Genomic DNA, 114,619 nt, shown 5'->3' on the forward strand with positions numbered 1-114,619 from the left:
CGGGCAGTCCGCTGATCTTCTCGAACCAGTGGATCTCGGTGGCGGTGAACGCCTTGAGCGCGACGCCGGGCAGCGCCTTGCGCAGCTCCCGCAACGAGCGGGGGTAGTAGCGCCACGGCAGCGTCGGGTGCAGGCCGTTGACGATGTGCAGCTCGGTGATGCCGGCCGGCTCCATCTCCTTCGCGAGCCGGACGGCCTCCTCGATCCGCATCGTGTAGGCGTCGGCCTCGCCGGGCTTGCGCTGGAACGAGCAGTAGGCGCAGGACGCCGAGCAGACGTTGGTCAGGTTCAGGTGCCGGTTGACGTTGAAGAAGGTCCGGTCGCCGTTCTTCCTGGTCCGGACCTCGTGGGCGAGGCCGCCGAGCCAGGCGAGATCGTCACTGGCATACAGCGCCTCCCCGTCGGCGCGGCTCAGCCGCTCGCCGGCGGAAACCTTGGCCTCGATCTCCCGTTTGAGCCCAGCATCCATGCCATCCAGACTAGCCCGCAACGCCGTCAGACCCACCCGAGCCGGCCGGGCTGACCCGTCACAACCGCCGGGCCCGTGGGGGTCGGTCAGGCGTCCCGGCCCTTGCCGGCACCCGGCGACGGCGGCCCGGCCGCGTCCCGGCCCGCGGCGGCACGCTGCGCCGCCCGCCGCTGCATGCGTCCCAACGGCCAGGTCAGCAGGCCGGCGACCGCGAACCCGATCAGCACCGCGAGCAGCAGGTTCACCCCGACCACCGCGAGCACGACCGTGATCACCACCAGGGCGGCCAGCCGGATCAGGAAGTACGGCAACTGCACCCGTAGGTCCACATCCTGCATCGGGGGCCGCTGTCGACGCCCGGCCCGGCCCGCGTCGCCGGCCTGTCCGCCGCCCGCCGAACGACCGCCGCCCGCTGGCCGGTCGGGGCCGCCCGTCCCGGCCGCCTTCGATCGGCCGGAACCGCGTCCCCGCCCCTTCGCCGCCCCGCGCCCGTTCGTCGCCATGTCGCCCTCGATCCGCCGAGCTCCGCGCCCCGCCGGGGCGGTGGCTGTGATCCACCCCCCGGCCCTGGGCCGTCGCCGCCCACTCTGCCCGCCCAGGCCCCGCCCCTGCCAGAGGGATCCCGGAACTACCCGGTCGAGAACGAACCGCCGCCAGCCTGATGTGGTCGCGGGTGGCCCTTCGGCCGGCCGACCCGGCTGCGTCAGGCGCCGGCGAGACCGAGTTGGTGCCGTAGCGCCGCCTCGTCGGCGAGGGCCCAGTGCTCGACGACCTTCCCGTCTCGCACCCTGACCATGTCCAGGCCGGTTACCTCGTAGCGACGGCCGGAGCCCGGGTGGGTGCCACGGAGCGTGTAACGGTTGACCGACGTGTCCCCGGTCGAGACGTTCTGCTCGATCCTCGCGGAGACGTTCTGGAACCCCTCGTTCATGCGCTCCCACTTCCTTCGCCAGGCGGCGATGCCATGGTGGTCGCCCTCCCGGCCCCCTCGGTGGTCGATCACGTCCGGGTCGATCAGTGTCAGTGCGTCGTCGAGTCGGCCGGCGAGAACCTCGCCGTACTTCTCGACGACGCGACGGTGGACGTCAGCCGCATTCGACATGCTGCGCTCCTCGAATACCGTGGCACTGGACGTACACAAGCGGGGAACTCCCCGATTATCTCGCGGTCGACAACATAACCGGGGAACTCCCTGGTTGACAAGGGGGATCATGGCGCTCCCGGACTCGGCAGGTCCGCCGCAGGCCGAGCGGCACCTGNGGGCGGACGCCCGACGCAACTACGAGCGGCTGCTCACCGCCGCCGCCGCGGTCTTCCGCGAGCAGGGCGTCGACGCCGCCCTCGACGAGGTCGCGCGGCAGGCCGGAGTGGGCAACGCGACCATGTATCGCCACTTCCCGACCCGGCAGGACCTGATCGTCGCCGTCTACTCCGACGAGGTGGACGCGCTCTGCGCACGCGGCGAAAGTCTGCTGTCGGACCAGCGGGCCGACGACGCGCTCTTCATGTGGCTGCACGACCTCGTCAGGTTCGTCGGGGACAAACGTGAGCTCGCGCTGGCGCTCGGCGCCGACGTCGACAGCGAGAGCCGGTCGGGACTGTTCAACCGGTGGCATTCGGCGATGTACCGGACGGTCACGGCCCTGGTCGTCCAGGAACAGCAGCGAGGCACCCTCCGGGACGATGTCGACGGGTGGGATCTCCTGGTCCTGGTCAACGGGATCGCGCTCGGTGGCGTCGGCCCTGAGCGGGTCGGAGCCCTGTTGGACCTCGTCCGACGCGGAGCGGCCCCCGGTCCGGCAACCGGCACGACCGGGACGTGACGCCGGGCCGCGCGGCCCGCGTGCCCTCGGTCACCCCGTCCGGTGACCGGCCTGGTCGGATCGTCGGGCCTGGCCGAGTTCGCCGGTCCAGCGCCGGAACAGGGCGTGGTCGACGCCGGCCGCGTCGAGTATCCGGCCGGCGACGAAGTCGACGAGGTCGGCGGCGGTGCGCGCGCCGGCGTAGAAGCCGGGACTGGCCGCGGCGACCACCGCCCCGGCGTCGTGCAGGGTGAGCATGTGGCGCAGCGTCGCGCCCGTGTACGGCATCTCCCGCGGGACGACGACGAGGCGCCGGCCCTCCTTGAGGGTCACGTCGGCGGATCGCTGCAGCAGATCCTTGGACAGGCCGAGGGCGATCCCGGCCAGGCACGCGGTGCTCGCCGGGACGACGATCATGCCGCGAGTCCGGTACGAGCCACTGCTCGTCGGGGCGGCGAGGTTGCCGGGCGCGTGCACCGCCACGAGCGTCTCCACGGCGGCGGCCGATTCGGGAGCGGATGCGCCGAGAGGGGCGGACAGCCAGCGTTCCAGCGGTTGCTGCCAGGCGGCGTCGTGCCAGGCGATGCCGGTCTCGTCGAGCAGGGTCAGCCGCGCCGCCCGGGACAGCACCAGATCGACCGGTAGCCCGGCGGTGAGCAGGCCGCGCAGCACGGCGGCTGCGTACGGCGTCCCGCTGGCGCCGCTCACGCCCACCACCCAGGGAACCCGATCGCTCCCGGCGCCGGCGTGCGGGTCGTGCGTCACGGTGACGGGCCTCACAGCGGGGCTCAGGCGGACAGGCCGCGGCTGATCAGGTCGGCGACGGCGAAGGCGAACAGGGCGATGCCGACGAAGCCGTTCGCGGTGAGGAAGGCGCGGTTGACCCGGGAGAGGTCCTTCGGCGAGACGATCGCGTGCTCGTAGCTGAACGCCGCCGCCGTGACCGCGAGGCCGGCCCACCACCAGGCGCCGTTGTTCTCCATCAGCCCGTAGGCGACGAACAGCGCGAAGGTGACGACGTGGGTGACGGTGGAGCCGAGGAGGGCGCCGCGGACCCCGAAGCGCGCCGGCACGGACCGCACCCCGATGCGGCGGTCGACCTCGGCGTCCTGGCAGGCGTAGATGAGGTCGAAGCCGCCGATCCAGGAGCCCACCGCGAGACCGAGCACGACCGCCGCCCACGACCAGTGGCCGGTCACCGCGATCCAGGCGCCGATCGGCGCGACGGCCTGCGCGATGCCGAGCACGGCGTGCGGGAAGTCGGTGAAGCGCTTGGCGTACGGGTAGATCACCAGGGGCGCCACCGCGATCGGGGCGAGCGCGAGGCACAGCCAGGACAGCGTGGCGGCGGCGGCGAGGAAGACGCCGAGGGCGACGACGGAGCCGACCACGGCGGTGCGCACCGACACGGCGCCGGTGACGAGCTCCCGGCCCGCGGTGCGCGGGTTGCGGGCGTCGATGGCGCGGTCGATGATCCGGTTCGCGGCCATCGCGAAGGTCCGCGCGGCGACCATGGCGACCGTGACGAGCGCGAGAGCGGTCCAGTGCACCGACCCGGACGCGGCAAACGAGGCTGCCAGGGCGGCGATGTAGGCGAACGGCAGCGCGAAGACCGAGTGCTCGATGGCGACGAGCCGCAGGAACGCCCGCACGTGCCCGATCGCCTGCTCCTGGCCGCCGCCGGCACCTCCGCCGGGCCTGGCGGTGCCACCCGACGCGCCCGGCAGAAACGCTGCGTCACTCACCGCGAGCACCCACCCACTGCCTCTTCTGCTTGCCTGGAGGCATGGGCGTCCGATGTATCCCTCTGGATGGGCGAGGAGAGGTGGTCACAGGCCGTACTCCTTCCAGCGGCGGGTCACCTGGGCGCGGACCGCTTCGTCCATGACGATCTCCTCGGGCCAGCCGCCCTCGCGGCGATAGCCCTCGGTCGGCAGCTTGCGCGTCGCGTCCACCCCGATCTTGCCGCCCCAGAACTGCTCGTAGGAGGCGTGGTCGAGGTGGTCCACGGGGCCGATCGTGGTGATCAGGTCGTGGGCGTAGTCGACGTTGCCAAACGCCCGCCAGGCCACCTCGGCGTAGTCGTGGACGTCACAGTCGGCGTCGACCACCACGATCAGCTTCGACAGCGACAGCAGCCCGGCGCCCCAGACCGCGTTCATCACCTTCTGCGCATGCTTGGGGAAGCGCTTGTCGATGGAGACGATGCAGCAGTTGTGGAAGACGCCGGCCTCGGGCAGGTCGTAGTCGACGATCTCGGGGATCATCATCTTGATCAGGGGGCGGAAGATGCGTTCGGTGGCCTTGCCCATCGGCCCGTCCTCCTGCGGCGGGCGGCCGACGACGATCGTCTGGAAGACCGGGTCGCGCTGCATCGTCATCACGTCGACGTGCAGCGCCGGGAACGGCTCGACCGGCGTGTAGAAGCCGGTGTGGTCGCCGAAGGGGCCCTCCGGGAGCCGCGCGCCCGGCTCCAGCCAGCCCTCCAGCACGATCTGGGCATTCGCCGGCACCCGCAGCGGCACGGACAGGCAGTCGACCATCTCCACCCGTTCGCCGCGCAGATAACCGGCGAACAGGTACTCGTCGATGTCGGCGGGCAGCGGCGCGGAGGCGGCGTAGGTCACCGCCGGGTCGCAGCCGAACGCGATCGCCACGGGCAGCCGCTCCCCGCGCCGCTCGGCGACGGCGTGGTGGGCGTTGGAGTCCTTGTGGATCTGCCAGTGCATGCCGACGGTGCGCGCATCGTGGCGCTGCAGCCGGTACATCCCGAGGTTGCGCGCCCCGGTCTCCGGGTGGCGGGTGTGGGTGAGACCGAGGTTGAGGAAGGCGCCGCCGTCGTTCGGCCAGGCGTGCACCCCGGGCAGCCGGAACAGGTCGACGTCCGGTCCCTTGAGCACGACGTCCTGGCACGGCGCGGTGCGGACCCGCCGGGGCGGGATGGACGTGAGCGAGGCAGCCTTGCCCAGCGCGTCGCGCAGCCCGGACAGGCCGGTCGGCAGCTCCGGGCGCAGCAGCGCGGCGAGCCGGTCGCCGATCTCGTCGAGGCGGTCGACCCCGAGCGCGGCGGCCATCCGGGCCTCGGTGCCGAACAGGTTGATGGCCAGCGGCATGTCGGCGCCGCGGGGGGACTCGAACAGCAGCGCCGGCCCCCGCTCCCGAACCACCCGCGTCACGATCTCGGTGACCTCCAGGCGGGGGTCGACGGGCACGGAGATCCGTCGCAGGTCCTTCCGCCGTTCGAGGTGAGCGAGGAACGCGCGTAGATCCGCCCAGGCCATGCCTCCATCCTGGCAGCCGACGCGGCCGGCCGTCCGACCTCCCACCATCCGTCACGACGGAAACCCGGGGAGTCACGACGCGCCGCCGTGACGGTGAGCGGGCGGACGCCGGCGGCGGCCGATGGCGGACCGGCCGGACGCGGGCCGGGGCCGGAGGGCACACTAGGGATACACGGGCCGGCCATCACCGCGACATGTGCGCTCTCCGGGGAGGGCACCGCACGCTCGTCTGCCCCTTTCGGCGATGCCGCGCAGGGCCGGGACTACACACCCGCCGACCGATGTTCATACCCCATATGTCGAGCCGGATGTAATCGATCAAGGAGAGCGGAAGGAGCGACCAGCCTGTGCTGGGCCTCGCGCTGAGTTTCGTGGTCATCGGTATCTGGGCGTACATGATCGCCGACGTGTTCGGGACCCCGTCGGATGAGGTACGCAGTATGTCCAAACCAATCTGGATTATGGTTGTGATTCTCTTCGTCTTGCTCGGTTCCGCCGCGTGGTACTTCTTCGGTCGCCCCCGGGCGAACGGGCTCGGAGCGCGGCCGCCGCGGCGCGCGGTCTCGGACCACCCGGCCTTCGGCCAGCGTTCGACCTGGGACGTCGACCGCCGCGAGGGGGGCCTGGGACGGCCCGGTTCGCGGATGGGTACCCGGCGCCCGGCCGTGCGGCCCAAGGGTCCGGACGACGACCCGGAGTTCCTCCGCGAGCTCGCGGACCGCATTCGCGGCGGCGACGCGGAGCCCCCGTCCGCCCGCGGCTGACACCGTCCCCAACCCCCACCGCCGAGCCGAGCAGCACCGAGCAGCGCCTCGCTCTCTCCGAGCCGCGCCTCGCTCGCTCGCTCGCTCGCTCCGAGCCATACCGGCCGGCCATGGTCAGGCTGAACCCGACCCCACAGCGATCAAGATCATCGCGGGGTGGAGTCTCACGCCACCACGAGGGACGATCCTTGCCCTTTCAGGGGGATGAATCGGACGCGGAGCCCTCCAGAAGGGCAAGGAAGGTCGGCCGCGCGCGCTGCGCTTCAGAGAACGGNTCACGCGGAGCGGACCGACGGACGTACGTGACGCGGTTGCGCGCTCGGCGTGGATCCATCCGCGTCCGTGCCCCTGATCACGGCCCGGAGACGCGCAGGGCCCCGGGGCCAAGGCGGGCGGCCCGGGGCCCCGAGGTCCGGCGGACTGCCGCCGGGTCAGACGCCCGCGTAGGAGTGCAGACCGGTGATGACGAGGTTCACCAGGTAGTAGTCCACGAACAGCGCGGTGAACGCGACCAGGGAGATGGCGGCGGCCCGCCGGCCCCGCCAGCCAGCGGTCGCCCGCGCGTGCAGGTAGGCCGCGTAGCAGACCCAGGTGATGAACGACCAGGTCTCCTTGGGGTCCCAGCCCCAGTACCGGCCCCAGGCCGCCTCGGCCCAGATCGCCCCGGCGATGATCGCGAAGGTCCAGATCGGGAACGCGAACGCGATGACCCGGTAGGACAGGGTGTCGAGAGCCGCGGACGACGGCAGGCGCATCACGATGCCGCCGCGGCTCTGCATCGCGCGGCTGGCGTCGGCCCGGCCGGCCGCCACCTCGGCGAGCCGGTTCTCCCAGCGCTCCTTGACCAGGAACAGCACCGTGGTCACCGCGGAGATCAGGAACACCCCGCTGGAGACGATCGCGNCGACCACATGGATCTTCAGCCAGTACGAGTTGAGCGCGGGCACCAGGGGTCCGGGCGCGACGTAGAGCACCGTGCCGGCGAAGCCGAGGTAGAGCACCACCGGCACCATGACGAAGACGCCCAGCCAACGGACCTGCTGCCGGGTCATCAGGGCGAGGAACGTCGTGACCGCGATCAGACAGATCATCGACGAGTACTCGTACATGTTGCCCCAGGGCACCCGGTCCGCCGCGATGCCACGGGTGACGACTGAACCCAGGTGCAGCGCCCAGCCCACCACCGTGAGCAGCACGGCGATCCGCCCGATCCACCGGGCACGGGCGGGCACCTCGACGTCGCCGTCGTTGCCGGCGACCAGGGTGTGAGCGGCGGTGTCCCGCTGGCGCACCGCCTCGATCTCGCGGGCGCGCGCCGCCGCGAGCGCGGCCGCGGCGGGATCGTCCGGGTCGATCTCCACGCCGGAGCCGGCCTCCGCGGGGGCTCCGGCCCCGACCAGCACGGCCGGCCGGTCGGCCGCGCGGGCGGCGGGAACCTCGGCCGCCAGCTCCGCGGCACCGCGGCGCGCGCCCAGGCGGCTGAACGCGAACTCGGCCGCGTAGCCGAGCATGGCCGCGGCGTAGACCGCCATGCCGCTGCCAAACAGATGATCGGAGAGGCTGGCTACGCCCTCGTTGACCGCCATCAGTGCTCCCGTTCGCTGGCGTTCGACGCGGCGCCACCGGCTGCGGTGCCGCGCGATTCCGTAGTGCTCGGCGCCGCGGCGCCGCCTGGCGCCGCGGGCTCGCCCGGCGGCGGTGCCGCCGCCTCGGGCCGCGGCGCCGCCTCCCGCCCGCCGGCCGGGCCGGTCGCCTCGCGGACGAGGGTGGTGAGCTGACCGAGTTCGACGGCGAAGCCGTCCCCGTGCGACCGGGACAGGCCGCCGATCTCGACGACCGAACCGCCCTCGGGTGCCGGGCTAGCCCGGACCCACAGGCGGCGGCGGTGCACCCGCAGGCTGGCGATCAGCCCGGCGATGATGAGCACCGCGAAGATCAGCGCCTCCCGCTTGAACGGGTCGGACTTCACCTGGAAGGTGGCGAACTCCGCGACGCTGTCGGCCTCCAGGCTCAGCCCGCCGGGCAGCCCGCTCAGGGTCCGTTGCCGAGGGTTGTTCAGGGCGAGCACCTGCGCGTTGCGTGCGGTTCCGGCCGGACCGTTCAGGGTGAGCTGGCGCATGTCCTGGGTGTCGACCGTGTACACGTTCTGCGGCACGCCCTCGTCGAGGTGAAGGTTGCCGACGAAACCGGTGATCGTCAGGCCGGGTGCGCGGGCCGCCGGGAAGGTCGAGACGTAGCCCTGGGTCGGGTCGAGGTGGGTCGTCGGCGTGAACACGCCGCTGAAGGCGAGCTGCTGGGGCTCCTTGCGGACGCCGAGCGGCGCCAGGCCCGTGTCGGGAATCTTGACCGTGCAGGTCGAGGTGAACATCCCGTCCCGTGGGGTGCAGGGCACGTTGCCCTGCCAGACCGTCCGGCCCTTGGCGTCCCGCAGGACGAAGTGCGGGGCGTACCCGTGCCCGATGAGGTAGACCTTGGCGTTGCCGAGGACCAGCGGATGGTTCACCCGGATCGTCGCCTGCCGGGTCGGTGCGTCCAGGTCGGGCGAGTAGGCGACGTCGGCGCGGAAGTCCGACGGCTCGCCGTTCGGCTCGTAGGCGGCCGCGAACCGGTTCAGCGTCAGCGAGAACGGACGCAGCTTCGCGGTGTCGACGAGCTTGCCGCCACTGAACTGGTCGTAGGAGATGATCGTGTTGGCCATGCTGTCCCCGGTGACGACCAGCGTGGTCCCCTGGTAGNCGAACCAGGAGCCGAAACCGACCGCGGCCAGCAGCCCGACCAGGGCGACGTGGAAGACAAGGTTGCCCGTCTCGCGCAGGTAGCCCTTCTCGGCCGCGACGGAGTGGTCCGGCGAGCCGTCCGGCCGCTGGGTCCCGGCGGGGGCGACGCTGGCGCGGAACCGGCGCCGGCGCAGTGCCGCGCGAGCGGCGGCCGTCGCATCGGCCGGGGCCAGCGGGCTGGTCCACGAGCTGCCACCCGGCAGCCGGCCGGGCCGCGCCGGTGCCTTCGGCGGAGCGGTGAACAGTGCCCTGGCGTGCCAGCGGATGCGCGACGACAGGCAGCCGATCAACGAGATGAACAGCAGCAGGTAGATCGCCGCGAACCAGGGGGCGGCGAAGACGTCGAAGCCGGAGAGCTTGTCGAGCAGGGGCCCGAGGGTCTGGTGCTTCGACAGGTACTGATCGACCCGCATCGGGTTGATGTTGCGCTGCGGCAGCAGCGACCCCGGCACGGCGGCCAGAGCGAGCAGGAACAGCAGCACCAACGCGGTGCGCATGCTGGTGAGCTGCCGCCAGGAGCGAACGGCGAGCGCCAGCGCCGGATGCCGCCCGGCCCGGGTCCCGCCGGACGCCGACGCGTACTGTCCCGCGGCACCGCCGGCCCTACCGGCCGCGGATCGGCGAGCTCCCCCGGCAGAGGTCGGGTCGGCGCCGAGTCCGGCAGCTCCGTCAGCCCCGTCGCGCCCGTCGGACCCGGCTGGCGCGAACACGTCCGGCGCGACGGCCACGCGGGCGTCGGCGTGCCCCTCGGGCAGCCGGCGTCCGCTCGAGGAATCCGGGGCGAACCCGACGGCCTCCTCGTCGATGAGGCCCGCCGGATCGATGAGGCCCGCCGGATCGATGGAGCCCGCCGGATCGGCCGCGTCCGGGTCGCCGGGGCTCGGCTTCGGCGCGAGGTCGGTGGCCGCACCGGCAGGCTCGTGGGGACGGGTGGAAGAGGTCACAGCGGCGTCTCCGAGAAGCCGGGGGCATAGGGCCGCAGGTTGCCGATCAGGTCGGCCCACTCCCCGGTGAGTTGGAGCACCCCGACCGCGACGAGCAGCACGCCACCGGTCAGGGTCAGGGCGCGGGTGTGTCGCCGTAGCAGGTGCAGGGCGCCGACGGCCCGCCGGAAGGCGAGCCCGACGGCGAGGAACGGCAGCCCGAGTCCCAGGCAGTACACGGCGGAGAGGAACGCGCCCCGGCCGGCCGTCGCACTCGTCACCGCCAGCCCCTGCACTGCCGCCAGCGTGGGACCGAGGCAGGGGCTCCAGCCGATGCCGAACAGCACCCCGAGCACCGGCGCGCCGAGCAGGCCGGGGCGCGGCAGCCGGTGGAAGCGCCACTCGCGGTTCGCCCAGGACATCCGGGAGAACAGCCCGGCGAAGGCCAGGCCCATGACGATGGTGAACGCCCCCAGGAGCTGGCTCATCCCGACCTGATGGCGGACCAGCCACTGACCGAGTCCACCGAAGGCCGCGCCGAAGGAGACGAACACCGAGGTGAACCCGAGCACGAACAGCCCGGTGCCGGCGGCGACCCGCCCGCCGACGCGCAGCCGGCCCAGCCGCGGCCCGAGACCGGCGAACCGCCCGCCGCGGCCGCCGTCCCCGGTCTGCGCTGCCGTCGATCCGGCGGCCGGGACGGCAGCATTCCCGCCGGGGACGGACCATCCGGCCGCACCGGCCGGTGCCGGTGCCGGCGGCGCGGCAACAGCGACGGCCAGGACCGGCTCGGACGCCGCAGCGCGATCGGCCGACCCTGACGGTGGACGGGCGGGGCGACGCTCACGGTCCTGGAGCTCCTCGCCGGACAGGCCGGTGATGAAGCTGAGGTAGCCGGGAACGAGGGGCAGCACGCACGGTGACAGGAAGGACAGCAGCCCGGCCGCCGCCGCGACCGGGGCGGCGAGCAGCACGGGCCCGTCCGTGACGAGCCCGACCACGCTCACCGCGGGTCCCCCAGCCCGCTCGGCCGCCGCCCGCTCACGCCTCGGCCTGCAACCGGGTCAGCACGGGCTTGAGATCGTCCTCGGGCACGACCGGGCCGGTGAAGCGGGCCGCGATGCGCCCGTTCGCGTCGAGCACGAAGGTCGACGGCAACCCCGGGGCGACCGGCCAGCCCGCGGCGAGCGTGCCCAGCCGGTCGACGACGCTCGGGTACGGCACGCCGTTGTCGCGCACGAAGGCCTTGGCGCCCGACGGATCCTTCTCGTTGACGCCGAGGAACGCCACCGTCGGGTTTGCCTTGGAAAGCTGCACCAGGCCGGGCGTCTCCGCCCGGCAGGGGGCGCACCACGAGGCCCAGAAGTTGACCACGACGATCTTNCCCCGCAGGGACGCGACGTCGAACGCGGCTCCGTCGAGGTTCTTGCCGGCGAGCTTGGGCGCCTCGTGCCGGTTCCCGGCCGGGACGAAGTCCTTGCCGGCGGACTGCTGGACGAAGTTGAAGCCTCCGCCGCCGGTCGCGTCGACCGTTCCTCCCCCGCCGGAACAGGCCGCCACCAACCCCGCCACCGCGAGCACCACCGCGGCGAGCCCGACCCGCCTGATCCGCGTCCGCTGCCGGCGCGACCCCGCGGCCCGGTCATGGACAACGCCTGCCACCGGCGTGTCCGACCTGTCACCCGACGCGGACCGCCGTCCCATCTCCGCCACGCGAACCAGTATGTGCCCTGCCCCTTCCCGGCCCGGAACCCGTCTACGACCAACTGTAGAACTCAACTCAGCGTAGGCGGCGAGGCCGGCGGACGCGCGTGGAGTTCGACACGGCAGACACCACTGGGCTCGGCGGCTACCAGGTGGGTACCATCCCGCCGTCGACCCGGAGGTCCGCGCCGGTGATGTTCCCGCTGCGATCCCCGGCGAGCAGGACGACGGCGGCAGCGACCTCCTCCGGCGTGCTGAACCGGCCGGTCACGGAGCTGCCGGCCGCGGCGTCGACGACGCTCGCGGGGTCCGCGCCGGTGGCTCGCGAGACGGTGGCGGCGACACCGTCGGACCCCAGCCACAGGTCGGTGGCGACCGGGCCGGGACTGACCGTGTTGATTCGCACGCCCCGACCACCGACCTCCCGGGCCAGCGACTTGCAGAAGTTCGCCAGCGCGGCCTTCGCCGCGCAGTAGTCGATGACCGCCGGATCGGCGAGGACCGAGTTCACGGAGCTGATCGTGACGATGGAACCGCTGCCGGCGGCGAGCATCAGTGGCAGCGCCGCCCGGGTCGCCCGCACCGCGGCGAGCAGGTTCAGGTTGAGCGTTCCCAGCCACATCTCGTCGGTGACCGAGCCGAACCCGCCGGGCCGGGCGGGCGCGGAACCGACGTTGTTGACCAGGATGTCGACCCGCTCGCCGGCCCACTCGACGAGCGCGGCCGGACCGTGGGGGGTGGCCAGGTCCACCAGGTGCACCCGCACCGCGCCGGTGGCCGCCAGCTCGTCGAGCTCGGGCGAGCTGCGACGGGCTCCGGCCACCACCGTGGCGCCCTCGGCGACCAGCGCCCGAACCACCGCCAGGCCGATGCCCCGGCTCGCCCCCGTGACGACGGCGATCCGCTCGAGCAGTCCCATGTCCATTCCGAACCTCCATTGTCGGCAGCGCCGTACGGCCGTCGGCCGTAACCGTCCCTCATCCACGCGGCCGGTAGCACCGGACCGCGAGACGGACGGTCACGGCGGCGTGCTGCCGCGGCCAGGCCGCCTCGGCCCGATGGCGCAGGTCCTCGGCCGTGCGGTGGTGGCCGGTCGGGCCCATCAGGGCCAGGTCGACGGCCTCGTCGGGGGACAGCACGAGCGGAATGTCCAGGCGTTCGACAGCGGCCGGAGCGAACCGGTCGGCGGTCCGCTCGTCGAGTCGATCGCCCTTGTCCGGCTGCATCCCGACCAGCCCGAGCGGGCCCCGCAGCTCGGCGAGATGGCCCGGTTCGGGGGTGACGACGATGAGCAACCCGTCCGGCCGGAGCACCCTGCGCATCTCGGCCGGGTTGCGCGGGGCGAAGACGTCGAGGAGCACGTCGACGCAGCCGTCGGCGACCGGCCACGGGCCGGCGGCGTCGAAAGCGACCGCTCCGATCCGGGGGTGGGCCCGCGCGGCCCGGCGCAGCGCGTACTTCGACACGTCGACCGCGACCCCGGCTGCCCCGGCGGGCAGCGCGGCGAGCACTCCGGCCAGGTGGTGGCCGGTGCCGGCCCCGATCTCGAGCACCACCGGCCCCGAACCAACCGGCCCCGAACCGGCCGGCCCCGAACCGGCCGGCGGGGCGGGGTGGGCTGTCGTGCTCGCGTCCCGGCTCGGGGCCTGAGCCGTCCCGACGGCGGGCGGTCCGGCGGCGGCGAGCTCGGCCAGCCGGGTGGTGAGCGGCCGGTAGTGCCCCGCCCCGAGGAAGGACTCCCGCGCCGCGACCATGGCGGCCGTGTCGCCGGCGATCCGGCGGGTGTGGCCGGTGCGCAGGTTCACGTAGCCGCCGCGCCCGAGGTCGAAGCCGTGCCCGGCGGCGCAGCGCAGGGAGCCGCCGTCCCGCTGCAGCGCACCGGCGCACACCGGGCAGCGCAGCACCGACAGCACCGCCCCGACCCCGACATCACTGTCACCGCCACTGCCGCCACTGCCGCCACCGCCACCGACGCCGACGCCACCGCCGACGGCAGGTTCGGGCGGCGGTGCCGACGGACGCGACGGGGTTCGGCGGGTCAGGCGCCGACCGATCCGGGCAGGTTCGCGGTCGGGCCGTTCGGTTCGGCGTACTCGACCCCGACGAGCTCTCGCCCGCGGTAGACCGCGGTGGTGACGCTGGCCAGGCCGCACTGGCGCCGGTCGGGACGGTGCCACAGGTGCACCCCCTCCAGCGCTCGCCGGGCGGTCCACACCGGGAGCTGGTGGCTGACCAGCACGACGTGCCGCCCGGGGTGGACGTCGCGCCACTCGGCGACGGCAGCGAGCATCCGCTCGGCGATCTCGGTGTACGGCTCGCCCCACGACGGCCGGAACGGGTTGGCCAGCAGCCGCCACAGGTGCGGGTAGCGCAGAACCGCGGGGCCCGCCTCGAACGGTTTGCCCTCGAAGGCGTTGCGGCTCTCGATCAGCCTCGGGTCGACCTCGATGGGCAGTCCGTGGGCGGCGGCGATGGGAGTGGCCGTCTGCTGCGCGCGGTCCAGGGGGCTCGCGACCACGGCGGCGATGTCCAGCCCGGCGAGGAACTCCGCCGTCACCTTGGCCTGGCGGTGGCCCGTCTCGGACAGCCCGAATCCGGGCAGCCGGCCGTAGAGGACCTTCTCCGGGTTGAAGACCTCCCCGTGGCGGACCAGGTGCACCCTCGTCAGTGGGTGCTGCCCCGGCTCGCCGTCCACCGGCTCCTGGGTCGGGCCCGTCATGACCGGCCCCCGCTCGTCGCGGGCACGGGCGCCGGTTCGGGCACGGCGGCGGCGGCACGGGCGGCGGCGGGCGCGGCGGCGGCGATGCGCTCCATCGTGGCGTCGTCGTGGGCAGCCGAGACGAACCACGCCTCGAACGCCGACGGCGGCAGGTAGATCCCCGCGTCGAGCATGCTGTGGAAGAACGCGGCGTAGCGGGCGGCGTTCTGTGCCTGGGCGCCGGCGTAGTCGACGACGGCCGCGGCGTCGGTGAAGAAGAAGCTGAACAGCGAGCCGGCGCTGCTGGGCAGGTGGGCGACGCCCTCCTCGGTGAGCGCCGTCGAGACGATGCCGGCGACGTCGGCGGCGCGGGCGTCGACGGTGGCGTAGACGTCGTCGGTGCAGGCCCGCAGGGTGGCCAGCCCCGCCGCGACGGCAATCGGATTCCCCGACAGGGTGCCGGCCTGGTAGACGGGGCCGGCGGGGGCGAGCCGCGCCATCACGTCGGCGCGGCCGCCGAACGCCGCCGCGGGCAGGCCCCCGCCCATCACCTTGCCGAAGGTGAACAGGTCCGGCGACCAGTCCTCGATGGCGCCCTCGATGCCCCACCAGCCGGCCCGGGAGATCCGGAAGCCGGTCATCACCTCGTCGAGGATGAGCAGCGCGCCGTGGACGTCGCACAGCCGGCGCAGGCCGGCGTTGAAGCCGGGCAGCGGCGGGACCACGCCCATGTTGGCCGCGGCGGCCTCCGTGATGACCGCGGCGATCGTGTCGCCGCGCTCGGCGAAGACGGCCTCGACCAGGGCAAGGTCGTTGTAGGGCAGGACGATGGTGTCGGCGGTCGCGGCGCCGGTCACGCCGGGGGTGTCGGGCAGCCCGAGGGTGGCCACCCCGGAGCCGGCGGCGGCGAGCAGGGCGTCGACGTGCCCGTGGTAGCAGCCGGCGAACTTGATGATCGTGGACCGGCCGGTGAAGCCCCGGGCCAGCCGCACGGCGCTCATCGTCGCCTCCGTGCCGGAGTTGACCAGCCGCACCTTCTCGACCGGGCCGACCCGCTCCACGATCAGCTCGGCGAGCTCCACCTCGCCCGGCGTCGGCGTGCCGAAGCTGGTGCCGGCGGACACCGCCCGGGACACCGCCTCGACGACGGCGGGATGGGCATGGCCGAGGATCATCGGCCCCCAGGAGCAGACCAGGTCGACGTAGGTACGCCCGTCCGCGTCCGTCAGATACGGACCGTCGCCGGACACCATGAAGCGAGGGGTGCCGCCGACGGCCCGGAAGGCGCGGACCGGGGAGTTGACCCCACCGGGAACGACACGCTCGGCGCGCCGGAACAGCTCTTCGGAGGCCGGCGCGGCAGAGGGAACCACCATGCCCCCGATCCTCGCAGGTCCACTCGGCCACCCGCGCCTCGCGTGGCCAGCGGCACGCCCGCGACCGCCCGTCGGCGCTCCGTCGGGCGCCGCAGCCGCGCCCGCGGCCCAGCACCCGGGTGGAGCGCCGCCGGTGGACGGGGGTCTGCCCCGGCCGCCCACCGGCGGCGGACTGTGCGCCAGGACCCCGGCCGGCCGGCAACGCGGATCGCGCCCGGCAGCAGCTCCGAGGCCACCGTCCGTGACCGCCGTCGTGGGTGGTTCGACAAGGATGCCGGGCCCGCGGCGGTGGCGGAGGGGATGGCGACGTTGTCCTGATAGTGCCCGGTGCAACGGCCACGCGCCCGATCCCGAACTACTGATCGATAGGCGAGCCTGGCCTAGCCGGGGGTCCCCCGACGGGTGGTTCGCCGCGGCAGTGGACTTTCCCGCCGACTCACCCCGCGGCTGGCCCGTTCGGGCGTGAGCACTCTCACGCCACCGGCACGTTTCATCGGGCATGCCTGCTCCCCGGCTGGATCGCCGCAGCCGCCCGGTACAACCCGGTGGACTGGGCGGTCACCGCCGCCCGGGAGGCGATCAGCGCCGACCCGGACGGGACGGCCGCCGGCCGGCGGCGCCCCCGCCACCGGGCCACGCCGGCCTCGTTGAGACGGCGTGCGCAGTGTCATCGATCGTCGCTGATCTTCACAGCCGCCGGACGCGCAGCACGCAGGTCAACATCGGCAGGGTGAACTCACCGCGGGCGGTCTCCGGTCGGCTCGCGAGGAAAACGCGGATCCGCCCCAGCGTGGCCTCGCGTTCCTGTTCCGGCATGACCAGCATCCCCGCCCTCGTCGCGAGTGTCGCGACGAGGGAGTCGGCGGTACGACGCTGCCCGTGCCGGAACTCGGCCTGCTCCGGCGAGCCGAACCGGGCGGCCATCCCAGTCCTGGGAAGGTGCAGGTCGGCCGTCTCAGCGCGCCAACTGGTGGGCGTGTCCCGCGGGCCGATGGCCGCGCTCCCGCTGACCTGCGCGAGCCCGGCAACCCAACGGCATCGACGGACGCGTCCGGCAGCGGTATCGCCTCGGCGCTACCTGGCAGGGCACGGACAACCGGCAGTGCGCGGCGCAGCTCGGTCAGCATCGCCGGGTCGGGCTCGACCGCGATGACCTCGGCGCCCAGCGCGAGCAGCGTGGCGGTGAGCTTGCCGGTTCCAGCGCCGAGGTCGAGCACGCGCGGACCGGGCGCGCGCTCGAGCGCCCACCGCACCGCGGCCTGGGCGTAGTCCGGGCGGTGCTCGGCGTACGCGACCGCCGCGGTGCCGAACGACGAGCTGAGAAGTAGCCGGTCATCCTGGCCCACGCGATCATCCTATCGGTGCTGCCGCCGGTCAGAGGTCGGCATGCGCTGCCTCGGCCTCGACCGAGGTGTCGTGCCGTTCGCCGCGGGGCAGCAGGAGCAGGGCGACCGCACCGGCGACCGCCATCAGGGCCACCGGGAGCAGCAGGGTGTGGCGGAAGGCCGCGACCACGCCGCCGGCCGCGGTGGCGGGGATGTCGCCGGAGAGGTCGGCGCCCTGGTCCAGGCCGGCCAGGCTCGCCAGGTTCGACGCGAGCAGCACCGACGTCAGCGCGGTGCCGACGGAGACGGCGACCTGGTTGGTGATGTTCAGCAGGGTGCTGCCGGCGGCGGTGTCCCGGTCGGGCAGGTGACGCATCGCCGTCGTGATCGTGGGCATGATCGTCGCACCGGTCCCGATTCCGGTCACCGCCATCGAGGCCAGCAGACGCCAGTACGGCGTGTTCGCGTCGAGCTGGAGCAGGGTGGTCAGCAGTCCGGCGGTCGCGATCACGATGCCCGCCCCGACGACCCGCGCCGGTGGAACACGATCGATCAGCCGGCTCGCGACCTGCAACGACACCCCGGTGGTCAGCGCCTGCGGGATGGCCAGCAGTCCGGCGGCCGCCGGGCTCTGCCCCCGGACGAGCTGCCAGTACAGCGGCACGATGAACATCGAGCCGAAGTAGGCCGCGGCGAACAGGCCCAGCGTGCCGGCCCCGGAGGCGACGGCCCGCCGGCCCAGCAGGCGCACCTCGACCAGCGGGCGCCGCGTGCGCAGCCGCACCGCCCGCAGCACGAACACCACGCACAGCCCCAGCCCGAGCAGCGCCGGGACCAGCACGGCCGCCGAGACGAGGGTGCCACGCCGGCCGCTTTCCGCCAGCCCGTACACGACGGCGGCCAGCCCCGGCCCGATCAGCGCGAGCCCCGGCACGTCGAGCCGCTCGCGGACACCCTCGGGCGCGTCGCGCGGCAGCAGCCACAACGCCAGCGGAATGGCGACCAGCGCGATCGGCACGTTGATCAGGAAGATCCACCGCCAGGAGTACTCGACGAGCCACCCGCCGAGCGTCGGCCCGGCGAGCGGGCCGACGAGCACGGGCAGCCCCAGAACGCCCATCGTGCGGCCCCGGACCTCCGGCCGGGCGCTGCGCATCGCGATCGTCATCGCGATCGGGTTGACCAGCCCACCGCCGATCCCCTGCAGCACCCGGAAGGCGACGAGCGAGCCGATGTTCGGGGCCAGCCCCGCCAGCAGCGAACCCAGCCCGAACAGGCCCAGCGCGGCGACGTAGACGCGGCGGGTGCCCAGGCGCGCGGCGAGCCACGCGGTCGTCGGCACCACGACCGCGAGCGCCAGGGTGTAGCCGGTGGTAACCCACTGGATCACCGCCAGCGGGGCGTGCAGGTCGCGGGAGAGGCTGCGGATCGCGACATTGGTGATGGTCACGTCGAGCACGACCATCAGCCCGCCGAGCACCAGCACGGCAAGCGTGAGCCGGGTCTGCCGGTCGATTCCGGCCGACGGGCCGGGAGCCGCCGGCCCGGCGACCGGTCGTCCTGTGGCCCCGCGGACGGGGTCCGATCCCGGTTCGGAGCCGTGGGGCCGGAGGTTCGGCGGGTCGGGATGGTCGAGGGCTGTCGGGGGCGAAGTGCCTGCCATCACGGTCCTCCTCGGCCAAGGCTGCCCGGCGGAATCTCCACCGCACCCCGGCCGGCCAACAGTCTCGAACCTGAAGTCGACATGAGGTCAAGGCCACCGCGCGATCCCCCTACGACTGGTCCTGACCCGGCGCACAAGCGGCCGGGCCATAGGACAATCGCGTGGTTACCCGTCGGTGCCGTCCCGCGCGACCGGACCGTGGCGCACAGCCGGCACCGACGTTCGGGGCTCGACCAGCTCAGGTGGCCCAAGGCCGCCGGAGGAGGGAGGCGGCGATGGCCGTCCACCAGTGCGGAGTCGACGGGTTACCGGTCAGCTACACCGATATCGGTAGCGGCCCGGTGCTCCTGTTCGTCCACGGCGTCTACGTGACCGGTGCCCTGTGGAAGGACCTCGTCGCCCTGCTCGGCGACCGGTACCGCTGCATCGTCCCGACCTGGCCGCTCGGCGCGCACGAGCCGGTGGGCGACGCGGACCTGAGCGCCGCGGCTACCGCCCGTCGGATCCTCCATCTGATCGAGCTTCTCGATCTGGACGACGTCACGGTCGTCGCCAACGACACCGGCGGCGGGCTGGTCCTCACCGCCCTGGGGGACGACTCGTTGGACCTGGCCCGCATCGGCGGCCTCGTCCTGACCAACTGCGACAGCTATGAGCACTTCCCACCGGGGTCGTTCCGGCACATCGCCCGACTGTGCCGGGCCAGCCGCCGGCTCGGGGCCGTCGTACTGAGCGCGCTCGCCAGCGGGCCCGGCCGCGCCTTCTTCATGAAGGCGGTCTGCGTGACGGCTGTGCCCCGCCCCCGGCAGGACGAGATCTTCGGGCCGTTCGCGACGAACGCCAGCACCAGGCACGAGGCGGTGCGGGTGACGGCATCCCTGGATCCCGCCCTGACCATGCGGGCGGCTCCCGCGATCGAGCGGTTCTCCCGCCCCGTCGTGCTGGCCTGGGGCACCGACGACAAGCTCTTCCCGCTCGACCACGCCCGCCGGCTCGCGCAGGCGTTCCCGAACGCCCGGCTAGTCGAGATCTCCGACAGCTCCACTTTTGTCATGCTCGACGCTCCCGACCGATTGGCCAGGATCGTGGCCGAGGCCGTCGACGCCCGTCTGGAGGCCGGCACCGATCCCGGTCTGCCGGCCGAGGCGGCGCTGCGCACCGACCAGCCGCGCTCGGCCCGGGTGCACGACTAGGACCTGGACGGCAAGAACAACTCCCAGACCGGCCGGTCAGCTTTCTGTACGCGCATCGGGCCGGTCACGGGCTCAGCCGCGCCTGTCCGCAGCCGGTCTCGCCCGAGACCTCGTCGCGGACGCCCGGCAGACTGTCGAGGGGGCCGGGGCCGGCGGTCCTGTGGACGAGCGACACCAGGCTGGCCTGGTGGAATCGGTAGTAGTCGAGGGTCAGCGTATACGCGCCGGATGAGGTGCTCGGCCCCGTCTCGGTGACGATTGCCGCCGCGGGGACGGCGGCGGGGCGGCACGCCCACGCCGCGACGAATCCGGTTGATCCACCGTAGGCAAGCGCGGCCTGTTGCCCGGCCCGGGTGACCAGGTGCAGGTGACCGTCGAAGTATCGGAAGACGGCCGCGGTCTGGATGGACGCACCCTGGTCGGTCTGGACGAACACCTCGGCGTGGCCATCGCGGTCGGCGTCGGCCGCCCCGAGGACGTGGATGTCGACGAACGTCGGGTCACCGGCCCGAAAGCGGACTGCATCGTCGCCCCCTCCGGTGTAGCGGGCGTGGAGCGTCCCCGGCTGGGTGATGGTCAGGGTGTCAGGTCGACCGTCACCGTCGACATCGCCGTTCAGGGCGACTGCTGGCCGGACCGGCGTTGTGCTCGTAGTCGGCGTGCGGGTCGCGGTCGGCGTGCGGGTCGCGGTCGCGCCTGTCGTCGGTGTGTCGGCAGTGGCGGTCGTCACCGCGGAGGTGCCCGTGGTGGCGGCCCCGCCAGGTGCCGAGAGATCCGAAGCTCGGTCATCGGAGCAGGAGGCGAATAGGAGTGTCCCGGCGAGTATGGCGAAACCGGGAAGGAGGCGACTACGGAGCACGACTTTCCTCCAGCCACATGCCGTTACCTACGCAAAGATGGCAATGAACCCACGCCCCCGCNAAGGAAGCCCGTGCCAGCCAGGTGAATGACAGCGGCGACCTGCACCACCGTCAGGCGAGACGCACAGGAAAAATCTACTGCGCACCTCGTGGCGCATTACCTCACTGTCGCATGACGGACAGGTTCGAACCGTCCCGGGCTGTTTGGAGATCTGACTTTACCCGACGCGGATAACCGAACTCGTGCCTGCGGTCGACGTCGCGGCCCACGGCACGCGGACTAATGTCGGCCGGCCGCATCACTCCTCGCTCCCGTGCTGGCCGTGCCCCGTCTGCACGGCCTGGACCCGGACCCGGACCCGGGTAGGTACCGTGGCTCCTTCGGAGATCCGCCCCTGCGCCCGGTACCGTCTTGGGCGGGCACCGGCGCAGGACGAGGGGACGGGGGCGAGACGTGCGGGTCGCGGTCTTCTCGTCGAAGGACTACGACCGCCGGTTCCTGAGCAGCGTCCGGACCGGTGACCTCGAGCTGAATTTCATCGAACACCGGTTGACCGAACAGACCGCGGGTCTGGCACAGGGACATGCTGCGGTCTGCGTGTTCGTCGAGGACGAGGTGTCGGCCGGCGTGCTGACCAGGCTCGCCGCGGACGGCATCCGGCTGGTGGTGCTGCGCTCGGCTGGGCATGACAATGTCGACCTCGCCTGCGCTCGTTCGCTCGGCATCGTGGTGGCCCACGTGCCGGCCTACAGCCCGTACGCCGTCGCCGAGCATGCAGTCGCCCTGATCCTCGCGCTGAACCGCCACGTGTGCCGGGCCTACAACCGGGTGCGTGAGTACAACTTCGCTCTCACCGGCCTGCTCGGTTTCGACCTCCACGGACGCACCGTCGGCGTGATCGGCACCGGGGCGATCGGCACCGTCTTTGCGCGGATCATGACGGGATTCGGATGCCGGGTGATCGCGCACGACGTCAGGCCCAACTCGGAATGTGAACGGCTCGGGGTCAGGTATGTCGAACTGGACCAGATTTTCGCCGAATCCGACATCATATCGCTGCACTGCCCGTTGACTCCCGCCACGCACCACCTCGTCGATGCCGATGCGCTGGCCCGGATGAAGCGCGGTGTGATGCTGGTAAACACCAGCCGCGGCGGCCTGCTGAACACCGCCGCCGTCATCTCTGCTCTCAAGAACGGGCTGATCGGCTATCTCGGGATCGATGTCTATGAGGAGGAGAACGCCCTCTTCTTCGAGGACCGGTCGGAACGGGGAGCGTTCGACGACGACCTGTTCGCGCGGCTACTGACGTTCCCGAACGTTCTGGTGACCGGGCACCAGGGTTTCTTCACCGCCGATGCACTGACGCGGATCGGCGAGGTCACGATCGCCAATCTCCTGGGTTTCGAACGAGGCGACGGCCCGCAGTTCCCAGTCACGACCAGCGACTGAAGCCGGGCCGGGCCGGGCGACCGGACTGATGGCCCCCCGCGGCCAGGCCGACGGAGGCTGCGACGCCGGCCCCACCGGCGAGGGACTGACCGACGCCGAGGTCAGCGCTTACGCCGGCGTCGCCGGCAAGCCGTAGGCGGGCGGTGCCGCTCCCGGCGGCCGTCACGGGGGCGGGCGGGTAGGATCTCCCTGTGTCGACGGCACGTGTCACCGCCGAGGCGGCGAGCCCCCGGATGATGCTGATGTCCATGCCATCCGGCCTTTTCCGCGCGTCCTGACAGACCACCGATGAGGCCCCGACGGAGCCTCATCTGCGAGGTTGCGCACCGGGGCGGGAGGATCCGAAACCGATGGGTCGCTACTTCGTGACGACGGCCATCCCGTACGTCAACGGCAAGCCGCACGTGGGGCACGCGCTGGAGCTGGTCGAGACCGACGCGTTCGCCCGGCACCTGCGGGCACGCGGTGACGAGGTCCGGTGCCAGACCGGCACCGACGACAACGCGCTGAAGAACGTCCAGGGCGCCGAGGCCGAGGGCATCACGCCCGCGGAATACGTCGAGCGGGTGGCCACCCGGTTCAGCTCCCTGCGCGAGCCGCTGAGCCTCTCCTTCGACGACTTCATCAAAACCAGCTCCGACCCGCGACACCGGCCCGGCGTGGAGAAGCTCTGGGCGGCCTGCGCCGAGCGCGGCGACTTCTACCGCAAGAGCTACGCGGGCCTGTACTGCGTCGGCTGCGAGCTGTTCTACGCCCCCGACGAGCTGGTCGACGGCCGCTGCCCGGAGCACGGGACCGTGCCGGACCTGGTCGAGGAGAGCAACTGGTTCTTCCGGCTCAGCCGCTACCAGGATCAGTTGCACGAGCTCATCTCCAGCGACCGGCTGCGCATCGAGCCGGCCACCCGCAAGCGCGAGGTGCTGTCGTTCATCGAGGCCGGGCTGGAGGACTTCAGCGCATCCCGGAGCATGACCCGGGCGCGTGGCTGGGGCATTCCGGTGCCCGGCGATCCCGACCAGGTCATCTACGTCTGGTTCGACGCCCTCGGCAACTACATCACCGCGCCCGGGTACGGCACCGACGACGCCACCTTCCAGCACTGGTGGAACGACAGCGACGCCCGCGTCCACGTCATCGGCAAGGGCATCATCCGGTTCCACGCCGTCTACTGGCCGGCGATGCTGCTCTCCGCCGGCGTGCGCCTGCCCGACACCATCTTCGTGCACGAGTACCTCACCGCGGACGGCATGAAGATTTCCAAGTCGGCCGGGAACGCGGAGGACCCGGCGGACATCGTCGCCGCCTACAACACCGATGCGCTGCGCTGGTGGATGCTGCGCGACGTCGCCCGCAGCGGCGACACCGACTACACCACCGAGCGGCTGCTCACCCGGGCCAACGAGGACCTCGCGAACAACATCGGCAACCTGGTCAACCGGACCGTGTCGATGGTGAAGCGTTACCGGGACGGGGTGATCCCGCCCGTCGCGGCGGACAACCCGGGGGCCGCGGCGCTGCGGGCGGCCCGGGAGCAGGCGCCGGCGACGATCGACGCGGCGTTCACCGCGTTCGACTTCCGCCGCGCCGCCGAGGCCATCACGACGATCGGCAACGAGGGCAACCGCTACGTCGAGGCCGCCCGCCCCTGGGACCTCGCCAAGGCCGAGCGCAAACAGGACGCGCCTCCGGCCGCCCTCGACGCCGTGCTCGCCGAACTGGTCGCCACCTGCCGCGAGCTCGCCGCGCACCTCACCCCGTTCCTGCCCGACGCGGCGCCGCGCATCGCCGCCCAGTGCGGCGACGGCGGCCCCCGCGTCGCCGATCCCGCCCCGGTGTTCCCTCGGCTGGAGGCCGCCCCGGCCTAGGATCGTGCCGCGACCGCGGGGGCCGGCCGCGTGGATGGCGTCGCCACGGGGCCGGCCGCCGGCAGCGGGGCGAACCGGCGCAGCCGCAGGCTGTTCGTCACGACGAACACCGAGCTGAACGCCATCGCCGCGCCGGCGATCATCGGGTTGAGCAGGCCGGCCGCGGCCAGCGGGAGCGCCGCCACGTTGTAGGCGAACGCCCAGAACAGGTTCCCCCGGATCGTGCGCAGGGTGGCCCGGGACAGCCGGATCGCGTCGGCCACCAGCCGCGGGTCGGCGTTGACCAGGGTCAGGTCGGACGCCTCGATCGCCGCGTCGGTTCCGCCGCCCATCGCCAGCCCGAGATCGGCCTGGGCGAGTGCGGCGGCGTCGTTCACCCCGTCGCCGACCATGGCCACGACCCGGCCCTCGTCCTGCAACCGGCGGACCGTCGCCACCTTCTCCTCCGGCAGGACCTCGGCGATGACGTCCTCGGGCGCGATCCCGACCTCGGCGGCGACCGCGCGGGCCACGGCCTGCGCGTCCCCGGTCAGCAGAACCGGATGCAGACCGAGCCGACGCAGGGCGGCGACGGCCTCGGCGGCGGTGGGCTTGACCGTGTCGGCGACGCTGATCAGCCCGCGCGCGGCGCCGTCCCAGCCGACGACGATCGCCGTGCGCCCGGCGTCGAGCTCCCGGGCCAAGGCGCCCGCGAGCTCGGTCGGCAGCTCGGCGAACAGGCGGGCCCGGCCGACGACGACCGACCGGCCCTCGACGGTGCCGCGCACGCCGAGCCCGGCGTCGTTGGCGAAGTCCGTCACCGGCGGCAGCGACCCGCCGCCCGCCGCCCGGGCGGCGTCGGCGACGGCCCGGGCGATGGGGTGCTCGCTGGCGTCCTCGGCCGCCCCGGCGAGGCGCAGCACGTCGGCGGCGCTCTCCCCCGGCGCCGGGTGGACGGCGGCGGTCCGCATCCGGCCGGTGGTCACCGTGCCGGTCTTGTCGAGCAGCACGGTCTGCACCCGCCGCGTCGATTCGAGCACCTCCGGGCCACGGATGAGGATGCCGAGCTGCGCACCCCGCCCCGTGCCGACGAGCAGGGCCGTCGGGGTGGCCAGACCCAGCGCGCACGGGCAGGCGACGATCAGGACGGCGACCGCGGCGGTGAACGCGTCCGTCGCCGGCTGCCCGGTGGCGAGCCAGACGCCCAGGGTGATCAACGCGGCCGTGATCACAGTCGGGACGAAGACCGCCGAGATCCGGTCGGCCAGCCGCTGGACGCGCGCCTTGCCGCTCTGGGCCTGCTCGACGAGCCGCGCGATGCGGGCGAGCTGCGTGTCGGCCCCGACCCGGGTCGCCTGCACGACCAGGCGACCGCCCGCGTTCACGGTCGCACCGACCACCNGATCCCCCGGCCCGACCTCCGCCGGCACCGACTCGCCGGTGACCATGCTCGCGTCGACCGCGGAGACCCCCTCGAGCACGACCCCGTCGGTCGCGATCTTCTCGCCGGGGCGGACGACGAACTCGTCGCCGAGGCGCAGCTCGTCGACCGGGATCCGCGTTTCGACCGTCAGGCCCCCGGGCCCCGACACCGGACGGCGCACCGTCACGTCCTTCGCCCCGAGGTGCAGCAGGGCCCGCAGCGCCGCACCGGAGCGGCGCCGGGCACGCAGCTCGAGGAACCGCCCGGTGAGCAGGAACACCGTGACCCCGGCGGCCACCTCCAGGTAGATCGCGGTGGCGCCGCCGCCGGCGTGGGACATCCCGCTACCGCCGTACGACATCCCAGCCCCGGCGGTGCCGGTGCCGACGTCGGACAGGCCGCCGGTGAGCGAGAACGAGTGCCGCATTCCCGGGTCACCGGCCCCGCCGAAGATCAACGCGTAGAGCGACCACCCGAAAGCCGCGAGCGTGCCGAGGGAGACCAGGGTGTCCATGGTGGCCGCACCGTGCCGGGCGCCTCGGGCCGCCGCGGCGTGGAAGGGTCGGCCGCCCCAGAGGACGACCGGTGTCGCCAGCGCCAGGCTGACCCACTGCCAGTAGTCGAACTGCCAGGCGGGCACCATCGCGAGCACGAGCACCGGCAGCGCCAGCACCGCCGAGACGGTCAGGCGCCGACGCATCGCCCGCAGGCCCGCGTCCCGCGACTCCGCCTCATCGCCGACGGCGCCGGCGGCGTTCACCTCAGCGCCGTGGGCGCCGGCGGCGCCCACCCCACCGCCAGCGGCGCCCGCCGCACCGCCCGACCCGCGGATGGTCGAGCCGCTCGTCGCGGCGGCGGGCAGACTCGCCGTGTAGCCGGCGGCCTGCACGGCCCCGATCAGCTCGTCGACCGTCACCGGGCCGGCCGCACCGACCGGTGCCGGCCGGGCGAGGGTGATGGTCGCCTTCTCCGTGGCGTAGTTCACCGAGGCGCTCACGCCGTCGATCCGGTTGAGCTTGCGCTCCACCCGTGCCGCGCAGGACGAGCAGGTCATGCCGCCGATCGCGAGCTCGACCCGGACCGGCTCGCCGGCCTCGACCCCGACGTTGGTCACGCGCTTCCCCTCCCCCGGTCCGCCCGGCGACGCACTGCCCGTGGACTCGTCAGGCCCGGCCGACCAGTTCGAAACCGGCCTCGGCCACGGCCTCGCGGACCGCGCCGTCCGCCAGCGCCCCGTCGCTCACGACCGTGACCTGACCACCCGCGAGATCCACCGCGACGCTGGACACCTCGGGTAGCCGCTCCAGCTCCTCGGTGACCGAGCGGGCGCAGTGCTCGCAGGTCATCCCGGTCACGGTGTAGGCGGTCGCGGTCATCGCGGTCCTCGTCTCCTCAGCCACTGTCCACAGGCCGGGCGGGTCCGCCCGGCAGCCCGAAGATACCCCTCCCCCGTATGGCACACAACTACCCCCAGGGGGTATCTGCGAGACGGCGACGGAAGTCACGGGAGCAGACCTGGACGCGAACCCGCAACCCCTGGCCGAGAGGCTCCGCCCCGCCCCTGCCTCCCGAGCGCCCCCGCCCGCCGACCGCGGCAAGAACCGCCCCGGCCCACGCCGCCCGGTGACGCCCCTGACCAGCCATCGAGCGCCGGCCGCGCCTAGCGGGGTGATCCCCCGGACGGGGATGACCGCCCGGTGGCCTGGGCGAACGCCGGCGGTGCGCGGCCCGGCGACCCGCGGCTCGCGCCGGCCACCCGCCGCGGGCCGGTCGAGTCGCTTGCCCGGCGCCACCATCGACGCACGCCGGACAAGCCTCACATCGACGCGCCGCCGCTCGGCGCCCGGCACCATCCGGCCGCCCGCGCCCTCACCAGCCCGATCGTCGAGCACCCCGCAATCCCGGAGCCCTCGACGGGCGATTGATCTTTCCGGGCAGCAGGCGGAAGGCCGCCGCTGGGGGCTGGGCTGTGGACGGGTGCGGGGGGAGGGGGTCAGCGGGGAGCGGCCAGGCCGCGGGCGACCTCGACGGCCCAGTAGGTGAGGATGATGTCGGCGCCGGCGCGGGAGATCGCGGTCAGCGTCTCGGCGATCGCCCGGTCCCGGTCGATCCATCCCGCGGCGGCGGCGGCCTCGACCATCGCGTACTCGCCGGACACCTGGTAGGCGGCGACGGGCACATCCACGGTGTCCGCGACCGCGCGCAGCACGTCCAGGTAGGCCAGCGCCGGCTTGACCATCACGGCGTCGGCGCCCTCGGCGAGGTCCAGCGCCACCTCGCGCAGCGCCTCGGCCACCGAGCGCGCCGGATCCTGCTGGTAGCCGGTGCGGTCACCGAACTGGGGAGCGCACTCGGCCGCCTCGCGGAACGGACCGTAGAACGCCGAGGCGTACTTCGCCGAGTAGGCGAGGATCGGCAGGTCGGTGAAGCCCTCGGCGTCCAGCGCCGCCCGGATCGCGCCGACCTGGCCGTCCATCATCCCGCTCGGCGCGACGACCTCGGCGCCGGCGCGGGCCTGCGCCACGGCGATCGAGGCGTAACGCGCCAGGGTGGCGTCGTTGTCCACCTCGCCGGCATCGGTCAACAGTCCGCAGTGGCCATGGTCGGTGCACTCGTCCAGGCACAGGTCGGTCATCAGCACGATGTCCCCGCCGACCTCGGCGACCAGGTCGGCCAGCGCGAGCTGGACGATCCCGGCGGGGTCGTCGGCGGCCGAGCCGCGGGCGTCCTTCGCCGCCGGCACGCCGAACAGGATCAGCCCGCCGACCCCGGCCTCGACCGCCTCGACGGCGGCCTTGAGCAACGACGAGCGGGTGTGCTGAACGACGCCGGGCATCGAGGTCAGGGGAACCGGCTGGTCCACGCCCTCCTTGACGAACATCGGCAGGACCAGGTCCGCCGGGTGCAGCCGTACGTTCGACACCAGCCGGCGCAGGGCGGGCGAGCGGCGCAGCCGACGGGGGCGCACCGCCGGAAACCCGGCCGGCCCCGAACCGCCCGACCCCGGGTTCCCCGGACCGGGGATTCCCGCTCCCGCGCTGCCGGCGCCCCGCGCTCCCGCTATCCCGCTCATCAGCCCCGCACCTCTCGACGACGGCCGGCCCACGCCGACGCTACCCGCCCTGCCGCTGCGGCCCTCCCACCTGTCCACAGGGGCACCTGGGACGCATAACCCTGTGGACAAAGGCCAGGAAGATGCCGGCCTACCGCCGCGAGCCGCGGCGCGGCTTGGGCAGGCGGGCCGCCAGCGGACCGATCTTGCCCAGCTCCTCACGATGCTCGGCGGCGAACTCGGCGAGCGCCCCGACCAGGGCCGGGATGGACGCCTCCGGCGCCTGCACGTCGACGCGCAGCCCGAGTTCCTGGGCGGTCGCCGCGGTGGCGGGGCCGATGACGGCGATCACCGTGGTCTCGTGCGGCTTGCCGGCGATGCCGACGAGGTTGCGCACGGTGGACGAGGAGGTGAACACGACGGCGTCGACCCTGCCCCCCTTGAGCGCCTCGCGGATCGGGGCGGGCGGCGGGGCGGCCCGGACCGTGCGGTAGGCGGTCACGTCGTCGACCTGCCAGCCGCGGTCCTTCAGGCCGGCGACCAGCGTCTCGGTGGCGATGTCGGCCCGCGGCAGCAGCACCCGGTCGAGCAGGTCGAGCGACTCGTCGTACTCCGGCCAGTCCTCCAGCAGGCCCTCGCTGGACTGCTGCCCGGAGGGGACGAGGTCGGGACGGATCCCGAAGGCGCGCAGGGCCTCGGCGGTTGCCTCGCCGATCGCCGCCACCTTGACCCCGGCGAAGGCGCGGGCGTCCAGGCTGCGCTCCTCGACCTTCTCCTGCACCGCACGCACGGCGTTGACGGAGGTGAAGGCGACCCACTGGTAGCGCCCGGAGACCAGGCCGGTGATCGCGCGTTCCATCGGGGCGGCGGTCCGCGGCGGCTCGACGGCGATCGTCGGCACCTCAAGCGGGCTCGCGCCGTGCGAGCGCAGCAGGTCGGACAGCGTCGCCGCCTGCTCCTTGGTCCGCGGCACCAGCACCGTCCAGCCGAACAGTGCCCGGGTCTCCCACCAGGACAGCTTCGTCCGGGTGGCGACGACGGCACCGACGGAGAGGACGACCTGGGTGATGGGTGCGGGGGCGGCGGTCAGCAACGGCGCGACGTCCGCCTCGACCCGGTCGAGGGTCGAGGTGACGGTGCGCTGGTCGGTGGTGGTGCCGTCGACGGTCACCGCGATCGGGGTGTCACCGGGCCGACCGTGCTCCACCAGGGCCGCCGCGACCTTGCCGACCTCGGTCGGCGCCGCGGTGACCACGAGCGTGCCGGGCGTCTGGGCGAGCGCGGCCCAGTCGACGTCGCCGGGCGAGGGAACCGGCGCGCCGAACCCGCCGAACCCGCCGGGGCTGCCCAGCCCCAGCGGCGACCCGAAGCCGGCGCCCAGCCCGCCACCGAGGCCGCCGCCGAGCCCGGTCATCGGACGAGCGCCGAGCCGGCCGGCGCCGAAGGGCGGGCCGGTCAGCGGGCCGACGGGTTCGCCCGCACCGAACGGCGAGGGCGCTGGGAGCGTCCCCGACGAGGAGAAGACACCCGACGTGCTGGCGAAGGTGATCGGCGAGCCGGGCGCGACGCCGGCGTAGGTGGCCACCGCGGCGCCCGTGAGGACTCCGGGCACGACCCGATAGGGGATCTTGGCCTTCGCGAGCGCCTGGGCGTCGGCGGCACCGATGCGGGTCAGCCACGGGTCCGACGCGTAGAGCCGGACGACCCTGTCCCCGGCGCGGGCCCGGCTGACCACCGCGGCGGTCGCCGCCTCGGCGTCGCGGACCGGCTTGGACGCCTCCAGGTCCCCGATGCGCAGCACCTCGGCGGAGAGGTTCTCCACGACGGCGGGTGCGACGTCGGGGTCGGCGACGACGAGGTCGGCCGACGAGAGGGTCTCGACCGCGAGGACGGTCAGCAGGCCCGGGTCACGGGGGCCGGCACCCACGAGTGCGACCGGGGAGACAGGCTTCTTCGTGCGTCGGGTGGCCATGCTCAGCGAATTCCCATCAGCGAGTGTGCTCCGGCGGACAGCAGGTCGTCCGCGAGGCGCTGCCCGAGCGCCTCCGGGTCGACGGCGGACCCGGTCACGTCACGCCGGAGGACGGTGCTGCCATCCGGCGCGGCGACGACCGCCCGCAGGCGCAGTCGACCCGCGGGGGACGCATCGCCGGCCGGTGCCACAGTGCCGACGGCCGCCGCCGGCGCAGGCTCTGCCACTGCCAAAGCGCCGACCGGGGCGGTACATCCAGCCTCGATCCCAGCGAGAAACGCGCGTTCCGCTCTGACCGCGACGGACGACGATGCGTCATCGAGCACAAACCGTAGCAGCTCGGCAAGGCCACCATCGACGGGCTGACCATGATCTGACCGCGTTTGGCCACCGTTCCGTCCCAGATCCGGACCCCGGCCCCGTCCGTCGCGCTCGTCATCCCCGCCCGCAGCGTCTCCGACACCCCCAGCATCCCCGCCCGCGGCCACCAGCGCGCGGGCCGGTCCGGCCAGCCTGAGCCCGGCCGCTGCGGCGCACTCGACCGCCAGCGCACCCTGGCCGGGCGCCGGCAGCATGACCTCGGGGTCGAGAATCTCCGTGACGGCGTCCAGGCGGTCCAGTCGCGCCAGTCCCGCGTACGCGAGGACGACGGCGTCGACCTCGCCGTCGATGGCCTTCTTCAGCCGGGTGTCGACGTTGCCGCGGATCGCGACCACGTCGAACCCGAGTCCGAGGGCCCGCAACTGGGCGGCGCGGCGCGGCGCGCCGGTCGCGACCCGGGTGCCCGGTCCGAGCTCGGCGAGCCCCCGCCCGCTGGGCGAGACGAGCACGTCCCGGGTGTCCTCCCGGGTCGGAACGGCGGCGAGCACGAGGCCGGGCGGGGTGGCCGTCGGCAGGTCCTTCAGGGAGTGCACGGCGAGGTCGATCTCGCCGGCCAGCAGGGCGTCGCGCAACGCGCTGACGAACACGCCGGTCCCGCCGATCTGGCTTATCTCCGCGGACGACCGGTCACCTACGGTTACGATCGGGACGAGGTCGACCGCGCAGCCCACCCTCTCCCGCAACTGCGCGGCGATCATGCCGGACTGGGCCAGGGCCAGCGCGGAGCGGCGCGTCCCCAGCCGTAGCCGGCGACCCGCAAACCGGGCGCGCAGCGTCGCGCCCCGGGCCGTCGCATCGGTCTCGGTACTGGTCGGCTCCATCGCCGTCACGAACGCTCCACAAGATCAAGGTCAGGCGCGGACACCACGGCGGGCACCTCGCGCGGAAGATCGAAAAGTTCCCGCAGGGCCTCGGCGTAGGAATCGCCCCCGGGCGCCCCGGCGAGCTGCTGCACCCGCACGGTCGGGGCGTGCAGCAGCTTGTCGACGACGCGGCGGACCGCGCCCTCCACCAGTTCCCACTCTCGATCGTCGAGGTCGGGCAGGCGGGAGTGCAACCGGGCAAGCTCGCCGTGCACGACGGAGTCGGCGTGTGCCCGCAGGGCGACCACGGTCGGCGCGACCCGGCCCGCGCGGCGGCGGTCGAGGAAGCCCGCGACCTCGGTGGAGACCAGGGCGCGGACCGCCTCCACGTCGTGCGCCACCTGGGCGCCGTCGAGCGCGACCCGCAGCGTCTCCAGGTCGATCAGGCTCACCCCGGGCAGGACGCGCACGCCCGGGTCGATGTCGTGCGGCAGGGCCAGGTCGAGGAACACCAGCGGTCGCCCGCCCCGCCCGGGCAGCGTGGCGGCGACGAGGTCGTGCTCGACGACGAGACCGGTGGCGCCGGTCGAGGAGATCACCAGGTCGGCCATGAGGATCTCGTGCGGGAGGTCGGCCAGGCCGACGGCCCGGCCGTCGTGCATCTCGGCGACCCGGGCCGCCCGGGCCGGGGTCCGGTTCGCGATCACGATCTCCGCGGCGCCGGCCCGGCGGGCGGTCTGCGCGGCCAGCGATCCGACCGCGCCGGCGCCGATGAGCAGCACCCGGGCGCCCGCCAGCGGCGGCGGCTCGGCCACGGGCGCCGCGAGCATCGCGGCGCCCCCGAGCTCGCCTGCGGACCCGCCCGGTGGCGCGACCGGCACGGCCGGCACCTCGCTGAGGATCCCCAGGCTGGAGGCGGCCAGCCGGATGCCCACCGCGACGATCGAGGCGCCGGCGGCGTCGATCGACGTCTCGGAGTGGGCCCGCTTGCCGACCCGCAGCGCCGCCTGGAACAGCCCGGACAGCGCGCTGCCCGCGACCCCGGCCGACTGCCCGGCCCGGAACGCGCCGCGCACCTGCCCGAGGATCTGCGACTCGCCGACGAGCATCGAGTCCAACCCACAGACCACTGAGAACAGGTGGCCGACCGCGCGGGCGTCGTGGTGGACATACAGATGTCCGGCCAGATCACCGAGATCGATCCCGCAGATCCGGCTGAGCTGGTCGGAGATGTCGGCCACACCGCCGTGGAAGGTCTCGACGTCGGCGTAGATCTCGGTCCGGTTGCAGGTCGAGAGCACGACCGCCTCGGTGACGTGCGCCGCGGCGGCGAGATCGTGCAGGACCTTCGGGGTGTCATCGCCGGACACCGACGCCTGCTCGAGCAGGGAGGTCGGGGCAGTCCGATGGTTGAGGCCCACCACCAGCAGGCTCACGACACCCCACCCCCCGCCAGACCCTGTGCGAACCCCCCGGCCAAGCCCCGCCGGCGGTCGCCGGCGAGCAGTGCGTCCGCGCCCGGCGGGGTGCCGCGGGTCGGCGGGGACGGCTCACCGACGTGGGCCCGGTGCGGTGCCGGCTGCCCGGCCCGGCTCTCCCGGACCGGCCCGACCTGACGAACCGCCTGCGCCGGCCGCGTCTGTCCGGCTTGACGAGTCACCCGCACGACCTCATCCGTCTCGGTCCTCACCCTGTCTGTTCGAGGCGTCAACTCGTCCGTGCTCGCCCCGTCCGCGCCCACCGCGAGGGACGTCTCACCGCCGCGCCCCGGGACCTCACCGGCAGGCACCTCACCGGCCGGCACCTCACCGGCCGAGCGCCCATCCGCCGCGGGCCCGACGCTGGGAAGCCCCGGCGGTGCCTGGCGGGCCCGGTCGGGCCACGCGCTGTGCGGCGACGCCCCGTCGGGGCCCACCGCGACGCCGGGGCCGGCGAGCGTCGGCCCACCGGGCGACCCCTCGCGGGGCGCGGATGGACGCTTCCGCGCCTCATGGAACGAAAGGATCTGAAGTTCCACGGCGAGGTCGACCTTACGCACGTCTACCCCTTCCGGCACCGACAGCACCGTGGGGGCGAAGTTGAGAATGCTCGTGACCCCCGCGGCGACCAGTCGGTCACACACCTGTTGCGCCGCGGCGGCCGGAGTGCAGATCACGCCGATCGTGACCGTACACTCGGCGATGACCCGCTCCAGCTCGTCAACGGGACGGACGATCACCGCGCCGACCCGTTCGCCGACCCGGTCCGGATCCGCGTCGACCAAAGCCACGATACGGAAGCCGCGGGCGTGGAACCCGCCGTAGCCGGCGAGCGCATGACCGAGGTTGCCGACACCGACGAGCACCACCGAGCGGTCCTCGGTGAGGCCGAGCTTCGCGGCGATGCAGTCAAGCAGGACGTCGACCTCGTAACCGACGCCCCGCGTCCCGTAGGAACCGAGGTGGGACAGGTCCTTACGGACCTTCGCCGGGGTGACACCGGCAGCGGCGGCCAGGGTGTCCGAAGACACAGTGTGAACCCCGCCCTCCGCGAGCGTGGTCAGTACCCGGAGGTAGAGGGGCAGCCGGGCGACCGTGGCCTCCGGCACCACGGAGCGGCCGGAATGCGGTTCACTGCGGGCTCGTCGCCGGATCACCGCTGGGCGACGCCGGGGCTGGCTCATCCGCGGCTCCGANCTGTGGGCGCGCGTCGCCGCCCGGAGCTGTGCGCCCGAATCCGTGGCCCCGCCGACCCTCCGCATGCGGTTGCCGGCGCCACAAGTCGGCTGTCGACGGGCAGTGTACGACTTCGTGAAGGGATTCACGAAGTGCCGGGGAGAGCCCAACCAGCGGATCAGCGACCCCCGCCGGAACGCAACGACCACCGGCGTCCGGCCAGCGCCCGCCGCAGCCGGTCCTCCTCTACCCGCCAGTAACCGTGCTCTCGGCCATCGACCAGGATGACCGGCACCCGGTCGCCGTACTCGTCGGCCAACCGCGGATCGGCATCGACATCCGCCTCGCGCCACCCGACCCCCTCCTGCTCCGCCACCCGCGCGATCGCGGCCCGCGCGGTGTCGCACAGATGACAGCCCACCCGGGTGAGCAGGGTGATCCGAGCGCTCTCGCCGCCGGGCTCTGCCGGTCCCGACCCGTCGTCGTCCATAACCCGATGGTAAGTCCGCCACGCGGCGCCTTCCGGTGGTCGCGACGATGGTCGGGACGGGCACAGCCCCGATCTACGACTGCCGCACGTTCGTCTTGCGGCTACACTCAGCTACCTGCGCCCTCACGTGCACCGGGCCTGCCGGCCCGTCCTGTCGCGACTGCATCCTCCGGAGCCGGGCTGTGACCGACTGCACGCTCGCCGACCTCGCCGCCGGCCTCGCCGCGGTGCGGCGCGGTCCGGGCGCGTGGACGCGGCCGCCGGCCCCCCTGCTGCCCACCCGCGCGCAGATCCGCACCACCCTGAGCCGGTTCGGGCTGGGGATCGCGGCCGTGACCGCGCCCCTGCCGGCGGCCGGGCCGATCACCAAGACGCCGCCCCCAGCAGGTGGGGCGGCCCCGGCGACGACGACGGCGCCCGCGCACCCAAACGCTGGTGCCGATGCCGTCCGGGTGGGCCCCGCGGCACGACGCGGCCGGACTGCCGCCGGGGAGCTCGGGGCAGGCTCCCCCGCCCAGGGCCGCGGCACGGCCGCTCCTGACGGACCGACGGAGTCGGAGCGGGCCGCACTCGTCGCGCGGGCCCGCCAGGGCGACACCGAGGCCTTCGGCCTGCTCTACGACCACTACGCCGAGCTGGTATTCCGATACGCGCTATACCGGCTGGGCGGCGACCCGGCAGCGGCCGAGGACATCGTCAGCGAGACGTTCCTGCGGGCGTTGCGGACCATCGGCGCGTTCCGCTGGCAGGGCCGCGACATCGGGGCATGGTTCGTCACCATCGCCCGCAACCTGCTGATCGACCAGGCCCGCTCGGCGCGACGCCGGTTCGAGATCCCCACCGCGGACATCCTCGCGGCGGCGGACGAGCGGGCCACCGCGCTCGCCGTGCCCGGCCCGGAGGAGTCGATCGTCGCCGTGTTGACCCACCGCGAGCTGTTGGACGCGGTCCGCCGGCTGCGCCCGGACCAGCAGGAGTGCATCGCACTGCGCTTCCTGGAGGGCCTCTCGGTCCGGGAGACGGCACTCGCGATGGGCCGCACCGAGGGTGCCGTGCGGGCCCTGCAGCTACGCGCCATCCGCGCCCTCGCCCGCAGCCTGCCCGCGGCAGGGCCGGCCTGACCGGCCCGGGCCACCGGCGCAGGCGGCGACGGATCTTCGGATTACCTGTGGACCACGGCACCTTTCTTGTCCCACCGGCACTTTTGCGCTGCCGGATCTGAACCGCCTGCAGCCACCGAGCGGGGTCGGGCCGTAGTCTGGCGGCGTGCCGACGAACCGAGGTGTGGAATCTGACGCGCCGAGGTGCTGACGACGAGTGGGCGGTGGGCCTGTCACCGCCCGGGCCGAGCGTCACCGTCCGGGCCGAGCCCCTCGCTCCACCGCGAACTGCATGGAGATGACTGATGAGGGTGCGACGCAGGGGTGTGGCCGAGACCAGGCAGGCGGCCGAGGCGGCCGCCATCGCCGCGTTGAAGGTCGCGGCCGAAGAGGTTCCCCGGCCCCCGCTCGACGAGTCCGCCGCCGCGTTCTTCGACGTGGACAACACGATGATGGCCGGCGCCTCGATCTTCTACTTCGCCCGTGGCCTCGCCGCGCGGGACTTCTTCGACTCGCGTGACCTGCTCCGGTTCGGTTGGCAGCACGTCACGTACCGGCTGCGCGGCCACGAGAACCCGGACGGGATGCGCGACGCCCGGGAGACGGCGCTGGCGTTCGTGGCCGGGCGCTCGGTCGCCGAGATCGTCCGCTACGGCGAGGAGATCTACGACGAGCGGATGGCCGAACAGATCTACTCCGGCGCGCACGCCCTGGCCCAGCAGCACCTGGACGCCGGCCAACGGGTGTGGCTGGTCACCGCGACGCCCGTGGAGTTGGCCTCGGTCATCGCCCGGCGCCTCAGCCTGACCGGCGCGCTCGGCACGGTCAGCGAGGTCACCGACGGCACCTACACGGGCCACCTGGTCGGCGGGCTGCTCCACGGCCAGGCCAAGGCCGAGGCGGTGCAGGCGCTCGCCGAACGGGAGGGTCTGGACCTGTCCCGCTGCTGGGCCTACTCCGACTCGATCAACGATCTGCCGATGCTCTCGCTGGTCGGCCACCCGGTGGCGATCAACCCGGATCCCGACCTGAAGACGGTCGCTCGGGAGCGGGAATGGCCGATCAAGGACTTCCGCACCGCCCGGAAGGCGGTCAAGATCGGTATTCCGGCCGCGGCCGGCGCCGGCGCGCTGGCCGGCGGCGTCGCCGCCGGGATGGCGCTGCGCCGCCGGGTGGCCAGCGTCTGATCGCCGCGGCACGCCGCGGTCGGCCTGTCCGGCCGCGGCGTCGCCCGGCTCAGAAGAACACCGACCGACGCTGCATCAGCAGGCTGTACAGCGTGTGCTGGATGGTCTCGCGGATGCGGTCGGTGAGCTCGAAGACGAGCATCGGATCGTCGGCCGCCTCCGCCGGGTAGGAATCGGTCGGCACCGGCTCCCCGAACTCGATGATCCACTTCGACGGCAGCGGGATCAGGCCCAGCAGGCCCAGCCACGGGAAGGTGGGCGTGATCGGCAGGTAGGGCAGGCCGAGCAGGCGGGCGAGCGACTTCACGTTGCCGATCATCGGGTAGATCTCCTCGGCGCCGACGACCGTGCACGGGATGATCGGTACCCCGGTCCGCAGCGCGGCGGAGACGAAGCCACCCCGACCGAAGCGCTGCAGCGTGTAGCGCTCGCTGAACGGCTTGCCCACGCCTTTGAAGCCCTCCGGCCAGACCCCCACCAGGTGCCCCGCGGTCAGCAGCCGCTCCGCGTCCGCCTGGCAGGCCAGCGTGTTGCCGATCTTGCGGGCCAACGGGGCGAGGAACGGCACGGCGAACACCAGGTCCGCCGCGAGCATCCGCAGGTTGCGGTGGGCCGGATGGTGGTCGAGGATCGCCATCGCCATCATCAGCGCGTCCATCGGCAGGGTGCCGGAATGGTTGGCTACCACCAGCGCTCCGCCGACGTCGGGAACGTTCTCCAGCCCGCGCGTCTCGATTCGGAAGTAGTCGCGGTAGACGGGGCGCAGCAGCGGTGCGATCACGTGCTCGGTGAGGTCGGGATCGAACCCGTGCTCATCGATGACGTAGTCGCCGGTGATGCGCCGGCGCAGGAAGGCCAGCACGCCGGCCAGGGCCGTCTCCAGGTCACCGGCCTCGGCGGACCCGGCGCCCTCGGACCCGGCGCCCTCGGACCCGGCGCCCTCGGACCCGGCGGTCTCGAACCCGGCGCCCTCGAACCCGGCGGTCTTGGTGTCGTGCCCCGCGCCCGCGATACCCATCCGCCCGGTGGCCGCCACCCGACCGGCTCGCCTGCCGCGGCCGGGCGCGGCCGGGACGCTCCCCGCGGCGCCGTGCTCGGTGCCGCTCCCGGCCCCACCGTCCAAGCCGCTGCGCTCGCCCGGCCTCGCGGTGGCGCCCGGTGCGGAGCTGGTCCGGTCGACGGCGGTGCGGCCCGCGGCGGGGCGGCCGGTGCCGTCACGGCCGGCGGCGGGGTCGGCGGCGGCGGAGTCGGCGTCGGCAGGGTCGGCGTCGGCGGCGGCGGGCCCTGGGCGGCTGGTCGGCCGCTTCGCCCGCGACGGGCGGGCACCGTTGAGCGGGCGCACACCCGGGTCGGCCGGACGCCGGGGAGCCGGCTCTCCGGCATCCGCGGCGGCCGGATCGAGGCTGCCCGCAGCGCCGCGGGTGCCGGCCTCGGACGCCGCTGGGACCGCGTCTGCCGGCGGGGCGGCCGCGGCGGATCCGCCGGGCCGCGTGGGACGGGCCGCCGGCGTGCGGACGGCAGGTCGCGGGCGGGCACGGCGGGCCGGCCGGACGCCGTCCGCCGCGCCCGCCCGCTCCTCGCTGTTCAGCGGGATGATCTGCGCGTCCTCCCGGGATTCGTCACGGTCCGCCATGCGCTCCGCCTTCCCCCGTCCGCCGCCGTGGACGGCCGCTCCCACCCGTCGGACGCGTCACCGCGAGCCCACCAGCCGGCGCCGGTCCAGCGAGCCGAGCACACCGTGCTCGATGCGGGACACCAGCTCGTGGTCGATGGTGAAGCGCAGATCGCGATACCGGACGAAGTTGTCGAAAGTCTCCACGGTCGAGTATCGGGGCCGGTAGCCGAAGACCGTCTTCAGCCTGGCCGTGTCGACCGCGCGCCCGTGGGCGAGCAGGTCGAGTTGCTCGGCGGAGAAGTCGACGAGTCGTAGCCGGCGCGCCACGCCGCCGAGCGCGCCGATCGCCGGGAAGGGCACCGGCAGGAAGGGGCGGCCCGCCCGGCGGATCGCCTGGGAGAGCAGCAGCACCCCGTCGCCGGCGACGTTGAACGTGCCCGCATGGTCGCCACGGGTCGCGCGCAGGAGGACGGCGAGGGCGTCGTCGGAGTGCAGTAGCTGGATGCGGGGGTCGAAGCCGAGCACCGTCGGCACCACCGGCAGGTCCAGATAACGGGCAAGCGGGCTGTCCACCTGCGGGCCGAGGATGTTGGTGAAGCGCAGCACGGTGACCGCGATGTCGGGACGGCGCCGGCTGAACCCGCGGACGTAGCCCTCGACCTCGACGGCGTCCTTCGCGTAGCCGCCGGTGGGCAGGGATCGCGGCTCGGTGTCCTCGGTGAACAGCGCCGGGTCGCGCGGGGAGGACCCGTAGATGGACGTCGTCGACTTCACGACCAGCCGGCTGACACTCCTCGCCTTCTGGCAGGCGGCGAGGAGCTGCATCGTGCCAATCACGTTGATCTCTTTCATCGCGGCCCGGCCGCCCGCTCCCAGCGGGGTCGCGATGACGTTGAGATGCAGCACCGTGTCAACCTCCGCGGTGGAGATGACCTTGGCGATCAACGGGTGCCGGATGTCGGCTCGGACAAACCGGGTGCGGCCGAGATCCACGTCGGGCGCCGCCGTGTCGACACCGACCACGGCCTCGATGGTGGGATCCGCGGCGAAGGCCATCGCCACCTGGGCGCCCAGCGGCCGCGCGACACCGGTAACCAGCACCCGGCGTGGTCTCATAGCAGTCTCCCCGCAGCACCCGCAGGTGTCCCTCCGGCGCCGGGGCCGCACGGGCCGGCCGGATTGACCCGTCGGCCACCGCCGATCGCCGGTGGCCGTACCCGGTCGGGGACGATGCACGCGACCCCGCCGCGGTCATCCTACGCCCACACTTCCCACCCTCACTGCACAGCGTGAGATTATTCGGCGCGCCAACTACAGTCAGTGAACATCGTCAGGCGGGCAGCGGCAGATCCTGGACGATGCGGAACGCGGAGGGGTCCCGGGGAAGCTGCGCGATCACGACCGCGTCCTGGCGGCGCAACCGCAGCGCGTCCGACGCTCGGCCGCAGTTCACCGCGATCATCACGCGGCGCAGGGCGTCCTCGCACACGGTGACCCCACCCCGCGGCACCTCGCCGTAGGTGTGCGTGAAGGTCAGCCGCATGAGCCGGTTGCCGGCCCGGACCTCGACCGGATCGCCGAGCAGGATGCCGGCGGCTTCCAGGTCGATGNGGGTCACGTTGAGCGAGAGGTTGCCGAAATGGTCGATGGACACGACCTCGCCGTGGACGTGATCGTCGTCGACGCTGCACGCGCGCGGTCGGAACCGGGTGAGCGAGGCGGCGTCGAGCCGCGGACCGACATCCGTCAGGTCCAGGCCCGTCGCGAGCCGTGCCGCGACCGGCGCGTAGACGTCCCGCCCGCGAAACACCGCGGTGGGCAGCGGCAGCCACAGCTCCCGGTTGGCGATCTCGTGGACGTCCACGATCCCGCCGAGGGCCTCCCAGGCCAGGGACGCCACTCCGTTGTCCGGGCACACGAACACAGAGCCGTCGGCGGTGCGGACCGCGACCCCGCGGGTGTAACCGTCGGCGTCGAGGCGTTCGACGACGACGAGATGGATCCCGGCTGGCAGGTAGCCGACCGCCCCGGCGAGCGTGATCGCCGCGTGCCCCACGTCCTGGGGCGCGATCGAGTGGCACACGTCGAGAACGCGCGCGGACGGGGCGTGCCGCGCGATCACGCCGTGGCACACCCCGACGCAGGCGTCGTCGACGCCGTAGTCGGACAGAAAGTTGATCCACGATCCCGTCATGCCGTCCCCCTGCCTGCGGACCGGCCGCACTGCCGCCCCAGCGGAGCAAGCCTGCCACAGAGTCATGGCTTAAGCACGCAGAGCGACACGGCTAGGCTCCTGTAAGCACGGGAGCCGTACGCCATGCACGGGATGGAACGTCGGAAAGACGCCGATGACGGGGAACGTGGGCCCAGCCGACCATCCGCCGGCCGCCGGCTTGTCCCCCCGCCGGCCCTGGGCCGGGAACCTACTTCTTGTTGCGACGCTGAACGCGCGTGCGCTTCAGCAGCTTGCGGTGCTTCTTCTTGGCCATCCGCTTGCGACGCTTCTTGATGACTGAGCCCACGTACCCGACCGATCTATGTTGAGGAAGTTACCGGGCGAGCCTACCCGCCGCGGGGACCAACCACGTCGCGCCCGGTGTCCCGACTACGAACGGCCCAGTTCCCGGGAGCGGTCACCAGCGGCCTCCAACGCGTCCATCAGCGCCGCGCGCACCCCCCGCCGGTCCATCTCCCGCAACGCCGCGACGGTCGTTCCCGCGGGGGAGGTGACCGCCTCCCGCAGCAGCGCCGGATGCTCGCCGCTCTCGCGCAGCATCCGGGCCGAGCCCAGCGCCGTCTGGGTGACGAGTTCCGTGGCCAGCGGGCGCGGCAGGCCGAGCAACACTCCCGCCTCGACCATCGCGTCGACCAGATAGAAGAAGTACGCAGGCCCGCTGCCAGACAGCGCCGTGACCGCGTCGAGCTGGGACTCCGCGACCTGGGTGACCCGCCCGACCGGCTCGAGCAGCGCCTGCGCGGCGGCGAGATGCTCCGGCGCGGCGTTGCGGCCGCCGCAGATCGCCGACATCGCCTCCCCGACGAGCAGCGGGGTGTTCGTCATGACCCGGATGACCGGCGGCGACGATGGCAGCCGCTGCTCGATCGCCGCCGTGGTGACCCCGGCCGCGAGCGACACGACCAGCGTGCCGGCCGAGACCTCCGGGGCGATCTCGGTCAGCAACGCGGCGACGTCCTGCGGCTTGACCACGATGAGCAGCACGTCGGCCTTGGCTGCGGCGACCGCCGGCGGGTGCACCTCGACGCCGTGGCGGGCCGCGATCTCGGCGGCCCGGCCCGAGTCCCGCTCGGCCACGACGACGTCCCCGGCCGCGTGCCCGGAGCCCAACAGACCGGACAGCACCGCCTCGCCCAGCCGTCCCGCCCCCATGACCGCAACGATCATGACCGTCCTTCCCTTCCGTCCGCTTCGACCTGGAGGGTACGGCCCGATCGGGCGATCCGGGGAACGCGGGTCGCCCCGGATCTGGGGTGCCCGGATCCGGGGTGCCCGGATCAGCGGCCGCCGCCGGGCGCACCGCCGTGGCCGGACCACCGGTCGTACCCGCCGTGGCGCCCGCCCTCGTCGCCCCGGTGACGACCATCGGTCGTACCGCGTCCGGTATCGGGGCCCACGGCCGGCGGCCAGCCGCCACCCGCCCCGCGGTCGTACCCGCCGCCGTCGGCATAGCCGCTCCGGTCCGGACCAGGCCCGCGGTAGGTGAGCGGGTCACGCGCCGGGTGGGAGTCGTACTCCTGCACCCAGGGCCGCTCGCCCGCGTCGACCCCCGGCTCCCGTCCCGGCCCGAAGTTCGGCTCCTCAAGGTAGGCATGGTCCACGTAGGCGGGCCCGACCGGCGGCGGGGTCGGGCCGGTCAGCGGGTCACCGCCCAGACCGCTGTAACCGCCGGCGCCCCGGTGACCCGCCGGAGCGCCGTAGCTCGCCGGAGCGCCGTAACCCCCCGAAGCGCCGTAACCCCCTGAAGCGCCATAACCCCCTGAAGCGCCGTAACCGTCGGGATCCTGGTGATTCCCGACGCTGCGGTAACCGCGCTGACTGCTGTAACCGCCAACGCCGCCGAGGCTGCCGTAGTCGGTCTGACCGCTGTAGCCAGCCGAATCGGGATAGCCAACCGGACCGGAGTGGGCGGCGGACGCGGAGTGGGCGGCCGGACCGGTGTGCGGTGGCCGGGTCCGGTCGGCCGGCGTGGTCGCGTAGCCGGCGCGGGGGCGCGCGTACCCCTCATCGATCCATACGTCAGCATCGTCGTCGGTGTCCGGCTCCACGATGCCCGGCGATCCCCCCACGCGCGGATCGGTGCTCGGGCGGCCGCCCGAGTCCCGGTCGTAGAAGCCGGGCAGTTGCTGCTCGCCCCAGCCTCGGCCGGCACGATCCTGGCCAGCACGATCCTGGCCCCCGTCGGGCCACCGCGGGTCGGTCCGCGGGTCGCTCGCGTAGGCACCGTCGCCATCCCGGCCGTCGCTGTAGGCATCCGAGCTGTAGGCGGCCGAGCTGTAGGCGGCCGGGCGGTGGGCGCGGTCGTCATCGCCAGCGGTGGGACGCCCGCCATCCCGATCCGGGTGCCGACGGCGGACACCGGGCTCGGTGCCCGCGGCACGCCCGACAGGCTGCGGGTATCGCCGGTCGTCCGCAGCCGGTTCGCCGCGGCCCAGGCGGTCGCTGCCGTACCCCGCCTCGACGTACCCGGAGTCCACGGGCGGGGCGTCGACGAGGCCGGGGTACGCGTACCGGGCATCGCCGCGCCTGTTTCCACCGGTGCGGTGGTCGGCGGCGGCTCGGCCAGCGTTGCCCGGGAGTTCCAGCCGGGCGGTGTCCTCGCCGCGGCCGGTGTCCTCGAACCGCCGGTCTTCCTCGAGCCGCCGGTCTTCCTCGAGCCGGCCAGCCCCCTCGAGTCGGCCGGCCGACTCGGGCGCTGGGCGGCTGGCGGAGCTCTTCGGCGACGCCGGTCCGCGAGGGGTGTCCGCCCACGTGGGGCGGGCCCGCTGCGCGGGCTTCTCGACGAACCGGTTCGAGAAGTAGGCGATGAACGTGCTGGCGGCGGCGGCGCACACCACCGAGGGCCACAGCCCGATCCGGGGCACGAGCTGACCGTTGGCCGCCGAGATGACCGGGTAGTGCCACAGGTAGATGCTGAAGGTGATCTTTCCGAGGAAGGCCATCCGTGGGCTGCCGAGCAGGCGAACCCAGGCGGTGTCCCGGCGCAGGTCGGCGCTGAGGATGACGATCGCGCCGAGCAGGGCGCTCGGGATGTAGGCCGCATGATCGAGCCAGTTGGCGTCGTGGGTGTCCTTGTTCGGCCCGAGGAAGGCGAAGAGGATCAGTCCGATCCCGGCGAGGAGGCCGAGGTCGGCGATGCGCCGCCCCACCGTCCAGCGCTCGATGGCGGCCGAGGTGACCGGCGTGACCTTGCTTCCCGGCTGCTGAGAGTGCCGGCGGCGGCGTCCGCCCGTGGCCGGATCGGCGACCGGCTCCTCCTCGGCCAGGGCACGCAGCCGGGCGTCGCGCCAGACGGCGAGCAGGCAGCCGATCAGCAGCGGGGCGACGTGGGTGTCGAGCGCCAGGTACACCCGCGAGTGCGGCGCGCCGCCGCTGGCGAGGGTGTACGTCCACACCGCGCACACCGCGATCATCGCGAGCAGTATTTTGATCAGGTGCGGCCGCAGCCGCGCGGACCGGGAGACGAGCAGGAACAGCCCCGGCCACAGCAGGTAGAACTGCTCCTCCAGCGACAGCGACCAGACGTGGGCCAGCCAGCGACCGCCCGCCGCCGGGTGCACGACCTTGTACCAGTTGTTGACGTTGAAGAACGCGGACAGCGCGCTGCCGATGTAGTCGTCCCGGAAGGGGACGTCGTTCCATTTGAACGCCACCGTGACGGCGAGCCCGACGAGCAGGTAGACCCACATCGCGGGCATGAGGCGGTAGGCACGCCGGACCAGGAATCGGCCCAGGGAGATCGTCCCGGTCCGGCTGCGCTCAGCCAGCAGCAGCGCGGTGATGAGAAATCCACTGAGGACGAAGAAGACGTCGACCGCCACGTTGCTGGCATGGATCGCGCCCATGTGTCCGGCAAGGATGATGTAGATGCAGACGACCCGCAGCCCGTCGAGGGCCGGGTTGTAGGCGAACTTCGCGGCGGCGTCCGCGGACGAGGCTCCGGCCTGCCGGGCCGGCGCTGACGATCGCGGCGGCGGTGGGGCGCCGCGCCGCGGGCCGGCGCCGTCATGCGTTCCGCCGCGCTCGCGCCCGGCCCGCGCCGCCCGCGCACGCGGGGGCGAAGCGCGCGGATCCCCCGTTCGAGGGTTCCCCCTACGTTGATCCCCCGAATGCGGATCCCGCGCATGCAGATCCCCCGTGCGCAGATCCGCCGTATGCAGATCTCCCGCACCCTGATCCCCCGTGCGCAGATCCATCGCTCCGGTCTGCCAGGAGGTCATCGGGCCGGTAGCCGCCGCCCAGGAGTCCGCCGCTCCAGCCCGTTCCGGACCACGCCGCATGATGACCGTCGCCTCCTCTAGCGGAACGCCGGCGGTCGGCGTCCGACTCAGGGGTGACCTGTGGCGCCGGGACGGGCCGGACACGGCGCTGCGGTCCGTGCACCGATCCGCCCATCACGGTCAGACCAGCATGAGGTACCTGCAACACCGCTCTTCGCCAACAAAGTTGGACACCACCCCCGCGAACGCCGCAAGACTAACGGACCGGTAAATCCGGAGGAAGTCGGGTACTCAGTCTTGAAAGCGACATGACGGCTTCCTGTACCCACAGTACTCGATTCATTACATATAGGGCATGGAAGACGGCGGGGCGTCACCGACCGGTTCGGGAATGCGCATCGAGCCGGCGGCGGGCCGGCGCGGGCGGCTCAGCCCTCCGGCATCCGCGCAATCACCAGCAGGGTGCGAAAGGGCTCGACGACGACACCGTCGGGAAAGGCCCGAAGCATGGTCCGACGCTCGGCGTCGAGAAAGTCGTCGAGGCGATCACCGATTGCCGCGACGTACGACTTGGAGCGCAGCCACGTGAGGTACTCGTCCATTCCGATGCGCCGGTGCCAGCGCCCGGTGAGGGTGACGACCTCACTGAAGTGACCGGTCCAGCGCAGCTCGTCGGCGAACGGGCGGGCGCGGTATTCGCGCCGATAGCCGGGGCTCATCCGTTCCAGCCGTTCCTGCTGGCGCTGCCACCAGCGGAACTCCGCCGCGTCGACGTCGTTCCACCAGACGGCGATCGCGCCGCCCGGGCGCAGCACCCGCGCGGCCTCCGCCGCGGCGACCGGCACGTCCACCCAGTGCCAGGCCTGCGCGTAGCAGACCAGGTCGGCAATCCCCGCCCGCAGCGGCAACGCCTCCCCGTCACCCCGGACGGCGGGCAGGCCGGGGCTGCGGTCGAGTAACCGGGCGAGCATGCTCGGACCGGGCTCCACCGCGACGACGCGCGCGCCGCGGGCGAGAAGCAGCCGGGTGGCGATCCCGGTGCCGGCGCCCACGTCGATGACATCCGTCCCCGCCAGCGGACGGCCCAGAATCCTTTCGATGTCGCCGAAGACATGCTCGGGATAGCTCGGCCGGGCGGCAGCATAGGCCTCCGCCAGCGGGTCGAACAACGAGCCGGTCGGGGTCCGTCCTCGGGACATGCCACTATGGTGGCGACTAACCGCCGACGTGTCAGCCGTAGGTGTGATGAAGTCCTGCGGCGGACGGCGCGGCGAAGTGCAGCCGGGTGAACGCGAGCGCCTCGGCCAGGTCGGCCTCCCGCTGGGCGCGCGACTCGGCGCGTCGCGTGTTGATCTCGACGACGATCGTCCCGTCGAAACTGCCGGTAGCCAGCAGCTCGAGCAGTTCGGCGCAGGGCTGCGTGCCACGGCCGGGGACAAGGTGCTCGTCCTTGGCCGACCCGAGACCGTCGGCCATGTGCACGTGGACCAGCCGCTCACCGAGGACGCCGGCCAGCGCGATCGGGTCCGAGCGCGACACGCTCGTGTGCGACAGATCGAGGGTGACGTGGGCGTAGTCGTCCTCGACCGGCGACCAGTCCGGCGCGTACGCGGACACCTCCCGGCCGCGGGCGCGCAGCGGGAACATGTTCTCCACCGCGAACCGCACGTCGGTCTCCCCGGCCATCCGCTCGATGCCCGTCACGAACTCCCGGGCATAGTCCCGCTGCCAGCGGAACGGCGGGTGGACGACGACCGTCGGAGCGCCGAGCGTCTCGGCGACGGTGCGCGCCCGCACCAGCTTCGCCCACGGGTCGGTGCCCCAGACCCGCTGGGTGAGCAGCAGGCACGGCGCGTGGATCGCCAGGATCGGGATGCCGTGGTAATCGACCAGCCGGCGCAGCGCCTCCGGGTCCTGGCTGACCGGGTCCGTCCAGACCATGATCTCGACACCGTCGTAGCCCAGCCGCGCGGCCATCTCGAAGGCGGACGCCGTGGACTCCGGGTAGGTCGAGGCGGTGGACAGCGCAACCCGCGCGCTGGGCGGGGTGGGTGCGGGGACAGGGGCGCCGCGCGGCAGGACGACCGCGGACCGGGGGGCTCGGGCGACCGCGGGCCGGGGGGGCCGGGCGGCCGCGGGCGCGGCCGCGACGGGAGCGGCCCGCTCCGGCGGCACCTGGGCGGGGGCCATCGCGACCGGCGGCACCGGCCACGCATCCTCATGCGACGCCTGCAAACCATCTCCCTGCCGTACGGACCGGGCACCGGTCTGCTCGACCGTTCCCCTCCTCCAGGCTAGGCCATCGTCGCGAACCCGCTCGCTCCGATGTCCGCCGGACGAGGGTGCGTAGCCCCACATCGCCTGCGACAACGGCAACATCCCGTTATCGTGCCGCTACAGCGCTTCACCCGCAACCGGACATCTACCTCTATCCGCTGCCNCGTCCGCCTCCCTGAGGCCGGGCTACCTTGCCCTTTTGGGGGACGAACCGGATACTGCTCCCCCGAAGGGCAAGGAAGGAAGTGGGAGGCAGGCAGGCCGAGGGCCGAGGGCCGGCAGGCGGCTCAGGCCGAGGTGAGCCAGTCGAGGCGACGCAGGATGACGCCCTCCCGCAGCGCCCAGGGACAGATCTCCACCTCGTCGATGCTGAACAGGTCGAGTGCCTCGGCGGCGACGACGGCGCCGGCGACGAGCTGCCCCGCCCGCGACGCGGAGACGCCCGGCAGTCCGACCCGCTCCTCGACCGGCATGCGGGACAGCCTCGCCACGACCTCGGTGAGATCGTCGCGGCGCAGCACCCGGCGGGTGTACGGCCCGCGGCTGTAGGGCTCGGCGCCGGCGATGCGCGCCAGCGAGCGGAACGTCTTCGACGTGGCCACCGCCCGGGTGTGCTCGCCGAGGTGGTAGATCGTGCCGACGACCGGCGCGATCTGCGCCCGCACGTAGCGCCGCAACTCGGCGAGCTCAGCCCGCTTGGGCGGGTCGTTGTCGGCCAGCCAGTCCCGGCTGAGCCGGCTGGCGCCCAACGGCAGCGAGGCGACCACCTCCGGGTCCTCGTGCATGCCGGCGCCGATCTCCAGGGAGCCGCCACCGATGTCCAGGGCCAGCAGCCGCCCGGCGCTCCAGCCGAACCAGCGCCGCACGGCGAGGAAGGTGAGCCTGGCCTCCTCCTCGCCCGGCAGGACCCCGATCGCGATCCCGGTCGCCCCCTTGACCCGGTCCAGCACCTGCTCGCCGTTGGTCGCGTCGCGCAGGGCCGAGGTCGCGAAGGCGGCGAGGTCGTGCACCCCGAGGGCGTCCGCCTGCTGGCGCATGTCCAGCACGCAGGCGGTCAGATCACGCTCGCCGTCGGGCCCGAGCGATCCGTCGGCGTCGAGCAGCTCGACCAGCCGCAGCGGAGCCCGCACGCTGGCCGCCGGCTGCGGCTGCCCACCTCGATGGGCATCCACGACCAGCAGATGGACGGTGTTCGATCCGATGTCGATCACACCGAGCCGCATCGGACCGGGATGGGGGCCCACCGGCAGCGGGCTCACGTCGACCGCGGGCCGCGCGGGCACGGACGGAGGCGGGCCGCCGACCACCGCCACGGCCGCGCCGACCGGCCCGACCAGCCCGATCGGCCCGACCTCGGCGGCGTCCCGGGCCTCGACGTCCTGCCGGCCACGGGCCGCCTCGCGGTCTCCCGCGGAGTCCTGACTCTGCGCGGCAGGCTCGGCGCGAGAGGTCGTACGGCTGGCCCCGAGCGGGAACCACCCTGTCGGACGCACGCCACCGAGCACCTGAACACCGCCCCCCTCCAGCCGCGACCTACCTGATCACGGCTCGAACTTGTAGCCCAGGCCCCGCACGGTCACCAGGTGCCGCGGATTCCCGGGTTCGCGCTCAATCTTCGTCCGCAGCCTCTTGACATGTACGTCCAGGGTCTTCGTGTCACCCACGTAGTCCGAGCCCCACACCCGGTCGATCAACTGACCCCGCGTGAGTACCCGCCCGGCGTTGCGTAGGAACATCTCGAGGAGTTCGAACTCCTTGAGCGGGAGGGTGACCGTGCTGCCGTCGACCGTGACGACGTGCCGTTCGACGTCCATCCGGACCGGTCCGGCCTCCAGCGTGGCCTCCGCGACCTCCTCCGTCTCCGACCGGCGGCGCAGCACGGCCCGGATCCGGGCGACGAGNTCGCGGGCCGAGAACGGCTTGGTGACGTAGTCGTCCGCGCCGAGCTCCAGGCCGAGCACCTTGTCGATCTCGCTGTCCCGCGCGGTCAACATGATGATCGGCACGCTGGACCGGGTCCGCAGCGTGCGGCACACCTCGGTGCCGGACAGGCCGGGCAGCATGAGATCGAGCAGGACGAGATCGGCACCGCGCCGGTCGAACTCGGCCAGCGCGCTGGGGCCGTCGGCGACGACCCCCACCTCGAAGCCCTCCCGTTCCAGCATGAAGGACAACGCATCGGAGAAGGACTCCTCGTCCTCGACCACGAGCAGCCGCGTCACCTGTTCGCTCCCCCTGTCACATCGGACGGACCGGCAGACCCGGACCGCTTCCTGTTCCCGGCGGGGCGGGGCGCCGCCCCGCCGGCCTTGCTCCCGCCACCGCCGCCACCCGCACCGCCCGCATCCCCCGCATCGGCACCGGCGATGATGTCGGGATGACCACCCGTCGCGCCCTCCGCGTCGGGGGTCTTGGATCGGGTTGTCGCCGCAGCGCGGCGGTCCTCGAAGGTGAACGACGGCGCCGGACCGGTGAACAGCGGCAGCCGCAGGGTGAACGTGGACCCCGCACCCTCCGCGCTCCACACGGTCACCGACCCACCGTGATTGGTGGCGATGTGCTTGACGATCGCGAGGCCGAGCCCCGTCCCGCCCGTCGCCCGGGAGCGGGCCGGGTCCGCGCGGTAGAACCGCTCGAAGACCCGCTCGAGATCCTTCTCCGCGATCCCGATGCCCTCGTCGGCGACCGAGATCTCCACGGTCGTCCCGCTGCGGCGCACGCCGAGCACCACCCGGGTGCCGCGCGGCGAGTAGCTGATCGCGTTGTCCAGGAGGTTCGCCACCGCGGTGACGAGCTGGTTCTCGTCGCCGAGCACCTGCAGCTCGCCGTCGCCGATCACCGCGATGGAGATCGCCTGCGCCTGGGCGACGAGCCGGGTGCGGTCGACCGCCTCGGCGAGCAGCGCCGCCGTCGGCAGCGGCCGCAGGTCGGGCAGCGGTTCGGCGCCCTGCAGCCGGGACAGGTCGATGATCTCCTGCACCAGCCGGGCGAGCCGCGCCGACTCGTGCGTCATCCGGGAGGCGAACCGACGCACGGCCACCGGGTCCTCGCTGGCCGCGGCGACCGCCTCGGCGAGGACGTGCAGCGCGCCGACCGGCGTCTTGAGCTCGTGGCTGACGTTGGCGACGAAGTCCCGCCGCACCGCCTCGACCCGGCGCGACTCCGTGATGTCATCCAAAATGACGGCGACATGACCGGACGAGTCCAGCAGGCGGGCCCGCGCGCGGACGGCCACGCCCTCCTGGTCGGGCCGGGGTCGGGTCAGCGGCGGCTCGGGTACCGGGGGCAGGTCGATCTGGCGCTCCCGGGCGCTGCCCGCCCCCCGGGTCGCCCGCACCAGCTCGGCCAGCTCCGCCACCGCGAGCTCATCGGAGTCGACCACGCCCATCCGCCTCGCGACCGTGTTGACCAGGACGACCCGGTCGCTGGCGTCCAGGACGATCAGGCCGGTCGNCAGGCCGGAGATGACCCGGCGGACCAGCTTCGCGGGCAGCATCGTCCCACCGTCCGCGCCCCCGTCGGGGCCGGTTGGCGGGGCGCTGCTGCCGGGTACCACCGTCATCGTCCATCCATCGTGTCGGGCCGCCCGGTGGGCGGGGGCGGCTCGGTGTGGTGTGCACCGGTTGTCACGGCATCCGCCGACCTGTCACCCACTCGCCGCATGCTAGGTGCCTACATGCCGCCCGGGCATCGCTCTGCAAGCCTCCACCGCCGATGGTCGCCAGTTGTTCATCGGACCTATCGTCGATGTTCACCGGACCGCGAGGGGTGCGCATCATCGTCGAGGTTCGGCGCGACACAGCGCCGTCATCGCGATCGCGGCGATTCGTCCCATAGTTCGGTTAGTTCGGTTCAAGCCCCATCCCGACAGCCGCCCAGCACCCCACAGCCGCCCCCCCGGCCCACTAGCGAACAGGAGGAGCCGTCCGTGCGGGACGCCTTCACCGATGAACTCGAAAGCATCAACCAGTCCCTGATCGAGATGACCAACCTGGTCGCCTCGGCCATGGCCCGGGCGACGACCGCCCTCCTCGACGCCGACCTCCAGCTCGCCGAGAACGTCATCAGCGGGGACGAGACGGTCGACCTGTTGCGCAACGAGATCGAGGAACGCGCGTTCGACGTCATGGCGCGCCAGGCTCCGGTCGCCACCGACCTGCGGATGATGGTCACCACCCTGCGGATCGTCGCCGACCTGGAGCGGATGGGCGACCTGGCGCTGCACGTGGCGAAGGTGGCGCGCCGCCGGTACCCGGGCCGGGCGATCCCGCCGGAGCTGCGCGCGACCATGCTGGAGATGGGCCAGGTCGCCCAGCGCATCGTCGCGAAGGCCGGCTCGGTGATCGCCAGCCGGGACACCGAGCTCGCCAAGCAGCTCGAGGCGGACGACGACGCGATGGACGGGCTGCACCGCGCCCTGTTCCGAGTGCTGATCGAGAAGCCCTGGCCGCACGGCATGGAGGCGGCGATCGACATCACCCTCTGCGGCCGCTACTACGAGCGGTACGCCGACCACGCGGTCTCCGTGGCCCGCCGGGTGATCTACCTGGTCACCGGGGAAATCGCCGCGTCCTGACCGGCGCCCGGTCCGGCGACTTCCCCGGGACGACGCGCCAGGCCCGCGCGGGTGCCGCGGGCCTGGAGACTGACCGCCGTTACTTCTTCCCCTGGGCGGCGACGGCGGCCGCGGCACTCGCGGCCGCATCCGGGTCGAGGTACCCCGAGTTCAGCACGCCCAGGTTGTCGTCGAGCTCGTACCGCAGGGGGATGCCGGTCGGGATGTTGAGCCCGGCGATGTCGGTGTCGCTGATGTGATCGAGGTGCTTGACCAGGGCCCGCAGCGAGTTGCCGTGCGCGGCGACCAGGACCGTGCGGCCGGCCCGCAGGTCCGGCACGATCGCGTCGTACCAGTAGGGCAGCATGCGGGCGACGACGTCGGCGAGGCACTCGGTGCGCGGGATGAGGTCGGGGGCGAGGTCGGCGTAGCGCTCGTCCACCCCGCTGACCTGCTCCGGACCGATCTCCGGCGGCGGCGTGTCGTACGAACGGCGCCAGAGCTGGAACTGCTCCTCGCCGAACTTCTCCAGCGTCTCGGCCTTGTTCAGACCCTGCAGGCCGCCGTAGTGCCGTTCGTTCAGCCGCCAGCTCCGGCGGACCGGTACCCAGGTCCGCCCGGCGGCGTCCAGCGCCAGCCAGGCGGTGCGGATCGCCCTGGTCAGCAGGGACGTGTGCACGACGTCCGGCAGGACACCGGCCTCGGCCAGCAGCTCACCGCCGCGGGTGGCCTCCTTCAGGCCCTTCTCGGACAGGTCGACGTCCACCCAGCCGGTGAACAGGTTCTCGCGGTTCCAGTTGCTCTCACCGTGGCGGAGCAGGACGAGGGTCGTCATACCCGAGATCCTGCCTGTTCGCCCGGGCCCTCGGCCAGCATTGCCGGTTCCCGCCGCCGGCCGGCCGGATCGCCGCCGGTCGCGGCCGGGGCCGGACGACGCCGACGCCCCACCGAAGGGGCCGGGCACCCGGGTCAGGAACACGCCACTCGGGTCGGGAACACGCCACTCGGGTCGGAAATGAACGACCCCCGGGCGCTCCGCCGCCGCTGGAAGCGGTGGCGGGCCGTCGGGACTTGTCGACGGCGCCCGGGGGTCGGGTGATCTGCCTGGTACTCGCCGGTGCCGGTGCCCGTGGGGCCACCCGGCTAGAGGTGAGGACCACGAGACCGGCTAGCGGACAGTCACCTCACGAGTCCTATGAGCATACAAAGTTTGGACCACCTCCTCTCTCGTGTACCGCAGACGCTACGCGGCCGGGCGGCCACCTCGCAACGCCTTTTCCGCACGCGTCGATGGGACCCTCCCGACACTCCGTTCGGGAACACGNCAAGCCGCCGCCTGCCGCCGCCGCTCCGCGGAGCGACGGCTGAGACACCGGTGATACCGGCCCGCCGGAATACCCTGGTCAGGCTGCACATCGAGCGATTGCGCCGGCCCAGCCGGGCCGTGGACGGCGGCCCGGGGCTGCGGGGGGCGACCTAGACTCGACGGTATGACCGCTGGGTCCACCCCGAGCACCACAGCCACCCGATCCCCGCTGCTCGACCTGCCCGGCGCGGTGCCGGCTGCCGGCGACGACGCGGCCGTCGCCGCCCACTACGGCGATCCGCTGCGCGAGCAGCGCGCGCTGCGGGACGGCGCCGCCCTCGTCGACCGGTCGCACCGCGAGGTCGTCCGCATCGGCGGCCCGGACCGGCTGTCCTGGCTGCACAGCATCACCTCCCAGCACCTGTCCGGGCTGGGCGCGCTGCGCGGCAGCGAGGCGCTGGTGCTGTCCCCGCAGGGCCACGTCGAACACCATCTCGTCCTCGCCGACGACGGCACGGCCACCTGGGTGGACGTGGAACCCGGCACGGCCGCCGGGCTGCTGCGTTACCTGGAGTCGATGCGTTTCCTGCTCCGGGTGGAGCCGGCGGACGTCGGCGCGCAGACGGCGGTGCTCAGCGTGGTCGGGCCGGCCGCGGTACCCACCGTCACCGCGGCCCTCGGCGGCGCCGACCTGGACCTGCCCGAGCCGCTCGCCCTCGAGCCCACCGGCGCGCCGGTCACCGGCCCCTACCCGGTGGCCCGAGCCGCAGACGGCACGCTGGTGCGCCGGATGGCGTACGGCGTCGATCTGCTCGTCGACCGGGCGGCGCTCGCGGCGACGACGCAACGGCTGCTCGCGGCCGGCGCGGTGCCCGCCGGGTTGTCCGCCTTCGACGCCATGCGGATCGCCGCCCGCCGACCGCGGCTGGGCCGGGAGACCGACCATCGCACGATCCCGCACGAGGTGGGCTGGCTCGCCGACGCGGTGCACCTGGACAAGGGGTGCTACCGCGGCCAGGAGACGGTGGCCCGGGTGCACAATCTGGGCCGTCCGCCGCGCCGGCTCGTCCTGCTCCACCTCGACGGCGTGGTGGCCGCCCCGGGTTCGGCGGTGACGGCCGACGGGCGTGAGGTCGGCTTCGTCGGCACCTCCGAGATGCACGAGGAGCTCGGCCCCATCGCCCTGGCGATCGTGAAGCGCTCGGTGCCGGCGGGCGCCGCCCTCGTCGTCACCGACCCCGACGGCGCCCCCGTCGCCGCCGCGATCGACCCGGACGACGATGACGGCAACGCGGCGGCCACGCCGAAGCGCCCGGCGGGCCGGCTGCTGCGCTCTTCCTGACGGTCCCGAGGGGTCCGCTCAAAAGGTGCGGGAAAGGGCCTGGTCGAGTTCGTGCGCCTCCGGGTCGGAGCTGTGCCGGCGCAACCGGCGCCGCAGCTCGTCGGCCCGGCGGGCGTTGCGCTTGGAGCGCGTCGCCTCCAGCATCGGCATCGCCTCCCGGGTCAGCGCGCAGCCGTGCTCGACATTGCCCAGGTCGACCTGGACGACGGCCCGGCGCAGCAAGTAGGTTGCCCTGTCCCGGGCCCGCGAGGTCGGCAGGATCGTCAGGGATCTCTCCAGCCACCGGTCTGCCTGCGCAAGGTGGCCAAGATCGATATAGCAACTGCCGATCTGGGCCTGGTACTCGCCCTCGTCGAAATAGTCGGCCCAGGCCGGATCCTCGGGCCGGGCGGCGTCCATCGCCTCCTCCGAACGGGCCAGCGCCTCCGCGCACGCGCTGGCCTCGCCGAGCGCGGCGTGGGCGCGGGCGCGACGCATGTGCAGCATGGCGCCGACCCGGCCGCTGGCCCCCCCGATACTGGTCACGGCGGCCTCCGCGAGATCCACCGCCTCCCGTGGGCGGGCGAAGTCGACGCACTGCAACGACATGTTCTTCAGCACGTTCGCGCCGAGCATCCGGTCGCCACCGGCGTGCGCGGAGTGCAGTGCGGTGATCCAGTAGCGCTGGGCGGCGGTCTGGAAGCCGGCGTCGAAGGAGACCCAGCCGGCGAACCGGGCGAGCTCGGCTGCGACCACATGCAGGTGGCGGCCGACCTGCTCGGTGTAGGACCCGCGGACCAGCAGGTCCGCCACCACCCCGAGCTCCGCGTCGACCAGGCGCCGGACGCTCTCGCCGCCGAGGCGCTCGTCCATCACCCGCAGGCCGGGGATGTTGTGTTCGATCCGGTTCACGATCTGATCGTCGACCCGTCCGCCGTTCAGCGCGGCGGACAGCCGGCTGGGCTCCAGGCCGAGCCACTGCGTCGCGAGCTCCGCGACACCGACCCCGGTGATCGTCAGGAAACCACGCCGGTCGGAGAGGGCGTCCTCGACGACGTCCATGATCGACGTGATGCCACCGGCCGGCGTCCACGGGTACTCGGTGCGCACGGCGTCGCCGGTCGGCAGCCAGGCCGGCCACGGATGCGACTCCAGCCGGTCGTTCGGGACGCCGAGCTCGGCGGCGAGGGCGAGCTGGGAGACCCGGTCCGGGACGACGCCGCGGTGCTCCCAGCGCCAGACCTTCTGGCGCTCGGCCGCCATGTTCGCCACCCCGAGGTCACGGGCGCGACGGGCCACCACACGGGCCAGTCGCTGGTAGGACCAACCACGCTGCGCGCGGACGAATGCGAGCGGATGAGTGCAGGCGTGCGCGTTATCCGTCAGCATCGACGATCTCCTCGAGTTGGAACTCCTGGGTTAATTCTGTGAGCGCCCACTGACGCTATGTCGCGACATCTTGGTGTCCATAGTGATGACCCCGGTGCGATGCGTGCACAGAGGTCACGGCCGGACCACTGGCGGCCGCGATTGCACGGATGTCGCCGGAACTGCCCGGGTATCCGGACGTAATGTCCGGTTCTCGAACGATGCGGTCCGGCGGCCATGACCTCGGGCGTCTTCCGACCGATATGCGCACGGAAACCGCTAGCGGCACATCCCGGTCATGTGCGTCTTGCCCGATAATTACCACACGCACCATCCGAGGGTGGGTCCCGGTTGGACACCGTCCGCGCGGCGGACGTTTGACGTACAGCAAAGCATAGACGGACGCCCACCGTCACCTATTCTCTAAACCGCCGTGACTTCGCCCCAGAATCCGGATTAATCACCCTCGAATTGACCGAGGATGGCGAATTGCGGCGCGGGCCACGGCCGCCGGCCTGGGACCGTGCCCCGAGGGCTGGTCGGAGAATTCGCGACCTGACGGGTTCGCGACCTGACGGGTTCGCGACCTGACGGGTTCGCGACCTGACGGGTTCGCGACCTGACGGGTTCGCGACCTGACGGGTTCGCGACCTGACGGGTTCGCGACCTGACGGGTTCGCGACCTGACGTCGCGGTCAGGAGTGGTCGAGGCGGTCGCCGCTGGGCGCGAAGAAGGTGAGCGCCGATGTCGGAGCCCGGAGCACCACGGGGGCACCGGGGGTCAGGACGAGGGCGGCGTTCACGCGGACGGCGAGCACGCCGGCGCCCGTGCGGACGTGGACGGTCCGCTCCGCCCCGAGCCGCTCGGAGACGACGACCTCGCCCGACAGCCGCAGCTCAGCGGAACCGCCCGCCCCGCCCGCCCCGCCGAAGCGGCCGGGTTGCCCAGGGACGTCGACAACGTCGACAATGTCGACAACGTCGAGGGCGTCGAGGGCGTCGAGGGCGTCGAGGGTGAAGTGCTCGGGCCGGACTCCGAAAGCCGCCGCGCCCGCGGGCGCCGGCACGTCGAAGCCGTCGGCGCGCAGGCGGCCGTCATGCCAGTGGCCGTCCCAGACGTTCATCGGCGGGCTGCCGACGAAGGCGGCGACGAAGCGGGTGGCGGGCCGGTCGTAGATCTCGTCGGGGGTGCCGATCTGCTGCAGGCGGCCCTCGCCGAGGACAGCGACGCGATCCCCCACGGCCATCGCCTCAGCCTGGTCATGGGTGACGAACAGCGCGGTGGTGCCCAGGCTGCGCAGCAGGCCGACGATCTCGACCCGCAGTTCGACCCGGAGCTGGGCGTCGAGGCCGGACATGGGCTCGTCGAGGAGGATGACGCGCGCCCGGGTGGCCAGCGCCCGGCCGATCGCGACCCGTTGGCGCTGGCCACCGGACATCTGCGCGGGGCGGCGGCCGGCGAGGTCGGCGATGCCGAGCATGGCGAGCGTTTCCCGGGCCCGCGCCACGGCGGCCGACCTCGACAGGCCGCGGCCGTGGCGCAGCGCGAGCGTCAGGTTGTCCAGGGCGGACTTGTGCGGGTAGAGCGCGAAGTGCTGGAAGACCATGGAGACATCCCGGCGGTGCGGCGGGAGGCCGAGCTGGCTGGTCCCGTCGAAGCGCAGGTCGCCGGTGGTCGGCTCGTCCAGCCCGGCGCAGATCCGCAGCAGCGTCGACTTCCCCGAGCCGGACGGCCCGAGCAGCGCGACGATCTCCCCGGGCGCGACCGTGAGCGAGACCTCGTGCAGCGCGTGCACGGAGCCGAACGAGCGGCTGATGCGGTCGAACTCGATCGGTACGCCGGTAACCATCCCGAGCGGGGGAACGGGCCGGGCGGGCGCCGGGGCGCTCACCGGGTCAGCTCCACGGCCTCGGCCTGCGCCGCGGCGAGCGTCTTCGCCGGGTCCTCGCCCTTGAAGATGCGCACCACCTGGTCGGACAGCGCGGTCGGCAGCTCGGCGCCGCGGGCCCCGCCCCACACCGGCGCCTTGACCAGCGAACCGGTGAGCGCGAGGAACGGCTTGAGCTGCGGGTAGGTGTCGTAGAACGAGCCGAGCTGGCTGGTGGCCTGGGTATCGACCGGGATGTAGCTGAGCGCCTCGGTGCTCGCCTCGACGACATCCGGGGACAGCAGGGAGACGACCAGCTCGGTCGCCATCTCCCGCTGGCACCGGTCGGTGGCCAGGACGGTCAGCGCGTTCCCGCCGGCGATCGGGTGCTGGCTACCGCCGGGCAGGGTCGGGAACGGGATGGCACCGGCCCGGAAGCCCTTCGCCCCCTGCCCGGCGATGAACTTCAGCCCGCCGGCGACGGAGGCGACTGACACGACCGTCATCGCGGTCTGCTGACGGATGCCGAAGCGAAGCAGTCCCCNCTGGGTCGGGTCGGCGGACTGCGGGCCGTAGGTGCCGACCTTCGCCAGGAAGGCCGCGNCCTCGCGCGCCGCCGGGGTGGTCAACGCCGGGCGGCCGGCCGCGTCCTGGATCGGGGTGCCCTTGGAACTGGCCAGCGTGTTGAGGATCCACTGCCCGAACTGCTGGCCGGTCGACAGGTCGATCGGCTGGACGTTCTGCCCGGAGGCCTTGATCTTGTCCGCGGCGGCGAGCACCCCGGCGGTGGTGGTGAGGGTGGCGGGGTCGACGCCGGCCTTGGTCAGGACGTCGAGGTTGTAGACCAGGGCGAGCGAGGAGACCTGCTGCGGGATCCCGATCTGCTTGCCGCCGACGGTGCCGAGGCCGAGCAGGCGCTGGTCGTAGGAGGCGCGCAGCAGCCGCGGGGAGAGCTCCTGGGCGCCGAGCTCGCGAGCGAAGACCGGCAGCAGGTCGAAGCCTGCGACCGCGACGTCGACGGACCGGCCCGCCGACCGGTCGGCGCTGATCTGCTGGACGAGCGCGGTGTAGTCGGGAGCGGTGGTGTTCAGGTCCACGGTGAGGCCGGGATGGGCCTTCTCCATGTACGCCTTACCGGACTTCGCCACGTCGTTGAGGGTGCCGACCGCGGCCATCCGCAGGGTCTTCACCTTGGCGGCGCATTCCGGGGACGCCGTCGCGCCGGCCACGTTGTCGACGCCGGCGGCGGCGGAACGCGCGGTCGGACGCAGGCTTTCGGCCGGGTTCGCCGGGCCGGAGTCACCGCCTCCGCCGCATGCCGTCAACGTGAGCATGGTGACCGCCACGGTCAGGGGCAGCAGGCGGCGGATGCGGATCACGCGATGTTCCTCTCAGGCACCGGCGCCCGTGCCGGTGATCCCGGCGGCGAGGCGGCGTTGGGCGACGACGAAGACGGCCAGTGACGGCAGACTGATGATCAGCGCCGCGGCGGCGAGCTCGGCGAAATCGGGGATGATCGCCGAGGAGTCCGTCATCAGGCGGGCGAGGGCGAGCGGCGGGGTGGCGATGCCGGGTGACCGGGCGACCAGCAGCGGCCACAGGTACTCGTTGTAGGAGAGCAGGAAGCTGAACACGGACACCGAGGCGATCGCCGGCGCAGCGAGCGGCACGATGATCGAGCGTAGCGTCCGCCAGGTGCCCAACCCGTCCATCCGCGCGGCGTCGAGGACCGAGGCGGGAATGGTGCTCATGTACTGGCGGAGCATGAAAATCATGCCGGCGTGGGTCATGAACGGCAGCACCAGGCCGACGCGGGTGTCGGCGAAGCCCAGCGCGGAGATCGTCACGTAGTTCGGCACGGCGGTGACCTGAGCGGGCACCAACAGCGTGACCAGCACCACGGCGAACAGGGCGGTACGACCGCGGAAGCGCAGGCAGGCGAAGGCGTAGGCGGCGGGGACGGCCGTGGCGAGCTGGAGCGCGAGGATCGCGAGGCTGACCGCGATCCCCGTGAGCAGCGCGGGTCCGAGGTCGCCGGCGTGCCAGGCCTGGTCGAACGAGTGGAACTGCACACGCGACGGGATGGGGTTGGAGTCCAGCGCGAGGGCGGTCTGCGAAGGTCCGATCGCGGTCCGCAGCATCCAGACGAACGGCAGGACCGCGACCACGATTCCGACGGTGAGCAGGGCGAGGCGCGCGAGGGTCGCGGCGCCCGGCAGCCGACGGCGCGGGCGCGCCGCGCGGGCCGCCGTCGGCGAGGGGGCGGCCGGGCCGCGGCGACCAGCCGGCGCGGGCGGGCCGGCCGGCGTGGGTGGGCGGGATGCGCCGATCGGGGCGTCGCTGTTGGTCCCGGCGCTCACGCGGCGGCCTCCCGGGCCCGCCGGATACGCCGCCCGAGCAGCGCTCCGCCGGCGCCGAGCGCCACGATGACGGCGAGCAGCAACAGAGCGATCATCGAGGCATATCCGATGCGGAACGATCCGGTGAAACCGACCTCGTAAATGTAGTAAATGATGGTGGTGCTCGAGTTCAGGGGGCCGCCCTTGGTGAGGACGGCGACCGTCTCGAAGGTCTGCAGCGTCAGGATCGTCACGAAGACGCCCAGGAAGACCGTGGTGGGCGCCAGCAGCGGCAGGGTGATGTGGCGCAGTCGGGCGAACCCGCGGATGCCGTCGACGTCGGCCGCCTCATAGACCGAACGCGGAATGGCGGTCAGGCCGGCCAGGTAGACGATGAACACGAAGCTGGTCAACCGCCAGCCGCCGACGAGGGCGACCACCGGCAGAGCGGTCGAGGTGTCGCCGAGCCAGTCGACCGGCGCCACCCCGAACAGCCCGACCACCGTGTTCGCGAACCCGTCGGGACTGCTGTCGAACATGTACGCGAACACCACCGCCATCGCGACGATGTTCGCGCTGACCGGCAGGAACAACGCGAAGCGCACCAGGGCGCGGCCGTGGGCCACCCGCTCCGCGGCCAGCGCCAGCGCCAGCCCGATCGCAACGGCGGGGATGACCGTGATGAGGCAGTAGACGAGGGTGTTGCGCACGGCCCCGCCGAGGTCGGAGTCGGAGAAGGCGGTGCGGGCGTTCGCCGTGCCCACCCAGCCGAAATGCGGGCCGGTCAGCGTCTTGTCGGTCCCCGCGATGAAGGCCGAGACCAGGGCGGGCCCGAGGACGAACACGCCCAGCCCGACGAAGGCGGGCGCCAACAACGCACCGACTCGCCAGCCCACCCGGCCGCCACCCACCCCGGTCATCCACCTGCCCCGGTCATCCACGCACCGCGCATCCTCCATGCACCGCACTCATCACGGTTACGCATCTTGGCCCCACCCATGGCGGGATGCCTAGACCGGGGTCGGACCACCAAATGAACAACCGGTGCCTTCCTGTGACCCTCCGGCCTGTGACCCTCCGGCCTGTGACCCTCCGGGCGGCGAGCCGCCGGCCGGAGCCGCGGACGGCCGGCCGGCGGGCGTGTGGACCGATGCCACCAGCGGGCATCGGCGGTCCGCGGGCCGGATCCCGGCGCGCCGCGCCGGTGCGGGCACCGATTCATGGTGTCCGGATACGTGGCGGCCGTCCCCTCCGCGGCCGACGCCTGCAAGAATGACAGGAAACGTCAGTCGATCTTCGGGAACACGATGAGTGACCGCAGCGAATCCGGCCAAGCGTCCCCCTGGGGGCGCGTCGCCGACGACGGCACCGTCTTCGTTCGCACGGCGAGCGGTGAGCGCGCCGTCGGATCGTGGCGGGCCGGAAGTCCCAGCGAGGGCCTGGCCCACTTCGAGCGCCGTTACGACGATCTGAGTGCCGAGGTCGTGCTGTTGGAACGGCGGCTGACCCTCAGCGGGGTCGATCCGGGCGGGATCGCCGGCAGCGCCCGCCGGCTGCTCGACTCCCTCGACTCCGCCGCCGTCGTCGGTGATCTCGATGCCCTGCGCGCCCGGCTCGAGACCGTCCTCGCGGGCACCGAGGAACGGCGCACCGTGCTCGCCGCCGAGCGGGCCGAGCGGACCGCCCGGATCGCCGCAGCCAAGGAGGAGCTGGTCGCCGAGGCCGAAAGGCTCGGCCGCAGCTCGGAGTGGAAGACCGCCGGCGAGCGGTTCCGCACCCTCGCCGAGGAGTTTCGGGCCGTCGGCTCCCTCGACAAGCGCACCGACTCGGCGCTGTGGCGGCGCATCACCGGAGCCCGCGAGGAGTTCACCCGCCGGCGCACCGCGCACTTCGCCGCCCTGGACACCCAGCGGGCCCGTTCACGGGAGCGGAAGGAGGCGATCATCGCCGAGGCGGAGGCGCTGGTCGACTCCTCCGACTGGGTCGGCACGACCGCCCGCTACCGGGCCCTGCTCGCCGACTGGAAGGCGGCGGGGCGGGCGGCCAAGGACGTCGACGACGCGCTGTGGAGCCGGTTCCGCGAGGTGCAGGACGTCTTCTTCAGCCGGCGCAACGCCGCGAACGCCGAGCGGGACGCGGAGCTGCGGGACAACCAGGTCCAGAAGGAGAAGCTGCTGGCCGAGGCGACCGCGCTCGACCCGGCAGACACCGAGCGCTCGCTGCGGCGCCTGCGCGAGCTGCAGGACCGGTGGGACGAGATCGGCCGGGTTCCCCGCGAATCGGCCGGCACGCTCGAACGCCAGATGGCGGCGATCGGCGACAAGCTGCGCGAGGCCGCGGACGCCCGGTGGGCGCAACGTTCCATCGCCGCCTCGCCCTTCGTGACCAGGCTGCGAGAGTCCGTCGCCAAGCTGGAGGTCAAACTCGCCCGCGCCCAGGCCGCCGGGCGCACCAAGGAGATCGCCGAGACCGAGGCTGCGCTGGCCACCCAGCGCGCGTGGCTGGCCCAGGCCGAGAACTGACCGCCCCGGACCATCCCAGGCCTGAGGCGGTCGCGGCGGTCGCGGGCGATCGCCGCCCGTCCACCGATCGCCCGCCCGGGCCGGCGGATATCCGGCGCCCTCCGGACGGAGCGCCCCCAAGGTGCTAACTCGCGCGCTTGCCAGAGTTAGCACTCGGACGTATCGTCGATCGTGTTGACGTTGCGTTGTGCCGGGCTCCCCGTCCCGGTGGCCGAGCGCCGATCACCGTCGGCGGCGTCCTCGGTGCGGGGTGCCCGCAGCGGTCGGGCACGGCCCGACCCGTCCGTCGAAGGAGGCGTGTGACCCGGTGGCGGCCCTGAATGTGCGCGATCTCGGCGATTTCATCCGGGATCAGCGGCGCGCCGCGCAGATCTCCCTTCGTCAACTCGCCAAGCAGGCGGGGGTGAGCAACCCTTACCTCAGCCAGATCGAGCGAGGTCTGCGCCGACCGTCCGCGGAGATTCTCCAGCAGATCGCCAAGGCACTGCGCATCTCCGCCGAGGTGCTCTACGTCCAGGCCGGAATTCTGGAGGAACGGCACGGCGGCGAGGACGTCATGGCGGCGATCCTCGCGGACGATTCCCTTTCCGAGCGGCAGAAGCAGGTGGTGCTCGACATCTACGAGGCGTTCTGCACGGAGAACGCCGTCGCCGCCCGAGCCGGCGCGGCGGCCGGCGGCCCCGCCGTGGGCGGCACCGGCGTGGATGACGGCACCGGTGCGGATGACGGCACCGGCGTGGGTGCGAGTGCCGGCGGCGAAGCGGGCGGCGCGGCCGTTGCAGGCGGCGACACCGCCGGCGGTGCGCGGGTGACCGCGGCGGCGAAGACCCGCCCCGCGGGTACCGCCCGCCGGCGGCCCACCAGTCGTCGCGCCGCTGCCGAGGCGGCGCAGGACGCTCCGGGCGCGGCGGTGCCGGCCGACGACGCGGCGGCGCAACCCGTCGCCCCGGAAGCGCCGAAGCGCCGTAGCCCCAAGCGGGCGACGACGGCCACCCGCGGCGGCTCGGAGGGGACCCGGCGGACCAGGTCGGCCGGCGGCACCTCGCCGACCGCAGCCACCGCCCGCTCCCGTCGCCGCACCACCGCCCCGCCAGATGCCCCCGGCTCCGACACCACCCCCGGCTCCGACACCACTCCCGGTCCCGACACCACCACTGGTCCCGACGCCCGCACCGGCTCGGCCACCACCAGCGGCTCGAACGGCACCACCGGTTCGAACGCCACCCCGAGGCCGGGCACGGCTGGGTCCGCCGGCGGGGCCGGCGCCTGACCTGCCCCTGGGCGTCCGCCCCGCAGCCGGAGGGGAGCGCCACACCGGCACCGGTCTGCCCGGCCGCGACCAGACCGGCTGATCCGGCGCCACGACACCACGACACCACGACGCCACGTCGACCGCACCGCCCTGACCCGACAGCCGCCACCGGAGCGCACCCGGAGCGACGGCCGAAACCCCAGGAATCATCTACACGACAACAACAGATCCTCGACCCGAGGGAGACACCATGCCAACCACGCGCACGACATCCCGCACCGCGAGCCGCCCGGCCAACCGGTCCGCCGCCCGCCCCAGCGCCCGCGCCACCGCCCAGACCCGCGGCGACGAGGCCGAGGTGAAGGCCGAGATCAGGGTTCCGCTGGCGGAGGTCCGCAAGCCGATCTACGCCTCGGTGGGGGCCGCCGACCTCGCCGTCGCGAAGCTGCTCGCCCTGCCCACGACGACGAGCAGCGAGGTGCGCCGGCTCTCCGACCGGGTCGGGTCGCTGCCCGTGCAGGCCGCCCGGGTCCCCACCCAGGTGGGAACCGCGGTTCGCGCGCTGCCGGCCACCGTGACCTCCCAGATCTCGGACCTGCAGGACCGCGCCACCCAGCTCTACAACACCTTCGCGTCGCGCGGGGAACGCCGGGTGGCGAGCATCCGGCGCAGCCCGTCCACCGCGGAGGCCGAGCACCGCACGAGGACCGCGGTCAGCCAGACCCGCGCGGCGCGCACGTCGACCCGCCGGGCGGCAGAGGCGGTCGGCCGCGCGGTGGTCGACGCCGCTCCAGAGAAGTAACGCAGAGTAAACCAGCACGCATCGGATCCACTATGGACGATCACCGGTGTGCACAGGTCGACCGCCGCCCGCGGACCTGGTGTCCGCGGGCGGCACTCCGATGTGTTGTATTGAGTACATGCGCTATCGCCCGCTGGGATCGTCCGGACTGCTCGTGTCAGTCGTCGGTCTGGGATGCAACAATTTCGGCTCACGCGTCGACCTGGCCGGCACCCGCGCGGTCGTCGATGCCGCGCTCGACGCCGGGATCACTTTCTTCGACACCGCCGACACCTACGGGAACAAGGGTGGTTCGGAGACTCTGCTCGGGCACGTTCTGCGGGGCCGCCGTGATGACGTCGTTCTTGCCACGAAATTCGGCAGCGACATGGGCGGCATGTACGGCCAGGACTTCAGCGCCCGGGCATCGCGGCGGTACATCCGCAAGGCCGTCGAGGGTTCCCTGAGCCGGCTGCAGACGGACTACATCGACCTGTACCAGCTCCACAAGCTGGATGCCTTCACCCCGATCGAGGAGACTCTCGAGGCGCTCGACGAGATCCTCAAGGAGGGCAAGGTCCGCTACATCGGCGCCTGCAACCTCGACGCCTGGCAGGTCGCGGACGCCGAGTGGACCGCGCGGGCCTCCGGCGCCACCCGGTTCATCTCCGCCCAGAACCATTACAGCCTGCTCGAGCGCGGCGTCGAGGCGGAACTGGTGCCGGCCACGCTGAAGTACGGCATCGGCGTCATCCCCTACTTCCCGCTTGCAAACGGGCTACTCACCGGCAAGTACCAGCGCGACGAGGCGCCGGCGCCCGGGACCCGGCTCGCCGGGCGGCAGGACGAGCTGACCGACGAGGTCTTCGACCGCGTCGACGTGCTGGAGACCTTCGCTCGGGAGCGGGACCGTTCCCTGCTCGACGTGGCGATCGGCGGACTGGCCGCGCAGCCCGGCGTCGCCTCGGTCATCGCCGGCGCGACGAGCGCGGTCCAGGTTCGGGCGAACGCCGCGGCCGGCCAGTGGCAGCCCCGCCCGGACGACCTCGCGGTGCTCGACAAGATCGCGCCGACTCGCCGCCCCGCCGGTTCCTGACGCCCGAGACTGCGGCGGGCGGCCACCGCGCCCGCCGCGACCGGCCCGCAGGTGGCGGCGGCCGTCGGCCCGGCCAGGTCAAGCCGCCGTCGGCGCGGCCTGGCCCGGTTGCGGGGGCCGTCAGGCGGGCACGGGCCGGCGGCCCAGGGCCCGGACCAGCCGGCGTTGCCGCTCCGGGGGCAGGGTCGTCATGATGACGACCGGATGGTAGGGGCGCAGCACGTCAGTGACCTCGTCGGCCGCCGAGCGGCGCACCAGGGCGAAGATTGCGGCCCGTCCCGGCTGCAGGTACCCGGCGATGCGCCGGACCAGATCATCGTCCACGCCCGGCCCGCTGAGCCGGCTGGCGAGCGCCCCGGCGCCCGCCCCGATGCCGAGGCCGACGAACGGGGCGAGGAACACCGTTCCGATCACCCCTCCGCACAGGGCCCCGCCGAGAGCGGCGGTCCGGGCCGGGTTGGCCACGCGGCGGATCGTGACGTGGCCGCGCTCATCCCGCCAGACCAACGTGCCGTCGGCCAGGTCAAGCCGCTTGTCCCGGCGTAGTCGGCGGCCGAGTGACCAGGCCTGCCGCGCCTGCTCCACGCTGTCGAACCCGAGAACCACGAGCTGCTCCGCCATCGCCGCCGTCCCTTCCAGCCTTCCGGCTTCCTCTCCTGTCCTGAGCCCGGCCCGCTGCGAGACCGGACATCCTCCATCGGATCGCAGTCCCCGTCCACCCGCAAACGCGCCACTCCGTGCGGGCCCCTCCGATCCCTTGCCGGGCGGATCCAGCGATGCTCCCATGGCGTGCCCTCCCCCACGGGAGGGCACCCGGCGGGGAGGGCACGCCGTCGCGCCCGGCGGCCACCGGCACGATTCCGCCGGGGGACGGGCATACCGGGTTCCGCGTCGGGGAGACTCGGCCGCATGGTGCACGTGACCCTGCAGCAGGGCGACATCACGCTCGTCGAGGCCGACGCGATCGTCAACGCCGCCAACAGCGGACTGCTCGGCGGTGGGGGCGTCGACGGCGCGATCCACGCCGCCGGCGGCCCGGAGATCCGTGCCGCCTGCGAGCGGCTGCGCGCGACCTGTCTGCCGCGGGGGCTGCCGACCGGTGAGGCGGTGGCAACGCCGGCGGGCCGGCTGGCCGCCCGGCACGTCATCCACGTCGTCGGCCCGGTATACGACCCGGCCGAGGACCGCTCCGCGCTGCTGCGGTCCGCCTACACGCGGGCGCTGGCGGTCGCCGACGAGCTCGGCGCGGCCAGTGTCGCCTTTCCCGCCGTCAGCGCCGGGGTGTACGGCTGGCCGTTGGACGACGCCGCCCGCCTGGCGGTGACCGCCGTCCTCACGGCCGACACCCGGGTCGCGCAGGCGCGCTTCGTGCTGTTCGACGATCGGGCGTACCGCGCGTTCAGCGCGGCGCTGGCGGCGGCCAGTCGACGGTGAGCTCGCCCAGCCGCCAGCGCCGGGCGTCTCCGCGCACCGGCCAGCCCTGCGCCCGTAGCTCGCCCGCCGCGGCGATCCAGCGCTGCCGGGGCGAGAACACCGCCCGTGGCGCGGCCCGTTCCCAGGCCCGATCGAGCGCCGTAAGCAGGCGGTGGACGTCGTGACCGGGCACGTTGTGTTCGATCAGCGCCTTGGGTAGCCGCTCGGCGAGCTCGGAGGGGCGGCCGAGGCTCGGCAGGTGGGCCGAGAGCGTCAGGGTCGGCCGGGCGGCGACCCGCCCGGCGGCGAGCCAGCCGGGCGGGCTCCCCGGGGCCGGCAGGCAGAACCAGCAGGCCCGCCGGCCGATCTCGTCGCAGGTCCCCTCGACGAGCAGGCCGCCGGGGGCCAGCCGCGCCGTCATCGTCGCCCAGGCGTCGGCGACGGCCGGTTCGGGGTACTGACGTAGCACGTTCAGGGCGCGGACCACGACGGGACGCGTCGCCGCGGGTGGCAGCTCGAACCCGCCGCGGGCGAAGGTCAGGCCGGGCGGCCGGGCGGCACCGGCCGCGGCTGCCACTCGCTGCGAGTCGAGTTCGAGGCCGACGACGCGCACCCGCGGGCAGGCCGTCCGCAGCCGCCGGTGGAGTTCGACGGTGGTGACCGGCGAGGCGCCGAAGCCGAGATCGACGACAAGCGGGTCCGCGCTGCCCCGCAGCAGGGGGCCGGCGGCGTCGAGCAGCCAGCGGTCGACCCGCCGCAGCCGGTTCGGCGCCGTGGTACCCCGGGTGGGTACCCCGAGGGCGCGGGCCCGGCCGGCCGCGAGGCGCGGGGCGCGGCTGGGATTCGACACCCGACCAGCCTCGCAGATCGGCCGTTCCGGTCGGGTCGGGCACCCGGCCCGACCGCCGACGTCGTCGCCTCCCGGCGCCGCAGCGGTGACCCGGACCGCGGTCGACCGCCCGGTCGGGCCGGCGCCCGGGGCGCGTCGCCGCGTCTGTTTCCTTACAGCTTTGTGACCGCCGGCCCGGCGGCCTCGCCGCGTGCACCCCTGTGACCTGCAATAACAGCGTCTTTTGCCACCTGTCGCGGGCGGCGGGGCGGGGGGGCGACCAGTTGACCGGACAACGGGGCGGGTAGAACGGTGGTTGTCGTGTCGGTCCTGTGCAGGGTTGGTCGTGCCGGGCAGGCGACCCAGACGGATGGATGCGGAGGTGCCCGGTGCGGTTGATCAGGAGCAGTGCCGCGGCCCGCGCCGAGCCCGACCGGGGCGCCCGGCCCCGGCGCGTGGCGATGCTGTCCATGCACACCTCGCCGATGGAGCAGCCGGGCACGGGGGACGCCGGCGGGCTGAACGTCTACGTGGTGGAGCTCTCGCGGCAGCTCGCGGCGCTCGGCGTCGAGGTCGAGGTGTTCACCCGAGCGGTGAGCAGCAAGCTGCCGACCTCGGCGGAGCTGGCCCCGGGTGTGACGGTGCGTCACGTCGACGCCGGGCCGTTCGAGGAGGTCCACCGCGAGGACCTGCCGGCCTGGCTGTGCGCGTTCACCGCGGACGTGCTGCGCGCGGAGGCGGGGCACGAGCCGGGCTACTTCGACGTCATCCATTCGCACTACTGGCTGTCCGGCCAGGTCGCCCTCGCGGTCGCCCGGCGATGGGGCGTGCCGTTCGTGCACACCTCCCACACCCTGGCGAAGATCAAGAACGGCGCGCTGGCCGTCGGGGACCGCCCCGAGCCGCCCGGCCGGCTGCTGGGCGAGCAGGAGGTCATCGCCGGCTCCACCCGGCTGATCGCCTCCACCGCGGACGAGCGCGGCCATCTCATCGACCTCTACGGCGCCGCCCCCGACCGGGTCGACGTCGTCGCGCCGGGCGTCGACCTGGAGATCTTCCGGCCGGGCGACGCGGCGCAGTCGCGGGCGCGCCTCGGCCTCGACCCGGACGGCGACCTGCTGCTGTTCGTCGGCCGGATCCAGCCGCTCAAGGCGCCGGACCTGCTGCTGCACGCCGCCGCCGAGCTGCTGCGCCGCGATCCGACCCGCCGTTCGAGGCTGACCGTCGCCGTCGTCGGCGGCCCCAGCGGCTCGGGGCTGGAGCAGCCGGACGCCCTGGTCAAGCTCGCCGCGGACCTGGGGATCTCCGATCTCGTCCGGTTCCAGCCGCCGGCACCACAGCACGAGCTGGCCCACTGGTACCGGGCCGCCACCGCCGTGGTGGTCCCCAGTCACAGCGAGAGCTTCGGCCTCGTCGCGTTGGAGGCCCAGGCCTGCGGCACGCCGGTGGTCGCCGCCGCGGTCGGCGGCCTGCGCACCGCCGTCGCCGACGGGGTCTCCGGCCTGCTCGTCGCCGGCCGTGACCCGGCCCGCTACGCCGACACGCTGGACCGGCTGCTGCGCCAGCCACACTGGCGCAGCCGCCTGTCCGCCGGCGCGGTCGGCCGGGCGGCCGGCTTCGGCTGGTCGGCCACCGCCCGCGGGGTGCTGCGCAGCTACCGGCACGCGCTGAGCCCCGCCGCCGTCGCGGTGTGAACCGTCGAGCCGGGTGGGAGGATCTCCACCTGATCCGGATCCGGCATCGTCACAGTTGCAAGCGGGGAGGTCTGGAGCCATGACGGCACCCATCGACACGGCGGAGCGCGAGCGACTCGACGGCCTGATCGCCGACACCCTGGCCGACCTCGACCTCGCCTACGAGCGCATCGCCGCGGGCTCGTACCTGGTCACCCTGGAGGGCGAGCACAAGCTGCGCACGATGACCTGGCTCGTCGTGCAGGACCACACCCTGCTGGTCGAGGCGTTCTTCATGCGCGCCCCGGCGGAGAACGCAGCGGGCACCTACGCCTTCCTGCTCGGCCGCAACGCGAAGACCTACGGCGTGCACTTCTCCATCGACCGGGTCGGCGACATCTTCCTGACCGGGCAGATCCCGCTGCTCGCGGTCACGGCGGAGGAGATCGACCGGATCCTCGGCTGCGTCGGCACCTACGCCGACGACAACTTCGACCCGGCGATCGCCCTCGGATTCGCCACGGCGATCGAGCGGGAGAAGGCGTGGCGGGCCAAGCTCGCCGCCGACGCCGGCAACGCCGCGAAGCCCGGCTGACCGGCTGACCGATCCGGCTGACCGATCCGGCTGAGCGGTCAGTCCGTGACGCGGTGCAGGCGCGCCGACAGGTGCGACTGCAACGGCTTGCCCTCGGCCTCCATGTCGATCGCGTAGGCCAGGTCTCCACCCTCGACGATCCCGTAGAGCCGCACCGAGCGGGTGACGTCGCGGGCGGTCGCCGTGCGGATCAGCACGTTGTGGTCGAGGTCGACGCGGGTTCCCGCCACCGTGCCGACGTAGATCTCCGCGATGCCGAACGGGTGCGCCAGCGTCACCTCGACGACCGTCCCGCCGTCCTCGCCGGGCTGGACGCGCCAGAAGCCGGTCTCGGTGGCCAGCGGGCTGCCGGGCTCCCGGCCGTCGCGCGGCTCGTCCGCCCACCAGGTGTGGGAGACGTAGCCCAGCGCCGGGCGGCCGTCGGCGGCGAAGGTGATCTCCTGGCCGTAGTGAAAGCCCTCGAGGTCCTCGTAGCCGCCCACGCCCTCGCCGCGCCAGGTGCCGACGAGGAAGGCCAGCGGCAGCAGGCTGGGATGCAGATCGGCGGGCCCGGTCCCCCCGGTCCCGGTCGTGGTCGTGGACCGCGGCCGCCCGGCGGCCGACCGGCCCCGGGCGCTCAGCGCTGCCCCTCGTACAGCTTGTAGACCACGTAGCCGGAGAACCAGGCGATCAGGACGGACATCGCCACCAGGAGCCCGGTGAAGAAGTAGTGCAGCACGCTGCGCAGCCTAACCCCGCGCCGGGCGGCCAGGGTCGGGCGGTCGGGGGGCGGGCTGCGCGACGGCACGCCGGCGGTCGCCGGGGATGGGGCAGACTGGGTCGATGACCCGTCCCCTCGTCGTCAAGGTCACCGCTGGGATGGACGCGCCGGAGCGCTGCTCGCAGGCGTTCACGGTAGCGGCCGTCGCCGTCGCCGCCGGGGCGGACGTCTCGGTCTGGCTCACCGGCGAATCCGCCTGGTTCGCGCTGCCCGGGCGGGCGGCGGAGTTCGAGCTGCCGCATGCCGCGCCGCTGCCGGACCTTCTCGCCGGCATCCTCGCCGGCGGCCGGGTCACCGTGTGCACCCAGTGCGCCGCCCGGCGCTCGTTCGGCCCGGACGACGTCATCCCCGGCATCCGCATCGCCGGCGCGGCCGCGTTCGTCGACGAGGTGCTCGCCGACGGGGTCCAGGCGCTCGTCTACTAAGGCCGACAAGCCGTTACAGAAGGCCGGGAAGCCGTTGCAGAAGCCACCGCAGGCGCAACAACAGACCACGAACAGGACACGCCGAAACGCACATCGTCGGCCATCGCATGCGCTTTCATGATCGCATGATGGCAGACTCCGACATACTCTTCGCGGTGGTCCTGTTCGCGGCCGCCGGGCAGCGCACCGTCCGCCGGATCATCGCACCGTTCCCCGACCGGGGCTCCGCGGTCGCGTTCGCCCGCGACAACGGCCTGCGCTGCTTCTCGGTGGGCCCGATGCACTTCGCGGTGCCGACGACGGTGCCGCCCGGCGCGGACCTGCCGGGCGGTCCCCGCCCGCTGCTGCCCACCGCCGTCCACGCGGGCACGGAGCGCGGCGACTCCGCAGCCTAGTGCTACAGCCGCACCACTCATCCGCCGGGATCCGTAGCCAGGGACCTACTCTGCATCAGGAAGAAGGGGACAGCGGAAACTGCCCGCTGTCCCCTCCACCGCTCTACCGCGTCAACCGCGCCGTCTCCAGCGACGACCGTCAGGCCGCGACCTCGACCTGCGTGTCGACCGGCTCGCCCTGGCGGGCGACGACCTTCTGCTCGCCGCTCGCGCCGGGCACGAGCGCCCGCACGGTCCACTGCCCCGGCCGCGCGAAGAAGCGGAACTGGCCGGTCGCGGACAGCGGAACCTCGGCGGTGAAGTCGCCACCCTCGTCGAGCAGCCGGGCGTAGCCGGTCGAGACCGGCTCGCCACCCTGCACCACGACGCCCTGGATCACGGTCTCCTTGGCCACGTCAATTCCCTCCACCGACGGTCCACCGCGGGTCGCGCCGCACATGTCTCACGCACCCTTCTCGATCGGCACGCCCACCAGCGAGCCGTACTCGGTCCACGACCCGTCATAGTTCTTCACGTTCGGCAGGTCGAGCAACTCGTGCAGGGCGAACCAGGTGTGCGCCGAACGCTCGCCGATGCGGCAGTAGGCGATGATGTCCTGCGAGAGATCGACGCCGGCCTCGCCGTAGAGCTTGGTCAGCTCGTCGTTGCTCCGGAAGGTGCCGTCCTCGTTCGCGGTCTTCGCCCAGGGGATGTTCTTTGCGGTGGGAATATGACCGGCCCGCTGGGACTGCTCCTGCGGCAGGTGCGCCGGCGCGAGCAGCTTGCCGGAGAACTCGTCGGGGGAACGGACGTCGACGAGCGCCTTCTCGCCGATCGCGGCGACGACCTCCTCGCGGAACGCGCGGATGTCGGTGCGCGCCTCCTTGGCGGTGTAGGTCGTCGCCGGCCGCGGGGTGACCTCGGCGGTCAGTTCACGGCCGTCGAGCTCCCACTTCTTGCGGCCGCCGTCGAGCAGCCGGACATCCGCGTGACCGTACAGGCTGAGGTACCAGTAGGCGTAGGCCGCGAACCAGTTGTTGTTGCCGCCGTAGAGGACGACGGTGTCACCGTTCGCGATACCCTTGCTGGACAGCAGCTTCTCGAACTGCTCCTTGTTGACGAAGTCCCGGATGACCGGGTCCTGCAGCTCGGACTTCCAGTCAAGCCGCACGGCACCCGGAATGTGCCCCTTGTCGTAGGCGGAGACGTCCTCGTCGACCTCGACCAGAACAACCTTGGGGTCGTCACGGTTCGCCTCGACCCACGCGGCGTCGACCAATGCCTTCTCGCGGCTCATGCGCGCGCTCCTCTTACGGTGATGGAACGGAAGAACAGATACAGCTGGCACCCGAGACAGAATTCGAACGCCGCGTTGAGGAAGGCCGCTATGAAGGCGGCCGCGGCGGCGGCGAAACCGAGGACGGTGATGCCCGAGAGGAACCCCGCGACCCCCACGGCGCCGAAGATCGCACCGACGAGCTGGGCGAACCGGGGCGGAGCAGCGTCCTCGGTCGTCGCGGGCGGCCCCAGCCGCGGCCGGATCAACGCCCGGAACAGCAGGCCGTAAGGGGCGTACCGCACGCCGGCCACCGCCCCCACGGCGAACACCACGGTCTGCGCGAGCAACAGCCATCCGCTGCCCGTCACCAGCACCACGGCGAGCACGACCGAGGTGACGGCGGCGGTGAACCGCAGGCCACGAGGATCCACCACGAGACTTTCTCCTGACTGCCGGCTCGAGCTACCCGGTCGGATGCGGAGCGACGCGTCGGGGAAACCGATCACATCAGGGGCGTCAACCCGCGATCAGGAAAGACGACACAGGCAGCTACCCACGCGGCACAGGTCGACCGCGCGGCGCTTCACGAGCTGCGTCCGGAACATGGTTCGTGCCACGGTAGCAGCGAAAGTCACGTCTGTGTTAACTCGCTGGCGGCGGTTCCGAAGAATCACCATCTGCCCGTTTAGTCCCATCCGCGGGGACGATCTGCGCCAGGGTCGCGAACACCGCCTGCCGCGTCGGAGGTGCGCCGCTGGCCCGCCTGACCTCACGGCCGGAGGCGTCGACGATGAGCACCGTGGGCGTCCGCCGGACGGCAAGCCGGCGGACGAGATCGAGGTGCGCCTCGGCGTCCACCTCGACGTGGCGCACCCCGGGCACCAGCGCGGCGACCCCGGCCAGCACCTGTCGCGTCGACCGGCACGGCGCGCAGAACGCCGTGGAGAACTGCAGCAGCGTCGCCCGCTCCCCCAGCGCCTCGCCGAGGGCGGCGAGCTCCGCCCGCAGCCCACCGTCAGGATCCGCCGCCGCCCGGGAGGAGCCGTCGGCTCCGAACGATTCAGCCACGGCCACGACCGGCCCGCCGCCCGCGGCGACCGGCCGCTCTCGGGACGGGCGGAACCGCCCGTCCCGCACGCGCATCACCGTACCCAGCGCCACCGCCACCACGACGGCCCCAACCAGTACCCAGACTCCCGTCACAGCTCCTACAGCATCCCGGCGGCACCCGCTCTTCCCGGGCCGGCACCCCTTCCCGGGCCGTCGCCCCGTTCCGGGCCGGAGACCCTTCCCAGGCTGGCACCATCTGGCGCGTCAGCGGCCCGCGGTGGCGGCGTCGGCGTCGAGCACGACGCCGCGACCGCCGGCGGCGAAGGCGATGCGATCGCCCGCGACCGTCGCCGAGGTCAGCCGCATGTTGAACGGCAGACCGGCGACCGGCACGTGCACCGTGAGCAGCTCGGTGGCGGCCTGGCGCAGCGCGGGCGGCAGGATCGCGCCGACCGATGCGGCCAGCTCGCGGGGGGTGAACGTGACCGCGGCGGGCTGGACCCCGATGTCCGCCGTCCCGGACACGGGGTAGGCGGTCCCCAGGACCTGCACCGATCCCGCGACCCGGATCGCCTGCCCGTCCGGGGTGACGGTGATGGCCGAGCCCTGGCTGCGCAGGTAGGCGTTGACGTCGGCGAACGTCAGCTCCACCCGGGCGGCGAGCCGGTCCACCGGTATCCGCCGCACGTCGCCGCGGACGACGTCGGCGAGGGGGACCCGCACACCCGCGAGGTCCGCGTGCACCCGGTCCACGCGGACGTCCTGCTCGACGCGACCGCGCACGTCCACCCGCACGTCCCGGTAGCTCCCGGCGACGACCTGGGTGAGGAACGGGAAACCGCCGAGCGACACCGTGGGACGCGACGGCAGGTGCTCGGCCCGCTGCGCCTGCGTGGCGATCTGGCCGGCGACGACCCGCGCGGCGACCCGATCCACGACGACGAGCACGATCAGCAGGACGACCACGACCACGGCCGTGATGCGCAGGCCTCGGCCGCTCATCCGGGCAGGTGCCGTCCGACCAGGTAGACCAGCGGCGCCGCGCACGCCAGCGGCAGGATCGCGGCGAGCAGGACATCCGCCGCCACCCGACCCGCCGCCGCGTCCACCTCGTCTGCGGACGAGCCGGCCTCGCGGGCGCGGGCGAGCACCAGATCGACCAGCGCGGCGACGGCGGCTCCCGACGAGGCCGTCGCGAGCGCGGCGTTCAGCGTCAGGTCGTCGGGTCCCAGCGCACCGAGGATCGCGCCCGCCGCCACCGCGACCGCCACACCCAGCAGATCGGCCGGCACCGTCGCCAGGCCGGTCCAGCCGAGCAGCCGAGCGGCCACGACGGCGCTGCCCGCACCCAGCAGACCGGCGATCACCAGCAGATCGGCCGGATGATGTGCGCCGTGCCCCGCCCGCAGCGCGAGGTACCCCGCGAACAGGGCGACGAGGATGATCCCGCTCAGCGCGGTGGCCAGTTCGGCGCTCACCCGGGCCGCGGGAGCCGGCGGCGCGACGGTGTCCGGACGGCCCGCCGGGTCCGCCTCGCCGCCGGCGCGCCCCGCGGCCGGGGCGCGCAGCGTCAGGGCCCGTCGCAGACCAAGCTGGTAGAGCACCACGACCGCGACAGCGACCCCGATGACACCGGCGACGGAACCGTAGGCGTGCCGGTCGGAGACCAGCAGGACGACGTCGGCGAGCACCGCCCCCGCCGCGACCAGCGGGATCGTGCCCGGGGAGGCACGCAGCGCGCGGCCCCAGGCCCACGCGAACGCGACCTGCTCGACGGCCAGGACGGCCGCCAGCACCCACGTGGCCAGCGCCGCCGCGCCGACGGCCAGGCCCATCGCGACCAGCGCGGCGAGGGGCGCGCCGAGCAGCACCCGCCGGGGCGGGGCGACGACCGGTAGGGCCGTCTGTCCCGACAGCACGCCGCGGGACAGCCCGGGTTCGCCAGCGCTCACGCCGACATGCTNCCATGCCCCGCCCGCGGGCCTGGCGCCGCACCGGCCGCGGGCCAGGTCACGCGGGCGGCGGGCGGCGGCGGCGCCGGTGCTCAACCGCCGGCGAACGGCGGCAGGGCCTCCACGACCGCCCCGTCGCGCAGGACGACCCCGGCCGGGTCGCGCCGACCCACGGGCTGGTCGTCCACCAGGTACGAGCAGCGCCGCAGCAGCGCGGGCAGGTCACCCCCGTGGCGGGCCGCGACGGTCGTGAACAGCGCCGCCAACGTGTCCGCCTCGATCGTCTCCTCGCGCACCCCTGCCGCGTCGCGGGCGGCGGCCCAGTACCGGACGGTGACCCGCGCGGCCGGCACGCCCGGCGCACCCGGCGTGGGCGGCCTTGGGTCGGGGGCCGCCGTCACCGGCTCTGCACCACCGCGCCGCCGCGGTGCGCCGAGGCGGCCGTCTCCCCCGGCCCGCCGGGGCCGGCTGTCGCCAGGCTCGTGCCGATGCGGTCGAGCAGGCCCGGAGAGAGCCCGGCCTCGGCATGGCCGAACTCGGGTACCAGCCACATCTGGGCCGACTCTCCGGCGGCCGCCGCGAGCGCGCGCGGATGCTCCAGGGTGAAATACCGGTCACGATGCCCGTGAACGATCAGTAAAGGCATCGGCGCAATGGTGCCGACGATCTCGACCGGAGCGGCGGGAATTGGCACGAAAGCGCGGGGGTCGATACGGACTCGTAACGCACCTCGTGCCACCATCCGGCCAGTGGCATGCTCGGCGAGCCAGTGGATCCGCCGCATCGGCGCGGTGTCGCGGACGAACCATCTGCTGGTGGCGCTCACACTGACAACCGCATCCGGGGGATGACGCAGGCGCAGTTCGTGACTCAGCGTACCGTTTTTGGACAATCCGGCATGACGGAGGACCGCCGCCCCGCCCATCGACCATCCCATGGTGATAACGCGCTGGTAGCCGAGCCGGCGAGCCTCGCCGACGCCGGCATCGACGTCGAAGATCTCACGATCACCAAACGTACATGATCCACTGGAACGACCATGCCCCCGCAGGTCCATGACCAGCACTCCGGCATATTTTCGTAACCCGGCTGCCACATGCCGTAACGCTGGATGCGCCATCGAACAGGAGAAGCCATGAGCGATCACAACCGCCAGGTCCCGCGACTCTCCGTGCACAACCCCGCTTCTTTGATCATGGTTCGTGGCCAGAATCTCAGAATCAGCGGTAGGCAGTAGCCCGTAGACGGTAGGAGCCGAGTAGGACACTCCGCTATCCTCCCCACATACCGGCCTTCGTTTCATGCCCATGACGGTCGTGAGACGCCCAGGGCCGGGCATCGAGTTACTCACCGGGTCGACGCTGCCCCACCACACACCACCTGGAGGAGTCGTCTTGAGCGTCGTCCTTTTGCTCACCAACGCCCCCGGTCCCTCCGCCGAGTCGTTTCCGTCCCTTGGTCTGCTCACCCACACGGTACGGGTCGCCCCGCTGGAGGCGAGTGCTCTGTTGGACGCTCCGCCCGTGGACGTGATCGTGGTGGACGGACGTCGGGAACTCGTCATTGCTCGCGGCCTGTGCCGGCTGCTGCGCACGACCGGTCTCACGACGCCGCTGCTGGCGCTGGTGACCGAGGGCGGGCTGGCCGCGGTGTCCGCGGACTGGGGGGTTGACGACGTCGTCCTCGACTCCGCCGGTCCCGCGGAGGTCGAGGCCCGGTTGCGACTGGCCATCGGTCGGGTCGCTGCCGCCGGTGGCACGGCCGAGGCTGGTGTCATCCGGTCCGGCGACCTGTCGGTCGACGAGACCACCTACTCGGCCAAGCTGCGGGGCCGCCCCCTCGAGCTCACCTTCAAGGAGTTCGAGCTGCTCAAGTACCTGGCGCAGCACCCCGGCCGGGTCTTCACCCGGGCGCAGTTGCTCCAGGAGGTGTGGGGCTACGACTACTACGGCGGCACCCGGACCGTGGACGTCCACGTCCGCCGGCTGCGGGCGAAACTCGGCCCCGAGCACGAGGCGATGATCGGCACGGTGCGGCACGTCGGCTACAAGTTCGTGGCGCCGCCGATCGCGCCCCTGCCGGAGAACGCCTCCGGCCCGGCCGCCCGCGTCGACCGGGACGACGCCCGCACCCCCGAGCGGGTCTAGCAGCGACGGGCGGCGCCGATCGTCGAGCGACGCGTCCGGCCTGACGATGCCGGGTGGAAGATGTCCACGTCTCCCGCCCTGCATCGTCGAGTCGGAGCGACGGATCACGGGACAGCCGTGGCCGAGGGCCCCTACGGTCGTACGGTGACCGCCTCCCTGATCTGGCAGCCGACCCTCAGCGGCGCGGACGTGGACGACATCGCGAGCCTGCTCGCCGCCGCCGAGCGGGCGGACGGCACCGGTCCGGTGTCGGAGGACGTCCGGCTGACCCTGCGCCCCGACCAGCAGGTCGGGGCGGGGCGTCACCTGCTCGCCGTGGCCGCGCCCGGGGCCGAGGTCTCTGGCCCGCGGCGCGCGATCGTCGGCTACGCGCACCTCGGCGGCGCGCCCGACAGCCGCCAGGCCGAGGTCGTGGTCCATCCCGGGCATCGCCGCCAGGGGATCGGCCGCGCCCTGGCCACCGCGCTGACCGAGGCACTCGGCGACCCGCCGGCCCGGCTCGACGTGTGGGCGCACGGAGATCTCCCGCCCGCGGCGGCGCTGGCCGCGCGGCTCGGGTTCGCCCGCACCCGGGTGCTGTTCCAGCTTCGCCGGCCGCTGGGCGCGGGCGCGCCGCTGCCGGAGCCGCACCTGCCCGCCGGGGTCACCGTCCGCGCGTTCGTCCCCGGCCGCGACGACGAGGCCTGGTTGGCCGTCAACGCCGCCGCGTTCGCTGATCATCCCGAGCAGGGCCGCTGGACCCTCGACGACCTGGCCCTGCGGCGGGCCGAGCCGTGGTTCGACCCGCGCGGCTTCTTCGTCGCCGAACGCGACGGCCGGTTGGTCGGCTTCCACTGGACGAAGGTCCACGAGGTGGACGAGACGCCGCCGCCGGGCACGCGGCCCGGTCCGATCGGCGAGGTGTACGTGGTGGGGGTGCTGCCCGGCGCCGGCGGCGCCGGGCTCGGGCGTGCCCTGACCCTGATCGGCCTGCGCCACCTGCAGGCCGAGGGGCTCGCGGCGGTCCTGCTGTACGTGGACGAGGACAACGAACGAGCCGTGCGGATGTACACCGGCCTCGATTTCACCGTCCACACGCGCGACGTGTCCTACCACTGGCGCGGGGCGGCCACCGGCTGAGGNCGGTCATGCACCCCGGCGGGTCGCCAGACCGGACGCCGCGGCCGCGCCGCCGTGATCGACCTCGATGACCGAGGTCAGATTGGTGACGTGCAGCAGCCGGTAGGCGTCCTCGTTGAGGTTGCGCAACGCCAGCCGGCCGCCGGCGGAACGCTGCCGCTGGTGGGCGAACAGGATGACCGCCAGCCCCTGGGAGTCCAGGAAGCTCACCTGGGCCAGGTCGACGACGATGTCCCTGACTCCGGCGACGCGCGCGTCCAGCAGCGCCTCGCGCAGCGGGTCCAGGGAGGAGTAGTCAATATCACCGACCGGGTGCACGACGATGGCCTCACGGCCGATCACTTCGACGCGAACGCTTGGTTCCATGGCTCCGTTGACGACCGGACGGCATGGGCGCCACGGGAAGCCGGCCGGGCTGCTTCCCGCCACGCGCCGCGCCCCTGGCAAGCGCGACGATGGTCACCTACCCCCACCACACCACTCCCACACCCGCCCGATTCCCACCGGGAAGCAGTTTTCCTCACACCGAACCGACGCTGCCACCACCGGTACCGGTCCGTGACGCCGGCCGAGCCGACTCCGCCGCCCGCGGACTGCCCCACGGGCGCTCCCTCCCGTCTTCTCCCCGCCGCGCGGGATGGGATGACCAGTCGCCGGATGAGAGCGTTGACGCATGAACACCAACCCGCCCCGGACCCCTGGCGGCACCGATCACCCGAACGTCGTCACCTTCCTCAGCCAACTGGACGGCGCCGCCGTCTCCGTCGGGCCGCCTCCCGGCGCCCCGCCGACGCCGGAGGTGGTGCTGACCGCCCAGCGTCCCCACCGTGACCCGGCCGTCCTGCGGCTGGCGCCGGACGAGGCGGACCGGCTCGCGCGGCTGCTGTCCGCGGCCGCCGGCGCCGCAGCGCCGCCCCTCGCCCCCACCGACCGTTGCGGCGAGGACGGCGGCGGGCGGGCCGCCGTCCACTCGCACCACGTCGTCTGCGTCGCTGAGGGATCCGCGGCCGAGGAGCTGCGCCATGCGCTTGCGCTGCTGCCGGCGCGGGCACGGCTGGTCGACTTCACCTCGGACACCGACGTCGTCCTCGTGTTCGCCACGGACGACCCGCGCTGGCCCCCGCCCCGGTAGCGGCCGCGAGCCGGGTTCAGCCGCGCACCGCCTCGATCGCCGACACGACGGCCAGGAGCAGGAAGGCGCCCGCGGCGATCCGAGTGATCATCGCGATGGGCATCAGGCGAAGCAGCCCGCGTCCCCCGGCGATGGCCAGGCCGGCCACCGTCCACAGCGCCAGCACCGCCCCGATCCAGACCGCCACCGGCGCGTCGAACCGGGCGGCCAGGTTCGCCGTCGAGATCTGCGTCAGGTCGCCGAGCTCCGCGACGAAGACGACCCCGAAGGAGGTGGCCGCCACCCGCCAGAACGTCGTGGCCGCGACCGGCGCCGGGGATGCAGGCCGCTCGGCCGCGGCGCCGGCCCGATCCGGCTCGTCCTGGCCCGTACCGTCGTCCTGGCCCGTACCGTTGTCCTGGCCCGTACCGTCGCTCTCGCGGCCCTCGCGCAGCACGAGCACGGCTCCGGCGATGAAGAGCACCGCCGTGATCGTGTCGACGATCCGGTGCGGCAGCAGCGAGAAGGCGCTGCCGGCCGCCACGGCAACGGTGACGTGCACGACGAAGGCAACTGCGACCCCGGCCCAGACGTACAGCGGCCGGAAGCGGCTGCCCAGCACGAGGCTCGCGACCATCGTCTTGTCGGGTAGCTCGGCCAGGAAGATCACGCCGAAGGTGATGAGTGCTGCGGTGATGCTCAATGCCCGGGACCTCTCCGTGGAGCCGGGCCGGGAGCGGGGACGCGCCTTCGACCCGGCATGCCTGCCGTGTCGAAGGTCTCGCCCACTCGGCCGCGTGGGCCGGGCCCGGCCGCCGGGTGCCCGCGGACCGGCCCTGGATGGGTCGATCGGCGGACGCCAGTATGTCGACGACCGGACCGCTCGGACACCGCACCCGGCCGGCCCGGCGACGGACACGTCCGTCGTCCCAGGCCGTGCGCACCGGAGACGGGCCGCGCGGCAGGGCTACTCCCCTTCGGGGGAGACAGTACAGGCCGCGCGGACCGGCGGCATTCGCCTCGATCCGCCCTGACTGGCGCCCTGACGTGGAACGAGCCACAGGAACACGAAAGGACACCATCCATCGGTGGTGGCCTCCGTGAAAATCTCGGAAAGAAGCACTAACTTCACGTGGAGTGATGGACGACGCGGTTCCCCTCGCGTACTACTCCGGGGACGGTCCGGTGCCGGCGCCGACGACGCTCGCCCGCACGGCGACGGGACTACGCCCCGTGATCAACGCCACCGGGGTGATCCTGCACGGCGCGCTCGGCCGGGCCCCGCTGTCCGCGGCCGCGCGCGCCGCGGTGGATCTCGCCGCCGGCACCACCGATCTCGAGCTGGACCTGCGCACCGGCCGCCGCGACCGCCGGGGACGCACCGCCCTGGCCGCCCTCGCCGCCGCGGTGCCGGCGGCGGCGGGCGTGCACGTCGTCAACAACAACGCGGCGGGCCTCGCCCTCGCGGTGGCCGCGCTCGCCGGGCGGCGCGAGGTGGTGGTCAGCCGAGGGGAGCTCGTCGAGACGGCCGACGGTTTCCGGCTGCCGGAGCTGCTGGTCGCCGCCGGCGCGCGGATGCGCGAGGTCGGCACGACCAACCGCACCACGCTCGGCGACTACGCGGACGCCATCGGCCCCGACACCGGCCTGGTGCTGCGCGTGCACACGGCCAGCTACCAGGTGGTCGGGTTCACGGACAGCCCCGCCATCAGCGATCTGGCCGCCCTCTGCGCCGACTTCGAGGTGCCGCTCGTCGGCGACTGCGGCTCGGGCCTGCTTCATCCCGAACCGATGCTCGCCGAGCCCGACGTCTCGAGCTGGCTCGGCTGGGGGGTCGGCGTTGTCACGACCAGCGGCGACAAACTGCTCGGCGGCCCGCAGTGCGGTCTTCTCCTCGGCCGGGCCGACCTGATCGACCGGATGCGCCGCCATCCGATGTCGCGGGCGCTGCGCGCCGGCAAGCTCACCCTCGCCGCGCTGGAGGCGACCCTGCGCCATCCCGACTCGCCGGTCCGGCAGGCCCTGCGCGCCCGGCCGGAGCGTCTCGCCGCCCGCGCCGAGACGCTCGCGGCCTGGCTGCGCCGCGCCGGGATCGCGGCGTCCGCCGTCGCCAGCCGCGCGCTCATCGACGGCGGCACCGGCTCGGCGGCGGACACCAACACCTGCGGATGCCGGCGTGGGTACGCCACCGGAGTTGATCAGGCCGCCGGGCGAACGGCCTGCGGCGCGTGGGGGTTCGGGTGCGTCGGGGCCGAGCTGCCCAGTGCCGCCGTCGCACTGGACGCGATGATCGCGGCGCCGCTGCGCCATGGCGAACCGGCCGTCCTTGGGCGCGTCGAGCAGGGCTGCTGCCTGCTCGACCTGCGGACCGTGCCAGCGGAGCTCGATCCGGTGCTCGCCGCCGCCGTGCTCGCGGCGGCGACCGAGGCCGGCGCCGCCATCCTCACCGACGCCCCCACAGAGCCGCACAGCACGGCGGCGGCCGACACCGTCGTCACGGTCAGCGGGTCGGCGGTGGTGAGCGGGTCGGCAGTGGCAGGTGCGTCGGCGATGGTGAGCGGGTCGGCAGTGGCGGGCGCGTCGGCGATGGTGAGCGGGTCGGCAGTGGCGGGCGCGTCGGCGATGGTGAGCGGGTCGGCAGTGTTGGGCGGTGTCCCGGCGGTGGCGGGCAGCGCCGTCGCGGCGGCGGACATGGTGACCGTCGAGTCCATGGCGATCCCGCCCACCGCCGTGGCGGATCGGCGGGCGCCGTGAGCCGCATCCGGTTGCGCGACATCCCCGCCGTCGCCGACGCCGGGCGCCGGCTCGCCGGTGCGGCCGGTGGATCGGTCCTCCTCTGCTACGGGCTCGTCCACCTGCTGGTCTGGCCCGGCGCCCCGACCGGCACGCCGGCCGAGCGCTACGGCTGGGACGGGGAGACGGAGCTGCTCGGGTGGCTGCCTGTCTGGGCAATCTGGACGGTCGGCGGGGTTCTGCTGGCCGCCGCCGTGCTGGGCCACGCCGTCGGCGGGGCCGGGCTCGCCGGACTGCCCGTCGCGCGCCGGTACCGGCTGGCCGCGACCGGGACGGGAGCGGCCGGTTCCCTCGCGCTGTTCGCGGTGGCCTGGCCCGGCCTGGAGCCCACGCCCACCGAGTTCAGCGCCGGTCCGATTGTCAGCGGGCTGCTGCTGGCGAGTGTCGTCGCGACGGCGTGGGCCCGGCGCCACCCGCCGCCGGCCGGCGCCCGTCCACCCGACCGAAGCCGCCCGGCACCCGGGCGGTAGGACGGGCGGCTCAGCCGAGGGCGTGCAGCTCCCGGGCCAGGTTGAGGCGGGCCGGCGGCTCCCAGTTCCGCCGCGCCCACGCGGTCGCGTAGAGCGGACCGTCCAGCAGGCCGCGCAGAAGGGGCGCCCGTCCCTCGCGCCAGGCGCGTTCGTCGACCCAGCCGTATTCCCGGCGGACCCGACGCACGTAGCGGTCGTAGGCGGCCGGTGGTCGCGCCAGGACCCGCAGGTCGGCGTCGTTGACGAGGGCCTCGTCGTCGTGGGTCGAGCGGTGCGAGGCCGTGGCGAGGACCAGCCGGGCGACCGCCGTCCCGATCCCCCCGGGGCAGCCCAGCCGCGCGAGCACGTCGATCGCCAGCTCCGCGGACCGCTGCTCGTTGTCCGCCAGCCGCGGTTCGTGGACGGCGTCGTGGAAGTACACGGCGAGCACGCAGACGTGCGCGGCACGCTCCGCGGGCGGCCGGCGCTCGGCGGCGAGCAGCACCCGCAGCGCGGCGGACATCTCCGCGACGTGCCGCAGGGTGTGGTAGTGCCGACCCGGCTCCTGGTAGCGCCGAGCCAGGTCGACGAAGGCCGCGACCCGCTCACCCACGTCGGCGCGGGAGCCCGCGGTGACCAGCGCGTCGTCGAAGACCCTGGCCAGCGGTGATCGAGGGACGGCCGCGGCGGCCTCGCCGACGTGGCTCATGGTCCCGCCCATATCCACACGCCCTCTCACCTCCGCGAACCCCTCACGTCCGCACGCTCCCGCACACCCGCACGCCCACACATCTCACACGCTTGCGTGCCCCCTCTCGGACCATCGCGTCGTCGCCGGCAGGCGCGCCACCGGCGGGGGACCACGACGACGATCGTGCTCCCGGCACGCGTCTCCGGCCGGACGAATGCCTCCACCTGATACCAGAATGGTTCTTCCCTACCGGTCACCGCCCCCTGCCCCTGGCACCCCGCCCGGGCCAAGCTCCTCCTGCGGCCGGGACCGTGCCCGCCGGACGAGCGCATGACCCGTCCGGGCCATCCGGCATTTGCCTAGATCGAACAGGCGTGCGAATGTTGGGCCGTGGCAGTGCAGATCGTGATTGACGGGCAGCCCTATCTCCTGCCGCCGGGTACCGATCCGGACGAACTGCGCAGGCGGGTCGCCCAGGCGGTCTTCCGCTGCGAGGTCGAGCAGCTCCACCTCGCGGACGGCCGGACGATGCTGGTCAACTGGCGGTCGGTCCGACTCATCGAGGTCCGCTCGGACGCGGAGCCGCAGCCCCACCCGGAGGGCCGCGAGAACGACGCGGGGCACGAGCGTCGGCCGGTTGGCGACCGCTAGCAAGATCCGATCATCCGTGTTCGGCCGGTGCGCGCACCGGCATTACCTCAACAATGGTTGGGAAACACGTGGTTCACGATGCGACCCGGCGTCGACGCGACCGGGGGCCGTCCGCAGGTCACCAGCCGCCGACACCCCAAGTCGCCCGTCGGACCATTCCCCCCAAGTAGGTAGTTTCCGACATATGGGTAAAAGCTCAGATTAAGGATGGTCGCTTACGCATTGGCGTTGATGTTCCGTTTACTACAACCATGATCCGTCGAGCTGGTTAGGTGTTATTTGTGCACCGGTTGCGATGATTGTGATCATTGCGAGAGGACAGACGCAGCCGGCCCACTTCGTGTAGCGGCGTACAGGGAGTCTCGTAATGAGCGGGTACGACTATTCGGTTGCCATCCTCGGTAGCGGCATCGCCGGCTCGACACTGGCCAACATCCTCGCCCGGCACGGTCACAGTGTGGTCCTCGTCGACAGCGGCACCCACCCACGGTTCGCGCTCGGCGAGTCGACGATCGGAGAGACGACCTACCTGCTGAAGCTGCTCGCCGAGCGGTTCGACGTACCTGAACTCGGCCACGTGAGCAGCTTCGAGGGGGTGCGCTCGCACGTCACGTCAGCCTGCGGCGTCAAGCGCAACTTCGGCTTCGTGTACCACCGGGACGGGCAGGTACAGAACCCCGAGGAGGTCACCCAGTGCAGCGTCTCGGAGTTCCCGAACGGCCCCGAAATGCACATGCACCGTCAGGACATCGACTCCTACCTCTTCTACTCCGCGGTCCGCTACGGAGCGGACCCGCGCCAGCGGACCATGGTGGAGCGCGTCGAGTTCACCGCCGACGCGGCGACGCTCACGACGAGGTCCGGCGAGACGCTGCGGGTCCGGTACGTCGTGGACGCCTCGGGCCGCAACTCGGTGCTCGCGAACCAGTTCGCCCTGCGTGAGGAGCCCTGCCGGTTCCGGACGAACTCCCGGACGCTGTTCACCCACATGGTCGGCGTCACCCCGTTCGACGACGTGACGACCCCCAGCGGTCAGCCGTCGCTGTGGCACCAGGGCACCCTGCACCACATCTTCGACGGCGGCTGGCTATGGGTCATCCCGTTCGACAACCACCGCAGGGCCACCAACCCGCTGTGCAGCGTCGGGCTCAACCTGGACGCCGGCCGCTTCCCGAAGGAGCCGGGGCGCACCGCCGAGCAGGAGTGGGCCGCCTACCTCGACCGCTTCCCCAGCGTGGCCCGCCAGTTCGCCGACGCCCGGCCCGCCTGGGACTGGGTCTCCACCGGACGCACCCAGTACTCCAGCACCCGCACGGTCGGCGACCGCTGGGCGATGATGAGCCACGCCGCCGGGGCCATCGACGCGCTGTTCTCCCGGGGCATGGCCAACACCATGCAGGTGATCTACGCCTTCACCCCGACCCTGCTGGCCGCGCTCGCCGACGACGACTTCTCCGCCGAGCGGTTCGGCCACATCGACACGCTCAACCAGACGATCCTCGACGTCAACGACAAGCTCGTGCACGGCTCGTACGTCTCGTTCCGGGACTTCGACCTGTGGCGGGCCTGGTCGAAGGTGTGGTTCCTCGGCTGGAACATGGGCATCGCGCGGATCGTCGGGACCTACTTCGGCTATCTCGAGAAGGGTGACCGGGCTCTGTTCGACCGGCTGCTCGACGCCCCGCACCTGGGCACCTTCTGCCCGGACCTGCCGGAATTCCAGCCGTTCTTCGACTCCCTGAGCGCGGTGATGGTCGACGTGGAGGCCGGCCGGCTGGCCCCGGCGGCCGCCGTCGAGCGTCTCGCCGGCCTGCTCGGCGGGGCCGACTTCCTGCCCGCGCCGCTGCGGCTCGGCGATGTGCTGCGACGCTGGCACGACGGCTCCTTCGAGGCCCAGCGCCGGATGTACGAGTGGGGTCGGACCGACTCCCCGACGCCGCTGCGGCGCTGGTACGACTACGACCTCGACGAGCTGCTGACCCGCACGGGCGGAACGCCGCAACCGGCCGTCTTCTGACACCGCTCGGGCCCGGGCGGGCTGGCGTACCGCATTCTGTCACCGGTACTGTTGCGAAAATCAGCGCCCGCCCGACCCGCTGGCCGTGGCGGCCGGACAAGGAGCGTACTTGTGGCCACCCCGACTGTGGGCAACCCGGCGCCCGACCTCAGCCTGCCCGGACTCGTCCTGGCGGACGGCGAGCGGCGCGACGGCGAGTACGCCCTGTCCGCCGAGCGGGGGCATCCCGTGGTGCTGGCCTTCTACCCCGGCGACAACACGCCGGTGTGCACCAGGCAGATGTGCTCGTACTCGGCGGGTCTGGAGATCTTCGCGGAGCTCGGCGTGCTCGTCTGGGGCATCAGCCCGCAGGACCTGGACAGTCACGAGGGCTTCGCCCGCCAGCACAGCCTGGGCTTTCCCCTGCTCGCCGACACCGCGCGCACGGCGGTGAAGGCGTACGGGATCGCCGTGCCCGGGCTCGGACTGCGCCGCTCGGTCTTCCTCGTCGACGCGGACGGGGTGCTGCGCTGGAAGCAGGTCGGCCTGCTCGGAGTCACCTACTCCGACGTCGACACCATCACCGAACAGGTCAGAAAGCTCTAACAGATCAGGAAGCTCTAACAGATCAGGAAGCTCGAAGGAAGCTTGGACGAGCCGGGCGGCGCGGTCCCGCCCACACCGACAGTCGGGCGGTCCCGCTCGCCCTCCGGCCGCCGGCGACGTTACGTTTGGGGATAAACACGCTGGCGGCGCGAGCCGTCCGGCGCCCAGCGGCCAGCGCCCGGCGGCCAGCGGCCAGCCGACGAAGCGCCGCCCGACGGAAGGTTGCCCACCATGGGACTGCCCCTCAAGGCACGTGACGTTCCCGGCCGCGCCGCGGCCGGCGCGTTCATCCTGCATTCGGGTCTGGGCAAGTGGAAGGCCGACCGGGCCACCGCCGAGGGGCTGCACGGCATGGCGGCGAACACCTACCCGTTCCTGGCGAAGCTCGACCCGGTGACCTTCACGAAGGTGCTCGCCGGCGCCGAGATCGCACTCGGTACGGCGCTCGTCGCCCCGGTCGTCCCGACCGCGCTCGCCGGGCTCGGCCTGTCCGCCTTCTCCGGTGGGCTGCTCGGGCTCTACGCCCGCACCCAGGGCCTGCGCGAGGAGGGCACGATCTGGCCGACGCAGCAGGGGCTGCCCATCGCCAAGGACGTCTGGCTGCTCGGCATCGGGCTGGGCTTCGTCGTCCAGGGTCTGGGTGCCCGCCGGAGCCGGACCTCCGACTAGCCCATGCCGCCGCCGGCCGGCCCGGGTCGTTGGCCGGCCCGGGTCATCGGCCGGCCCGGGTCATCGGCCGGCCCGGGTCATCGGCCAGTTCATGGTCGCCAACCAGCCGAGGGTCCATCGACCGGCCAGGGTCAGCCGGCCGTCCAGGGGGGCTCGGGCGCGGGGATCCGTTGGGCAGTGGTCGTCACGGTGCCGAACCGGTCCGCGCCGGCCTGCCAGTCGGCGCGGGCGGCGTCGATCTCGACCCGGGACCGGGCGACGAAGTTCCACCACATGACCAGCCGGTCGGCGAACGGCTCCCCGCCGAGCAACAGCGCGCGAGCGCCCTCGCCGACGCGCAGCGGCAGCTCGTCGTGCCCGACGCCCAGATAGCCCAGCCGGCCGGGGCGCAGGACCTGCGTGCCGACCTGCACCGACCCGGCCAGGACGACCAGCCCGTGCTCGAAGTCGCGCCGCAGCGGCAGGACGGCACCGCCGGCCCGCAGCGCGAGGTCGGCACCGACGAGCGGGGTGTCGGTGCGCGCCGGGGAGACGTTGCCGTCGAGCTCGCCGAGCAGCACCGTCGCCTCGGCCGCCCCGAACCGGGCGACGGGCAGATCGGCGTGGTGGGCGAAGGCGGGCGGACCGTGCCGGGTGTGCTCGGGCTGCGCCACCCATAGCTGCACGCCGTGCAGTTCACCCCGGTAATCCTCGGATTCCTCCGCGTGGGTGACCCCGTGCCCGGCGCTCATCAGGTTGAGCTCGCCGGAACGCAGGACCTGCTCGGAGCCGAGGCTGTCCCGATGCACCTGGCGGCCGCTCAGCAGCCAGGTGACGGTGGCCAGCCCGATGTGCGGATGCGGGCCGACGGCCACCGGGTTCGACGCGGAGATCGTCATCGGACCCAGGTGGTCGACGAAGCACCAGGCGCCGATCGTCCGCCGGACCCGGCGAGGCAGCACCCGCCGCACCGGGATGCCGCCCACGTCGGCGGTCCGCCCTTCGACGACCGCCAGCTCCGGCCCGGCTGCCGAGTCCCGGTCCGCTCCCGATGGCGCTCCCGACAGCGGCGACGGTGGGAGGCTCGGCACCGGCGGTTCCGCTGGCACGGGGGCGACGTCGACAGGCAGGACGGGTCCACTCATCCCTCAACGGTACGACAATCGTTGCATACGCAACAAACCGTCGCCTACGCGCCCTCGTCCCGGTGGACAGTCTCCGGGAGGAAGGCCGGCAGGCACACCGAGATGTAGTCCGCGCCGTCCGCGCCGCGCGTGCTGTAACGAACCCATTCCCCGGCGGCGGTGTGCACCGCCTGACCTGCCGCGACCTCGATGATCCCGTCGGCGTGCTCCACCGTTACCGAGCCGCGCAGAACGATCGTGTATTCGTCGAACTCCGGCCGCTGACCCGGCTCGGCCCAGCCGCCCGGACTCGACATGTGCGCGATGCTCAGGCTCCGCGTACCGGTGTTCACCCCGCCCACGTACTCGCGAATGATCTTTGGAAGATTCCCGGCGGCCTCGACGACGGTCGGGGACTCGATGAAGGTCGGCATGGGATGCATCATCGTGCCTGGCTGCCGGCCGAGGCGGCAGTGCCGCGGGACGACGGTGGCGCGGGACGACGGTGGAACGCGGGTCGCGACGGGCGACGGTACGATCCGGTCGCGCTCCCCCGATACCGGCGGGACGTGGGAGGGGCGTCGTGACAACCGAATCGGTCTTTCACCCCCAGGCCTGGATGCAGGCCGGGGTCATTCCCGCACGTCACGGCGCCATGGATCCCCCGCCGGCCGGTGCGCGGTTCACCGGTGTCGGCGCCGTCGAGGCGGTGCTGGCCGGGCTGACGTTCCACCACTTCGCCGTCGTGGTGGCGGACCTGGAGCTCGCCCGCGAGCTCTACACCGTCTCGCTCGGCATCGACTCCTGGCACACCCGGGCGCTGTCCGGGGCCGCCGTGCACCGCGGCCGGCCCGTCGCGCTCGACGGCGCCCGCGTCGCGATCGGGCGGCTCGGCGCCGGCCTGGTCGAGCTGATCGCACCCGGCCGCCAGCCGTGGGCGGCGCGGGAGATCCTCGACCGGCGCGGCGAGGGCATCTTCGCCATCGGCTACCTGGTCGACGACGTGGCGGCCCAGCTTCGTGTCTCGGTCTCCGCCGGGGCCAGGGTCGAGCAGGTCAGACCGGATGCGCGGCATCCGGTCGAGGCTTACCTGGACGCCGGCTCCGGCCTGCTGGTCGACCTGGTCCAAAGCGGCTCATCCTGGCCCGCCTGACCGGCCGGCACGCTGTGGCGCGATCACGGTGGACTTGTGTCGGCGACCCGTTGAATGTCATCATCGGTTCAGAGGCCGCCCGGCACCCCCCGAGCTGGGCGGCCTCACCTATGCCATCGAGGCGCCGCCGGGCGGGGGCCCGCCGGGCACAGAAAATTCCGCAGGTACGTACCGTCGATGGATCCCGCGAAAAGCACCCCGACGGTCGGCCGGCGAGCCGCATCGCATTCCCGAACGCGCATTGGGCGCCGGGAAAGAACCATCCGCCGGTCAGGATGACCCCGGCCGACGAAAAGACTCCGCCGGTCGGTTACCGACCGCCAATCCCGTTACAGACCGCCGGTCGGTTACCGACTGCCGCCCCCGTGAGAGCCAGCCGCCCCCGTGAAGACAGCCGACGAGGAGGTCCGCCCGCCGGACCCGGGCCGACACCCGCTCCGCGGCGTCCCGGTCGCGGTCAGGTGGTGACGACGACGATCGTGAGGATCAGCCCGACCAGGGTCGTCGCGAGCGCGACGAAGGTCGCAATCTTGCCTCGCCCGCTGCCTTTTCGCCAGGCCATCGCCCCACAGCCGATCGCGATCAGCCCGGCGAGCGGGAAGAACAGCCCGAGCGCGGCGAAGGTGAACGCGAGGATCCACAACGCGCGAGCGCCGGGCAGCTCCGCCTCCTCCGGCGCCGCCGACGCGCCGTATTCCCCCTGGGCCCGGCCATTGTCCGGGTACGGAACATGTGGGGTGCCCTCGGGACCAGAGGAAATGGTCCCGGCCTGTTCCGGCCCCTCCGGCGCCGGCGTGGAGTGCCCTTGACCATCCCCGACCGGCGCTGCAGTCCACCCGCCCGGCGCCGTGCCCGGCGCGCCGGCGGGCGTTCCCGCGGGAACCGATCCGGAATCGGCGCTGGTCACAGGGGTCGGCTTGGTCATCACGGACTCCTCGTTTACGAACTATCCGGGTTTCTCGACGGATCTGCGGTCGGAGAACCGGCCCGTGGCCACAGAGCCTGACGCAGAATTCCGCCGGTGTCCCAGATCTTCGCGAAAGGCGCGCCGCGCGGAGGCATCGGCCACCCGAAAGCGCCACTGACCGTGACATAGGTCGCTACCGCCCGCAGCCATCGGTGAATCCGGCTAACGGCCCCGCTCNGCCAGGTTCTCCTCGACGAAACGCTCCATACCCGCAACGAAGGCGCGGGCATCCTCGGCCGGCCAGGCATCGAGCCTGCGCTGGAACGCGCCCGCCAGCCGGCCACGCAGCCGCTCGATGGCAGCGTGCCCCTCGTCGGTCAGGGTGAGCCGGGTGGCGCGGGCGTCGTCGGGATCGGCCGAGCGACGCAGCAGCCCGAGCGCCTCGAGCCGGTCGCTGTGCCGGCTCACCACCGACCGGTCGATGCCGATCTCCGTGCTGAGCTTGCGCGCCGTCGTGGGGCCCGTCCGCGCCAGACCGTTGAGCACGGGATAGGTCGCCTCGTCCAGGTTCACATCGCCCGCGGCCAGCAGGTCTCCGAACAGCCGCATCCGGGTCGGCCGCGCGAGCAGCATCCCCAGCGCGGCGGCAAGCCTGGCGCCGTCCTCTGATCTCACCGCTCGACCTTACTCTGCGTGCACGGTGCACGAGCCGGCCGGCATGTGGCGGACACCGAGTCCCGGCCGGGCCCCGCCGCGTCGACCAAAACACAACGGGATCTTCGGGTCGGGTGCCCCGGGTGGGGCCTCCGGACCGCACTTCGGCAGACTGGGACACAGGCGCCGCGGCGGACCATCGGGGAGCACGGCGGACAGCCACGACACCTCGCGGATCCGGAGACGAAACGTGACGGGCATGCTTGCAACCCTGCCGATCAGCCCGATCAAACAGGTCGCCGCCGACCACCGGCGCATCCCGGTGGAACTCGGCCCGCGCAGCTACCCGGTCGACATCGGCGCCGGCGTCCGCCGGACCCTGCCCGACGTCGTGGCCCGTGTCGGAGCGAGGCGGGCCGTCATCGTGTCCGCCCGTCCCCTCGACGCCGTGCCCGACCCGGGCGTACCGGCGCTGCGGCTGCCCGCCCGCGACGGCGAGGCGGACAAGACGCTCGCCAACGTCGAGGCACTGTGCAGCCGGTTCGCGGACTTCGGGCTGACCCGGTCGGACGTCGTCATCTCCTGCGGCGGTGGGACGACCACCGACGTCGTGGGGCTCGCCGCCGCGCTCTACCACCGCGGCGTCGCCGTCGTGCACCTGCCGACCTCGCTGCTCGCCCAGGTCGACGCGAGCGTCGGCGGGAAGACCGCGGTGAACCTGCCCGCCGGCAAGAACCTGGTCGGCGCCTACTGGCAGCCCAGCGCCGTCCTCTGCGACACCGACTACCTGACGACCCTGCCCCGCCGGGAATGGATCAACGGCTACGGCGAGATCGCGCGAGCCCACTTCATCGGGGCACCCGGGCTGCTCGGCCGGCCGGTCGCCGAGCAGATCGCGGCCAGCGTGGCACTCAAGGCCGGGGTCGTCGCCCGCGACGAGCGGGACTCGCACCTGCGCCACATCCTCAACTACGGGCACACCCTCGGGCACGCCCTGGAACGCGCCACCGACTACGCGCTCCGCCACGGCGAGGCCGTCGCCGTCGGCACCGTGTTCGCCGGCCGGCTCGCCGGGGCGCTCGGCCGGATCGGGCCGGAGCGGGTTCGCGAACACCTCGACGTCGTGCAGGGCTACGGTCTGCCCGCCGCCCTGCCCGCCGGGGTGGAGCCCGCCGAGCTCGTCGCCGTGATGCGGCTGGACAAGAAGTCGACGAACGCCGGGCTGACCTTCGTCCTCGACGGCGCGGACGGCCCGGAACTCGTGCCCGACGTCGACGAGGAGCTGGTGCTGGCGGCGCTCGCCGCGATGCCCCGCGAGGATCCGGCGTGACGACCCCGACGATCACGACCCCGACGTCGCTGCCGGTGAGCGGCACCACCCGGCTGTACGCCGTCATCGGCGACCCGGTCGCCCAGGTGCAGGCGCCGGCGCTGCTCAACCCGCTGTTCGCCCGGCTCGCGATCGACGCCGTCCTCGTCCCGGTGCACGCTCGACCGGCGGACTTCGCCACCGTCCTGCGCGGGCTCGCGGCCACCGGGAACCTCGACGGCGTTCTCGTCACGATCCCGCACAAGGTCGCCGCCTGCACCCTGGCCACCGAGCACAGCCCCGCCGCGCGGATCAGCGGCAGCGCCAACGTGCTGCGCCGGCTGCCCGGCGGCGGCTGGCTGGCCGACAACTTCGACGGGGCCGGATTCGTCCGCGGGCTGACCGCCGCCGGTCATCCCGTGCGCGGCACGCGGGTCGCGCTCATGGGCGCCGGCGGGGCCGGCAGCGCCATCGCGGTCGCGCTGCTCGACGCCGGCTGTGGGCTGCTGTCGCTCTACGACCCGGACCGGGCGAAGTGCGCGGACCTGCTCGCCAGACTGGACGAGCGCTGGCCGGGTCGGGCCGTCGCCGGGCCCGAACCGGCGCTGCGCGACGCGGACCTTGCGGTGAACGCCACCCCGCTCGGTCTGCGCCCCGGCGACCCGCTGCCCTTCCCGCCCGACGCACTGCCGGCGGGGTGCGTCGTCGCCGACATCATCATGAAGCCGCCGCGGACCCGGCTGCTGGACGCGGCCGGGGCCCTCGGGCTGCCGACCCATCCGGGCATCCACATGCTCGCCCATCAGCTCGACCTGTACCGGTCATTCTTCCAACTCGGCCCGGCGGACCGCACCTGACGGACCCGGGAGGCTCCGCATGCACACCCTCGCCCCGCCGGTGACATCCGGCGTTCTGGGCATCGACATCGGCGGGACCAAGGTCGCGCTGCGCATCGAACCGGCCCGCACCCCCACCCCCACCACCCCCATCACCGCCGCGGGCTCGGTCCAGGTCGGCGTCCCCGGCGGCGTCGACGCTCCCGACGGCACGCGCTCGCCGGTCGAGGCGACGTTTCGCTGGGCGCCGTCGGCGAGTGCCACGCGGGACCTCGACGATCTCGCCACCCACGTCGCCGCCCTGCGGGTGAGGTGGGCCGGGTCGGTGGCTGCGGTCGGAGTCGCGATGCCCGCGACTCTCGACGCTGCCGGCCGGGTGACGACCTGGCCGGGCCGGCCGAGCTGGACGGGACTGGCACTGGCCGACGCGCTGCGGGACCTCGTGCCGGGAGCGATCGTCGCCTGCGCGGACGACGGCGACCTCGCCGCGCTCGCGGAGGCGCACGCGGTCGGCTGCCCGGACCTGGTGTACCTGGGCCTCGGCACGGGCGTCGGCGGCGGGATCGTGCTGGACGGCCAGCCCTGCCCGCGGCTCGGCCGCGGCTCGGCCGAGATCGGGCATCTGGTGATCTCCGCGGGGGGCCCGCCGTGCACCTGCGGGCGGCAGGGCTGCGTGCAGGCCACGGCCAGCGGCCCCGCCACCCTGCGCCGAGCGGCCCGTTACCGCGACGGCGAGGTCGGCGTACCCGGAGACGGCCTGGGCGGGGACGGCCTGGGCGGTGTCAGCGGGGACGGCGGTGTCAGCGGGGACGGCGGTGTCAGCGGGGACGGCGGTGTCAGCGGGGACGGCGGATCGGCGGCCCGCGCGGAGGTGACCTTCGCCGAGCTACGCGCGGCCTGGCTCGCGGGGACCGGCTGGGCGGTACGGGCGGTGCGGGAAAGCGCGCAGGCGGCCGCCGTGGCCGTGGTCGGGCTGACCGAGCTGCTCCATCCGACGATGGCGGTGGTCGGCGGCGGTTTCGCCGATGGACTGCCCGGGTTCGCCCAGGCCGTCGACGAGCGGGCCCGCGAGCTCGGCCGCCCGGGTCATCCGCCCGCGCCGGTGCGGGCCGCGACGCTCGGCGGCCTGTCGTCCCTGTCGGGCGCGATCCTGCTGGCACGCCGGGCGTCCTGACCGGACCCGCCGGTCCGCGGGTTCAGTCGCGCGCGAGCAGACTCCCGACCCCGTGGGCCGCGGTCACCATCGTCGGCGGTTCGGCCGGCAGATCCCCGCCGGCGCCGGCGTCTCCGAGCAGCGCCAGCAGCTCTGCGGGACGGTGCAGCACGGCGTCCGGGCGGGCCGCGAGCAGCTCGACGCCGTCCGTCTCGCCCCACAGCGCGGCGACCGCCATGACGCCGGCGGCGCGGGCGCTGTCGATGTCCGCGACCGCGTCACCGAGCATCATCGCGTCGTCCGGCGCCGCTCCCAGCAGGTCGAGCGCGCGCAGCACGATGTCCGGGGCGGGTTTCGGCCGCGGGATCTCGTCGGAGCCGATGACGTGGTCGAACAACGACAGCACGCCGAGCTCTCCGAGCAGGTGGCGGGCCCGCGGGCCGGACTTCCCCGTGGCGACCGCCAGCCCATGGCCACGGGCGCGCAGCCGGCGCAGCATCTCCTCCACGCCGTCGAAGAGAACCACCTCATGGGCGAGCCGATAGCTCTCCCGCACGAACGGCTCCTCCATCGCCAGCGGCAGGTTCATGATCCGCATGATGTCCGGGAAGTAGCGGCCGAGGTGGCGGTTGTACTCCTCGAACGGCGGCTCGCCGGGACCGACGACCTCCGCGTAGGCGATCGTGAACGCCTGGCGCATCACGCCGAAGCTGTCGACGAGCACGCCGTCAAGATCGAAAATCACTGTCTGCCGGTGCGCGCAGCCGGCCATCGGCCGGCCCCTCGGTTCCGTTCCCACATGCCCCCCCGGGCTCGACGACGAGAACAACGGTGCTTCAGATGCGGGACATCATGAGCCCGCGCGGACGAGCTGCGGCGTCGGGCGGTGCGAGCGCGCCGAATCGTAGAGGCGCTCGATGGCCGCGATCGTCGGGCGGACCTCGGCGATCGCCCGCCCCCGGGAGGCCGGGTCAGCCAGCATCGCCGGCAGTTCGTCGAGCTGGCGGCGGTACTCGGTCCCGATCGGCTCGTCGGGCAGCGGCACCGCGGTCGTCTGCCCGGCCCGGGTCAGGGACAGGACCGAACGATCCTGCCGGTTCGGCCCGAAGCCGAAGGTGCAGCGCAGCGAGGCGGTGCCGGCGGCCCCCTCGACGTTGATCGCGGTGAGGTCGCGGGCCTCGTGCGAGGCCCAGCTCGCCCGCAACGACACCGAGGTCCCGTTCTCGGTCACCAGGAATCCGCGCGCCGTGTCCTCGACGTCCCCGCCCCCGCCCCCGGGGGAAGCCGCCTGCTCGCCGTGCCGCCAGGACGCCGCCCACGCACCGTCGCTGACGAAGTCGTCGGACGTCGTCCCGACCACCTGGTGGAACTCGACGCTGCCGAGCAGGGGGGTGAGGGTGTCCAGCAGATGCCAGCCGAGGTCGACCAGCGCGCCACCGCCGGACTGCTCCCGGCGGGTGAACCAGCCGCCCGCGTCGGGGATGCCGCGGGCGCGGATCCAGGCGAGGTCGACGTGGCGGATCGCGCCGAGCTCAGTGGCAACCTCGTAGAGCCGGCTGACGTCGGCTCGGTACCGTGCGGCGCTACCGGCCAGCAAGGTGACGTCGCCGGCCCGTTCGGCCGCGGCGAGCCGATCCGCCTCCGCCGAGCTCAGGCAGACCGGCTTCTCCAGGAAGACCGGGATGCCGGCGGTCAGCAGCCGCTCGGCGATGTCGGCGTGCCGATGGTTGGGCACCGCCACGACGGCGAGGTCGAACCGGGTCGGGCCGAGCTCGGCGACGTCGGCCAGCAGCTCCAGGTCCGGGTGCGCGGCGGCCGCCGTGGCGCGGGCGGCGGGATCGGGATCGACCGCCGCAGCCACCGCGAACCGGGGGTGCTCGCGCAGCCGGGGCAGCCAGATGGACCGGCCGGCCCAGCCCAACCCGACGACGGCGACCCGCACCGGCGCCGCCGCCGTCACTGCGCCGCCAGGGTGTCGGCCACGACCGCCGCAACCTCGTGCATCTGCTCCTCGGTGCCCAGCAGTGTCCGGTGATGCAGCCAGACGCCGTCCGCGCTCAGCGCCTCGGTGTTGGGGCACCGCCGCGCGATGTCGTCGATGGATTCCGCCGGAGCGCCGGTCTCCCAGAACCCGTTGGAGCGGTAGATCGCCCGGAAGGCGGCGAAGGCGGGCAGGCCCCGCTCGACGAGCGCATCCACGAAAGCGTTGCGCCGCTGCTCGCTGAATCCGGGAAGGCGGAACATCGCCATGTAGTGCGGATTCCGGTCACAGCGTTCGTCGCGGGTCTGCGGCACGACGCCGGGAATGGCCGCGAGGGCGTCGGCGAGCACCGGCCACCGCTGCTCGCGGGTGTCGATCTGGCCGGCCAGGCGGCCGAGCTGGGCGCGCAGGACCGAGGCGGAGAACTCGTTGAGCCGGAAGTTCGACCCGGAGGTCTGGTGGAAGTACCGGCGATCGGTGCGGGNCCGTCCGCAGCTATGCCGCAGAAACGCGATCTCGTGCAGTTCCGAATCCGGGAAGGTGACGGCGCCACCCTCGCCCGCGGTCATCAGCTTGCCGTTCTGGAAGCTGAACGCCGCCACCGAGCCGAGCTCACCGACCTTTCGCCCCTGCCACTGGGCGCCGTGCGCATGGGCGGCGTCCTGGATCAGCGGGACGCCGGTGTCAGCGGACAGCTTCGCCAGGGCGTCCATGTCAGAAACCTGACCGGCCATGTGCACCGGCATGATCGCCTTGGTGCGGGGAGTGACCGCGGCCGCCGCCGCCGCCGGATCGATGCAGTAGGTATCCAGGTCGACGTCGACCGGCACGGCGACCGCGCCGAGACGCTGCGCGGCCTGGGATGAGGAGATGAACGTGAACGCCGGAACGATGACCTCGGTTCCCGGGCCCACGCCCAGCACCTGGAGGGCGAGCTCGAGGGCGTGGGTGCCATTCGTGACGGCGAGCGCATAGTCGGCGCCGTGATAGTCGGCGAATTCCCGCTCGAAGCTGTCGACCTCGCTGCCGCCCATGCGCCACCACTGACCCTGCTCCAAGGCTCGGATCAGTCCGGAGCGCTCCTCGTCGGAGTACTGCGGCCAGGCCGGCAACTCCGGTGCGCGTCGCACTACACCGCTCATGGTCCCCACCCTTTTCTTACGTGACGATAAGGTTCGCGCAAGGATCTCGGCCCGGCTACGGTTCATTACCGTTAGCTGCCCGAAGAATCTACGCGAGAGGTGCGCGACGGACGGTACTCCAACGCCCCCGACTCGCCTGTCGTCCCCCAGACGGGACTACAGGTTGACCAACGGGAGAGCAATCGACACGCCACGGCGGCACTACCATCGCGCCCAATCGTGTCGCATATGGGCCGATATAGTCCGATCGATGACCGCGCCATAGCTGCGATATCGTCCACTGGACGCCGGCCGACCAGGCCGGTCGGCACCGGTGTCGGCACGAGTGATGAGGTCTGGTGAGCACGCTTCTTCTGGTGAACGGCCCGAACCTGGGCATACTCGGTCGGCGGCAGCCGGAGGTGTACGGCACGGCCACTCTGGCCGACATTGAATCCGCCGTCACCGCCCGGATCGCTGATCGCGGCTGGAAACTGGTCTCCGTCCAAAGGGAATCCGAGGGCGAACTGATCCACGCGATTCAGGATAACTACGACTCGGTCGGCGCAATCGTCAACCCCGGGGCGCTCATGATGTACGGCTGGAGCCTGCGGGACGCACTCGCGAACTACCCGAATCCGTGGATCGAGGTGCATCTGTCGAATGTCTGGGCGCGGGAGTCCTTCCGGCACGAGTCGATTCTGTCAGCGTTGGCCCGCGGGGTGATCGTCGGCCTCGGCCCGCTGGGCTACGAGCTCGCCGCCCAGGCACTGCTCGACCTGGTGCCCTCCTCGTCCGACTGATCCGGCTCAGCCGACCGGGCGGCCCGCCGCTGCGGCCCGCCGCTGCGGCCCGCCGCCGCGGTCCGCGAACCGATCCTCGGCCAGTCCTGGCCGCGGTACCGCCCGCTGTCACGAACCACCCTCGCCGTCAGTCCGCGGCCAGTGCCCGGGCGGCCGCGTCGGCGACGGCCGGGGTCAGGCGCGGATGGTCGACGGGCGGCAGCAGCCCGCCGGGCGGGGTCAGGTCGACCAGCGCCTGGACGGCGGCCAGCCGCGCCTGTGCGTTGATCGGTCGGTGGGTGCGCACCGCCGCGCGCAACAGGCCGGGCAGGGCATGCAGCGGGCGCGGACCCGAGGTGGCCGAGGCCAGCGGCGGGGGCGTCTCGGGCCGGGTCCGCAGCACGGGCACCTGCTCCGGCGGCGAGGCCAGGCCGATGAGGTCGACGAGGAGATCGAGGTGGGCCGCGAGCCGGTGCAGCGGTTGGATCCCGTAGGCGAGCGGGTCGTAGAGGGTGAGATCCCGGATCCCCGCGGCGAGGAGCAGGCCGGCGAGATCGCCGCCGCGGGCGGGGTCCACGACGGCGACGCGGGCCGACTGCGGCCGCAGTCCCCGGCCGCGCAGGTGAGTGAGGACGGCGGCGGTGGCGGCGACGGCCAGGCCGTCGTTGACGGTGTCGAGCAGCGGCGTGGCGCTCGGCCGCTGCGCGGCGCGGACCGCGTCGATGTGGCTGACGTGCGTGTGGACCAGCACCGTGGCGGCGAATCCAGGCGCGAGCATGCCGATCGCCCGGCCAAGGTCCGCGGCATCCCGCGCCGCGATGGGCATCGGGATGACGTCGAGACCGGTCGCCCGGTGCAGGTGGACCGCCTGGGACTCCACCGCTGGCAGGGCCGCCTCGGCAGCGAGCGGCTCGAAGTCCAGCACGGCGCTGGCGTCGGAGAGCAGCGCCACCCGGCGGGGTCGCCCGGTGAACAGGTCGGTGTGGGTCGGGTGGGTGGCCAGGTGGCGGATCACCCGCCGGTCCGCGTCCGCGTCGAGGAGCGCGAGATCGTGCCCCGTGGTCACCGACGCGCACAGGGACTGGGTGAGCTTGCCCGTCGACGCGACGACGAAGACCGGGTCCTCGGTCTGCAGCAGGTCGGCACCGAGGCGGTTACGCAGAGCGCTCAGGAGCCACGTCAGCGTCGGGCCGCTGTCGGCGTCGAGCGTGATCCGGCGGCCGGCCGGGTCCGGCTCGTCCGCGTAACAGGTGATCGTGCCGGGACCTGCGGCGATAACCGCGTCGATGTCGGCCCGCGCTCCGCGCGGCACCCGGATCGTGACGCTGTATGCCGGATTGGCCGCGGTGGCCGGCCCGGACCCGCCGGCCTCGCCCTGGCCTGGTACCCGCCCTGTCACGAGCCACTCTCCATGATCGTCCCACCCGGGACGGAGCCGGTGGACCGGTCCGGTCCGGCGACGCGGAGACGCCGCGCCATCGCTGGGCCCGCCACCGCCGCGGCGACGCTCCACCGCCCGCACGAGCGGATTGTGCGCGCTTCCGACAGCCGGCCGATTTTCTCACCGATACCCAGATCCTGACCCGAGCGGCGTCGGACGCGCCACCTGCGTGAGCACGTTCCGGCGGCCCGACCCAGGCGCCCGCCGCCGCCCACGCCGTTGGCCGGCGAGGCGGCGGGTGCGTTGCGTCACACCGCCTCCCGCGGGGGCGGCCAGACCCGGAAACTCCCTGCGCGGTAAGGGAACGTGCCCCAGGTAGGAATCGGACCTACGGCCTACCGCTTAGGAGGCGGTCGCTCTATCCACTGAGCTACTGGGGCGGACGGGGCATCGGATCGACGCCATGGGCGATCGTACGGCCGCCGACGGGAGGCCGACGACAGGGTGACGCATCACGACCGCGGTCTTCCCCGCGAGATCGGAAGTCCGTCCCGATTCTTCCGCTTCGTCCGCGTCGCGCGGCGCGCCCGTCAACCGAGCTGCTGGGCCATCTCGACGAGCTCCTTGCACTTCGGGCAGATCGGGAACCGCGAGGGATCCCGGACGGGTTCGAACTTGTAGCCGCAGAGTGCGGTGACCCGACCGCCTTCGATGGACGCGCGGACGATCTCCTCCCGGCGGGCGTAGTGGGAGTGGTCGTCGCCCTCGTCCGCGCGGGTGTCCGACGTCTCAGGTGCGATCTGAGTCGTGCTCATGACGTCGATTCTAGTGCGGTCACCGCCGACGTCCCGGGCGGGTGAGCCCCCGTCCGGCGGCGGCCGGCCGACAGCCGCCGGACCGGCGCGTCGGCGGGTCGGGTCCGCACGGGAAACTGTCCGGGGGACACGGCATATACGGGACGCATGGCCCTTGCACCCTGAGGACGGGGCGTACCCTGGAAGGGACGAAGGAGACCGGTGACTGGACTGATCGACAGTACCGAGATGTACCTCCGCACCCTGTATGAACTAAGGGAAGAGGGCATCCCCCCGCTACGCGCGCGCCTGGTGGAGCGGTTGCACGTGAGCGCGCCTGCCGCCAGCGAGTCGACCGCTCGTCTGGCCAACGAGGGACTGGTCTCCCTCGCCGACGACCGGACCGTCCAGTTCACCGAGAAGGGTCTGCTGCGGGCCACGGCCGTCATGCGCAAGCACCGGCTGGCCGAGCTGCTGCTCACCAAGGTCATCGGGCTCGACTGGGCCCTGGTGCACAACGAGGCGTGCCGCTGGGAGCATGTGATCTCCGACGAGGTCGAGGCCCGGCTCACCGTCCTGCTCGGCGATCCGAAGCGTTGCCCGTTCGGTAACGAGATTCCGCCCGCCCAGCGCAGCGACACGCCACGGCCCGCCTCCGCGCCCGTCAGCCTGTTGGCTTCCGCCGACCGGGCCGCCGCGGACGGCAGCCGGCCGGTGACGGTGAGCTGGATCTCCGAACGGCTGCAGACCGATGAGGGCGCCATGCGTCGGCTGCAGGACGCCGCGATCGTGCCCGGTGCCCAGATCATGCCGGGCTCCCGCGGCGACCTGATCCACGTCGTCTCCCCGAACGGCCAGAGCGACACGGAGATCAGTCGCAGCACGGCGGCCCTCGTCTACGTGGACCGCTGACCTCGCCGCGCCCTCCCGACGTCGCACCTGCCGGCCACCCATCCCCCGGGTGGCCGGCGTCAGGCTCCCGGCCGGATGCCTCCCTGGAAGCTCGTCCACCAGACGTTCTCCACCCGAACCACCTCGCCGGTACGGGGAGCGTGGATCATCTTTCCGTTCCCCACATAGATCCCGACGTGGCCGAGATCCGGATGGAAGAACACGAGGTCCCCGGCCTTCAGGGCGGCGCGGCTCACCCGACGCCCCTCGTCCCACTGCGATCCGGTGTAGTGGCTGAGAGCGACGCCCGCCTTCCCCCAGACCCACTGGGTCAGCCCGGAGCAGTCGAAGGTTGCCGGCCCCTCCGCCCCCCACACGTAGGGCTTCCCGAGCTGCGCGTAGGCCTCCCGCACCGCGGTCGCCGCCCCACCGCCGCCACGCACCGGCGCGGCCGCCGCAGCGGTGAGCGGAGCCGCGGCGAAGGCTCGGCCCGCCGCTGCGGCCACCCCGGACTCCTGCCCGTAGCGGACCCGCTCTGCCGCCGCCTGGCGGGCCGCCTGCGCCGCCGCGGCGGCCGCCGCCGCCTGCCGGGCCCGCGCAGCGGCCGCCTGCCGAGCCTTGGCCTGCCGTTCCAGCTCGGCGTAGCGCGACTCCAGCCGCTGCAACAGCCCATGCTGCTCGTCGGCCGCAGCCTCGATGGTCCGCTTGCGCTCGGCGAGATCCGCGATGATCTTCTTCTTGTCGGCGAGGGCCGCATCGGCACCTCGCCGGGCCTCGGTGAGATCCCGGCGAGCCAGCCGCAGGCCGGTGTCCGCAACCCGCTGCCGACGAGCCAGGGCGTCGACGGCGCCCGCCCGGTCCAGGGCACGGCGGGGATCGCCGGTCAGTAGCAGGGACACCTGGGCGAAGCCCCCCGCCCGGTCCGCCGACACGGCGAGGCCCCGATGCTGATCCGCAGCCCCGCGCACCGCCCGGTCGGCCCGGTCGACCCTGGTGGCGGCGTCCTTGGCGGCCCGCTCGGCCTCGGCGAGCCGGATCCGTCCGGCGTTGAAGGCCTCGGCGGCACTCGCCGCCTGCCGAGCCGATTCGTCAAGCTTTGAGCGTGTACGTCCGATTTCGGCTTGAATGTCGGCGAGGCTCTGCGACGTCGGTCGAGCGGCCGACGATGCAGGCACCGCCCAGGCAGAGCCCGCGGGGCCGCCGATCGTCGCGGAGCCGGCAAACAGAATGCCGGCCAGGCCAAGGACAAAGAGGCCTGCGACTTTCGGGCCTGCCACGTTGTCGCGGGCTACTTTGCCCGCTGCGACTTTCGGGCTGCCGCGGCGCGTGCTTGGCGGGCCCGGTCGTTGTCTGGGGATGGGCAGGACCGGCTCGGCGTATCCGCCGAGATCAGTGACGCCAATCGGGTCGATCGGGACGCGCCGGCCGGCGGCGCTGGGGTGGCGGGTCTCGGGGTCCGGTTCGCCGACGCTATGCCAGCCCTCCGTAGGGACACTGCTCACACCGCCGGACGGTAACTGTACGCAGTTATACAGTCACGGAAGCACGCCGATCCGGTCGGAGAGTCTCCGCACGCCCACTGCTAGGCGACCAAAACGGGCCACAGGCCGCCCAATTTAGCGATTTCACACACCAGAAACAGCTAAGACACAGGTCGGGAACAGATCCTATCGACTCTTCGGACCCGAGGATCCGGGACGAACGCAGCGTGGCCGGGGACCGGGTGAGCGCAGTCCGCGCACCGCGCGGGGGGATGACAGGAGAGACATGGTCAAAATGGATACGGGCGATACCGCATGGATGCTCATCAGTTCCGCGATCGTGCTGTTTATGACGCCCGGACTGGCGTTCTTCTACGGCGGCATGGTCCGGGCAAAGAACGTCCTCGGCATGATCATGCAGAACTTCTTCTGCATCGGCATCGTCACGCTCGTGTGGTCGGTGGTGGGCTTCAGCGTCGCCTTCGGTGCGGGCAACGGCTTCTGGGGCGGATTCCACTTCTTCGCGCTGCAGCACCTGTCCGAGGGCGACAATAATATCCCGTATGTCGTGTTCGTGGCCTTCCAGCTCATGTTCGCGATCATCACTCCCGCGCTCATCACCGGTTCCGTCGCCGACCGCATGAAGTTCAGCGCCTTCGCGGTCTTCGTGCCGCTGTGGTCGGTGCTGGTCTACTCGCCGATCGCCCACTGGGTGTGGTCGGCCAACGGCTGGCTGTACAAGCGCGGTGCGATGGACTTCGCGGGTGGCACGGTCGTCCACGCCAACGCCGGTATCGCCGCCATCGTGCTGGCCCTGGTGCTGGGCAAGCGGGCCGGCTGGCCGACCGGGGACTTCCGCCCCCACAACGTGCCGTTCGTCCTGCTCGGCACCGGCATCCTGTGGGTCGGCTGGTTCGGGTTCAACGCCGGTTCGGCGCTGGGCTCGAACAAGCTCGCCGGGTTCGCCCTGCTCAACACCCAGATCGCGACCGGCGTGGCGATCCTCGGCTGGCTCGCGATCGAGAAGATCCGGGACGGCAAGGCCACCACGCTGGGTGCCGCGTCCGGCGCGGTCGCCGGCCTGGTCGCCATCACCCCGGCCTGTGGTTTCGTCTCCCCGATGGGTTCCATCGCGGTCGGCGGCCTCGCCGGCGTCGTCTGCGCGCTGGCCACCTCGATCAAGGGCAAGGTCGGCATCGACGACTCGCTCGACGTCGGTGCGGTCCACCTCGTCGGCGGTGTGCTCGGCGCTCTGCTCACCGGTTTCTTCGCCACCGTGGACACCAACTCGGCGGGCCACGACGGCATTTTCTACGGCGGTCCGTGGAGCGTGCTCGGCGAGCAGGCTTTGGCCGTCGGCGCGACGCTGGGATACTCGGCCGTCGTGACGGCGATCATCGCCCTTGCGATCAAGTACACGATCGGGCTGAAGCTGAGCGACGAGGACCAGATCACCGGCATGGACGAGGCGCTGCACGGTGAGACGGCATACCGGTTCACCTCCATCGGTGGCGGCGGTTCGCTTTCCACCAGCGTCACCCCCGTCAAGGTGCCTGAGGAGGCCCAGGCATGACCAAGCTCGTCACCGCCGTCATCAAGCCCTTCAAAGTCGACGATGTGAAGGCGGCGCTGGAGAACCTGGGCGTGCACGGCTTGACGATCTCCGAGGTCCAGGGCTACGGCCGACAGAAGGGCCACACGGAGGTCTACCGCGGCGCGGAGTACAAGATCGATTTTGTTCCGAAGATCAAGATCGAGGTCGTCGTGACCGACGAGGCCGCCGACGACCTGGTCGCGGCAATCGCGACGGCCGCGCAGACCGGCAAGATCGGCGATGGCAAGATCTGGGTCGTCCCGGTCGACTCCGTGGTCCGGGTGCGCACCGGCGAGCGAGGCACCGACGCGCTGTAGCACCACGTGGCGGCTCCAGGGCGCCACGCCATGCTCCCCACGCACCACCCACCCGGCAACCGCACCACGCAGGTAGCACCAGAGGTCGCGGACGCTCCGGGCCCCAGCCCGGGCGTTCCCTCCTCGCTCGACCACATGAGGCGGCACCGCGCGATCATCGACGCGGTGCCGCGCCATGTGGCGGCCCGGCCCGCGCGGGCCGAGTCCGTTGGAGCGGCCGGTGCCGGAGGAGGACAGAGCCATGAAGGACCGTCTGGAGATCCTCAGGGGACGCGCCGAGCGGCTGCCCACGGCCACCGGGCCGACGCTGCGCCGCCTTCTCACCGACCTGGCCGACGCGGCCCTGACCGACCTGTTGGGCGATCCCGGCCCCGGGGTCGCCCTCGTCGCCGTCGGCGGCTACGGCCGGGCGGAGCCGGCGTTCGGCAGCGACCTCGACCTGGTCCTCCTCCACGACGGCGCCCATCAGAACATCGCCGCCCTCGCCGACGCCGTCTGGTATCCACTGTGGGACGCGGGCGTCGGCCTCGACCACAGCGTGCGCACCGTCGACGAGGCGATCACGGTGGCGGACGACGATCTGAAGGCCGCGCTCGGCCTGCTCGACGCCCGCCATGTCGCGGGCGACGCGGCGCTGACCACCGATCTCGCCCGCCGCGCCCGTTCCCGCTGGCGCACCCGCGCCCCGAAGCGGCTGCCCGATCTCGCCGCCGCCGTGGCCGAGCGCGCCGCCCGCCTCGGCGAGGTGGCCTTCCTGCTCGAACCGGACCTCAAGGAGTCCCGCGGCGGGCTGCGCGACGTGCATGCCCTGCACGCCCTCGCCGCGGCCTGGGTCGCGGAGGTCCCCTCCGACCGGGTGCTTGCCGCCGCCGAGGTGCTGCTCGACGCCCGCGGCGAGATCCGCCGGCTCAGCGCCGGCCGCCCGCAGGACCGGCTGCTGCTCCAGGACGGCACGGCGGTCGCCACCGCGCTCGGCTACCCCGACTCGATGGCCCTCGCCCACGCCGTCGCCGACGCCGGCCGGACGATCTCCTGGGCCTGGGACGCGACCTGGTACCGCACCGCCGCCGGGCTGCGCAACACCTCCCGCTGGCGCGGCCGGCGTCCCGTCCGCCGCCCCCTGGACGAGGGGGTGATCGACCAGGGCGGCGAGATCCAGCTCGCCCTCGACGTCGAACCGGCGAAGGACCCGGTCCTCGTGCTGCGCGTCGCCGCGGCCGCCGCCCGCACCGGGCTGCCGCTGGGCCGCTACGCCGTCGACCGGCTCGCCGCAGAGGCGCCGGCGATGCCGCAGCCGTGGCCGCCCGCCGCACGCGACGCGCTGGTCGCCCTGCTCGCCACGGGCGACGCCGCCGTCGGCGTGCTCGAATCCCTCGACCAGGTGGGTCTGCTGGTCCGGCTGCTGCCCGAGTGGGCCGCCGTGCGCAGCCGCCCGCAGCGCAACCCCTACCACCGCTACACCGTCGACCGGCACCTGATGGAGACCGCCGCCCGCGCCGCCGCGTTCACCCGCGACGTGGACCGTCCCGACCTGCTGCTGCTCGGCGCGCTGCTGCACGACATCGGCAAGGGCTTCCCCGGCGACCACACCGACGCCGGCATCGAGCAGATCCGGCTGATCGGCCCCCGGCTCGGCCTGCCCACCGAGGACGTCGACGTGCTCGTGGCGATGATCCGCCACCACCTGCTGCTCGGCGAGACGGCCACCCGACGCGACATCGACGATCTCGCGACCATCCAGGCCGTCGCCACCGCCGCCGGCAGCGACCGGATCCTCACCCTGCTGCACCGCCTGACCGAGGCCGACTCTCGGGCCACCGGGCCGACCGCGTGGAACGCCTGGAAGGCACGCCTCATCAACGACCTGGTCGAACGCTCCCGGGCGCTGCTCGGCGGCGAGCGGGTGCCCTGCCCGCCGCGGCTGGACGACCGCCAGCGCGGCCTGCTCGCCCTGCCCGCGGAGCACTCCGTCCAGGTCAACCCGCTGCCCGACGAGGGGATGTTCGAGATCGTCGTGGTCAGCGCCGACCAGGTCGGGCTGCTGGCCGTCACCGCCGGTGTCCTCGCGCTCAACCGGCTCGACATCCGGCGGGCGTCCGCCCGCAGCGCCGGCGGGCGCGCGCTGCTGCAGGCCGCGGTCGCCGCCCCGCACGGCCGGGTGCCGGAGGAGGCGAAGCTGCTCGCGGACCTGCGGGCCGCCCTCGCCGGCACCCTCGACATCGCCGAGCGGCTCGCGGCCCGGGAACGCGACTACTCCGGCGCGAAGCAGTGGACCACCCCCGGCCCACCACAGGTCATCTTCGACGACGGCCTGGGCTCGACCACCGTCCTCGAGGTACGCGCCCCCGACCGGGCGGGCGTGCTGTTCCGGATCGTGCGGGCGCTGTCCGGGCTACGGCTCGACGTCGCCACCGCCATCGTCGCCACGCTCGGGCTCGACGTGGTCGACGCCTTCTACGTCCAGGAGGCCGACGGCCGGCCGGTGGCGGATGACGCCCGCCGCCGCGAGATCGCCCGCGCGGTGCTCGCCGCGCTGGGGGCGGAGGATCTCCCCGACCAGCCGACGCCGGCCGAGCGCGCCGACTCCGTCGGCTCCGTGGGCTCCGTCAGCTCCGTGGACTCCGCCGGCCAACGGCTGTGATCCATCCCGCCCGCCCGCGCCGCACCCGGGCCGTTGGCACCCTCAGGGGAGACGCTATGATGAGCGAGCACGTTGGGAGGCTTCGCCTAGTCCGGTCTATGGNGCCGCACTGCTAATGCGGTTGGGGGCTTCAACCCCCTCCCGGGTTCAAATCCCGGAGCCTCCGCCCCTCGTCCGCGCGGCCAGCCTCTCAGGCTGGCCCGCTGACCAGATCAGATCAGCCTTCTTGATTGTCCTTACCTCCTCGTCGAGAACTCCTTCCGATGAGGAGCCGCTTCGCCGCGCGACGCGGCTCCACGGTGGCTGGTGAAGCCGGGGGTAGACCCGGTCAGCAGCAGGCAGCCCAGGCGCGTCGGGTCCGACCGGCAGGCTGGCCAGAATTTCCAGGAGCCGTGTGCCCTTCTCGGCGGCAGCGGGCGTTGGGTGGCGATCCTGGGCCGGCCTGTCGCTCCTGCTCGCCGGGCCTCCTACGCGGGACCGAGCCGCAGGGTCGTGATCGCGGCGGAGGCCGTGACCATGGATTCGGCGCCCGCGTCGCCGTACTTGGTGCGGTAGGCGGCGTCGATGTCCGCGCGCTGCTGGGCGGTGCCTTCACCGACGTCCTCGACGGTAACGTCGGCGTCGAGGCCGGGGACGTGGATGCGGGCCCGGCGTGAGGCGAGGGCGTGACCGAACCAGCCGGTGTCGCGCCGGTACCAGGTCCGCACGTACACCTGGTCACCGACGCGGACGACCCAGATCGGCAGCGGCTGTCGCAGGGCCCCGTCGGCGCGCCTGACCGCGATCTCCAGTTCGCGGGCCGCGTCGATCCGCTCCAAGGCGTCCGCGGACCAGGTCAGTTCGTTCATGCCTCGATCGTGCCCTTGCCCCGGCCATGGACCAACACTGTCCGGGTACACCGGCGATACCTCTCGAGTATCGATGGAGCGCCACCCTGGTCGGATGGACACGGGCCACGGTGATCGGGCNGGACTCATGCCGCGCCAACCTGCGCCAGCTGCATCGGCATCCGTCATCGGCATCCGTCAGCCGGCCCGCCGCGGCCAGGCTGCACGACGCCCGGGACTTCGCCGGGCATGTGGATTCGCGGACCGCTCGCCGTCACAACCACGATCGTGGGAACCTGGACCTGCACGGGTCACCTGTTCCGTCCACGCTCCGACCTCAACGGCGCTGAGCTCAGCGGACCCGCCAGCCTGGCCAACCTCAGCCTTGCCGGCGCCCACCTCGCCGGTGCCATGCTCAGCAAGGCGGACCTCACCGGCGCCGTACTGAGCGGGGCGGACCTTTCCGACGCCCGGCTGCGCGACGCGAATCTGAGCGGCGCCTGGCTCGACGAGGCAGACCTCACCAACACCCGGCTCAGTCGAACCGACCTCACCCACGTGGGCGCGCTGTCGCAGGAACAGGTAGACGCCGCCCGCGGGACAGATCGACGCGGTTGCCGACCTGGATTACACGCCCGGCGTCGTGGGGCCGGACGGAGTCACCGCACGAAGAGTGAGCGCCGCACGGCACAACAGCCTGCCTCCCATCTCAATGGACACACCAAATTTTCCCTCGCGAGGGGATCCGGTGCGCCTTTTCTTCTACTTCCTTCAGGGAAGAGCGTAACGTCCCACCCCGGTTTGACTGGGAGCCACATTCGGGGGGAACGGTGGTCTTTTTTCGGCGCGCCTGGCTTTGGTGCCGGCGCCATCCCAAGACCAGCGGGGCGGTCACCGTCCTGCTCGCCTTGTTCATCATCATCGGTGCGACCTCGGATCCGCCCAAGAAGCAGACCGCGTCGATGCGGCCGGCGTCGCTGACGATCGCCACACCGACAGCGACGCCGTCGGCAGTCCCGACGTCATCCGCGGCACCGGTGTTGGCGATGCCTCCCTCGACGACGGCTATTCCGGCCTCGACGACGGCTATTCCGGCGCCTCGGGCGACAGCGGCTTCGGTGGAGCACGCCGCGCCCAGCACACGTAGGGTCACCGCCTCAGGCCCCACCCAGCTCCCGGCCCCACCGCCCGCGACCCGTGCGGCAGCGCCACCAGCCGCGCAACCACCAGCCGCGCAACCACCAGCCGCGCAACCACCAACAGCACAAGCACCGGCCGCACAGCCGCCGGCCGCACAGCCGCCGGCCAACCATCAACCGGCAGCAGCGCCACCCGCCGCAGCTGCCCCGCCGGCCGCGGCTGCTCCCGCCTGTCACCCACTGGCCGCCAGCGGAAACTGCTACAAGCCCGGCCAGATCTGCCGCAATGTCGACCATGGCGTGCAGGGGGTCGCGGGTGACGGCAGGGCAATCGTCTGCGCGGACGACAACGGCTGGCGCTGGGTCGCGGCCTGACGATGTCATCCGGTTGACGGCGGCTGCATCCCGAGACGGAAACTTCATCCCCTTGACGGCAGCCTGCGGTGCCACGCAGGCCGACGGGCCATGGCCGCACGCCGGCCAGGCGGCCGCCCGCCGGCCGCGGCGCCGGTAGCCGGACTGATGGCGGGGCCCGCGGACCTGGCGTCCTCGGGTCCCGTCCCCCTATGCACCGGCGAGTGGCGACTGATCTCGTGACGCATCCCACCACGTCGATCATTTGGCCGGCCGGCACGCTCGGTGCCGATGACCAGGCCGGACCCTCGGACCATCACGGGGGCGCGGATCGGAGGTGGCGTCGGATCCCGTCGCCGCACGCCCCCTCAGGCATCATGGCGCGGTGAGTGTCGGGACCCGCGGACAGATCTCCGCTCGGGGGCCGTATCTGGTGCTCCTCGTGCCCATGCTCCTCGGCATTCTGCTCATGCACGGCGGCCTGTCCGCGCATGCCGGCCATCACGGCCGTCACGGCCACCCGGGCGGACTCTGCGGCTCTGACGGGCTGCTGGTCGCGGCCAGGAGCCGGCCGGGCGCGCCGCACGACGGGACGCCGCACGACGGGGCACCGCGCCAGCAGTCCACCCCCGGCCACCCGGGCAGCCTCGAGGGCGCGTCCGCGATCCTGACGCCGGACCCGACCGCTGGTCATCACGGTGGGCACGTCGGCGAGCTGTGCCTGGCGTTCCTTCGCGTGACAGGCATCCTGCTCGTCGCCCTGTTGCTCGCCCGCGCCGTCCGGACGGCCGTCGGCGCACGAGCCCACTCGCGCCCGGCGCTCTTCCGCCCCGAGCGGTCACCACCTGGGGGACTACCTCGCCCCCGCGCGCCCTCACTCGCCCGCCTCTGCGTGCTGCGCGTGTAGACCGACCGTTCCGCCGACGTGGGTTCTCGACGACTCCCGCCCGGCGGACCGGTATTCGGCTGCGCACGCATCCGGAGTCCGCACGCATCTGGACGACGAGGAACTTCAGCATGAGACGACTCATCCTGCTCATCCCGGCGCTTCTCGCCGTGGTCACCGTCGGCGCCTGCGGCAGCGGGAGCAGCACCGGCGCACCTACCAGCACGGCAACGACCACGACGACAGCGGCGACCGGCAGCCACAACGCGGCCGACATCACCTTCGCCCAGAAGATGATCCCCCATCACCGGCAGGCCATCGAGATGGCCGAGCTGGCCCCGTCCCACACACAGAACCCGCAGGTCAGATCCCTCGCGCAGCAGATCCGGGCCGCGCAGGCACCGGAGATCGCGACCATGGCGGATTGGCTCACCGAATGGGGGCAGCCCACCGCTCCCCCGGCCGACGCGGGCGTCTCCGGCCACGGCACGAGTGACCACGGCACCGGTGACCACGGCACGGCCGGCACTGGCATGGGCGATGACGGCATGGGCGATCACGGGATGCAGACCGAGGCGCCGGACGCCGCCATGGAAGGAATGATGTCCAGCGCGGACATGACCGCCCTGAGGAACGCGACCGGACCGGCCTTCGACGAGATGTTTCTCGCCATGATGATCGAGCATCACCAGGGCGCCGTCGCCATGGCGAAGGCCGAGATCCGTGACGGCCGCCATACGCCGGCGAAACACCTTGCCGAGGACATTCAACGCGCTCAGGCGGCCGAGATCGTCAGCATGCAGGACCTGCTTACCAGGATCTGACCGGCCCGGTGCAGGACGGGATGGTGGCTGCGACGCCGGCCACCATCCCGCCGCGCCGAGCCCGCACCCAGTTTCCCTCGAGCCTGCATCGAGCGACGGGCGGCGCCAGCCCACCAGGGAATTCACTACCCCCACGCATCCACTGCTCTCGCCACCACCTTTCACTGCACACCGTTCGACAAAACGGAATCCACCCGTCGGTAGCCGCCCGAGGATCGGAAAGGCACCGCCGCGGCAGCCCTGCTCGGCGCGGGAGACACACCCGCCCGGGGCGGTCCCACGGCACATCACCCGCGCCGTGCGGGTCGAGGACGCGTCCCGCGCCCAACCGACACCACGGTGCGGCAGCCGGAAGGATTCCAACTCCGTGCCCACCGATGACATCGCGGCGGCCGTGTTCGACTCCCTCCCCTCGCCCGTTGCGGTACTCGGCCCGGACGGCACGGTGGCCCGCCTGAACGAGGCATGGCGCCGCAGCGCCGCGACCGGGGTGGCCCTGCTCCCCGTGCGGCCCGGCATGAGCTGGCTGGCGGCCTGCGACCACGCGGCCGAGGCTGCGGCGCGGGCGGCGGGCACCTCTGTGGACCAGGCCCGCTCCTCGCCCGCCGGCCCGGTCGACCTCACCGCGTTCGATCCGGTCACGCCGGTCCGGACCCTGGCGTTTCTCTCGCGGCAGTTGATCGACCGACGGCGGACCTGGGCCCGCATCGAGCTGCCGCAGCCAGCGCCGCGCGGTCACCGCTGGCTTGACGTCCGTCTGAGCGCCCTCATCCGCGGCGACGGGCTGATCGTCGTCGTCGAGGACGTGACCGAACGGCGCCATCGCGAAGAGGACCTCCGCCGTCAGGCCACAACGGATCCGATCACCGGTCTGGCGAACCGGACAGCACTGCGAGCCCTGCTCGCGGCCAGACTCACCCCCAGCGGATCCGGCGCGTCGGACGCCACCAGAGCACGGGCCGGAAGCGCGGCCTCATCCGCACTGACGCCTCCTTCCCCGGAACGGGCCGGGACCGCCGTTCTTTTCCTGGATCTGGACGCATTTCGTCGAATCAACAACTCCTTCGGTTATCCGACCGGTGATGCCGCCCTACGTGCCGTCGCCCGCCGCTTTTCGAGCGTACTCGGCGCCGCCGACGTCCTCGGGCGATGGGATGGCGACGAGTTCGTCGTGCTCGCCGGCTCCGGGGCCGCGCCGGATGTCGCCGACCTCGCCGAGCGGCTGGTGGCGGCCCTCGACGAACCGCTCGACGTGCACGGCCACCGAATCCGGCTGTCGGTAAGCGTGGGGGTCGCCCTGGTGGGCGCAGCTCCGCCCCACTCCGGCGACAACCATCCTGAGCAGCGCGAACAGGGACGCCAGCCGGGAAATCGGGGGGCCGCCGGCGCCCCGACCGAGGACGGGGACGTTCTGGTCGCACGAGCCGGAGCGGAAGTGACCCGCGCCCGCTCCAGGCTACGGGCCGGCCACGACCGCCGATCCCGCTCCGGTCAGTAATTCGGCTTTCCGGTCGTCGAAAGTATAGGTTGACGACCACAAGGCCAAATTCGTATACGCAGCGTCGTCCGATGTCGACGGGGGGCGTTTCGGGTCGTATCTTCGGCCCATGCAGCTCGCATTCACCATTCGCGATTTCCGCACCGGAAAGAACGTCGACGTGCTTCTGCGCGCCGGTGCCGAAACTCCGCTCGGCGTCGTGGCCGACGCGCTGGCGACCGTCGTCCGGCCGCCCCACCCGGGCCGTGCCTCGGCGAGGGCCAGCCCCTCGCTGACCCTCGCCGGCCGTGGCCGCCCGCTCAACCCGAGTCTGCCGCTCGCCCGCTCGCCGTTGACCGAGGGCGCGGTCGTGATCCTCGACGCGCCGCCGGCCCGGCGGGCCACTGGCGCGGGCATGGTCCAGCTGATGATCACTGCTGGTCCCGGCGCCGGCGTCATCCATCCGCTGCCGGTCGGCGAGC

General features: G+C 73.0%; 106 protein-coding genes, 2 tRNA genes and 14 pseudogenes (2 of these 122 only partly in view). 43 read left to right on the forward strand and 79 right to left on the reverse strand.

Annotated features, from left to right (window positions below):
- From mqnE to UK82_RS04780, 3 genes are all read right to left on the reverse strand, one after another.
- Positions 1-469: the start of an aminofutalosine synthase MqnE gene (gene mqnE / locus UK82_RS04770; protein WP_044885102.1), read on the reverse strand. It extends 680 nt beyond the left edge of the window; only the first 469 of its 1,149 coding nucleotides appear in the window; its start codon is at positions 467-469; its stop codon lies off the left edge, out of view.
- 86 nt (positions 470-555) lie between these two features.
- On the reverse strand, positions 556-807 hold the full coding sequence (locus UK82_RS35790) for a hypothetical protein (RefSeq protein WP_236705509.1): 252 nt from the start codon (positions 805-807) through the stop codon (positions 556-558).
- Between the two features lie 365 nt (positions 808-1,172).
- Positions 1,173-1,571: an ester cyclase gene (locus UK82_RS04780; RefSeq protein WP_044885100.1), complete on the reverse strand. Its 399-nt coding sequence runs from the start codon at positions 1,569-1,571 to the stop codon at positions 1,173-1,175.
- Between the two features lie 187 nt (positions 1,572-1,758).
- On the opposite strand from UK82_RS04780, the gene UK82_RS42315 reads away from it, so the two are divergent.
- Complete coding sequence (locus tag UK82_RS42315) at positions 1,759-2,292, forward strand: TetR/AcrR family transcriptional regulator (RefSeq protein ID WP_396230454.1); 534 nt, start codon at positions 1,759-1,761, stop codon at positions 2,290-2,292.
- A gap of 30 nt (positions 2,293-2,322) precedes the next feature.
- Here UK82_RS42315 and UK82_RS04790 read toward each other — a convergent pair whose 3' ends face one another.
- The 3 genes from UK82_RS04790 to UK82_RS04800 all read right to left on the reverse strand — a co-directional run bounded on the left by UK82_RS04790 (position 2,323) and on the right by UK82_RS04800 (position 5,552).
- Positions 2,323-3,036 (reverse strand): UbiX family flavin prenyltransferase, encoded by a 714-nt coding sequence (locus tag UK82_RS04790; RefSeq protein WP_044885156.1) that lies wholly within the window; start codon positions 3,034-3,036, stop codon positions 2,323-2,325.
- Between the two features lie 23 nt (positions 3,037-3,059).
- On the reverse strand, positions 3,060-4,016 hold the full coding sequence (mqnP, locus tag UK82_RS04795) for a menaquinone biosynthesis prenyltransferase MqnP (protein ID WP_044885155.1): 957 nt from the start codon (positions 4,014-4,016) through the stop codon (positions 3,060-3,062).
- Between the two features lie 84 nt (positions 4,017-4,100).
- Complete coding sequence (locus UK82_RS04800; protein WP_055406478.1) at positions 4,101-5,552, reverse strand: menaquinone biosynthesis decarboxylase; 1,452 nt, start codon at positions 5,550-5,552, stop codon at positions 4,101-4,103.
- A gap of 395 nt (positions 5,553-5,947) precedes the next feature.
- On the opposite strand from UK82_RS04800, the gene UK82_RS04805 reads away from it, so the two are divergent.
- Entirely contained in the window at positions 5,948-6,316 is a 369-nt protein-coding gene (locus UK82_RS04805; protein WP_313949785.1) for a PLD nuclease N-terminal domain-containing protein, read from the forward strand.
- 431 nt (positions 6,317-6,747) lie between these two features.
- Here UK82_RS04805 and ccsA read toward each other — a convergent pair.
- The 13 genes and pseudogenes from ccsA to UK82_RS04855 all read right to left on the reverse strand — a co-directional run.
- The coding region (ccsA, locus tag UK82_RS35795) for a cytochrome c biogenesis protein CcsA (protein ID WP_236705510.1) at positions 6,748-7,219 on the reverse strand (472 nt) is incomplete at its 5' end.
- A gap of 1 nt (position 7,220) precedes the next feature.
- Positions 7,221-7,902: pseudogene (locus UK82_RS35800) on the reverse strand (c-type cytochrome biogenesis protein CcsB); the annotation flags it as partial.
- Positions 7,902-9,051, reverse strand: a 1,150-nt coding sequence (locus UK82_RS35805) for a cytochrome c biogenesis protein ResB (protein WP_236705511.1), incomplete at its 5' end; no start/stop codon positions are given. The gene UK82_RS35805 and the pseudogene UK82_RS35800, both read right to left, overlap by 1 nt.
- Position 9,052: 1 nt before the next feature.
- Positions 9,053-9,590 (reverse strand): annotated as a pseudogene (locus tag UK82_RS42320) (cytochrome c biogenesis protein ResB); the annotation flags it as partial.
- A 443-nt stretch (positions 9,591-10,033) separates the two neighbouring features.
- Entirely contained in the window at positions 10,034-11,023 is a 990-nt protein-coding gene (locus tag UK82_RS04820; protein WP_044885094.1) for a cytochrome c biogenesis CcdA family protein, read from the reverse strand.
- Between the two features lie 34 nt (positions 11,024-11,057).
- Positions 11,058-11,399: TlpA disulfide reductase family protein (locus tag UK82_RS35815; RefSeq protein WP_236705512.1), on the reverse strand; the 342-nt coding region annotated here is incomplete at its 5' end.
- A 1-nt stretch (position 11,400) separates the two neighbouring features.
- A pseudogene (locus tag UK82_RS35820) lies at positions 11,401-11,720 on the reverse strand (hypothetical protein); the annotation flags it as partial.
- Between the two features lie 145 nt (positions 11,721-11,865).
- Complete coding sequence (locus UK82_RS04830; RefSeq protein ID WP_044885093.1) at positions 11,866-12,645, reverse strand: SDR family oxidoreductase; 780 nt, start codon at positions 12,643-12,645, stop codon at positions 11,866-11,868.
- A gap of 52 nt (positions 12,646-12,697) precedes the next feature.
- Positions 12,698-13,633, reverse strand: a complete 936-nt coding sequence (locus tag UK82_RS04835) for a putative RNA methyltransferase (RefSeq protein WP_236705514.1) — start codon at positions 13,631-13,633, stop codon at positions 12,698-12,700.
- 125 nt (positions 13,634-13,758) lie between these two features.
- The gene (locus UK82_RS04840; RefSeq protein ID WP_044885092.1) at positions 13,759-14,439 is read right to left on the reverse strand and encodes a histidine phosphatase family protein; all 681 of its coding nucleotides are present in this window, start codon (positions 14,437-14,439) and stop codon (positions 13,759-13,761) included.
- The gene (hemL, locus tag UK82_RS04845) at positions 14,436-15,794 is read right to left on the reverse strand and encodes a glutamate-1-semialdehyde 2,1-aminomutase (RefSeq protein ID WP_044885091.1); all 1,359 of its coding nucleotides are present in this window, start codon (positions 15,792-15,794) and stop codon (positions 14,436-14,438) included. The genes UK82_RS04840 and hemL overlap by 4 nt, the downstream gene beginning before the upstream one ends.
- Positions 15,795-16,481: 687 nt before the next feature.
- Positions 16,482-17,140: pseudogene (locus UK82_RS42325) on the reverse strand (class I SAM-dependent methyltransferase).
- Between the two features lie 28 nt (positions 17,141-17,168).
- A complete protein-coding gene (locus tag UK82_RS04855) occupies positions 17,169-18,782 on the reverse strand; it encodes a DHA2 family efflux MFS transporter permease subunit (protein WP_052681060.1) in 1,614 nt (537 codons plus the stop codon).
- Between the two features lie 275 nt (positions 18,783-19,057).
- Here UK82_RS04855 and UK82_RS04860 point away from each other — a divergent pair, with 275 nt between their 5' ends.
- Positions 19,058-19,975: an alpha/beta fold hydrolase gene (locus UK82_RS04860; RefSeq protein ID WP_083507059.1), complete on the forward strand. Its 918-nt coding sequence runs from the start codon at positions 19,058-19,060 to the stop codon at positions 19,973-19,975.
- 64 nt (positions 19,976-20,039) lie between these two features.
- Here UK82_RS04860 and UK82_RS35835 read toward each other — a convergent pair whose 3' ends face one another.
- On the reverse strand, positions 20,040-20,705 hold the full coding sequence (locus UK82_RS35835; RefSeq protein ID WP_236705515.1) for a VCBS repeat-containing protein: 666 nt from the start codon (positions 20,703-20,705) through the stop codon (positions 20,040-20,042).
- Positions 20,706-21,289: 584 nt separating this feature from the next.
- Here UK82_RS35835 and UK82_RS04870 point away from each other — a divergent pair.
- Both UK82_RS04870 and UK82_RS04875 read left to right on the forward strand, forming a co-directional pair.
- Positions 21,290-22,288, forward strand: a complete 999-nt coding sequence (locus UK82_RS04870; RefSeq protein ID WP_044885090.1) for a 2-hydroxyacid dehydrogenase — start codon at positions 21,290-21,292, stop codon at positions 22,286-22,288.
- Positions 22,289-22,638: 350 nt separating this feature from the next.
- Positions 22,639-24,153, forward strand: coding sequence for a methionine--tRNA ligase (locus tag UK82_RS04875; RefSeq protein ID WP_044885088.1), 1,515 nt, complete (start codon positions 22,639-22,641; stop codon positions 24,151-24,153).
- Here UK82_RS04875 and UK82_RS35840 read toward each other — a convergent pair.
- The 3 genes and pseudogenes from UK82_RS35840 to UK82_RS04885 form a co-directional block, all read right to left on the reverse strand.
- Positions 24,150-25,533: heavy metal translocating P-type ATPase (locus tag UK82_RS35840; protein WP_236705516.1), on the reverse strand; the 1,384-nt coding region annotated here is incomplete at its 5' end. The two genes, UK82_RS04875 and UK82_RS35840, sit on opposite strands and share 4 nt — an antisense overlap.
- A gap of 1 nt (position 25,534) precedes the next feature.
- A pseudogene (locus tag UK82_RS35845) lies at positions 25,535-26,609 on the reverse strand (cation transporter); the annotation flags it as partial.
- 109 nt (positions 26,610-26,718) lie between these two features.
- Entirely contained in the window at positions 26,719-26,931 is a 213-nt protein-coding gene (locus tag UK82_RS04885; protein ID WP_044885086.1) for a heavy-metal-associated domain-containing protein, read from the reverse strand.
- 321 nt (positions 26,932-27,252) lie between these two features.
- Here UK82_RS04885 and UK82_RS04890 point away from each other — a divergent pair, with 321 nt between their 5' ends.
- Entirely contained in the window at positions 27,253-27,480 is a 228-nt protein-coding gene (locus tag UK82_RS04890; RefSeq protein WP_044885085.1) for a hypothetical protein, read from the forward strand.
- A 68-nt stretch (positions 27,481-27,548) separates the two neighbouring features.
- Here the strand turns inward: UK82_RS04890 and hemB are convergent, their stop codons facing one another.
- From hemB to UK82_RS04920, 6 genes and pseudogenes are all read right to left on the reverse strand, one after another.
- Complete coding sequence (gene hemB, locus UK82_RS04895; RefSeq protein ID WP_044885084.1) at positions 27,549-28,628, reverse strand: porphobilinogen synthase; 1,080 nt, start codon at positions 28,626-28,628, stop codon at positions 27,549-27,551.
- Between the two features lie 130 nt (positions 28,629-28,758).
- Positions 28,759-30,579 carry a uroporphyrinogen-III synthase gene (locus tag UK82_RS04900; RefSeq protein WP_044885083.1) on the reverse strand — a complete coding sequence of 607 codons (1,821 nt, stop codon included), beginning with the start codon at positions 30,577-30,579 and terminating at the stop codon, positions 28,759-28,761.
- A gap of 2 nt (positions 30,580-30,581) precedes the next feature.
- Positions 30,582-31,781: a hydroxymethylbilane synthase gene (gene hemC, locus UK82_RS04905; protein ID WP_370657233.1), complete on the reverse strand. Its 1,200-nt coding sequence runs from the start codon at positions 31,779-31,781 to the stop codon at positions 30,582-30,584.
- Between the two features lie 5 nt (positions 31,782-31,786).
- Complete coding sequence (locus UK82_RS04910; RefSeq protein ID WP_044885081.1) at positions 31,787-33,199, reverse strand: glutamyl-tRNA reductase; 1,413 nt, start codon at positions 33,197-33,199, stop codon at positions 31,787-31,789.
- 392 nt (positions 33,200-33,591) lie between these two features.
- Positions 33,592-34,425: pseudogene (locus UK82_RS04915) on the reverse strand (redox-sensing transcriptional repressor Rex); the annotation flags it as partial.
- Positions 34,426-34,595: 170 nt separating this feature from the next.
- On the reverse strand, positions 34,596-34,907 hold the full coding sequence (locus UK82_RS04920) for a glutaredoxin family protein (protein WP_044885079.1): 312 nt from the start codon (positions 34,905-34,907) through the stop codon (positions 34,596-34,598).
- Between the two features lie 182 nt (positions 34,908-35,089).
- Between UK82_RS04920 and UK82_RS04925 the strand changes: the two genes are divergently transcribed.
- Both UK82_RS04925 and UK82_RS04930 read left to right on the forward strand, forming a co-directional pair.
- Complete coding sequence (locus tag UK82_RS04925) at positions 35,090-36,028, forward strand: sigma-70 family RNA polymerase sigma factor (RefSeq protein ID WP_044885149.1); 939 nt, start codon at positions 35,090-35,092, stop codon at positions 36,026-36,028.
- A gap of 284 nt (positions 36,029-36,312) precedes the next feature.
- Positions 36,313-37,194, forward strand: a complete 882-nt coding sequence (locus UK82_RS04930; protein WP_044885078.1) for an HAD family phosphatase — start codon at positions 36,313-36,315, stop codon at positions 37,192-37,194.
- Between the two features lie 49 nt (positions 37,195-37,243).
- On the opposite strand, the gene UK82_RS41810 is transcribed toward UK82_RS04930, so the two are convergent.
- The 13 genes and pseudogenes from UK82_RS41810 to UK82_RS04980 all read right to left on the reverse strand — a co-directional run.
- Positions 37,244-38,317, reverse strand: coding sequence for a lysophospholipid acyltransferase family protein (locus UK82_RS41810; protein WP_396230455.1), 1,074 nt, complete (start codon positions 38,315-38,317; stop codon positions 37,244-37,246).
- Positions 38,318-38,884: 567 nt separating this feature from the next.
- A complete protein-coding gene (locus UK82_RS04940) occupies positions 38,885-39,925 on the reverse strand; it encodes an NAD-dependent epimerase/dehydratase family protein (RefSeq protein WP_044885077.1) in 1,041 nt (346 codons plus the stop codon).
- A 214-nt stretch (positions 39,926-40,139) separates the two neighbouring features.
- Positions 40,140-40,419 (reverse strand): SAM hydroxide adenosyltransferase (locus tag UK82_RS35855; protein WP_236705518.1); only part of this gene is annotated, 280 nt, incomplete at its 5' end.
- A gap of 1 nt (position 40,420) precedes the next feature.
- Positions 40,421-41,003: pseudogene (locus tag UK82_RS04945) on the reverse strand (S-adenosyl-l-methionine hydroxide adenosyltransferase family protein); the annotation flags it as partial.
- 229 nt (positions 41,004-41,232) lie between these two features.
- Positions 41,233-41,331, reverse strand: coding sequence for a 30S ribosomal protein bS22 (locus UK82_RS31000; protein ID WP_003948845.1), 99 nt, complete (start codon positions 41,329-41,331; stop codon positions 41,233-41,235).
- Positions 41,332-41,414: 83 nt separating this feature from the next.
- Positions 41,415-42,212, reverse strand: coding sequence for a pyrroline-5-carboxylate reductase (gene proC, locus UK82_RS04950; RefSeq protein ID WP_044885075.1), 798 nt, complete (start codon positions 42,210-42,212; stop codon positions 41,415-41,417).
- A 110-nt stretch (positions 42,213-42,322) separates the two neighbouring features.
- Positions 42,323-45,325 (reverse strand): acyltransferase family protein, encoded by a 3,003-nt coding sequence (locus UK82_RS04955; RefSeq protein ID WP_044885074.1) that lies wholly within the window; start codon positions 45,323-45,325, stop codon positions 42,323-42,325.
- A gap of 368 nt (positions 45,326-45,693) precedes the next feature.
- Positions 45,694-46,464: a class I SAM-dependent methyltransferase gene (locus UK82_RS04960; RefSeq protein WP_044885073.1), complete on the reverse strand. Its 771-nt coding sequence runs from the start codon at positions 46,462-46,464 to the stop codon at positions 45,694-45,696.
- Between the two features lie 31 nt (positions 46,465-46,495).
- Positions 46,496-47,470, reverse strand: coding sequence for a sugar phosphate isomerase/epimerase (locus tag UK82_RS04965; RefSeq protein WP_236705519.1), 975 nt, complete (start codon positions 47,468-47,470; stop codon positions 46,496-46,498).
- Between the two features lie 359 nt (positions 47,471-47,829).
- A complete protein-coding gene (locus UK82_RS04970) occupies positions 47,830-49,047 on the reverse strand; it encodes a Ppx/GppA phosphatase family protein (RefSeq protein ID WP_082121848.1) in 1,218 nt (405 codons plus the stop codon).
- Positions 49,048-49,083: 36 nt separating this feature from the next.
- Positions 49,084-49,443, reverse strand: a 360-nt coding sequence (locus UK82_RS35860) for a response regulator transcription factor (protein ID WP_236705520.1), incomplete at its 5' end; no start/stop codon positions are given.
- A 1-nt stretch (position 49,444) separates the two neighbouring features.
- Positions 49,445-49,764: pseudogene (locus UK82_RS35865) on the reverse strand (response regulator); the annotation flags it as partial.
- Positions 49,761-50,995: cell wall metabolism sensor histidine kinase WalK (locus tag UK82_RS04980; RefSeq protein ID WP_236705521.1), on the reverse strand; the 1,235-nt coding region annotated here is incomplete at its 5' end. The gene UK82_RS04980 and the pseudogene UK82_RS35865, both read right to left, overlap by 4 nt.
- Before the next feature lie 475 nt (positions 50,996-51,470).
- Between UK82_RS04980 and phoU the strand changes: the two genes are divergently transcribed.
- Entirely contained in the window at positions 51,471-52,118 is a 648-nt protein-coding gene (phoU, locus tag UK82_RS04985; RefSeq protein WP_055406487.1) for a phosphate signaling complex protein PhoU, read from the forward strand.
- A gap of 79 nt (positions 52,119-52,197) precedes the next feature.
- On the opposite strand, the gene UK82_RS04990 is transcribed toward phoU, so the two are convergent.
- Positions 52,198-52,932 (reverse strand): phosphoglyceromutase, encoded by a 735-nt coding sequence (locus UK82_RS04990; RefSeq protein ID WP_044885069.1) that lies wholly within the window; start codon positions 52,930-52,932, stop codon positions 52,198-52,200.
- A gap of 655 nt (positions 52,933-53,587) precedes the next feature.
- Between UK82_RS04990 and UK82_RS04995 the strand changes: the two genes are divergently transcribed.
- The gene (locus UK82_RS04995) at positions 53,588-54,745 is read left to right on the forward strand and encodes a folate-binding protein YgfZ (RefSeq protein ID WP_044885068.1); all 1,158 of its coding nucleotides are present in this window, start codon (positions 53,588-53,590) and stop codon (positions 54,743-54,745) included.
- 18 nt (positions 54,746-54,763) lie between these two features.
- Here the strand turns inward: UK82_RS04995 and UK82_RS05000 are convergent, their stop codons facing one another.
- The 7 genes and pseudogenes from UK82_RS05000 to UK82_RS05020 form a co-directional block, all read right to left on the reverse strand.
- Positions 54,764-56,113, reverse strand: a complete 1,350-nt coding sequence (locus UK82_RS05000) for a hypothetical protein (protein WP_044885067.1) — start codon at positions 56,111-56,113, stop codon at positions 54,764-54,766.
- A 674-nt stretch (positions 56,114-56,787) separates the two neighbouring features.
- Positions 56,788-57,984, reverse strand: a complete 1,197-nt coding sequence (locus tag UK82_RS05005) for an ABC transporter ATP-binding protein (protein WP_083507060.1) — start codon at positions 57,982-57,984, stop codon at positions 56,788-56,790.
- Positions 57,981-58,504: pseudogene (locus tag UK82_RS35870) on the reverse strand (ABC transporter substrate-binding protein); the annotation flags it as partial. The gene UK82_RS05005 and the pseudogene UK82_RS35870, both read right to left, overlap by 4 nt.
- Position 58,505: 1 nt before the next feature.
- Positions 58,506-58,563, reverse strand: a pseudogene (locus UK82_RS35875) (hypothetical protein); the annotation flags it as partial.
- Between the two features lies 1 nt (position 58,564).
- A pseudogene (locus UK82_RS35880) lies at positions 58,565-59,339 on the reverse strand (ABC transporter substrate-binding protein); the annotation flags it as partial.
- Positions 59,340-59,351: 12 nt separating this feature from the next.
- Complete coding sequence (locus tag UK82_RS05015) at positions 59,352-60,320, reverse strand: carbohydrate ABC transporter permease (protein WP_055406489.1); 969 nt, start codon at positions 60,318-60,320, stop codon at positions 59,352-59,354.
- Positions 60,317-61,219 carry a carbohydrate ABC transporter permease gene (locus UK82_RS05020; protein WP_044885064.1) on the reverse strand — a complete coding sequence of 301 codons (903 nt, stop codon included), beginning with the start codon at positions 61,217-61,219 and terminating at the stop codon, positions 60,317-60,319. The genes UK82_RS05015 and UK82_RS05020 overlap by 4 nt, the downstream gene beginning before the upstream one ends.
- Positions 61,220-61,606: 387 nt before the next feature.
- Between UK82_RS05020 and UK82_RS05025 the strand changes: the two genes are divergently transcribed.
- The 4 genes from UK82_RS05025 (at position 61,607) to UK82_RS05040 (ending at position 65,950) form a co-directional block, all read left to right on the forward strand.
- Positions 61,607-62,821 carry a DUF349 domain-containing protein gene (locus UK82_RS05025; protein ID WP_236705522.1) on the forward strand — a complete coding sequence of 405 codons (1,215 nt, stop codon included), beginning with the start codon at positions 61,607-61,609 and terminating at the stop codon, positions 62,819-62,821.
- Between the two features lie 307 nt (positions 62,822-63,128).
- Positions 63,129-64,091, forward strand: coding sequence for a helix-turn-helix domain-containing protein (locus tag UK82_RS05030; protein WP_044885062.1), 963 nt, complete (start codon positions 63,129-63,131; stop codon positions 64,089-64,091).
- Positions 64,092-64,323: 232 nt separating this feature from the next.
- On the forward strand, positions 64,324-64,875 hold the full coding sequence (locus tag UK82_RS05035) for a hypothetical protein (RefSeq protein WP_044885061.1): 552 nt from the start codon (positions 64,324-64,326) through the stop codon (positions 64,873-64,875).
- A gap of 118 nt (positions 64,876-64,993) precedes the next feature.
- A complete protein-coding gene (locus UK82_RS05040) occupies positions 64,994-65,950 on the forward strand; it encodes an aldo/keto reductase (protein ID WP_082121846.1) in 957 nt (318 codons plus the stop codon).
- A gap of 120 nt (positions 65,951-66,070) precedes the next feature.
- Here the strand turns inward: UK82_RS05040 and UK82_RS05045 are convergent, their stop codons facing one another.
- Positions 66,071-66,571, reverse strand: coding sequence for a DUF1269 domain-containing protein (locus UK82_RS05045; RefSeq protein ID WP_055406490.1), 501 nt, complete (start codon positions 66,569-66,571; stop codon positions 66,071-66,073).
- A gap of 288 nt (positions 66,572-66,859) precedes the next feature.
- Between UK82_RS05045 and UK82_RS05050 the strand changes: the two genes are divergently transcribed.
- Positions 66,860-67,384 (forward strand): O-acetyl-ADP-ribose deacetylase, encoded by a 525-nt coding sequence (locus tag UK82_RS05050; RefSeq protein ID WP_044885059.1) that lies wholly within the window; start codon positions 66,860-66,862, stop codon positions 67,382-67,384.
- Here UK82_RS05050 and UK82_RS05055 read toward each other — a convergent pair.
- Positions 67,350-68,213, reverse strand: coding sequence for a hypothetical protein (locus UK82_RS05055; protein WP_044885058.1), 864 nt, complete (start codon positions 68,211-68,213; stop codon positions 67,350-67,352). The two genes, UK82_RS05050 and UK82_RS05055, sit on opposite strands and share 35 nt — an antisense overlap.
- A gap of 368 nt (positions 68,214-68,581) precedes the next feature.
- On the opposite strand from UK82_RS05055, the gene mshA reads away from it, so the two are divergent.
- Both mshA and UK82_RS05065 read left to right on the forward strand, forming a co-directional pair.
- A complete protein-coding gene (gene mshA, locus UK82_RS05060; protein WP_044885057.1) occupies positions 68,582-69,886 on the forward strand; it encodes a D-inositol-3-phosphate glycosyltransferase in 1,305 nt (434 codons plus the stop codon).
- Positions 69,887-69,965: 79 nt separating this feature from the next.
- Entirely contained in the window at positions 69,966-70,460 is a 495-nt protein-coding gene (locus tag UK82_RS05065) for a YbjN domain-containing protein (RefSeq protein WP_044885056.1), read from the forward strand.
- Between the two features lie 38 nt (positions 70,461-70,498).
- Here UK82_RS05065 and UK82_RS05070 read toward each other — a convergent pair whose 3' ends face one another.
- Together UK82_RS05070 and UK82_RS33940 are read right to left on the reverse strand one after the other, a co-directional pair.
- Complete coding sequence (locus tag UK82_RS05070) at positions 70,499-71,080, reverse strand: FABP family protein (RefSeq protein ID WP_055406491.1); 582 nt, start codon at positions 71,078-71,080, stop codon at positions 70,499-70,501.
- Positions 71,077-71,247, reverse strand: a complete 171-nt coding sequence (locus tag UK82_RS33940) for a hypothetical protein (protein WP_157866934.1) — start codon at positions 71,245-71,247, stop codon at positions 71,077-71,079. Before UK82_RS33940 ends, UK82_RS05070 begins: the two co-directional genes overlap by 4 nt.
- A gap of 35 nt (positions 71,248-71,282) precedes the next feature.
- On the opposite strand from UK82_RS33940, the gene UK82_RS05075 reads away from it, so the two are divergent.
- Positions 71,283-71,645: a DsrE family protein gene (locus UK82_RS05075; protein WP_044885054.1), complete on the forward strand. Its 363-nt coding sequence runs from the start codon at positions 71,283-71,285 to the stop codon at positions 71,643-71,645.
- 128 nt (positions 71,646-71,773) lie between these two features.
- Complete coding sequence (locus tag UK82_RS05080; protein WP_313949784.1) at positions 71,774-72,040, forward strand: hypothetical protein; 267 nt, start codon at positions 71,774-71,776, stop codon at positions 72,038-72,040.
- 139 nt (positions 72,041-72,179) lie between these two features.
- Here UK82_RS05080 and UK82_RS05085 read toward each other — a convergent pair whose 3' ends face one another.
- The 8 genes from UK82_RS05085 to UK82_RS05120 all read right to left on the reverse strand — a co-directional run bounded on the left by UK82_RS05085 (position 72,180) and on the right by UK82_RS05120 (position 77,477).
- Complete coding sequence (locus UK82_RS05085; RefSeq protein ID WP_044885052.1) at positions 72,180-72,479, reverse strand: DUF1416 domain-containing protein; 300 nt, start codon at positions 72,477-72,479, stop codon at positions 72,180-72,182.
- A gap of 3 nt (positions 72,480-72,482) precedes the next feature.
- Entirely contained in the window at positions 72,483-73,316 is an 834-nt protein-coding gene (locus UK82_RS05090; RefSeq protein ID WP_044885051.1) for a sulfurtransferase, read from the reverse strand.
- A complete protein-coding gene (locus UK82_RS05095; RefSeq protein WP_055406492.1) occupies positions 73,313-73,732 on the reverse strand; it encodes a DUF4395 domain-containing protein in 420 nt (139 codons plus the stop codon). Before UK82_RS05095 ends, UK82_RS05090 begins: the two co-directional genes overlap by 4 nt.
- A 93-nt stretch (positions 73,733-73,825) precedes the next feature.
- A complete protein-coding gene (locus tag UK82_RS42330) occupies positions 73,826-73,993 on the reverse strand; it encodes a putative leader peptide (protein WP_370657182.1) in 168 nt (55 codons plus the stop codon).
- Positions 73,941-74,501, reverse strand: coding sequence for a thioredoxin family protein (locus UK82_RS05100; protein ID WP_044885049.1), 561 nt, complete (start codon positions 74,499-74,501; stop codon positions 73,941-73,943). The genes UK82_RS42330 and UK82_RS05100 overlap by 53 nt, the downstream gene beginning before the upstream one ends.
- Before the next feature lie 111 nt (positions 74,502-74,612).
- Entirely contained in the window at positions 74,613-75,350 is a 738-nt protein-coding gene (locus tag UK82_RS05105; RefSeq protein ID WP_044885048.1) for a DUF2993 domain-containing protein, read from the reverse strand.
- 1,042 nt (positions 75,351-76,392) lie between these two features.
- Positions 76,393-76,701, reverse strand: coding sequence for a MoaD/ThiS family protein (locus tag UK82_RS05115; RefSeq protein ID WP_173667235.1), 309 nt, complete (start codon positions 76,699-76,701; stop codon positions 76,393-76,395).
- A complete protein-coding gene (locus UK82_RS05120; protein ID WP_396230456.1) occupies positions 76,698-77,477 on the reverse strand; it encodes an alpha/beta hydrolase in 780 nt (259 codons plus the stop codon). Before UK82_RS05120 ends, UK82_RS05115 begins: the two co-directional genes overlap by 4 nt.
- Positions 77,478-77,694: 217 nt before the next feature.
- Between UK82_RS05120 and UK82_RS05125 the strand changes: the two genes are divergently transcribed.
- A complete protein-coding gene (locus UK82_RS05125) occupies positions 77,695-78,447 on the forward strand; it encodes a response regulator transcription factor (RefSeq protein WP_044887015.1) in 753 nt (250 codons plus the stop codon).
- A gap of 117 nt (positions 78,448-78,564) precedes the next feature.
- Complete coding sequence (mshD, locus tag UK82_RS05130) at positions 78,565-79,566, forward strand: mycothiol synthase (protein WP_044887016.1); 1,002 nt, start codon at positions 78,565-78,567, stop codon at positions 79,564-79,566.
- A gap of 6 nt (positions 79,567-79,572) precedes the next feature.
- On the opposite strand, the gene UK82_RS05135 is transcribed toward mshD, so the two are convergent.
- Positions 79,573-79,932: an STAS domain-containing protein gene (locus tag UK82_RS05135; RefSeq protein ID WP_044887017.1), complete on the reverse strand. Its 360-nt coding sequence runs from the start codon at positions 79,930-79,932 to the stop codon at positions 79,573-79,575.
- A 307-nt stretch (positions 79,933-80,239) separates the two neighbouring features.
- On the opposite strand from UK82_RS05135, the gene UK82_RS05140 reads away from it, so the two are divergent.
- Positions 80,240-80,698 (forward strand): hypothetical protein, encoded by a 459-nt coding sequence (locus tag UK82_RS05140; RefSeq protein WP_044887018.1) that lies wholly within the window; start codon positions 80,240-80,242, stop codon positions 80,696-80,698.
- Positions 80,699-80,714: 16 nt separating this feature from the next.
- Here UK82_RS05140 and UK82_RS05145 read toward each other — a convergent pair whose 3' ends face one another.
- Positions 80,715-81,380, reverse strand: coding sequence for a TMEM165/GDT1 family protein (locus UK82_RS05145; protein ID WP_044887019.1), 666 nt, complete (start codon positions 81,378-81,380; stop codon positions 80,715-80,717).
- 437 nt (positions 81,381-81,817) lie between these two features.
- Here UK82_RS05145 and selA point away from each other — a divergent pair, with 437 nt between their 5' ends.
- Positions 81,818-83,431, forward strand: a complete 1,614-nt coding sequence (gene selA / locus UK82_RS05150) for an L-seryl-tRNA(Sec) selenium transferase (RefSeq protein ID WP_044887020.1) — start codon at positions 81,818-81,820, stop codon at positions 83,429-83,431.
- Positions 83,428-83,940, forward strand: coding sequence for a hypothetical protein (locus UK82_RS05155; protein WP_044887021.1), 513 nt, complete (start codon positions 83,428-83,430; stop codon positions 83,938-83,940). Before selA ends, UK82_RS05155 begins: the two co-directional genes overlap by 4 nt.
- A gap of 10 nt (positions 83,941-83,950) precedes the next feature.
- Here the strand turns inward: UK82_RS05155 and UK82_RS05160 are convergent, their stop codons facing one another.
- Positions 83,951-84,628, reverse strand: coding sequence for a hypothetical protein (locus tag UK82_RS05160; RefSeq protein WP_052681306.1), 678 nt, complete (start codon positions 84,626-84,628; stop codon positions 83,951-83,953).
- A gap of 372 nt (positions 84,629-85,000) precedes the next feature.
- Between UK82_RS05160 and UK82_RS05165 the strand changes: the two genes are divergently transcribed.
- The 4 genes from UK82_RS05165 to UK82_RS05180 all read left to right on the forward strand — a co-directional run bounded on the left by UK82_RS05165 (position 85,001) and on the right by UK82_RS05180 (position 88,532).
- Entirely contained in the window at positions 85,001-85,261 is a 261-nt protein-coding gene (locus UK82_RS05165) for a hypothetical protein (RefSeq protein WP_055406494.1), read from the forward strand.
- A gap of 367 nt (positions 85,262-85,628) precedes the next feature.
- On the forward strand, positions 85,629-87,278 hold the full coding sequence (locus UK82_RS05170; RefSeq protein ID WP_044887023.1) for an NAD(P)/FAD-dependent oxidoreductase: 1,650 nt from the start codon (positions 85,629-85,631) through the stop codon (positions 87,276-87,278).
- A gap of 111 nt (positions 87,279-87,389) precedes the next feature.
- Positions 87,390-87,863: a peroxiredoxin gene (locus tag UK82_RS05175; RefSeq protein ID WP_044887024.1), complete on the forward strand. Its 474-nt coding sequence runs from the start codon at positions 87,390-87,392 to the stop codon at positions 87,861-87,863.
- Between the two features lie 231 nt (positions 87,864-88,094).
- Positions 88,095-88,532 carry a hypothetical protein gene (locus UK82_RS05180; protein WP_055406495.1) on the forward strand — a complete coding sequence of 146 codons (438 nt, stop codon included), beginning with the start codon at positions 88,095-88,097 and terminating at the stop codon, positions 88,530-88,532.
- 131 nt (positions 88,533-88,663) lie between these two features.
- Here UK82_RS05180 and UK82_RS05185 read toward each other — a convergent pair whose 3' ends face one another.
- Together UK82_RS05185 and UK82_RS05190 are read right to left on the reverse strand one after the other, a co-directional pair.
- Positions 88,664-89,656 carry a pirin family protein gene (locus tag UK82_RS05185; RefSeq protein WP_055406496.1) on the reverse strand — a complete coding sequence of 331 codons (993 nt, stop codon included), beginning with the start codon at positions 89,654-89,656 and terminating at the stop codon, positions 88,664-88,666.
- A gap of 44 nt (positions 89,657-89,700) precedes the next feature.
- Entirely contained in the window at positions 89,701-90,069 is a 369-nt protein-coding gene (locus UK82_RS05190) for a cupin (protein WP_055406497.1), read from the reverse strand.
- A 149-nt stretch (positions 90,070-90,218) separates the two neighbouring features.
- Here UK82_RS05190 and UK82_RS05195 point away from each other — a divergent pair, with 149 nt between their 5' ends.
- Entirely contained in the window at positions 90,219-90,788 is a 570-nt protein-coding gene (locus tag UK82_RS05195; RefSeq protein ID WP_236705524.1) for a VOC family protein, read from the forward strand.
- A 457-nt stretch (positions 90,789-91,245) separates the two neighbouring features.
- Here the strand turns inward: UK82_RS05195 and UK82_RS05200 are convergent, their stop codons facing one another.
- Positions 91,246-91,713 carry a hypothetical protein gene (locus UK82_RS05200; RefSeq protein WP_044887029.1) on the reverse strand — a complete coding sequence of 156 codons (468 nt, stop codon included), beginning with the start codon at positions 91,711-91,713 and terminating at the stop codon, positions 91,246-91,248.
- A 220-nt stretch (positions 91,714-91,933) separates the two neighbouring features.
- Positions 91,934-92,328 (reverse strand): annotated as a pseudogene (locus tag UK82_RS05205) (MarR family winged helix-turn-helix transcriptional regulator); the annotation flags it as partial.
- Positions 92,329-92,608: 280 nt separating this feature from the next.
- Between UK82_RS05205 and UK82_RS05210 the strand changes: the two are divergent.
- The 3 genes from UK82_RS05210 to UK82_RS05220 are packed head-to-tail and all read left to right on the forward strand — an operon-like array spanning position 92,609 to position 95,668.
- Positions 92,609-93,679 (forward strand): 3-dehydroquinate synthase, encoded by a 1,071-nt coding sequence (locus tag UK82_RS05210; RefSeq protein WP_044887031.1) that lies wholly within the window; start codon positions 92,609-92,611, stop codon positions 93,677-93,679.
- Between the two features lie 29 nt (positions 93,680-93,708).
- Positions 93,709-94,515 (forward strand): shikimate dehydrogenase, encoded by an 807-nt coding sequence (locus UK82_RS05215; RefSeq protein WP_044887060.1) that lies wholly within the window; start codon positions 93,709-93,711, stop codon positions 94,513-94,515.
- A 19-nt stretch (positions 94,516-94,534) separates the two neighbouring features.
- Positions 94,535-95,668: an ROK family protein gene (locus tag UK82_RS05220; RefSeq protein ID WP_044887032.1), complete on the forward strand. Its 1,134-nt coding sequence runs from the start codon at positions 94,535-94,537 to the stop codon at positions 95,666-95,668.
- Between the two features lie 22 nt (positions 95,669-95,690).
- On the opposite strand, the gene UK82_RS05225 is transcribed toward UK82_RS05220, so the two are convergent.
- The 4 genes and pseudogenes from UK82_RS05225 to UK82_RS35890 all read right to left on the reverse strand — a co-directional run.
- Positions 95,691-96,419, reverse strand: a complete 729-nt coding sequence (locus UK82_RS05225; RefSeq protein ID WP_044887033.1) for an HAD-IA family hydrolase — start codon at positions 96,417-96,419, stop codon at positions 95,691-95,693.
- A gap of 78 nt (positions 96,420-96,497) precedes the next feature.
- Positions 96,498-97,589 (reverse strand): Gfo/Idh/MocA family protein, encoded by a 1,092-nt coding sequence (locus UK82_RS05230; protein ID WP_055406523.1) that lies wholly within the window; start codon positions 97,587-97,589, stop codon positions 96,498-96,500.
- 14 nt (positions 97,590-97,603) lie between these two features.
- On the reverse strand, positions 97,604-98,112 hold a 509-nt coding region (locus UK82_RS35885; RefSeq protein ID WP_236705526.1), incomplete at its 5' end, for a DegT/DnrJ/EryC1/StrS family aminotransferase.
- 1 nt (position 98,113) lies between these two features.
- Positions 98,114-98,770, reverse strand: a pseudogene (locus UK82_RS35890) (aminotransferase class I/II-fold pyridoxal phosphate-dependent enzyme); the annotation flags it as partial.
- A gap of 338 nt (positions 98,771-99,108) precedes the next feature.
- On the opposite strand from UK82_RS35890, the gene UK82_RS05240 reads away from it, so the two are divergent.
- Positions 99,109-99,552 carry a type II 3-dehydroquinate dehydratase gene (locus UK82_RS05240; protein ID WP_044887035.1) on the forward strand — a complete coding sequence of 148 codons (444 nt, stop codon included), beginning with the start codon at positions 99,109-99,111 and terminating at the stop codon, positions 99,550-99,552.
- A gap of 127 nt (positions 99,553-99,679) precedes the next feature.
- Here the strand turns inward: UK82_RS05240 and UK82_RS05245 are convergent, their stop codons facing one another.
- The 3 genes from UK82_RS05245 to UK82_RS05255 all read right to left on the reverse strand — a co-directional run bounded on the left by UK82_RS05245 (position 99,680) and on the right by UK82_RS05255 (position 101,727).
- Entirely contained in the window at positions 99,680-100,930 is a 1,251-nt protein-coding gene (locus UK82_RS05245) for a hypothetical protein (protein ID WP_055406498.1), read from the reverse strand.
- A 349-nt stretch (positions 100,931-101,279) separates the two neighbouring features.
- Positions 101,280-101,352 (reverse strand) — tRNA-Arg (locus UK82_RS05250).
- Between the two features lie 150 nt (positions 101,353-101,502).
- A complete protein-coding gene (locus UK82_RS05255) occupies positions 101,503-101,727 on the reverse strand; it encodes a DUF3039 domain-containing protein (protein ID WP_044887834.1) in 225 nt (74 codons plus the stop codon).
- 201 nt (positions 101,728-101,928) lie between these two features.
- Here UK82_RS05255 and UK82_RS05260 point away from each other — a divergent pair, with 201 nt between their 5' ends.
- Positions 101,929-102,618: a metal-dependent transcriptional regulator gene (locus UK82_RS05260; protein WP_044887833.1), complete on the forward strand. Its 690-nt coding sequence runs from the start codon at positions 101,929-101,931 to the stop codon at positions 102,616-102,618.
- Positions 102,619-102,677: 59 nt separating this feature from the next.
- On the opposite strand, the gene UK82_RS05265 is transcribed toward UK82_RS05260, so the two are convergent.
- On the reverse strand, positions 102,678-103,772 hold the full coding sequence (locus tag UK82_RS05265) for an NlpC/P60 family protein (RefSeq protein ID WP_236705527.1): 1,095 nt from the start codon (positions 103,770-103,772) through the stop codon (positions 102,678-102,680).
- Between the two features lie 592 nt (positions 103,773-104,364).
- Between UK82_RS05265 and UK82_RS05270 the strand changes: the two genes are divergently transcribed.
- From UK82_RS05270 to UK82_RS05285, 4 genes are all read left to right on the forward strand, one after another.
- A complete protein-coding gene (locus UK82_RS05270; protein ID WP_055406500.1) occupies positions 104,365-105,651 on the forward strand; it encodes an ammonium transporter in 1,287 nt (428 codons plus the stop codon).
- Entirely contained in the window at positions 105,648-105,989 is a 342-nt protein-coding gene (locus tag UK82_RS05275) for a P-II family nitrogen regulator (RefSeq protein ID WP_044887830.1), read from the forward strand. Before UK82_RS05270 ends, UK82_RS05275 begins: the two co-directional genes overlap by 4 nt.
- Before the next feature lie 241 nt (positions 105,990-106,230).
- Entirely contained in the window at positions 106,231-108,630 is a 2,400-nt protein-coding gene (locus UK82_RS05280) for a [protein-PII] uridylyltransferase (RefSeq protein WP_055406525.1), read from the forward strand.
- 75 nt (positions 108,631-108,705) lie between these two features.
- Positions 108,706-108,796 (forward strand) — tRNA-Ser (locus UK82_RS05285).
- Positions 108,797-109,097: 301 nt separating this feature from the next.
- On the opposite strand, the gene UK82_RS05290 is transcribed toward UK82_RS05285, so the two are convergent.
- Positions 109,098-109,478, reverse strand: coding sequence for a DUF2255 family protein (locus tag UK82_RS05290; protein WP_055406501.1), 381 nt, complete (start codon positions 109,476-109,478; stop codon positions 109,098-109,100).
- 390 nt (positions 109,479-109,868) lie between these two features.
- On the opposite strand from UK82_RS05290, the pseudogene UK82_RS42335 reads away from it, so the two are divergent.
- Positions 109,869-109,973, forward strand: a pseudogene (locus UK82_RS42335) (pentapeptide repeat-containing protein); the annotation flags it as partial.
- A gap of 193 nt (positions 109,974-110,166) precedes the next feature.
- Here the strand turns inward: UK82_RS42335 and UK82_RS35900 are convergent.
- Positions 110,167-110,610, reverse strand: a complete 444-nt coding sequence (locus UK82_RS35900) for a hypothetical protein (RefSeq protein ID WP_236705544.1) — start codon at positions 110,608-110,610, stop codon at positions 110,167-110,169.
- Between the two features lie 725 nt (positions 110,611-111,335).
- Here UK82_RS35900 and UK82_RS05305 point away from each other — a divergent pair.
- The 4 genes from UK82_RS05305 to UK82_RS05320 form a co-directional block, all read left to right on the forward strand.
- Positions 111,336-111,857 carry a hypothetical protein gene (locus tag UK82_RS05305; protein WP_083507067.1) on the forward strand — a complete coding sequence of 174 codons (522 nt, stop codon included), beginning with the start codon at positions 111,336-111,338 and terminating at the stop codon, positions 111,855-111,857.
- A 110-nt stretch (positions 111,858-111,967) separates the two neighbouring features.
- Positions 111,968-112,660 carry a DUF305 domain-containing protein gene (locus UK82_RS05310; RefSeq protein WP_044887642.1) on the forward strand — a complete coding sequence of 231 codons (693 nt, stop codon included), beginning with the start codon at positions 111,968-111,970 and terminating at the stop codon, positions 112,658-112,660.
- Positions 112,661-113,027: 367 nt separating this feature from the next.
- A complete protein-coding gene (locus tag UK82_RS05315) occupies positions 113,028-114,158 on the forward strand; it encodes a GGDEF domain-containing protein (protein ID WP_044887641.1) in 1,131 nt (376 codons plus the stop codon).
- A gap of 109 nt (positions 114,159-114,267) precedes the next feature.
- The coding region annotated (locus UK82_RS05320) for an FtsK/SpoIIIE domain-containing protein (RefSeq protein WP_236705528.1) crosses the window boundary (this coding region is incomplete at its 3' end): on the forward strand, positions 114,268-114,619 show 352 of its 3,321 nt. 2,969 nt of the annotated region lie beyond the right edge of the window.

Source organism: Frankia sp. ACN1ag, from assembly GCF_001414035.1.
Classification (GTDB): domain Bacteria; phylum Actinomycetota; class Actinomycetes; order Frankiales; family Frankiaceae; genus Frankia; species Frankia torreyi.

Bases quoted from the DNA above. Each gene is read 5' to 3' on its own strand.
- UK82_RS35790 (WP_236705509.1), bottom strand. From the start codon at position 807: ATGCAGGATGTGGACCTACGGGTGCAGTTGCCGTACTTCCTGATCCGG.
- UK82_RS04780 (WP_044885100.1), bottom strand. From the start codon at position 1,571: ATGTCGAATGCGGCTGACGTCCACCGTCGCGTCGTCGAGAAGTACGGC.
- UK82_RS04800 (WP_055406478.1), bottom strand. From the start codon at position 5,552: ATGGCCTGGGCGGATCTACGCGCGTTCCTCGCTCACCTCGAACGGCGG.
- UK82_RS04805 (WP_313949785.1), top strand. From the start codon at position 5,948: ATGATCGCCGACGTGTTCGGGACCCCGTCGGATGAGGTACGCAGTATG.
- UK82_RS04830 (WP_044885093.1), bottom strand. From the start codon at position 12,645: ATGGACATGGGACTGCTCGAGCGGATCGCCGTCGTCACGGGGGCGAGC.
- UK82_RS04840 (WP_044885092.1), bottom strand. From the start codon at position 14,439: ATGACGGGCCCGACCCAGGAGCCGGTGGACGGCGAGCCGGGGCAGCAC.
- hemL (WP_044885091.1), bottom strand. From the start codon at position 15,794: ATGGTGGTTCCCTCTGCCGCGCCGGCCTCCGAAGAGCTGTTCCGGCGC.
- UK82_RS04855 (WP_052681060.1), bottom strand. From the start codon at position 18,782: ATGGCAGGCACTTCGCCCCCGACAGCCCTCGACCATCCCGACCCGCCG.
- UK82_RS04860 (WP_083507059.1), top strand. From the start codon at position 19,058: ATGGCCGTCCACCAGTGCGGAGTCGACGGGTTACCGGTCAGCTACACC.
- UK82_RS04875 (WP_044885088.1), top strand. From the start codon at position 22,639: ATGGGTCGCTACTTCGTGACGACGGCCATCCCGTACGTCAACGGCAAG.
- UK82_RS04885 (WP_044885086.1), bottom strand. From the start codon at position 26,931: ATGACCGCGACCGCCTACACCGTGACCGGGATGACCTGCGAGCACTGC.
- hemB (WP_044885084.1), bottom strand. From the start codon at position 28,628: ATGAGCGGGATAGCGGGAGCGCGGGGCGCCGGCAGCGCGGGAGCGGGA.
- UK82_RS04900 (WP_044885083.1), bottom strand. From the start codon at position 30,579: ATGGCCACCCGACGCACGAAGAAGCCTGTCTCCCCGGTCGCACTCGTG.
- hemC (WP_370657233.1), bottom strand. From the start codon at position 31,781: ATGGAGCCGACCAGTACCGAGACCGATGCGACGGCCCGGGGCGCGACG.
- UK82_RS04920 (WP_044885079.1), bottom strand. From the start codon at position 34,907: ATGGACGACGACGGGTCGGGACCGGCAGAGCCCGGCGGCGAGAGCGCT.
- UK82_RS04930 (WP_044885078.1), top strand. From the start codon at position 36,313: ATGAGGGTGCGACGCAGGGGTGTGGCCGAGACCAGGCAGGCGGCCGAG.
- UK82_RS04940 (WP_044885077.1), bottom strand. From the start codon at position 39,925: ATGAGACCACGCCGGGTGCTGGTTACCGGTGTCGCGCGGCCGCTGGGC.
- proC (WP_044885075.1), bottom strand. From the start codon at position 42,212: ATGATCGTTGCGGTCATGGGGGCGGGACGGCTGGGCGAGGCGGTGCTG.
- UK82_RS04955 (WP_044885074.1), bottom strand. From the start codon at position 45,325: ATGCGGCGTGGTCCGGAACGGGCTGGAGCGGCGGACTCCTGGGCGGCG.
- UK82_RS04960 (WP_044885073.1), bottom strand. From the start codon at position 46,464: ATGTCCCGAGGACGGACCCCGACCGGCTCGTTGTTCGACCCGCTGGCG.
- UK82_RS04990 (WP_044885069.1), bottom strand. From the start codon at position 52,932: ATGACGACCCTCGTCCTGCTCCGCCACGGTGAGAGCAACTGGAACCGC.
- UK82_RS04995 (WP_044885068.1), top strand. From the start codon at position 53,588: ATGACCGCTGGGTCCACCCCGAGCACCACAGCCACCCGATCCCCGCTG.
- UK82_RS05000 (WP_044885067.1), bottom strand. From the start codon at position 56,113: ATGCTGACGGATAACGCGCACGCCTGCACTCATCCGCTCGCATTCGTC.
- UK82_RS05020 (WP_044885064.1), bottom strand. From the start codon at position 61,219: ATGACCGGGGTGGGTGGCGGCCGGGTGGGCTGGCGAGTCGGTGCGTTG.
- UK82_RS05025 (WP_236705522.1), top strand. From the start codon at position 61,607: ATGAGTGACCGCAGCGAATCCGGCCAAGCGTCCCCCTGGGGGCGCGTC.
- UK82_RS05035 (WP_044885061.1), top strand. From the start codon at position 64,324: ATGCCAACCACGCGCACGACATCCCGCACCGCGAGCCGCCCGGCCAAC.
- UK82_RS05040 (WP_082121846.1), top strand. From the start codon at position 64,994: ATGCGCTATCGCCCGCTGGGATCGTCCGGACTGCTCGTGTCAGTCGTC.
- UK82_RS05045 (WP_055406490.1), bottom strand. From the start codon at position 66,571: ATGGCGGAGCAGCTCGTGGTTCTCGGGTTCGACAGCGTGGAGCAGGCG.
- UK82_RS05050 (WP_044885059.1), top strand. From the start codon at position 66,860: ATGGTGCACGTGACCCTGCAGCAGGGCGACATCACGCTCGTCGAGGCC.
- UK82_RS05065 (WP_044885056.1), top strand. From the start codon at position 69,966: ATGACGGCACCCATCGACACGGCGGAGCGCGAGCGACTCGACGGCCTG.
- UK82_RS05075 (WP_044885054.1), top strand. From the start codon at position 71,283: ATGACCCGTCCCCTCGTCGTCAAGGTCACCGCTGGGATGGACGCGCCG.
- UK82_RS05080 (WP_313949784.1), top strand. From the start codon at position 71,774: ATGGCAGACTCCGACATACTCTTCGCGGTGGTCCTGTTCGCGGCCGCC.
- UK82_RS05085 (WP_044885052.1), bottom strand. From the start codon at position 72,479: ATGTGCGGCGCGACCCGCGGTGGACCGTCGGTGGAGGGAATTGACGTG.
- UK82_RS05090 (WP_044885051.1), bottom strand. From the start codon at position 73,316: ATGAGCCGCGAGAAGGCATTGGTCGACGCCGCGTGGGTCGAGGCGAAC.
- UK82_RS42330 (WP_370657182.1), bottom strand. From the start codon at position 73,993: ATGGGACTAAACGGGCAGATGGTGATTCTTCGGAACCGCCGCCAGCGA.
- UK82_RS05105 (WP_044885048.1), bottom strand. From the start codon at position 75,350: ATGAGCGGCCGAGGCCTGCGCATCACGGCCGTGGTCGTGGTCGTCCTG.
- UK82_RS05135 (WP_044887017.1), bottom strand. From the start codon at position 79,932: ATGGAACCAAGCGTTCGCGTCGAAGTGATCGGCCGTGAGGCCATCGTC.
- UK82_RS05140 (WP_044887018.1), top strand. From the start codon at position 80,240: ATGAACACCAACCCGCCCCGGACCCCTGGCGGCACCGATCACCCGAAC.
- selA (WP_044887020.1), top strand. From the start codon at position 81,818: ATGGACGACGCGGTTCCCCTCGCGTACTACTCCGGGGACGGTCCGGTG.
- UK82_RS05160 (WP_052681306.1), bottom strand. From the start codon at position 84,628: ATGAGCCACGTCGGCGAGGCCGCCGCGGCCGTCCCTCGATCACCGCTG.
- UK82_RS05170 (WP_044887023.1), top strand. From the start codon at position 85,629: ATGAGCGGGTACGACTATTCGGTTGCCATCCTCGGTAGCGGCATCGCC.
- UK82_RS05180 (WP_055406495.1), top strand. From the start codon at position 88,095: ATGGGACTGCCCCTCAAGGCACGTGACGTTCCCGGCCGCGCCGCGGCC.
- UK82_RS05185 (WP_055406496.1), bottom strand. From the start codon at position 89,656: ATGAGTGGACCCGTCCTGCCTGTCGACGTCGCCCCCGTGCCAGCGGAA.
- UK82_RS05190 (WP_055406497.1), bottom strand. From the start codon at position 90,069: ATGCCGACCTTCATCGAGTCCCCGACCGTCGTCGAGGCCGCCGGGAAT.
- UK82_RS05200 (WP_044887029.1), bottom strand. From the start codon at position 91,713: ATGACCAAGCCGACCCCTGTGACCAGCGCCGATTCCGGATCGGTTCCC.
- UK82_RS05210 (WP_044887031.1), top strand. From the start codon at position 92,609: ATGCTTGCAACCCTGCCGATCAGCCCGATCAAACAGGTCGCCGCCGAC.
- UK82_RS05220 (WP_044887032.1), top strand. From the start codon at position 94,535: ATGCACACCCTCGCCCCGCCGGTGACATCCGGCGTTCTGGGCATCGAC.
- UK82_RS05225 (WP_044887033.1), bottom strand. From the start codon at position 96,419: ATGGCCGGCTGCGCGCACCGGCAGACAGTGATTTTCGATCTTGACGGC.
- UK82_RS05255 (WP_044887834.1), bottom strand. From the start codon at position 101,727: ATGAGCACGACTCAGATCGCACCTGAGACGTCGGACACCCGCGCGGAC.
- UK82_RS05270 (WP_055406500.1), top strand. From the start codon at position 104,365: ATGGTCAAAATGGATACGGGCGATACCGCATGGATGCTCATCAGTTCC.
- UK82_RS05275 (WP_044887830.1), top strand. From the start codon at position 105,648: ATGACCAAGCTCGTCACCGCCGTCATCAAGCCCTTCAAAGTCGACGAT.
- UK82_RS05280 (WP_055406525.1), top strand. From the start codon at position 106,231: ATGAAGGACCGTCTGGAGATCCTCAGGGGACGCGCCGAGCGGCTGCCC.
- UK82_RS05290 (WP_055406501.1), bottom strand. From the start codon at position 109,478: ATGAACGAACTGACCTGGTCCGCGGACGCCTTGGAGCGGATCGACGCG.
- UK82_RS05310 (WP_044887642.1), top strand. From the start codon at position 111,968: ATGAGACGACTCATCCTGCTCATCCCGGCGCTTCTCGCCGTGGTCACC.